This is a genomic window from Rhodoferax sp. GW822-FHT04A08 (assembly GCF_058801025.1).
In genome coordinates, this window is the sequence record NZ_JBXAMW010000007.1 from 1 (window position 1) to 115,343 (window position 115,343).

General features: G+C 61.8%; 101 protein-coding genes and 2 pseudogenes (1 of these 103 running past the window's edge). 64 read left to right on the plus strand and 39 right to left on the minus strand.

Annotated elements, in window-relative coordinates:
* The 9 genes and pseudogenes from AC1RMF_RS14555 to AC1RMF_RS14595 form a co-directional block, all read left to right on the plus strand.
* A partial coding sequence (locus AC1RMF_RS14555) for a diguanylate cyclase (RefSeq protein WP_493142344.1) occupies window positions 1-585 on the plus strand: 585 nt, incomplete at its 5' end.
* Window positions 586-714: 129 nt separating this feature from the next.
* A complete protein-coding gene (locus AC1RMF_RS14560; RefSeq protein ID WP_493142346.1) occupies window positions 715-1,134 on the plus strand; it encodes a hypothetical protein in 420 nt (139 codons plus the stop codon).
* A gap of 8 nt (window positions 1,135-1,142) precedes the next feature.
* A complete protein-coding gene (locus AC1RMF_RS14565; protein WP_493142347.1) occupies window positions 1,143-1,352 on the plus strand; it encodes a hypothetical protein in 210 nt (69 codons plus the stop codon).
* 454 nt (window positions 1,353-1,806) lie between these two features.
* Window positions 1,807-2,325 carry a hypothetical protein gene (locus AC1RMF_RS14570; RefSeq protein ID WP_493142349.1) on the plus strand — a complete coding sequence of 173 codons (519 nt, stop codon included), beginning with the start codon at window positions 1,807-1,809 and terminating at the stop codon, window positions 2,323-2,325.
* Window positions 2,326-2,398: 73 nt separating this feature from the next.
* Window positions 2,399-3,274 (plus strand): glycosyltransferase family 32 protein, encoded by an 876-nt coding sequence (locus AC1RMF_RS14575; protein WP_493142351.1) that lies wholly within the window; start codon window positions 2,399-2,401, stop codon window positions 3,272-3,274.
* A 65-nt stretch (window positions 3,275-3,339) separates the two neighbouring features.
* A pseudogene (locus tag AC1RMF_RS14580) lies at window positions 3,340-3,987 on the plus strand (glycosyltransferase family 25 protein); the annotation flags it as partial.
* Window positions 3,988-4,053: 66 nt separating this feature from the next.
* Window positions 4,054-5,502, plus strand: coding sequence for a family 16 glycosylhydrolase (locus tag AC1RMF_RS14585; RefSeq protein ID WP_493142585.1), 1,449 nt, complete (start codon window positions 4,054-4,056; stop codon window positions 5,500-5,502).
* A complete protein-coding gene (locus AC1RMF_RS14590; RefSeq protein WP_493142353.1) occupies window positions 5,499-7,121 on the plus strand; it encodes a carbamoyltransferase C-terminal domain-containing protein in 1,623 nt (540 codons plus the stop codon). Before AC1RMF_RS14585 ends, AC1RMF_RS14590 begins: the two co-directional genes overlap by 4 nt.
* A 59-nt stretch (window positions 7,122-7,180) precedes the next feature.
* A complete protein-coding gene (locus tag AC1RMF_RS14595; protein ID WP_493142355.1) occupies window positions 7,181-8,572 on the plus strand; it encodes a hypothetical protein in 1,392 nt (463 codons plus the stop codon).
* A gap of 390 nt (window positions 8,573-8,962) precedes the next feature.
* On the opposite strand, the gene AC1RMF_RS14600 is transcribed toward AC1RMF_RS14595, so the two are convergent.
* From AC1RMF_RS14600 to AC1RMF_RS14625, 6 genes are all read right to left on the minus strand, one after another.
* Window positions 8,963-10,147 carry a Gfo/Idh/MocA family protein gene (locus AC1RMF_RS14600; protein ID WP_493142357.1) on the minus strand — a complete coding sequence of 395 codons (1,185 nt, stop codon included), beginning with the start codon at window positions 10,145-10,147 and terminating at the stop codon, window positions 8,963-8,965.
* Between the two features lie 11 nt (window positions 10,148-10,158).
* Window positions 10,159-11,214, minus strand: coding sequence for a sugar phosphate isomerase/epimerase family protein (locus tag AC1RMF_RS14605; protein WP_493142359.1), 1,056 nt, complete (start codon window positions 11,212-11,214; stop codon window positions 10,159-10,161).
* Between the two features lie 99 nt (window positions 11,215-11,313).
* Window positions 11,314-12,501, minus strand: a complete 1,188-nt coding sequence (locus AC1RMF_RS14610; RefSeq protein WP_493142361.1) for an MFS transporter — start codon at window positions 12,499-12,501, stop codon at window positions 11,314-11,316.
* A gap of 30 nt (window positions 12,502-12,531) precedes the next feature.
* A complete protein-coding gene (locus tag AC1RMF_RS14615; protein WP_493142362.1) occupies window positions 12,532-13,536 on the minus strand; it encodes a xylose isomerase in 1,005 nt (334 codons plus the stop codon).
* Complete coding sequence (locus AC1RMF_RS14620; RefSeq protein ID WP_493142364.1) at window positions 13,533-14,246, minus strand: DNA alkylation repair protein; 714 nt, start codon at window positions 14,244-14,246, stop codon at window positions 13,533-13,535. Before AC1RMF_RS14620 ends, AC1RMF_RS14615 begins: the two co-directional genes overlap by 4 nt.
* Before the next feature lie 6 nt (window positions 14,247-14,252).
* Window positions 14,253-15,491, minus strand: a complete 1,239-nt coding sequence (locus AC1RMF_RS14625; RefSeq protein ID WP_493142365.1) for an NAD(P)/FAD-dependent oxidoreductase — start codon at window positions 15,489-15,491, stop codon at window positions 14,253-14,255.
* Between the two features lie 125 nt (window positions 15,492-15,616).
* On the opposite strand from AC1RMF_RS14625, the gene AC1RMF_RS14630 reads away from it, so the two are divergent.
* Window positions 15,617-16,474 (plus strand): MurR/RpiR family transcriptional regulator, encoded by an 858-nt coding sequence (locus AC1RMF_RS14630; RefSeq protein ID WP_493142366.1) that lies wholly within the window; start codon window positions 15,617-15,619, stop codon window positions 16,472-16,474.
* Between the two features lie 7 nt (window positions 16,475-16,481).
* Here AC1RMF_RS14630 and AC1RMF_RS14635 read toward each other — a convergent pair whose 3' ends face one another.
* Complete coding sequence (locus AC1RMF_RS14635; RefSeq protein ID WP_493142368.1) at window positions 16,482-17,558, minus strand: LacI family DNA-binding transcriptional regulator; 1,077 nt, start codon at window positions 17,556-17,558, stop codon at window positions 16,482-16,484.
* A gap of 7 nt (window positions 17,559-17,565) precedes the next feature.
* Window positions 17,566-18,417: a TIM barrel protein gene (locus AC1RMF_RS14640; RefSeq protein WP_493142370.1), complete on the minus strand. Its 852-nt coding sequence runs from the start codon at window positions 18,415-18,417 to the stop codon at window positions 17,566-17,568.
* Window positions 18,418-18,661: 244 nt separating this feature from the next.
* Here AC1RMF_RS14640 and iolG point away from each other — a divergent pair, with 244 nt between their 5' ends.
* Complete coding sequence (gene iolG / locus AC1RMF_RS14645; RefSeq protein WP_493142372.1) at window positions 18,662-19,657, plus strand: inositol 2-dehydrogenase; 996 nt, start codon at window positions 18,662-18,664, stop codon at window positions 19,655-19,657.
* The gene (locus AC1RMF_RS14650; protein ID WP_493142374.1) at window positions 19,658-20,692 is read left to right on the plus strand and encodes a Gfo/Idh/MocA family oxidoreductase; all 1,035 of its coding nucleotides are present in this window, start codon (window positions 19,658-19,660) and stop codon (window positions 20,690-20,692) included. It begins immediately after the preceding gene.
* Between the two features lies 1 nt (window position 20,693).
* Here the strand turns inward: AC1RMF_RS14650 and AC1RMF_RS14655 are convergent, their stop codons facing one another.
* Window positions 20,694-21,626 (minus strand): LysR family transcriptional regulator, encoded by a 933-nt coding sequence (locus AC1RMF_RS14655; RefSeq protein WP_342620067.1) that lies wholly within the window; start codon window positions 21,624-21,626, stop codon window positions 20,694-20,696.
* Between the two features lie 65 nt (window positions 21,627-21,691).
* Between AC1RMF_RS14655 and AC1RMF_RS14660 the strand changes: the two genes are divergently transcribed.
* Together AC1RMF_RS14660 and AC1RMF_RS14665 are read left to right on the plus strand one after the other, a co-directional pair.
* Window positions 21,692-22,933 (plus strand): MFS transporter, encoded by a 1,242-nt coding sequence (locus tag AC1RMF_RS14660; protein ID WP_493142376.1) that lies wholly within the window; start codon window positions 21,692-21,694, stop codon window positions 22,931-22,933.
* A 66-nt stretch (window positions 22,934-22,999) separates the two neighbouring features.
* Window positions 23,000-23,713 carry a YebC/PmpR family DNA-binding transcriptional regulator gene (locus tag AC1RMF_RS14665; RefSeq protein WP_493142378.1) on the plus strand — a complete coding sequence of 238 codons (714 nt, stop codon included), beginning with the start codon at window positions 23,000-23,002 and terminating at the stop codon, window positions 23,711-23,713.
* Window positions 23,714-23,716: 3 nt separating this feature from the next.
* Here the strand turns inward: AC1RMF_RS14665 and AC1RMF_RS14670 are convergent, their stop codons facing one another.
* The 4 genes from AC1RMF_RS14670 to AC1RMF_RS14685 form a co-directional block, all read right to left on the minus strand.
* Window positions 23,717-25,570: a coiled-coil domain-containing protein gene (locus tag AC1RMF_RS14670; RefSeq protein ID WP_493142380.1), complete on the minus strand. Its 1,854-nt coding sequence runs from the start codon at window positions 25,568-25,570 to the stop codon at window positions 23,717-23,719.
* 145 nt (window positions 25,571-25,715) lie between these two features.
* Window positions 25,716-26,969 (minus strand): NAD(P)/FAD-dependent oxidoreductase, encoded by a 1,254-nt coding sequence (locus AC1RMF_RS14675; RefSeq protein ID WP_493142382.1) that lies wholly within the window; start codon window positions 26,967-26,969, stop codon window positions 25,716-25,718.
* Window positions 26,966-27,289, minus strand: a complete 324-nt coding sequence (locus AC1RMF_RS14680) for a 2Fe-2S iron-sulfur cluster-binding protein (RefSeq protein WP_493142383.1) — start codon at window positions 27,287-27,289, stop codon at window positions 26,966-26,968. Before AC1RMF_RS14680 ends, AC1RMF_RS14675 begins: the two co-directional genes overlap by 4 nt.
* Before the next feature lie 3 nt (window positions 27,290-27,292).
* Complete coding sequence (locus tag AC1RMF_RS14685) at window positions 27,293-28,468, minus strand: cytochrome P450 (RefSeq protein ID WP_342620073.1); 1,176 nt, start codon at window positions 28,466-28,468, stop codon at window positions 27,293-27,295.
* A gap of 108 nt (window positions 28,469-28,576) precedes the next feature.
* Here AC1RMF_RS14685 and AC1RMF_RS14690 point away from each other — a divergent pair, with 108 nt between their 5' ends.
* Together AC1RMF_RS14690 and AC1RMF_RS14695 are read left to right on the plus strand one after the other, a co-directional pair.
* Window positions 28,577-29,515, plus strand: a complete 939-nt coding sequence (locus AC1RMF_RS14690) for a helix-turn-helix domain-containing protein (protein WP_493142386.1) — start codon at window positions 28,577-28,579, stop codon at window positions 29,513-29,515.
* A gap of 78 nt (window positions 29,516-29,593) precedes the next feature.
* Complete coding sequence (locus AC1RMF_RS14695) at window positions 29,594-32,566, plus strand: bifunctional diguanylate cyclase/phosphodiesterase (RefSeq protein WP_493142388.1); 2,973 nt, start codon at window positions 29,594-29,596, stop codon at window positions 32,564-32,566.
* A 25-nt stretch (window positions 32,567-32,591) separates the two neighbouring features.
* Here AC1RMF_RS14695 and AC1RMF_RS14700 read toward each other — a convergent pair whose 3' ends face one another.
* The 7 genes from AC1RMF_RS14700 to AC1RMF_RS14730 all read right to left on the minus strand — a co-directional run bounded on the left by AC1RMF_RS14700 (window position 32,592) and on the right by AC1RMF_RS14730 (window position 42,739).
* Complete coding sequence (locus AC1RMF_RS14700; protein ID WP_493142389.1) at window positions 32,592-33,923, minus strand: DUF2931 family protein; 1,332 nt, start codon at window positions 33,921-33,923, stop codon at window positions 32,592-32,594.
* Window positions 33,910-34,062, minus strand: a complete 153-nt coding sequence (locus AC1RMF_RS14705) for a hypothetical protein (protein WP_493142391.1) — start codon at window positions 34,060-34,062, stop codon at window positions 33,910-33,912. Before AC1RMF_RS14705 ends, AC1RMF_RS14700 begins: the two co-directional genes overlap by 14 nt.
* A 103-nt stretch (window positions 34,063-34,165) precedes the next feature.
* Window positions 34,166-35,323 (minus strand): DUF2931 family protein, encoded by a 1,158-nt coding sequence (locus AC1RMF_RS14710; protein WP_493142392.1) that lies wholly within the window; start codon window positions 35,321-35,323, stop codon window positions 34,166-34,168.
* Between the two features lie 155 nt (window positions 35,324-35,478).
* Entirely contained in the window at window positions 35,479-36,768 is a 1,290-nt protein-coding gene (locus tag AC1RMF_RS14715) for a T6SS phospholipase effector Tle1-like catalytic domain-containing protein (protein WP_493142393.1), read from the minus strand.
* 43 nt (window positions 36,769-36,811) lie between these two features.
* Complete coding sequence (locus AC1RMF_RS14720) at window positions 36,812-39,712, minus strand: type VI secretion system Vgr family protein (RefSeq protein WP_493142395.1); 2,901 nt, start codon at window positions 39,710-39,712, stop codon at window positions 36,812-36,814.
* A gap of 245 nt (window positions 39,713-39,957) precedes the next feature.
* Window positions 39,958-41,781 carry a glutaminase A gene (gene glsA, locus AC1RMF_RS14725; protein ID WP_493142397.1) on the minus strand — a complete coding sequence of 608 codons (1,824 nt, stop codon included), beginning with the start codon at window positions 41,779-41,781 and terminating at the stop codon, window positions 39,958-39,960.
* 109 nt (window positions 41,782-41,890) lie between these two features.
* Window positions 41,891-42,739 carry an IclR family transcriptional regulator gene (locus AC1RMF_RS14730; protein WP_493142398.1) on the minus strand — a complete coding sequence of 283 codons (849 nt, stop codon included), beginning with the start codon at window positions 42,737-42,739 and terminating at the stop codon, window positions 41,891-41,893.
* A 152-nt stretch (window positions 42,740-42,891) separates the two neighbouring features.
* Between AC1RMF_RS14730 and AC1RMF_RS14735 the strand changes: the two genes are divergently transcribed.
* The 9 genes from AC1RMF_RS14735 to AC1RMF_RS14775 all read left to right on the plus strand — a co-directional run bounded on the left by AC1RMF_RS14735 (window position 42,892) and on the right by AC1RMF_RS14775 (window position 51,544).
* Window positions 42,892-43,653 carry an SDR family oxidoreductase gene (locus AC1RMF_RS14735; RefSeq protein WP_493142400.1) on the plus strand — a complete coding sequence of 254 codons (762 nt, stop codon included), beginning with the start codon at window positions 42,892-42,894 and terminating at the stop codon, window positions 43,651-43,653.
* Between the two features lie 25 nt (window positions 43,654-43,678).
* Window positions 43,679-45,172 (plus strand): sugar ABC transporter ATP-binding protein, encoded by a 1,494-nt coding sequence (locus AC1RMF_RS14740; RefSeq protein WP_493142402.1) that lies wholly within the window; start codon window positions 43,679-43,681, stop codon window positions 45,170-45,172.
* Between the two features lie 20 nt (window positions 45,173-45,192).
* The gene (locus AC1RMF_RS14745) at window positions 45,193-46,194 is read left to right on the plus strand and encodes an ABC transporter permease (protein WP_493142404.1); all 1,002 of its coding nucleotides are present in this window, start codon (window positions 45,193-45,195) and stop codon (window positions 46,192-46,194) included.
* 93 nt (window positions 46,195-46,287) lie between these two features.
* Complete coding sequence (locus tag AC1RMF_RS14750; protein WP_493142405.1) at window positions 46,288-47,232, plus strand: ABC transporter substrate-binding protein; 945 nt, start codon at window positions 46,288-46,290, stop codon at window positions 47,230-47,232.
* A 128-nt stretch (window positions 47,233-47,360) separates the two neighbouring features.
* Complete coding sequence (locus AC1RMF_RS14755) at window positions 47,361-48,215, plus strand: fumarylacetoacetate hydrolase family protein (protein ID WP_342620082.1); 855 nt, start codon at window positions 47,361-47,363, stop codon at window positions 48,213-48,215.
* A 1-nt stretch (window position 48,216) separates the two neighbouring features.
* A complete protein-coding gene (locus AC1RMF_RS14760) occupies window positions 48,217-49,509 on the plus strand; it encodes an L-fuconate dehydratase (protein ID WP_493142407.1) in 1,293 nt (430 codons plus the stop codon).
* Window positions 49,506-50,387 (plus strand): L-fucono-1,5-lactonase, encoded by an 882-nt coding sequence (locus AC1RMF_RS14765; RefSeq protein ID WP_493142408.1) that lies wholly within the window; start codon window positions 49,506-49,508, stop codon window positions 50,385-50,387. Before AC1RMF_RS14760 ends, AC1RMF_RS14765 begins: the two co-directional genes overlap by 4 nt.
* A gap of 16 nt (window positions 50,388-50,403) precedes the next feature.
* A complete protein-coding gene (locus AC1RMF_RS14770; protein WP_493142410.1) occupies window positions 50,404-51,180 on the plus strand; it encodes an SDR family oxidoreductase in 777 nt (258 codons plus the stop codon).
* Between the two features lie 25 nt (window positions 51,181-51,205).
* On the plus strand, window positions 51,206-51,544 hold the full coding sequence (locus tag AC1RMF_RS14775; RefSeq protein ID WP_342620086.1) for an L-rhamnose mutarotase: 339 nt from the start codon (window positions 51,206-51,208) through the stop codon (window positions 51,542-51,544).
* A 113-nt stretch (window positions 51,545-51,657) separates the two neighbouring features.
* Here AC1RMF_RS14775 and AC1RMF_RS14780 read toward each other — a convergent pair whose 3' ends face one another.
* From AC1RMF_RS14780 to AC1RMF_RS14800, 5 genes are all read right to left on the minus strand, one after another.
* Window positions 51,658-53,316: a DUF5666 domain-containing protein gene (locus AC1RMF_RS14780; protein WP_493142412.1), complete on the minus strand. Its 1,659-nt coding sequence runs from the start codon at window positions 53,314-53,316 to the stop codon at window positions 51,658-51,660.
* A gap of 137 nt (window positions 53,317-53,453) precedes the next feature.
* The gene (locus AC1RMF_RS14785; protein WP_342620088.1) at window positions 53,454-54,662 is read right to left on the minus strand and encodes an ABC transporter permease; all 1,209 of its coding nucleotides are present in this window, start codon (window positions 54,660-54,662) and stop codon (window positions 53,454-53,456) included.
* Window positions 54,662-55,384 (minus strand): ABC transporter ATP-binding protein, encoded by a 723-nt coding sequence (locus AC1RMF_RS14790; RefSeq protein WP_493142414.1) that lies wholly within the window; start codon window positions 55,382-55,384, stop codon window positions 54,662-54,664. Before AC1RMF_RS14790 ends, AC1RMF_RS14785 begins: the two co-directional genes overlap by 1 nt.
* Entirely contained in the window at window positions 55,381-56,697 is a 1,317-nt protein-coding gene (locus tag AC1RMF_RS14795) for an efflux RND transporter periplasmic adaptor subunit (RefSeq protein WP_493142416.1), read from the minus strand. The genes AC1RMF_RS14790 and AC1RMF_RS14795 overlap by 4 nt, the downstream gene beginning before the upstream one ends.
* 28 nt (window positions 56,698-56,725) lie before the next feature.
* Complete coding sequence (locus tag AC1RMF_RS14800) at window positions 56,726-58,150, minus strand: efflux transporter outer membrane subunit (RefSeq protein ID WP_493142417.1); 1,425 nt, start codon at window positions 58,148-58,150, stop codon at window positions 56,726-56,728.
* Window positions 58,151-58,310: 160 nt separating this feature from the next.
* On the opposite strand from AC1RMF_RS14800, the gene AC1RMF_RS14805 reads away from it, so the two are divergent.
* The 6 genes from AC1RMF_RS14805 (at window position 58,311) to katG (ending at window position 67,871) form a co-directional block, all read left to right on the plus strand.
* A complete protein-coding gene (locus tag AC1RMF_RS14805) occupies window positions 58,311-59,723 on the plus strand; it encodes an ethanolamine ammonia-lyase subunit EutB (RefSeq protein WP_493142419.1) in 1,413 nt (470 codons plus the stop codon).
* Window positions 59,720-60,559: an ethanolamine ammonia-lyase subunit EutC gene (eutC, locus tag AC1RMF_RS14810; RefSeq protein WP_493142420.1), complete on the plus strand. Its 840-nt coding sequence runs from the start codon at window positions 59,720-59,722 to the stop codon at window positions 60,557-60,559. The genes AC1RMF_RS14805 and eutC overlap by 4 nt, the downstream gene beginning before the upstream one ends.
* A gap of 5 nt (window positions 60,560-60,564) precedes the next feature.
* Window positions 60,565-61,584 carry a pirin family protein gene (locus AC1RMF_RS14815; RefSeq protein WP_493142422.1) on the plus strand — a complete coding sequence of 340 codons (1,020 nt, stop codon included), beginning with the start codon at window positions 60,565-60,567 and terminating at the stop codon, window positions 61,582-61,584.
* A gap of 15 nt (window positions 61,585-61,599) precedes the next feature.
* Complete coding sequence (locus AC1RMF_RS14820) at window positions 61,600-62,499, plus strand: dienelactone hydrolase family protein (RefSeq protein ID WP_493142424.1); 900 nt, start codon at window positions 61,600-61,602, stop codon at window positions 62,497-62,499.
* A gap of 499 nt (window positions 62,500-62,998) precedes the next feature.
* Window positions 62,999-65,554, plus strand: a complete 2,556-nt coding sequence (locus AC1RMF_RS14825) for a bifunctional diguanylate cyclase/phosphodiesterase (protein ID WP_493142426.1) — start codon at window positions 62,999-63,001, stop codon at window positions 65,552-65,554.
* 109 nt (window positions 65,555-65,663) lie between these two features.
* Window positions 65,664-67,871, plus strand: a complete 2,208-nt coding sequence (gene katG / locus AC1RMF_RS14830; RefSeq protein WP_493142428.1) for a catalase/peroxidase HPI — start codon at window positions 65,664-65,666, stop codon at window positions 67,869-67,871.
* A gap of 24 nt (window positions 67,872-67,895) precedes the next feature.
* On the opposite strand, the gene AC1RMF_RS14835 is transcribed toward katG, so the two are convergent.
* Together AC1RMF_RS14835 and AC1RMF_RS14840 are read right to left on the minus strand one after the other, a co-directional pair.
* A complete protein-coding gene (locus tag AC1RMF_RS14835) occupies window positions 67,896-68,525 on the minus strand; it encodes a helix-turn-helix domain-containing protein (protein WP_342620099.1) in 630 nt (209 codons plus the stop codon).
* A 9-nt stretch (window positions 68,526-68,534) separates the two neighbouring features.
* On the minus strand, window positions 68,535-70,976 hold the full coding sequence (locus AC1RMF_RS14840) for a GcvT family protein (RefSeq protein ID WP_493142430.1): 2,442 nt from the start codon (window positions 70,974-70,976) through the stop codon (window positions 68,535-68,537).
* Between the two features lie 160 nt (window positions 70,977-71,136).
* Between AC1RMF_RS14840 and AC1RMF_RS14845 the strand changes: the two genes are divergently transcribed.
* From AC1RMF_RS14845 to AC1RMF_RS14860, 4 genes are all read left to right on the plus strand, one after another.
* Window positions 71,137-73,566: a GcvT family protein gene (locus tag AC1RMF_RS14845; protein ID WP_493142432.1), complete on the plus strand. Its 2,430-nt coding sequence runs from the start codon at window positions 71,137-71,139 to the stop codon at window positions 73,564-73,566.
* Between the two features lie 22 nt (window positions 73,567-73,588).
* On the plus strand, window positions 73,589-75,160 hold the full coding sequence (locus AC1RMF_RS14850; RefSeq protein ID WP_493142434.1) for a trimethylamine methyltransferase family protein: 1,572 nt from the start codon (window positions 73,589-73,591) through the stop codon (window positions 75,158-75,160).
* A gap of 132 nt (window positions 75,161-75,292) precedes the next feature.
* The gene (locus AC1RMF_RS14855) at window positions 75,293-76,513 is read left to right on the plus strand and encodes an adenylate/guanylate cyclase domain-containing protein (RefSeq protein WP_493142436.1); all 1,221 of its coding nucleotides are present in this window, start codon (window positions 75,293-75,295) and stop codon (window positions 76,511-76,513) included.
* Window positions 76,514-76,630: 117 nt separating this feature from the next.
* Window positions 76,631-77,026, plus strand: coding sequence for a hypothetical protein (locus tag AC1RMF_RS14860; RefSeq protein ID WP_493142438.1), 396 nt, complete (start codon window positions 76,631-76,633; stop codon window positions 77,024-77,026).
* Window positions 77,027-77,085: 59 nt separating this feature from the next.
* Here AC1RMF_RS14860 and AC1RMF_RS14865 read toward each other — a convergent pair whose 3' ends face one another.
* Window positions 77,086-78,138, minus strand: a complete 1,053-nt coding sequence (locus tag AC1RMF_RS14865; protein ID WP_493142439.1) for an extracellular catalytic domain type 1 short-chain-length polyhydroxyalkanoate depolymerase — start codon at window positions 78,136-78,138, stop codon at window positions 77,086-77,088.
* A 249-nt stretch (window positions 78,139-78,387) separates the two neighbouring features.
* Between AC1RMF_RS14865 and AC1RMF_RS14870 the strand changes: the two genes are divergently transcribed.
* Window positions 78,388-78,732 (plus strand): thioredoxin family protein, encoded by a 345-nt coding sequence (locus AC1RMF_RS14870; RefSeq protein WP_446737993.1) that lies wholly within the window; start codon window positions 78,388-78,390, stop codon window positions 78,730-78,732.
* 24 nt (window positions 78,733-78,756) lie between these two features.
* Here AC1RMF_RS14870 and AC1RMF_RS14875 read toward each other — a convergent pair whose 3' ends face one another.
* From AC1RMF_RS14875 to AC1RMF_RS14900, 6 genes are all read right to left on the minus strand, one after another.
* Complete coding sequence (locus AC1RMF_RS14875; protein WP_342620106.1) at window positions 78,757-78,939, minus strand: hypothetical protein; 183 nt, start codon at window positions 78,937-78,939, stop codon at window positions 78,757-78,759.
* Between the two features lie 102 nt (window positions 78,940-79,041).
* Window positions 79,042-79,788 (minus strand): anti-sigma factor family protein, encoded by a 747-nt coding sequence (locus AC1RMF_RS14880; protein ID WP_493142441.1) that lies wholly within the window; start codon window positions 79,786-79,788, stop codon window positions 79,042-79,044.
* Window positions 79,789-79,795: 7 nt separating this feature from the next.
* Entirely contained in the window at window positions 79,796-80,326 is a 531-nt protein-coding gene (locus tag AC1RMF_RS14885) for a sigma-70 family RNA polymerase sigma factor (protein ID WP_493142443.1), read from the minus strand.
* A 6-nt stretch (window positions 80,327-80,332) separates the two neighbouring features.
* Window positions 80,333-80,701: a cupredoxin domain-containing protein gene (locus tag AC1RMF_RS14890; RefSeq protein WP_493142445.1), complete on the minus strand. Its 369-nt coding sequence runs from the start codon at window positions 80,699-80,701 to the stop codon at window positions 80,333-80,335.
* A gap of 2 nt (window positions 80,702-80,703) precedes the next feature.
* Window positions 80,704-81,594: a metallophosphoesterase family protein gene (locus tag AC1RMF_RS14895; RefSeq protein WP_493142446.1), complete on the minus strand. Its 891-nt coding sequence runs from the start codon at window positions 81,592-81,594 to the stop codon at window positions 80,704-80,706.
* A 113-nt stretch (window positions 81,595-81,707) separates the two neighbouring features.
* Window positions 81,708-82,664, minus strand: coding sequence for a LysR family transcriptional regulator (locus AC1RMF_RS14900; protein ID WP_342620111.1), 957 nt, complete (start codon window positions 82,662-82,664; stop codon window positions 81,708-81,710).
* A 117-nt stretch (window positions 82,665-82,781) separates the two neighbouring features.
* Here AC1RMF_RS14900 and AC1RMF_RS14905 point away from each other — a divergent pair, with 117 nt between their 5' ends.
* The 12 genes from AC1RMF_RS14905 to maiA all read left to right on the plus strand — a co-directional run bounded on the left by AC1RMF_RS14905 (window position 82,782) and on the right by maiA (window position 92,983).
* Window positions 82,782-83,768, plus strand: coding sequence for a 2Fe-2S iron-sulfur cluster-binding protein (locus AC1RMF_RS14905; protein ID WP_493142449.1), 987 nt, complete (start codon window positions 82,782-82,784; stop codon window positions 83,766-83,768).
* A gap of 46 nt (window positions 83,769-83,814) precedes the next feature.
* Window positions 83,815-85,077, plus strand: a complete 1,263-nt coding sequence (locus AC1RMF_RS14910) for an aromatic ring-hydroxylating dioxygenase subunit alpha (RefSeq protein ID WP_493142451.1) — start codon at window positions 83,815-83,817, stop codon at window positions 85,075-85,077.
* A gap of 2 nt (window positions 85,078-85,079) precedes the next feature.
* Window positions 85,080-85,565: a dalicylate 5-hydroxylase small oxygenase NagH gene (gene nagH / locus AC1RMF_RS14915; RefSeq protein ID WP_493142453.1), complete on the plus strand. Its 486-nt coding sequence runs from the start codon at window positions 85,080-85,082 to the stop codon at window positions 85,563-85,565.
* A gap of 9 nt (window positions 85,566-85,574) precedes the next feature.
* Window positions 85,575-85,889 (plus strand): non-heme iron oxygenase ferredoxin subunit, encoded by a 315-nt coding sequence (locus AC1RMF_RS14920; protein ID WP_493142454.1) that lies wholly within the window; start codon window positions 85,575-85,577, stop codon window positions 85,887-85,889.
* 53 nt (window positions 85,890-85,942) lie between these two features.
* Window positions 85,943-87,115: an ABC transporter substrate-binding protein gene (locus AC1RMF_RS14925; RefSeq protein WP_493142455.1), complete on the plus strand. Its 1,173-nt coding sequence runs from the start codon at window positions 85,943-85,945 to the stop codon at window positions 87,113-87,115.
* On the plus strand, window positions 87,115-88,041 hold the full coding sequence (locus tag AC1RMF_RS14930; protein ID WP_493142457.1) for a branched-chain amino acid ABC transporter permease: 927 nt from the start codon (window positions 87,115-87,117) through the stop codon (window positions 88,039-88,041). Before AC1RMF_RS14925 ends, AC1RMF_RS14930 begins: the two co-directional genes overlap by 1 nt.
* Window positions 88,038-88,994 (plus strand): branched-chain amino acid ABC transporter permease, encoded by a 957-nt coding sequence (locus AC1RMF_RS14935; RefSeq protein ID WP_493142458.1) that lies wholly within the window; start codon window positions 88,038-88,040, stop codon window positions 88,992-88,994. The genes AC1RMF_RS14930 and AC1RMF_RS14935 overlap by 4 nt, the downstream gene beginning before the upstream one ends.
* Window positions 88,991-89,743 (plus strand): ABC transporter ATP-binding protein, encoded by a 753-nt coding sequence (locus tag AC1RMF_RS14940; RefSeq protein WP_493142459.1) that lies wholly within the window; start codon window positions 88,991-88,993, stop codon window positions 89,741-89,743. Before AC1RMF_RS14935 ends, AC1RMF_RS14940 begins: the two co-directional genes overlap by 4 nt.
* A 2-nt stretch (window positions 89,744-89,745) precedes the next feature.
* Window positions 89,746-90,459, plus strand: coding sequence for an ABC transporter ATP-binding protein (locus tag AC1RMF_RS14945; RefSeq protein WP_493142460.1), 714 nt, complete (start codon window positions 89,746-89,748; stop codon window positions 90,457-90,459).
* Between the two features lie 50 nt (window positions 90,460-90,509).
* Entirely contained in the window at window positions 90,510-91,565 is a 1,056-nt protein-coding gene (locus AC1RMF_RS14950) for a cupin domain-containing protein (RefSeq protein ID WP_342620121.1), read from the plus strand.
* Window positions 91,566-91,633: 68 nt separating this feature from the next.
* A complete protein-coding gene (locus AC1RMF_RS14955) occupies window positions 91,634-92,335 on the plus strand; it encodes a fumarylacetoacetate hydrolase family protein (protein WP_342620122.1) in 702 nt (233 codons plus the stop codon).
* Between the two features lie 9 nt (window positions 92,336-92,344).
* Window positions 92,345-92,983 carry a maleylacetoacetate isomerase gene (gene maiA, locus AC1RMF_RS14960; RefSeq protein ID WP_342620123.1) on the plus strand — a complete coding sequence of 213 codons (639 nt, stop codon included), beginning with the start codon at window positions 92,345-92,347 and terminating at the stop codon, window positions 92,981-92,983.
* Window positions 92,984-93,012: 29 nt separating this feature from the next.
* Here maiA and AC1RMF_RS14965 read toward each other — a convergent pair whose 3' ends face one another.
* Window positions 93,013-93,903, minus strand: coding sequence for a LysR family transcriptional regulator (locus tag AC1RMF_RS14965; protein ID WP_342620124.1), 891 nt, complete (start codon window positions 93,901-93,903; stop codon window positions 93,013-93,015).
* A 137-nt stretch (window positions 93,904-94,040) separates the two neighbouring features.
* Here AC1RMF_RS14965 and AC1RMF_RS14970 point away from each other — a divergent pair, with 137 nt between their 5' ends.
* Both AC1RMF_RS14970 and AC1RMF_RS14975 read left to right on the plus strand, forming a co-directional pair.
* The gene (locus AC1RMF_RS14970; RefSeq protein WP_342620125.1) at window positions 94,041-94,670 is read left to right on the plus strand and encodes an NADPH-dependent F420 reductase; all 630 of its coding nucleotides are present in this window, start codon (window positions 94,041-94,043) and stop codon (window positions 94,668-94,670) included.
* Between the two features lie 54 nt (window positions 94,671-94,724).
* A complete protein-coding gene (locus tag AC1RMF_RS14975) occupies window positions 94,725-95,279 on the plus strand; it encodes an ester cyclase (protein WP_342620126.1) in 555 nt (184 codons plus the stop codon).
* 13 nt (window positions 95,280-95,292) lie between these two features.
* Here the strand turns inward: AC1RMF_RS14975 and AC1RMF_RS14980 are convergent, their stop codons facing one another.
* The gene (locus AC1RMF_RS14980; RefSeq protein ID WP_342620127.1) at window positions 95,293-96,201 is read right to left on the minus strand and encodes a LysR family transcriptional regulator; all 909 of its coding nucleotides are present in this window, start codon (window positions 96,199-96,201) and stop codon (window positions 95,293-95,295) included.
* 166 nt (window positions 96,202-96,367) lie between these two features.
* On the opposite strand from AC1RMF_RS14980, the gene AC1RMF_RS14985 reads away from it, so the two are divergent.
* The 14 genes from AC1RMF_RS14985 to AC1RMF_RS15050 all read left to right on the plus strand — a co-directional run bounded on the left by AC1RMF_RS14985 (window position 96,368) and on the right by AC1RMF_RS15050 (window position 112,176).
* Window positions 96,368-98,035, plus strand: a complete 1,668-nt coding sequence (locus AC1RMF_RS14985; protein ID WP_342620128.1) for a DUF1302 domain-containing protein — start codon at window positions 96,368-96,370, stop codon at window positions 98,033-98,035.
* Window positions 98,036-98,049: 14 nt separating this feature from the next.
* Window positions 98,050-99,402 carry a DUF1329 domain-containing protein gene (locus AC1RMF_RS14990; protein ID WP_342620129.1) on the plus strand — a complete coding sequence of 451 codons (1,353 nt, stop codon included), beginning with the start codon at window positions 98,050-98,052 and terminating at the stop codon, window positions 99,400-99,402.
* 15 nt (window positions 99,403-99,417) lie between these two features.
* Window positions 99,418-100,488: a WD40/YVTN/BNR-like repeat-containing protein gene (locus AC1RMF_RS14995; RefSeq protein WP_493142461.1), complete on the plus strand. Its 1,071-nt coding sequence runs from the start codon at window positions 99,418-99,420 to the stop codon at window positions 100,486-100,488.
* Complete coding sequence (locus AC1RMF_RS15000; protein ID WP_493142462.1) at window positions 100,485-102,902, plus strand: efflux RND transporter permease subunit; 2,418 nt, start codon at window positions 100,485-100,487, stop codon at window positions 102,900-102,902. Before AC1RMF_RS14995 ends, AC1RMF_RS15000 begins: the two co-directional genes overlap by 4 nt.
* A 64-nt stretch (window positions 102,903-102,966) precedes the next feature.
* On the plus strand, window positions 102,967-104,127 hold the full coding sequence (locus AC1RMF_RS15005) for an alpha/beta hydrolase family protein (protein ID WP_342620132.1): 1,161 nt from the start codon (window positions 102,967-102,969) through the stop codon (window positions 104,125-104,127).
* A gap of 50 nt (window positions 104,128-104,177) precedes the next feature.
* Entirely contained in the window at window positions 104,178-105,119 is a 942-nt protein-coding gene (locus tag AC1RMF_RS15010; RefSeq protein WP_342620133.1) for a VOC family protein, read from the plus strand.
* A gap of 39 nt (window positions 105,120-105,158) precedes the next feature.
* The gene (locus AC1RMF_RS15015; protein WP_446737994.1) at window positions 105,159-105,494 is read left to right on the plus strand and encodes a Rieske (2Fe-2S) protein; all 336 of its coding nucleotides are present in this window, start codon (window positions 105,159-105,161) and stop codon (window positions 105,492-105,494) included.
* Window positions 105,491-106,621 (plus strand): FAD-dependent oxidoreductase, encoded by a 1,131-nt coding sequence (locus AC1RMF_RS15020; protein ID WP_342620135.1) that lies wholly within the window; start codon window positions 105,491-105,493, stop codon window positions 106,619-106,621. Before AC1RMF_RS15015 ends, AC1RMF_RS15020 begins: the two co-directional genes overlap by 4 nt.
* A 12-nt stretch (window positions 106,622-106,633) precedes the next feature.
* Window positions 106,634-107,794, plus strand: coding sequence for an MFS transporter (locus AC1RMF_RS15025; protein WP_493142463.1), 1,161 nt, complete (start codon window positions 106,634-106,636; stop codon window positions 107,792-107,794).
* Window positions 107,791-108,588 carry a cyclase family protein gene (locus tag AC1RMF_RS15030; RefSeq protein ID WP_342620137.1) on the plus strand — a complete coding sequence of 266 codons (798 nt, stop codon included), beginning with the start codon at window positions 107,791-107,793 and terminating at the stop codon, window positions 108,586-108,588. Before AC1RMF_RS15025 ends, AC1RMF_RS15030 begins: the two co-directional genes overlap by 4 nt.
* Before the next feature lie 24 nt (window positions 108,589-108,612).
* Entirely contained in the window at window positions 108,613-109,551 is a 939-nt protein-coding gene (locus AC1RMF_RS15035; protein ID WP_342620138.1) for an MBL fold metallo-hydrolase, read from the plus strand.
* 44 nt (window positions 109,552-109,595) lie between these two features.
* Window positions 109,596-110,174 carry a cupin domain-containing protein gene (locus AC1RMF_RS15040; RefSeq protein ID WP_342620139.1) on the plus strand — a complete coding sequence of 193 codons (579 nt, stop codon included), beginning with the start codon at window positions 109,596-109,598 and terminating at the stop codon, window positions 110,172-110,174.
* Window positions 110,175-110,197: 23 nt separating this feature from the next.
* The gene (locus AC1RMF_RS15045) at window positions 110,198-111,181 is read left to right on the plus strand and encodes a fumarylacetoacetate hydrolase family protein (protein WP_342620140.1); all 984 of its coding nucleotides are present in this window, start codon (window positions 110,198-110,200) and stop codon (window positions 111,179-111,181) included.
* 11 nt (window positions 111,182-111,192) lie between these two features.
* Window positions 111,193-112,176, plus strand: a complete 984-nt coding sequence (locus tag AC1RMF_RS15050; protein WP_493142466.1) for an NAD-dependent epimerase/dehydratase family protein — start codon at window positions 111,193-111,195, stop codon at window positions 112,174-112,176.
* On the opposite strand, the gene AC1RMF_RS15055 is transcribed toward AC1RMF_RS15050, so the two are convergent.
* The 3 genes and pseudogenes from AC1RMF_RS15055 to hutH all read right to left on the minus strand — a co-directional run.
* A complete protein-coding gene (locus AC1RMF_RS15055; RefSeq protein ID WP_342620142.1) occupies window positions 112,143-113,276 on the minus strand; it encodes a histidinol-phosphate transaminase in 1,134 nt (377 codons plus the stop codon). The two genes, AC1RMF_RS15050 and AC1RMF_RS15055, sit on opposite strands and share 34 nt — an antisense overlap.
* Complete coding sequence (locus tag AC1RMF_RS15060) at window positions 113,273-114,682, minus strand: FAD-binding oxidoreductase (RefSeq protein WP_342621062.1); 1,410 nt, start codon at window positions 114,680-114,682, stop codon at window positions 113,273-113,275. Before AC1RMF_RS15060 ends, AC1RMF_RS15055 begins: the two co-directional genes overlap by 4 nt.
* Before the next feature lie 27 nt (window positions 114,683-114,709).
* A pseudogene (gene hutH / locus AC1RMF_RS15065) lies at window positions 114,710-115,343 on the minus strand (histidine ammonia-lyase) (its annotated part continues 899 nt past the right edge of the window); the annotation flags it as partial.

Consider the following 115,343-nt stretch of genomic DNA (forward strand, 5'->3'; position numbering starts at 1 on the left):
ACTTGGCGACTGCAGCAAATGAGCGCCTATATGCGTAACCAGAAGAATCAAATTGCGGCGGCGTTTGACAAGATACAACAAATTGCTACTCGCGACGAACTAACTGGGACTGCCAATCGTCGCTTCATGCTGGAAAAAATGCATGATGAAGTGCAGCGCACACAACGTTCTTCCTCGCCACTACTTTTAGCCATACTAGACATCGACTATTTCAAGCGAATCAATGACGAATACGGACATCAGGTAGGAGATCAAGCCCTACAGATGTTTACTACTGTGGTGCAGAATAATATTCGTACCAATGACACGCTGGCGCGCTGGGGAGGTGAGGAATTTATAGTCCTGCTCCCAGAAACCGAGGTATCGGTTGGCAAAGTTTGCCTCGAAAGAGTTCGTGCGAAAGTGGCGGAAATTGAGATTCCCGTGAGTGACAGTCACCTGAAAATGACTGTATCTATCGGGTTAACCCAATATTGCAACGGAGAGGCCATTGAGAAGACGTTGATACGCGCTGACACTGCGTTGTATGACGCCAAAACTCTAGGACGCAATCGGATCGTATTGGCTAACCCTTGTAATGGTTGATAGTTCCTTCAATTCGCACATGATCCACGTCCGTCTTCCACCGTGGGTACGGTGTAGAGACCAACGGATCGGCAGGGCGGCTAAAGTGGTTGGACCCGCTGTGGCTTATGGAATCAAAGGGAAAACAACATGCTGTTAACTGATATCGCCGTCGAGCACACGCGGGTGTCCAAACAGAATGGCGTTCGTCAGACGTTTTTGCTGCATCCGTTTACCGATACGCAGCGGGATACGCTGGGCAAATTCGAGATCGTTCGTGACATCAGTGAGCCAGGGCTCAAAGAAGTCAAACGCTCCACCTTCGTGACGTTTCAGCAACTGGCGGAGTTATATGCAAAAGGTGTACTAGAAGAATTCGGGTTTTCCGTTCGCATGTGTCCGGGGCCGGGCCAGGGCACGTACCCCACTGCGAATCCCACAAAGAAGATACTGCCAACCAGCATCAGGCCAGGCTCATCGTTTGACCTGGCTGTGCAAAAGGTGGATGTTTCAAAGCCTGCCACGCGCGAATTGAGAACCGCCTTGCTTCGCACCAACGTCAAGCTCTAAGGGTGCCCGTGAATTCATCTGATGCCCATGCCGAAATCATCGCCACGTTCAAGCGGGCGGAGGCAGATGCTGCCCACAAGTTCGGATTGATCAAAGCGGCTGCGCAAAAAGGGCCCAAGGCCATCCAAGCTGCCATGGATGCCGCTGCAAAGGCGGCAAAACGTAGGGATTCGTATGCAAAGAAGTTGGATGCTCTGGGAGTGCACCTCAAAGATTAAAGTGTGGCCCTGCCTATTGCAGAAACCTGTCTTTGGCGATTGACTCCAACTGCCTCTCAAGCGATAGCGGTAACCGACCCATTGCGGTCCTACCAATGCGCCAAATGGCCACCTGATAGCCGACATTCATCGTCTCACGCACCCACATCGCAGGTTACTGCTTCCGGCAAGGTGTCAGCTCGGTTGGATGGGCGACGGAAGGCATACCGGAACGCCTGGCCAAAGCTATCAAATCGAGCTTAAAGTTTCAAAGTACCAACGGTCATAGATGGCGCCGCGGATCACTGAACGCCAAATAGCTGGTCCAGTACCTCTTCTGCTTTCCCAGAATTCTGACTTTCTTCAAACCTGAGGACTTCAGCGAGTAGGCGTTTGCCAGTCACAGTAACTATTTCCCGTCTATCATCGTCGCGTTAGGTTACAAACCAACAAGCAGGCCTGGGAGGGGCTGCATATGACGATCCCCAGCGAAATTCAGAAGTGGGCCGAGAAGTTTCCGGCCTGGCAACAACGCATAGTCGCCGTGATCTATCAACGCTCGACTCTGACGGCCGACGAACTTGAGAACATCCTTGCTCTTCTTCAGTGGTCCAAGGGAATACCCGACTCCATCGGCCGCGAGGCCCGCAAGCTGACCAAAGAGCAGGTCACAGCGCCGCAAGTCGGCCATCCCGTAATTCTGTTGAAAGCAAAAATGAATCTACAGTACGTTGACGCGCTTGCACCGGGTAGGACGCTTCCCCTTGCTACTGCTGGGTTAACCAACATCTATGGCGACAACTGCGTTGGAAATTTTGGGTATACACGCGTACTTAAGAAGGCCTCTCTACGATGCGGCCTTATTGAGAAAAAGAAGAATCTCACCCAGCAAGTCTTTCGCCAGATGTTCTTGGACATTCCGACTGAGCAATTGAACCATGCCATTGCGCAGTTCGAGCCGAATCGCCTCTCAGACGCTGACAAGGTCTGGTGACTCGACCAGGCTGCAATGGCACATGGGGGCTCCCGATAATGATCAGCACCAAATTTAAGGGGAGGAAGAAGAAATGAACAAAGCGAGAGATTTGAACCAAGCAGTTGAATCCGATCCACTGGGACCAGTCGAACGTGCGCGTTCTAACTTCGTGCGCGATATGGTGCAGCGCCGCGACGGCTCGACACACGACTCTACGACCTGGTCAATTCCGGCTCCAAAGCGCATCGTGCAGTTTTGGGATGATCTGCAGCGTTTACCAGAAGACGTCAAGGCCTGCATGGAATCGTGGAGACGACTCAAGGGATTCGGATTTGAACTAGAGGTCTTCGACGAAAGCTCTGCGAGAGAATTTATCCGAAGTCGCTTAGGAGATCGTTATGAGAAGGCCTTTGACAAGTGTTACCACCCATCAATGATGTCGGACTACTTCCGATATTCGTACGTTTACGTAGAAGGGGGCTTTTACATTGATGCCGACGATGTCTACAACGGCATTCCAATCGATCAAATGTTTGAGGACGGACGGCTCAAGCTGCAGCCGTTTTGCTACGACGTTGCAACTTCCCAGATGGTGCCGCCGTCGCTATTTACGGAACCAGGAGCCAACCAACCGGGGTGGATCTTTTACTTCAATACAACACCTCTAATCGCGTCGCGCCATCATCCCATTGTAGAAAGAGCGTTGTTGAACGCTACCTTATCCCTCGAAGCTGGCCTACCTACAGGATTGCCCGAAGTACAGGCTACAACGGGCCCTGGGAATCTTACGCGCTCAGTGTTCGAAGTACTCAACGAAGGATGTTCGCCTGATGCAATGACGGTTGCCCACGATTGGGAACTGACATCGACCAGTCAGTGGCCACTGAGCTACCGCAACGACTCGCGAAACTGGCGGTTGTCCAATCAGCAGGCGTACCGTGCACCTGCACACTTGGACGCACGATGAATTTAACTCGACCTCCCCTAGCTATTTTCCGTTTGGCCCTACGCCTAGCGCATGGCCTTCGGAAGATGCTTCCGGTCCAAACGTCGCAAGTATTCGGCGTTCGACGAACGACGACTAGTCAGTCGATTGGAAAGATCTACGTAATCAACCTAGATCGCGAGCCATCTCGTTGGTTCAACGTCAAGCAGGAACTCAGACGTGTACGGGATTGGACCGGCAATGATCTTCTTAGCATCACGGAAAGGTACGCCGCTGTGGATGCGCGTGATTTTTCGAAGGACCCGCCCATAGACGTTGACGTTGACCCCCACTATACGTTGGCAGATCAACTTTTTGTGGAGCCTCAACCTCGAACACTTCCGACGCGGTACGAACTTGATGCACCAATCCGAATGAGCCGGGCTGAGATTGCGGTCGCCAAATCGCACATTGACGTTTGGAGGCGAGTTGCTCAGGGTGCGCAAGAAAATGTCCTTATCCTTGAGGACGACGTTTGGTTCCATCCTGGTCTTTCTAGAAATCTAGATAGAGCTTGGAAGGATATTGCAATCGAAAGTGGCGCCCACGAAAACTTTGACGTACTCTATGTGTCGTACGTGGAGGCGATGCATGGTGCTCCCAAAACGTTCGTATCTAGTCACGTGTTCCGACCTGCGCGCGGGTTGTGGCACCTGTCCGGGTACATACTCTCTCGACAAGGCGCGAATAAGCTACTTCGTCTACTGCCATGTCGCGGGCCGATTGATCTTTGGATCAACCATCAGTTCAGCAAGCTAAACGTGTGGGCGACTAAGCGGTCTTTTATTTTGCAGAGAACAGATGCACCATCTGCAAACTCGTACTCGATTCTTCCCGCCCTTACGACTATCGGTGCGATCAACAGCGAGAGTGCAGCCCTGTTCCACATCCGCCCAACTCATTTTCCTGTTTTCGCTTTCGGACCGGGAAATTCGGGCCAATCCTCTCTTGCAATGGCGTTGTCGATGCTTGGGTACCGCTGCTGCAGTGATCTGAACACGCTGCCATTGCGGGAGCTGAAGCGTCTTCGCGAAGGCAGTGTCGACAGGGTCTTCAATGCGTACGTCAACGTTGGGTGCCTCGAATCGATGGTCGAGGACCTGCGACACCGTTATCCTCAGGCCAAGTTCATCGTTACAGCCCCTCAAGGTGCTGCCCCTACCAAAAACGCCTGGAGCCCGCCGTTTGGCCTAGCAGGAGCGGATGTCGCAGTCCTTGATATGGGGAACGTCGATTCTTGGCGGATTCTTTGTGAACACCTTAGGTGCCCACCGCCTTCATGCGCGTTCCCAAGGTTGAGCGACCTGGGGCAACGGCATATCCTCGAATCAGACCCGCAGCCTTCTGGCATCGCTCGCAAGCGTGCGGCACCTGAGCGGGATCGCTCCCCGTGGGTCGTGGAGTCTGATCATCGCGGTTGGATGGGTGTGCATATCGTGCCCACGAACCATGAGGGCGAAGGACCGTTTGTCGACTTTGAAGATCGCTTGGAGCGCCTCGACCCCTTGCGCTGGCATTCAAGGACCGACACCTTCGCGGGCAATCTTGCGTTGTTCCGTCCGCTTAACGTCGAGTTCGAGAGTGTCGAAGGCGCAACACTTTACGTTCGACGAGAACAACTTGACGTTCGCCAATACAGCGCAGGTGCCCTAAGCAGTCATTCCCAGTATCTTTTCGGGAGGTTCGAGGCAGTCTTCCAAGCTTCTAACGTGCCGGGGGTAATCACCGGGTTTTTTCTCCACCGCAACTCACCACATCAGGAGATTGACTTCGAAATTGCTGGCAACATGCCGTCCCGCCTCCTTGTCAACGTTTTCTACAATCCGGGCAATAACGGCGCCAAGTTCGACTACGGTTACAGAGGAGCCCCAAGTCACATTGAGTTGGGGTTCGACGCTTCGAAGGGCTTGCATCGATATGCCATCGAATGGACTCCGTGCGAAATCCGATGGTGGGTAGATGACCGGCTTGTTCATCGGCGTGTGCTTTGGGACCCAACCCCGATACCACACTTGCCGATGAAGTTGCATGTCAATACTTGGCCCTCCCGATCCAACCAGCTTGCCGGACGAGTTATCGCCCGTCGACTCCCTGCCAAGGTCCACCTGCAGTCGATTCGTGTGAGCGCGCACGCCCCATCACTGATGGAGAACCACGTTGGAGTTCTTTCTACCCCGGTCAGGTCAGCCACTAACGAAGTTACTGCATGAAGATACTTTCTTATAACCCAGGACACGACGGTGCATTTGCGTATGTGGAGGACGGCCGTTTGGTGTTTTCCATTGAGGCCGAGAAGGGGTCGCAATACCGACATTCGTCGCTAACTGTGCCCGATGCGTTCGACGTACTTGCCGAACTTCAGACCGTTCCCGACGTGCTGTGCAGAGGGGGGTGGTGGCCCACCGATCTTCCGCTTGGGCAACATGCAGTGGCTGACTACCTTGGCAGCCATCACGATCAGGCTGTTGTCAGCAAGAAGCGTCTGTTGGGAAAGACCGTCGACTTCTTCTCATCGTCACACGAACGCTCACACCTCCTGTGCGCGTTCGGGATGTCAAACCTGCCAATGGGAACTCCATGCTACGCGCTGCTCTGGGAGGGTGTCATAGGAGCGTTTTACGAGATCGATGCGAAGCTGAACGTAACAAAGATTGGCGACGTGATGCAGGAGCCTGGCCACCGCTACGCCATGCTCTACGCATTGGCAGACCCGACTTTCGAAAAAAGTGCCGCCGATTACTCCCGGCTTTCAGATGCCGGAAAGTTGATGGCGCTCGCTTCGTTTTCGACGAGAACCCAACCCTCAGACGAGGAAGAGAAGATTACTTCGTTCTTAATGCAGGATTGCCAGCATCTTAAGCCCAGCCAGTTGGAAGCCTTGAAAGAGTTCAGGCACTTCAACGTGGGACCGGACGATCCGGAATTCCGAAACTTTGCTGGCATCTTTAGCGACCACCTTTTCGACCACTTTCATCGGTTCGCTACGAAGAATTTGAAACGAGGCATGCCGCTGCTGATAGCGGGAGGATGTGGTCTTAATTGCGACTGGAACTCAAAATGGAAAGAGTCAGGATATTTTTCTGACGTCTTCGTGCCGCCCGTCGCGAACGATTCAGGGTCAGCGATTGGTACGGCCATCGACGCACAGTTCCATTTTACAGGTAATCCCAAGGTCACGTGGGACGTCTACTCCGGGCTGCAATTTCTGAGCAACGAAGTTGTGGATGCTGCTTACTTCGACGAGTGGGAACCGAGCATGGCAACCGTTGCCAACATGTTGGCCAGTGACTTGATCTTGGGGTGGGCGAGCGGCCGGTATGAAATTGGACCGCGCGCGCTTGGTAATCGCTCCATCTTGGCCGAACCCTTTAAAGCCAGCACCAGAGAAAGGTTGAACGTCATCAAGCAACGAGAGCAGTTTCGTCCGATCGCTCCCGTCTGCTTGGAGGAGGATGCGGGAAAGTGGTTTGGATGTCATCTCCCAAGCCCGTTTATGCTTTACACGTATCGGGCCACAACGGATGCTCTGGCAGCGGTGACCCATGTGAATCGAACGGCTCGCATTCAGACGGTCTCGGCTCTGACCAACCGCCCGTTGTTTAAGTTGCTGACTGCATTCAAGGCACTAACGGGCTATGGGGTCTTGTGCAATACATCTCTTAATTTTAAGAGCAAGGGCTTCATAAACTCAACGTCTGATCTTTCGGCGTACACGTTGCAGCACCAACTCGACGGGTTTGTAGTCGATGGTCGAATCTACATGCGGAAATCGTCAATGGGGTACCAGAAGTACCTTCGTGGCGGCAACCGCCCCCTGGAAAATTACTGACCAGTACCTGCCCGTATTTGGATCGTGCTGGCAATTGATCCAGTAAGAAAGTGACATGAATGAATAGCAAAAACGAGGCCGACGTGGATTTATCGCCTGATGAGCATTACCTGCTTACTCAGGTACTTGAGCAAATGGAGCAACTTGGCAGTGCTGTTCCTGCACTTAAGTTTCGGGCCACCCATCGCGAACAACTCAAGCTGCTTGATGACCTTGAAGCCGAACGATGGCTCAAGCGTGACAAAGACTGCTACACAGTCCTGTCGATCATCTTGCCTCTCATCAACTCCGAGCCTGCACGACGCCTGATGGCCGGCATTGAGCTTGTTTACGCTGTGCTGAGGGAGAAATACTTGGCCTCTCAGCAAGATCCAGTCAAGGTGGTGAACATAGCCACAATCACCGGACTGCATGGGGAGGAGGTATTGACGATCCTGAGGCTTATGACGGATTGCACTGTCTGGTGCGCTGGCTGGTCTTTCGATATCGGCATCGAAAATGCGTATGTGATGCCTGCAGAGAAGGTAATCGAGTTCGAGTCCTATGCCAGCATGGCGAAGGAGGTCAGGAGCTGGTGGATATGGCCGGTGCGGGAAAGCACCTTCGCGGAGGCCGCTGAAGTCCAAATAGTCGAGCACGAAACGGGGCCAACTGGCGTATCCACTTCAATCATCCGCGCTTGGGGCCCGGCGCGGGTGTGTTTGGAAGAGTTGCAGTTCGATAAGATCAAGCAAGTAGCGGGGCTTGCTGGCCTCGACCTGCGCGTGGTTGCGCACTTAGTACAGCAAAAACCAGTCAATGCTACGAAGGGGCAACTCTTGGCATCCCTCGACGCGCAGCTGCGCGACATGAACGAGCAAGAGACAACACGTTTCCTCACGATCCTCATTGAGGAAATCCTTCGCCACAGCCCTACTGCCGGAGAGAATTTGGAGGGATACCTGAACCGGCTCGGATGGTCCTTCGTTGAAGGTGCTTTGATTCCCATCGCGTTATTTGATGTAGCAGTGCTCAATGACACACCAGACGACGCCCATTCAGGCTTACTGAGAGCAGCGCAACGTCTTCGTGACGGAGACCTCAACGGTGCCATCACGTCGGCGGCCGGTGCGGTTGACGCGGCAACATCGCAGGTCTACCTAGAGGAGAATCTGGGTGACCCGATGAGTGCCTCGTTCCAGGAGCGGTGCAAGAAGGCGTTGACGGCACGCGGGGTCCTTCCCGAACTCGAGCGGCAGCTAAGTGAGCTGGGATGGCCCGCAAACGAATGCGTGCCCTTCAAGAGGAACCTGGAACAAGCGTTCGGTCGGGGGGCCTACATCCTCCAAACCCTTCGATCCCAGATGGGTGATGTGCATGGCAGCAAGCCAATCGTTCGCTCCCTCGTATTCGATGCCATACGGTGGGCTGAATTGCTTGTCGGGGCGCTAGTTGTGAAGTCTGGTGACTGAGCCGAGGGAGCGCAGGACGGTATAGAGCATGCCTGGATAGGGCCGACATACCTCGATTCCTTTGACCTAAGCATGCTGTATAGACCAAGCGAAATCGACCAAAAAACAATGTCAACGAGGAAAGCATGCATCCTCAGCATTGAACTACCCGCCGGACGCCGAGTCGCTGCAAAGCGGCCGCTGTAAAACTTCCGCCTTCAGCCTGTCACCGGCACTCGCTCTTGTTGAAGCGGTAAGCTTTTTAAACGAAATTTGGCTCCGCCGAAGCAGTCATTCGCCAGTGACCGCAGATGGCCCACCTCAGACGTCTATACCAATTGAGAGGCAAGAGATTCGAATTCAGTTTGATTGCGAGTTAGATAGCTCCCCAATCCACATCGAACTCGCAGTCTACCTACCCCCCACCTCCACCCACTTCCCATCCCCCCGACTCGACTCCACCACCGCCGCAATGAACTGCATGCCGCGCAGTCCGTCTTCCACTGTGGGCACGCTGCAGGCCAGTGGGTCGGCGGGGCGGCCTTGCCAGCGGGCGTGGAGTTGTTCGGCCACGTCGCGGTAGAGCTGGGCAAAGCCTTCCAGATAGCCTTCGGGGTGGCCGGCCGGTATGCGGCTGGCGTGGGCTGCGGCGGGGCCGGCAGCGGCACCGGCGCGCGTGAGCAGACGCGGTGCTTCACCCAGCGGGGTGAACCAGAGCTGGTTGGGGTTCTCCTGGTGGAACTCCAGGCCGGCCTTGCTGCCGTAGATGCGCACCTTCAGGTTGTTCTCGTTGCCCGGCGCCACCTGGCTGGACCACAGCATGCCGCGTGCGCCGTTGGCATAGCGCAGCATCACATGGGCGTTGTCATCCAGCAGCCGCCCCGGCACAAAGGTGCTGAGGTCCGCGCACACGGCGCTGAGCTGCAACCCACTGATGTAGCGCGCCAGGTGTTCCGCATGGCTACCGATGTCGCCCAGCGAGCCACCGGCACCGGCCTGTTGCGGGTCCACGCGCCAGGCGGCTTGCTTCTGGCCGGTGGCTTCCAGGTCGGTGCTGAGCCAGTCCTGCGGATACTCGGCCTGCACCACGCGGATATCGCCCAGCGCGCCTGCTTCCACCATGGCGCGGGCCTGGCGCACCATGGGGTAGCCGCTGTAGTTGTGCGTCAGTGCAAACAGGCAGCCGCTGGCGCGCACCTTGGCCACCAGCGCTTCGGCATCGGCCAACGTGGAGGTGAGCGGCTTGTCGCAGATCACATGGATGCCGGCGTCCAGAAAGGCGCTGGCGATCGGCGCGTGCAGATGGTTGGGCGTGACGATGGCCACCACGTCGATGCCATCCTCGCGCTGGCTCTCGGCGCGCGCCATGGCCTGGTAGTCGGTATAGGCGCGCTCGGGCGCGATGTGCAGCTCGGCTGCGCTGCTCAGTGCGCGGTGCGGGTCGGACGACAGCGCACCGGCCACCAATGTGTAGCCATCGTCCAGGCGCGCAGCCATGCGGTGCACGCCGCCTATGAACGCGCCCTGCCCGCCGCCCACCATGCCCAGCCGTATGCGTCGCGGTGCGCCCGCGGCCTTGCCTGCTTCAATCGCCATGCGCTTCTCCTTCAGGCAATGCCCAGCATCTTCTTGTTGGCCGCGGTGTCCACGTTGCCACCGGCAAAGTCATCAAAGGCGCGTTCGGCCACGCGGATGATGTGGTCGCGGATAAAGGCGGCGCCTTCGCGTGCACCATCCTCTGGGTGCTTGATGCAGCACTCCCACTCCAGCACGGCCCAGCCGGGGTAGTCGTATTGCGCCAGTTTGGAGAAGATGCCGGCAAAGTCCACCTGCCCGTCGCCCAGCGAGCGGAAGCGCCCGGCGCGCTGCAGCCAGGGTTGGTAGCCGCCGTAAACGCCCTGCTTGCCGGTCGGGTTGAACTCGGCGTCCTTGACGTGGAAGATCTTGATGCGGTCGTGGTAGTAGTCGATGTAGTCCAGGTAGTTGAGCTGTTGCAGCACAAAGTGGCTGGGGTCGTACAGCAGGCAGGCGCGCTTGTGGCCTTGCACCCGCTCCAGAAACATCTCGTAGCTCACGCCATCGTGCAGGTCCTCGCCGGGGTGCACCTCGTAGCAGACGTCCACACCCGCATGGTCAAACGCATCCAGTATCGGGCGCCAGCGCTTGGCCAGTTCGTCAAACGCCGACTCGATCAGCCCGGCCGGGCGCGGCGGCCACGAGTACAGATACGGCCAGGCCAGCGCGCCTGAAAAGGTCACATGCGCTACCAACCCCAGGTTGGCCGAGGCCTGCGCGGCCAGCATCATCTGCTCCACCGCCCACTGCTGGCGCAAGGCTGGGTTGCCGCGCACCTCGGGTGCGGCAAAACCGTCAAAGCCGGTGTCATACGCCGGATGCACTGCTACCAGCTGCCCCTGCAAGTGGGTGGAAAGCTCGGTGATCTCCAGCCCGTGTTCTGCCAGCGTACCTTTGACTTCTTCGCAGTAGGTCTTGCTCTCTGCGGCCTTTTTCAGGTCAAACAGGCGCGCATCCCAGCTGGGTATCTGCACGCCCTTGTAACCCAGGCCGGAGGCCCAGCGCGCGATGGCGGGGAGGGAATTGAACGGAGCCGTGTCACCGGCAAACTGGGCCAGAAAAATGGCCGGTCCCTTGATGGTCTTCATAGGTCCCCTTCGTTCTTGTTGAAGGACGAAGAATAGACCCAGGCCGCAGTGCCTGACAAGGTGAAAAAAGCTATGGGTGCATATGCCTTTAGAGATGGCTCAACCGCGCAACACCTTCCACCACCACAGGCCCGTCAGCGCCGCCAGTGCGCTGCTGATGGCAAAGATGGCGCCATAGCCCAAGGCCGCCAGCAGCCAGCTCGCCGCTGCGTAGCTCACGGCTGCGGTCAGCGCGCGTGCGCCGGACTCGGTGGCGTAGCGGATCTGGAAGAAGCTGTCGCCAAACGCCTGCTTGAGCCAGATCAGCGAAGCCGGATAGAAAAAGCCGAAGGTAAACGCATGCACCGATTGCAGGGGCACTGCGCACCACAGCGCGGAGCACATCGGCGTGGCCAACCAGCGCAGCGCCGATATGCCGCAGCAAAACAGCATCATGGCCGGGGCGCTGTAACGCGCCAGCAGGGCGCCGCCCTTCCACATGGCCAGAAACTCGGCCGCCACCGGCAGCGCGCAGAGCAGGCCGGTCTGCAATGGGCTGTGCCCGGTGGCCAGCCAATAAGCGCCAAACCAGGTGGTGGCAACGGCTTCGGCCAAGCGCATGACTGACACCGCGGCAGAGCCTATGACGCGGCGGCGCAAGGTGGCCGTGCCATAGCCGTTGGGGTCGGGTTCGCGTGCCGGAGCGGTTGGTGCCGCCGCAGCGGGAGCTGGATGTGGCACCTCCAGCGTGTGGTCCGGCGCGCTATCGCGGCTGGCACGCGCCAAGGCCACGCAGCAGAAAAAATACACCGCGCTGCACAACCCCAGGGCAATGGAAAACGAGCGCCCCACCCCGCCTACCGAGAACGCCGCACCGCCCAATGACGCTGCCGCCAGAAAGCCAAACGAACCCCATTTGCGCGCCCGCCCGAAGGCATGTCCCTGGCCCGCATGCGCCAGGTCTTCCAGCATCTTGGTTTCGCACAGTGTGTAGCTGGCAGAGCCAAAGAAGAATGCCGCCGGCACGCACCACGCCAGCCACTGTGGCGCCACAGCGGCGGTGCACAGGCTGATGCTCACGCCCGCACCCATAAGCACAATGGTTCGGGCAAAGCCCAGCCAGTTCCACAACGCCTTGACGAATGGCGTGGCCACAAAATAGACCAGCGTGATGACGGCCAGCGCCAGCGCCAGCGGCGCGGCCTTGGGGTCCGCCGCCATGAGCGCGCCCGGTCCAAAGGCCGTCCACAGGCCCAGGATGGTGAAATAGGAAGCGAACGCTGCGCTCCACTGGCGGTAATGCTTCATCGGCGGGAAGTGAATGGGTTGGTACCCATACTACCCAATCAGCTTGGCCCACTCCCCACGCAGCCACTGCGCACAGGCCAGGTTGTTGTCCCAGATGGAGTAGCGTGCGCCACCGCCATAGTCGGCAAACGGGATGAACTCGCAGCTGATCTGCTGCGGCGCGTGCCCCGGATGCGCGTGCATATGGGCCAGCAGGTCTTGCACGGCGGTCTTCCAGTCGTGCAGGGCGTCTGCATCCCACGCGCAATACAGCTGCTCCGGTGCCGGTTGCAGCAGCGGGTACTGGATGGCCCGGCCCGGCAGCGTGGGCGTGCGCCATGTGCGCGGGTTGTGCGCAATGCCGGTGGCCACGCTACGCGTGTGCGCATGCACCACCCAGCCTTGCTGCAGCCACTGTGTGTACAAGGTGTGGGGCTGGCGCGGCGCCAGGTAGCTGCGCCCACCGTCCGTGCCCGCATCCACGTCACTCAGCGCCAGTTCGTGCGGGTTGTCGATCTTGAAAACCAGGTGCGAGTGGTCCAGCGTCAGCGCCAGCTGCACATGGCTTTGCGCCAGCAGGTTGGCTACTGCCTCGATGCGGTGAAAGCGCTCGCTCCACATGTCCACATGCACTTCCAGGCTGGGCTGGCAATGACTTTGCTGGCCGTGCTCCAGGGCTTCCAGAAAGAAGTCGGCCACTTCGCGGTCGGTGATGGGGCGTGCGTCGGCGTGGCGCGCAAACAGCTGCATGTTGAAAATGCGCGCGCCCAGCTGGCCCGCCGTGCGCAAGCCCCAGCGCATGCGGTGCTCGTCCTGCCCGGCGCAGAAGATGCCGCCGAACACGCCAATCGGCACACCGTACTGCTGCACTCCATCCAGGTAAGGCTGGAAGTTTTCGCTGGGGTCCATGTTCTTCTCGATGTAGTCGAACGCGCCGCTCTGCTGCACCCAGGCCATGCGCGTGGCGGCATCGGGCATGCCCAGCCCGTCGTGCACCAACACGCCGTCGAGGTTGATGCCAATCGGCAGCGCGCGGATGTTGGGCTGCGCGCTCATGCGGCGTGTCCGTCTGCGCGCTGCAGATGCTTGCCGGCCTCGCGCACCGTCAGGTTGGACAGCTGCTGCGCGTGTTGGTCCAGGAAGTGCGTGACAGCCACCGGGTCGGTGCGGGCGTAGTCGCGCAGGGCCCAGCCTATGGCCTTGCGGATGAAGAATTCCTTCTCGCCACCCAAGGCCAGCGCGTAGCGGAACAGGCGCTCGGCATCGGTCTGCTCGCGCCAGCCCAGCTGGTGCAGCAAGGCGACGCGGCGCACCCACAGATTCTTGTGCAGCAGCCAGGCATCGGCATGGCGTTGTATGTGGGCATCCTGGGTGCGGGCTGCGAGCAGGATGTCACCCACCACACCGGCCAGGCCGTCCACCGTATCCCACCAGGCGTTGCGCTGCACCAGCTTGATCAGGCGCGGCAGTGCCTTGGGGTCCAGACGCGCATGCTGCTTGGCCAGCAGGTCCACGGCGGTGTAGTGGAATTCCCGTTGCGGCATGGCCCAGAGCGCTTCCGCCAGTGCCAGCAGTTCGGCCTGCGTGAAAGGCTGCTTCAGCAAGGCCTTGAGCGCGTCCCGCCGCACCGGCGCGCGTATGCCCAGAAACGCGAACTGGTTGAGCATGTAGGCCTTCATGCCCTGGGCCTGCCCGGCATCGGCCAGCGCGCCTAGCGCCGATGTGATGGCATGCAGAACTTCAGTGGCGGCAGGGGTCAGCGGCATGGGGACTCACTTCAGCAGGGATTTGAGTTTGGTGGCGGGGTCGGCCAATACCGAGGGGCTGGCGCTCACACCCCGCTCCACCAGGGTGCGGGCTATTTTGAGGTCTTTGGCGATGCGCGCGGTCAGGCCCCAGCCGCTGGCACCCACGATCTTGTCGTGGGCATCGGTGTAGAAGACCAGCACGTCACCGTCTTCCTGTTCGCGCACCGTGGTCTGCACGCCGGCTGTGGGCTCGCCGCAGACCTGCAACTGGTGGTCGTATTGGTCGGACCAGAACCAGGAGCTTGCAGCGAAGTCCACCTGGCCGCCCATCAGGTTGTGGGCCACCACCTGCGCCTGGGACTCGGCGTTCTGCCAGGTCTCCTGGCGCAGCAGCGTGCCCGACACGTGGCTGGGGAATTCGGCCACGTCGCCTGCTGCATAGATGTGGGGCACATTGGTGCGCAGTTGCCGGTCCACCAGAATGCCGCGCGCAACTGCCACACCGGCGGCCTGTGCCACTGCGGTGCCAGGGACGATGCCAATGCCCACCACCACGGCATCCGCCTGCAGCGTGCTGCCGTCGGACAGCGCCACTTGCACGCCCTCTGCCACCGGCGTGATGGCCAGCGGACTCACGCCGATATGCAGGTCCACACCGCGCGAGCGGTGCAGCGCCTGTGCGCGCTCGGCCAGCAGTGCGGGCACGGCACGGCCCATCAGCTGGGGCGCACCCTCGACCAGGCTGACGCTGCAGCCCAGCTTGCGGGCGGAGCTGGCCACCTCCAGCCCGATGAAGCCGCCACCGATGACCACCAACCGTTTGCCCGCCTGCAGCCAGGGCGCCAGGCGCAGCGCGTCGGCCTTGGTGCGCAGGGTCAGCACCTGGGGCAGGTCGGCACCGGGAATTGCCAGGGCACGCGGGCTGCCGCCATTGGCAAACAGCAAGGCGCTGTAGTGCAGTGTGCTGCCGTTGGAGAGTTGCGCAGTCCGGGCTGTCACGTCCACCGCAGTCACCCGCGCGGTATGGCGGCGCAGGGCCAGTGCTTGCAGCGCGTCGGGCGCCATCAGGTCCAAAACTGCCAGCGCCTTGGCACCGGTCAGTGCGTCCTTGGACAAGGCAGGGCGTTCGTAGGGTGGGCTCTCTTCATCGCCCACCAGGTCGATGCCGCCGGTCCAGCCGTAGGCGCGCAATGCCTGTGCCGTACGGCCGCCGCAGTGCCCGGCGCCTACGATCAGGATGGAATCGGTGTCCGGGGAGTGCATACTATGTCTTCCATTGAGAGGGTGGCGTTCATTCCAAAAAGCTGCTTGCCCTTGTGCAAATAATTTTTCATAATTTGCCTATATAAGAAAAGTTTTTCTTCTAACAAGAATCTCCGAAGCAATCCATGGCAACTGCGAAAACCCCTGGCCCCACAGCCGACCAAACCATCAAGCGCATCTCGGCGGAATATGAATCGCTGAGCAAGCAGCTCAAGGTGATTGCCCTGCATATCGAGAAGAACCGCGACCACGTCGGCATCGAGGGGATTCAGGAGATGGCGCGCCAGTGCGGTGTGCAGCCCTCGGCGGTGGTGCGCTTTGCCAAGCATTTCGGCTTCTCGGGTTTCAGCGAGTTGCAGGCGATCTTTCGGGAGAACCTCTCGCGCCAGCTGGCACCCAGCCGCAACTACAAGGCGCGCATCCGCGACCTGATCGAGTCGGGCTCCAACAACCTCTCCAGCGTGGACATTGCCAAGGAGTTCCTGGCCGGCAGCGTGGCGGGCATGCACGAGCTTGAAAGCAATCTGGACGCCACCGCCTTCAAGAAGGCGGTGGACCTGCTCACCGAAAGCGACTGCATCTGGGTGGCGGCGTCGCGCCGCTCCTTCCCGATTGCGGCCTATCTGGACTACGCGCTGCAGCACACCGAAAAGCGCATCTGCCTGGTCACCGGGCTGGGCAGCATGCACCAGGGCCAGATGCGCTCGGTGCGCAAGGGCGACGTGATGATTGCCATCTCGTTTTCGCCGTACGCAGAAGAAACCATCACCGTGGCCAAGGCGGCTACCGAGCGCGGTGCCAAGCTGGTGGCCATCTCCGACAGCCGCATGAGCCCGCTGTCCAAACTGGCCCACGTCACGCTGGTGGTGCAGGACAACTCCACCCTGGGCTTTCGCTCGCTCAGCAGCACCATGGGCCTGGCGCAAAGCCTGTTCATCGCCCTGGCCTACACGCTGGAACTGCCCTACAAGCCCACCACCTGAGTGCGCGCTAGCGTTCATCGCTCGACCCCTGGGGCAGATAGGCCTGGTGCGTGATGTTCTCGGCGCAGTACAGGCGAAAGTCGGTGGGCCGCGCGGCGGGCATGGCATCCGTCCATTTGTTGGCATGCAGAAGGTATTGCATGCCCGAGAGGATCTGGCCGTCGGGGTCCTGGTCTATCACCAGATCCATGCGGCCATCCACCAGATAGCTGCGGTGCTCATCGGTCAGCTCATGGCCCAGCCACAGCACATGCTGCGCACGGTTGCGCAAGGCCTTTGCAATGCCCAGTGAGCCGGCCCCGCTGTTGTAGATGCCGCACAAGGGCAGCGCACTGCCCGCGCGAATCTGCGCATCGACGGCGGCAAAGGTCTGGTCGGCATCGTCATGGGTTTGCACCACGGGCAGACAGTCCAGGTGCGCAAAGCGCTGCTGCAATGCCGCGATGAATCCGTTGGTGCGGTCGCGGTGTGCCCGAAAGGACAGGTCGTTGGTCAGCACCAGAACGCGTCCGGCCTGCGGCGCCAGCCGCCCCAGAAAATAGCCGGCGCTGCGCCCAGCCTGCACATTGTTGATGCCAGCGTAATGCAGGTTGCTAACGTCGCTCAGGTCACTCATCAGCGTCACCACCGGCACACCCTGGCGCACCACGCTTTGCACTGCCTCGCGCAGCACCGGCGTGTCGTGCACCACCACGATCAGGCCATTGCGCCGGTGCGGTGGCTTCTTGATGAAGGCGGCAATCTGCGCTTCGTCGGCCGGATCGAAGGCGTGGCGGTGCACCACGATGCGCCGGTCCAGCAACTGCATGTGGCGCTGCAAGGCAAGCTGCAGCCGCTCGAAGAACGGCGTCTGGCTGCGCGCAAATACAAAGTCAAAGCGCGTGAGGCCGCGGTGCACGTCCGGCATCACGCGCCGGGCGCCCAGCTGGCGCGCCGCCTGTATGACTTTCTCGCGGGTGCTGGCAGAGGCCTTTCCGCTGTCGTTGAGCACGCGGTTGACGGTGGCAATCCCCACCCCGGCGGCCGCGGCAATGTCGATCAGACGCGGCGTGCTTTTACGGCGCACAGGTGGGGTGGGATGCAAGGGACGCTCAGGCGGGTTGGGCTGCAGGCTGCGCTTGTGCGGCCACTGCACTGCGCAGGTAGGCCATGCTGGCAGCCAGGCGTTGTTCGATGTCGGTGGCCGCGGCAATCTCTTCGGCAAAGGGTTCGAACGATGCGTAGCCGGTGTAACCGGCCTGCAGCAGCGTGTGGAGCTGCGCGGCATTGCCCAGGCGGTCGGCGGCGCCCACCAGCACGCGGTGGCCGTCACGCATCTGCGACGCAGCCGGGCTGGTGTCTTCCACGCCGGAGATGTGGACCAGTCCGGTGTACGCGGGGAAGAACAGGTCTTCGCCGGCCAGATGGTGGTGGAAAGTGTCGTGCACCAGGCGGAAGGTGCTGCTGTCGCCCACTTCCTGGATGGCGCGCACGGCTTGCGACTTGCGGCGCACGGCGCACTCCTCAAAGCCCAGTGGCTCGATCAGGCCGACCAGGCCGGCGTCCTGCAGCAGGGGTTGGAGTTGCTTGAGGGCATGCACCAGGTCGGCGTGGCGCTGATCGGCACTGCGCGCATCGCGCAGGCTGTTGGTAGGGCACAGCACCAGGGCCTGGGCGCCGCAGGCCACGGCGTAGGCAATCAGGTCACGCGCTTCCGCGGCGCGGGTGGCGTCAAACTGCTCGAAGCGTTGCAGCGCGTTGATGGAGCGGATCACCAGGCCATGCGCCTTGGCAATGGCGCCAATGTCCTTGCCCGGCGTGCCGTCCACCAGTTCCACGCCAGCCAGGTCGTTGCGGATTTCGATGGCCTGCACGCCCAGGCGCCGTGTCAGCGCGGCAAACTCACTGAATGCAATGCGCGGCGCGCTGATGCGGTTGATGGAAAAGGAAAGGGTGTGGGCCATGGCGGTGTCTCCGTGTGTTGTGGATGGAACAGCGCGCAACTGTAGGTAAAACCGGGGCCGCCATCAGCCATTTTCTTGATCAAATTTGATCATTTGTGGGCAGTTTAATTGAAATTAAATTCAAAACACAAATTTGTTAGAAATTTCTTTTCAAAACCGGAAACTGCCTCTATAGTCGCCGGGTCGCCCATGCAAAGGCGCGTTCAAACAACCCCTGAAAAACCTGAGACACAAGGATTTCCCCATGAAAAACGTCGCCGTTTTCGGTGCCGGCCGTATCGGTCGCATCCACGCCTCCAACCTCGCTGCGCTCAGTGGCGTCAAGCTCAAGTACGTGTTCGACCCGGTTCCGGCCGCAGCCTCCGATCTGGCCCAGAAGCTGGGTGCCGAAGTGGCGTCTATCGAAGCCGTGCTGGCCGACAAGAGCGTGGACGCGGTGGCCATCTGCTCCAGCACCGACACCCATAGCGACCTGATCACGCGTGCCGCTGCCGCCGGTAAACACATCTTCTGCGAAAAGCCGGTGGACCTGTCGGTGCCCCGCGCCATTGCCTGTGGTGAAGCCGTCAAGGCCGCCGGCGTGTCCTGCATGATCGGCTTTCAGCGCCGCTTTGACCCCACCTTCAACGATGCCAGCCGCCGTCTGCTGGCCGGCGAGATCGGCACCCCCGAGATGCTGGTCATCACCAGCCGCGATCCGGGCGCGCCTCCGGTGGAATACATCAAAGCCTCCGGCGGCATCTTCCGTGACATGCTGATCCATGACCTGGACGTGTTCCGCTGGATTCTGTGTGCCGACGGTGACGAAGCCGAATGGCTGAGCGCCACTGCATCGGTGCTGACCGACCCGGCCATCAAGACGGCGGGTGACTACGACAGCACCGCCGTGACCATCCGCACCCGCAAGGGCCGCCTGTGCCAGATCAACACCACACGCCGCGCCGCCTACGGCTACGACCAGCGCTTTGAAGTGCTGGGCTCCACCGGCCTGCTGCAATGTGGCAACCACACGCCCACTGAAGTGGTGCAGTGGAATGCCAAGGGCATTACCTCCGACAAGCCCGAAGCCTTCTTCCTGCAGCGCTATGCAGCGGCCTACAAGCTGGAGATCGAGCACTTCTTTGCGTGCCTGCAAAGCGGCGCCCCCTTCCGCACCACGGTGGCAGACGGCGTGGCTGCGCAAAAGCTGGCCGATGCGGCCACGCATAGCGCCAACAGCGGCCAGCCGGTGCAGTTCTAAATGGCGGCAGTCGCACCGCAGGTTGCGCTGCGGGTCGGCATTGTGGGGCTGGGCCGGCTCGGCCAGCGCCACGCCGCTGCCCTGGCGCACAACACTCCCGGCTGCCAACTGGTAGCGGCGTGCAGCCCGGTGGAAGCCGAGCGTGCTTATGCCGCCAACCAGTTGGGCATTGCCAACGTTTACGCCGACCTGGACAGCCTGCTGGCCGACCCGGCGGTGGACGCGGTGGTGCTGGTCACGCCCACCTCGCTGCATGCCGACCAGACCATTGCCGCGCTCAAGGCGGGCAAGCATGTGTTCGTGGAAAAGCCCCTGGCCTTGAACGTGCCGGACTGCGAGCGCGTGTTGCAGGTTGCCGCGCAATACCCGGACCGGGTGGCCATGGTGGGCTTTGTGCGCCGCTTTGATCCGAGTTACCTGGCGGCCTACCAGTCGGTTGCCGCGGGTGAGATCGGCAAGCCGTTCCTGGTGCGCTCGCAGACCTGTGACCAGAATGACCCCGAAGGCTTCTTCGTCAAGTTCGCGCCCACGTCGGGTGGCATCTTCATGGATTGCAGCGTGCACGACATCGACCTGGCGCGCTGGATGCTCGGCCGCCCCAAGGCCCTGCGTGCATTTGCCACCGGCACCATCGCCCTGCACCCGGGCCTGGCCGACTGTGGCGACGTGGACAACGGGATTGCCGTGGTCGAGTTCGAAGGCGGCGCCAAGGCCGTGCTGTATGCATCGCGCACTATGGCGCATGGGCATGAGACCAGCACCGAGGTGATAGGTACGGCCGGCAAGCTGCTGGTGGGCGAACATGCAGCCGCCAACCGCGTGGTGAAGAGCGACCAGCATGGTGTGCGCCATGCCGTGCTGAAAGACTTCTACGAGCGCTTTGAAGCGGCGTTTGCCGCAGAGATGGCTGCTTTTGTCGCGGCTTGCCGCGGCATCACGCCATTGACGCTGACGCTGTCGGACGCACTGGAAGCCACCCGCATCGGGCTGGCCATCAGCCGTTCACTGGCCAGCGGTCTGCCCGAAGCGGTCTAGGTCAGCAGGCGTTGCAGGCGAGCAGCGCGCCATCCGCGTGGATGCGCGTCTGCTCGATCAGGTACTCCAGAAACACGCGGGTGCGCTCGGGCATGAACTGCCGGCTCGGCAGTGCTGCGTAGAGCTGCAACCGCCCGGCAATCCAGGGGCGCAGCACGCGCAGCAGCTCGCCGCGCATCAGATAGGGTGCCACCAGATCCAGCGCTACCGAGGTGATGCCCGCGCCGTCCAGCGCAGCCCGCATCACCGTGTCGCTGTGGTTCACCCAGAGGACCGGTTCCACCGCCACTTCGACGGGAGCGTCGTCATGGTCCGAGTCCAGCAGGCGCCACACGCGCTGCTGCTGACCCGGAATCTTCAAGCGCAATACATCGTGTTGCGTCAGTTCTTCAGGCTTAAAGGGTGTGCCGCGCAGCTTCAGATAAGCGGGCGAAGCCACCAGAATGGACTCGGCGCTGGAGATCTTGCGTGCAATCACGTCGCCGTTGAACTGGTCGTCGGTGGGCAAAAGCGTGATGTCGTACTCCTCAATGGGCGGCTCCTTGTAGGAGGCCACTTCGATGTTGAGCACGATCTTGGGATGCAGCTGGCGGAACCCTGCGATCAACGGCGCCAGCACGTGGGTGGCCAGCACAGGTGGCGCGAGGATGCGCAACACGCCGGCGAGCTGGTGGTTCTGGCAATTGGCCATGCGGTCAGCTTCGTCAATGTCCTGCAGGATGACGCGAACCCGTTCCAGATAGATTTCACCGGCCATGCTCAGCGAGAGCTTGCGCGTGGTCCGATGCAGAAGGCGGGTGCTCAAGTGCTCTTCCAGGTCCGCCACCAGCCGCGTGACCACGGCCGGTGACATGTCCAACGCACGTGCGGCGGCAGCAAAGCCACCTTCATCGATGACTTTCTGAAATACCCGCATCGACAGTAAACGATCCATGATGTCCCTATTGCAAACCAGGGCGCCATTGTTGCCGATGTAGACTCCCGGCGGCACATTCACCCATGTCCGACCAACCACTACCTTCCCCCAAAAAGCCAGCCGCCGCACCCCAAGGGCTGCTGCGCAAGCTGGGCCGTGCGGTGCGCGGCGATGGTGTGCTGGCTTCGCGCCCGATTGTCTGGATCATTGGCTTCTTTGCTTTCCTGAACGTCTATTCCATGCAGGCAGTGCTGCCTTTGGTGATGCAGGACTTTGCCGCCACACCGGTACAGGCCGGTGCCACCGTGGGCGCCACCGTGCTGGCCATTGCACTGGTGTCTCCCTTCATGGGCATGCTGTCGGATGCGCTGGGCCGGCGCATCATCCTGTGCAGTTCCCTGTTTGCGCTGACCATTCCCACCGCGCTGATTCCGCTGGCCCACAGCCTGGCGGGCATTGCGGTCCTGCGCTTCATGCAGGGTCTGGCGGTGCCGGGCATCGTGGTGGTGCTGATTGCCTACCTGTCCGAAGAGTTCCATGACGGCGGTGTGGCGCGCATGACTTCCACCTATGTGGGCGGCACCGTCATGGGTGGCTTTTGTGGGCGCTTCATCACCGGGCATGCGGGCCACGTGCTGGGCTGGCGCGGCGCCTTCTTCACCCTGGCGGTGATGAACCTGGTGGGTGCCGTGGTCGTGTGGCGGTTGTTGCCGCCTTCGCGTCACTTTGTAGCCAACCGCAATGTGCGCGGCGCTTTCCAGACACTGGGCCGGCATCTGAGCAACCGGCGCTTTCTGGCGATCTGCGCCTTGGGCTTTTGCGTGCTGTTCTCACTGGTGGGCGCCTTTACCTATGTCAATCTGTACCTCACGCAAGCACCGTTCAATCTGACGAGTGCCGGGCTGGCCAATGTTTTTGGCGTGTACCTGGTGGGCGTGGTGGTCACTCCCCTGGCGGCACGCCATATCGCGCGCCACGGTTTTTTGAAGGCGGTGCTGGTCAGCCTGTCCCTGTCGGCAGTCGGTCTGTTGCTGACGCTCGTGCCCTCGCTGGCAGCGGTGATCGTGGGACTGGCGGTGTGCTCCACCGGCGTGTTCGTATGCCAGTCGGCCACCATCAGCCACATTGCCGACAACGTGACCGAGGGCCGCTCGCTGGCCACCGGCATCTACTACCTCAGCTACTACAGTGGCGGAGCAGCGGGCACCTGGATCGCGGGCATGGCCTTTGAGGGCTGGCACTGGGGCGGCTCGGTGCTGTCCATCATCCTGTTTCAGGGCCTGGCTGGTGCGATTGCCGTCACCTTTCTGCAGCCCCGCAAATAAACCCCACTATCATCCCCACACTCAATCGGGCACCAAGGGGTGTCAGCACAACAAGGAATACACACTATGGGCGCGCAGTGGAAAGCAAAGGGCAAGGATCTGGTTGCCAATGCCAAGGGCAAGATGTTTACCAAGCTGGTCAAGGAAATCACGGTGGCTGCTCGCAATGGTGCCGACTCCGCCACCAACGCCCGGCTGCGCCTGGTGGTGGAGCAGGCCCGCAAGGTTTCCATGCCCAAGGACACGCTGGAACGCGCCCTGAAAAAGGGCTCGGGCGTGGGCGACGATGCCACCCATTACGAGCGCGTGATCTACGAAGGCTTTGCGCCGCACCAAGTCGCCGTCATGGTGGAATGCCTGACCGACAACGTCAAACGCACCGCGCCCGAAATGCGCGTGCTGTTCCGCAAGGGTCAGCTGGGCACATCCGGCTCGGTTGCCTGGGACTTTGACCACGTGGGCTTCATCGAGGCCGCCCCCGCTGCCGCCGGAGCCGATGCGGAAACCGCCGCCATCGAGGCTGGCGCGCAGGACCTGGAGCCCGGCGAGGAAGAGGGCAACACCCTGTTCATCACCGCGCCCGCCGACCTAGACTTGGTCAGCAGGGCACTGCCGGCACACGGCTTCAATGTGCTGTCGGCCAAGCTGGGCTACAAACCCAAGAACCCGGTCGACCCGACCAGCCTGAGCGCCGAGGCCCTGGAAGAAGTGGAAGCCTTTCTGGCGGCCATCGACGCGCACGACGACGTGCAAGAGGTCTACGTCGCCCTGGCGGGCTAGGGGCTAGCGCCCTGTCCTGGCCAGGCGCAAGCCGCTGCCGAAGGTCCACAGGCGCGTGACCTCCACCACGTCGTAGTCCATCGCTAGTTCGGCCGGTATGCGGCTGTAGGGCGCCAGCGAGGCGATGATGATGCGAATGGCGTCATCGATGGCCGCAATGCCGCTGGCACGCCGGAACACCACGCTGTCCACACTGCCATCGGCGCGCAACGTCACCGTTACGATGGGGTTGGTGTAATCGCCGCTCTTGGCGGCATCCAGAAACTCGAAGTCCGCATTCTGCTGAACCCGCTGGCTCCAGCTTTCCGCAAACACGGCCAGCCGCGCGTCCTGGTCTGGGCGCCCGATCAGCGTGCGCCTGCGCGGTTTCTCGGCGGGAAGCTCTGGCGCTTTTTCCACCGGGCGTGCCGCCTGCTGTTGCTCGCGCTGTCTTGCGGCCTCTAACGCCGCCTTGCGCTCAGCCTCCTGCTGCGCCAGTTGCCTTTGTGCTGCAGCGGCCTGTGCCGCAGCCGCGCGTTGCATTTCAGCCTGCCGCGCGGCCTCCCGTTGAGCGGCCTCCTGGGCCGCCGCCTGCTCCGCAGCCACACGTGCAGCTTCCTGCTGTGCGGCAAGCTGTCTTTGCGCTGCAGCCTGCGCTGCGGCTTGTGCCGCAGCTACCCGCTCCGCCTCTGCGCGCAGCGCCTGCTGCCGCGTGGCCTCCGCCTTGAGTGCATCCTGCCTGGCCTGCTCTTGTCGGGCTTGTTCTTGCCGTAACGCATCCTGGCGCCGCGCTTCGGCCTGCTGGGCTTCAAGCCGAGCCTGTTCCTGTCGGGCCAGTTCCTGTTGCCGCGCCATGGCTTGGCGTGCGGCCTCCTGAGCGGCTGCCTGCTCCGCCGCTACGCGTGCAGCTTCTTGCTGGGCGGCCAGCTGCCTTTGCGCAGCGGCCTGCGTCGCAGCCACCCGCTCCGCATCTGCGCGCAGCGCTTGCTGCCGAGCCGCCTCCGCCTTGAGTGCGTCCTGCCGCGCCTGTTCCTGTTGGGCTTGCTCTTGCCGCAACGCATCCTGGCGGCGCGCCTCGGCCTGCTCCGTTGCAATACGTGCGGCCTCCTGCGCGGCAGATGCCTGGGCTGCGGCGGCACGCGCGATTTCCCGCCGAGCAGTTTCCTGCTGGATGGCAAGCAGGCGCGCAGCCTCCTGTTGCAGCAGCAGTTGGCGTGCCGCCTCGGCGCGCTGTGCTTCCACGCGTTGCAGTTCCTGTCGCTGTGCGTCCTGTCGTTGCACCTCTTGCGCTGCTGCGGCCTGGCGTTCGGCCTCCTGCCGTGCAGCCAGTTGCTGTTCAACGGCCTCCTGCTGTGCACGTTCCTGCCGGGTGATTTCCTGGCGCGCACGGGTGTTGTCTTCGACCGGCGGCAGTACCTGCGCGATGGCGGGGGTCTGCGGCGCGGTGGCCGGCAAGACCTCTGCGGGCGGGCTTGTCGCGGGCAGGGGCGCTGCTGCAGCTGCGGGAGCGTCAGCAGTTGCCAGTGCGCGCGTAGTTGCGGGCTCCGGTGACGGTGACGTAGCAGTTGCCGAAGCAGGTGCCGGTGTGGGTGAGGTCTGCGCGTCGTCCGCGGAACCTGCATCTACCTGCGCAGGCAGCGGCTCCAGGCGGATGGACAGGGCGGGCTCCACGCCGCGGCGGTCTTCACGGAACAGGTCGTCGGGCCACTGCAGACCGGCCAGATCCAACTGCAGGGTTAGCAGCAGTCCGTGCAGTACCAGCGACAGCAAAACCGCGATGGCGAGCCGCGACTCTGGCAGGCGCCAGGGCACTTTGGTTTGACCCCACGCAAAGGGCGCGGAAGGGGTATCGTGGATCAGGACGGCTTCGGAAGGCATGCGGTGAAGGGGCTGTAAAAAGCCGCGTCCGCAATGCCCCCCTGGCACCGGTCGCGGGCATTCCACCCCCAGACGCTATTTCATGCGCAGCCGGGGCCTATCCGGCCTGGCAGGCACCAGATATTTGTAAGCGAATGTGTGCGGCTCAGACGCTGAGCAGGCTCGCCAGGTTGAACCCCGGGTCCTCGGCCTGCGCGGGCGTGGGCGATACGCCCGCATCCAGCAGCTTGCGCACGGCGAGGTGGTCCTTGGCCGCATTGACGCTGTCGGCGGCCAGCAGCTTAGTACCGCGGAAGTGGAACACGGTGAAACTGGACGAGGGGCTGTCGGTCCCCATGTCGCCGCGCACCGCCCAGGTATCTGCACCGGTGGACAGACCGGCCATCTGCAGCTTCTTGTCGTACTGGTCACTCCAGAACCAGGGGGTGGCAGTGAAGGGGCGGTCCTGGCCCATCAGCGCAGCTGCTGCCGACTTGCCCTGCTCGGTGGCGTTCTGCACCGATTCCAACCGCAGCAGGCTGCCGTCGGCCAGACGGCGTGCGGTGCAGTCTCCGGCGGCCACGATGCGCGGGTCCGCAGTGCGTGCACAGGCATCCACCACGATGCCACGCTCGCACGCCAAGCCAGCTGCTGCAGCCAGTTGGTCATTGGCTGACACGCCTATGCCCACCACCACCAGGCCTGCGGGAACCACGCGGCCATCGGCCAGGCGCACGCCGCTCACCGCGCCGTTTGCATCCACCTCCAGCGCAGCGACAGCCGCGCCCAGTTCCAGATGCACGCCGTGGCTGCGGTGCAGCGCGGCATACCAGTCGGAGAGCACCGGCGCCAGCACCCGGCCCAGCAGGCGCGGCGCAGCCTCCTGCACAGTGACGGACAAACCCTTTTTGCGCGCAGTGGCGGCCACTTCCAGACCGATGAAGCCGCCGCCAATGACGACCACGCCCAGTTGCCGCTCTACGCATTGCGCCATCTGGTCGGCGATGCCTGAGGCGTCGTCGCGCGAGCGCAGGGCGAAGACGCCCTGGGCATCGGCACCGGGCAGATTCAGCTGGCGTGGCGTGGAGCCGGTGGCCAGCATCAGGCCGGTGTAGGCCAGTGTTTCACCATCGGAAAGCATGACGGTCTGCTCGGCGCGGTGAATGGCCGCGACGCTCACACCGGTACGCAGGGTGATGTTCTTGCGCGCCAGCACTTCGGGGCTGCGCATCAGCAGCTGGGCCGCATCCATCTCACCCGCCAGCCAGGCCTTGGACAGGGGCGGACGGTGGTACGGCGGGTGGGCCTCGTTGCCCAGCAGCGTGATGCCACCGGCAAAGCCCAGTGTGCGCAGCGCTTCAGCCGTCTGCACACCGGCCTGTCCGGCGCCGATGACGACGACGTGGCCGTCGGAGCTCATTCCTGTGTCTCGGGCAGGCGCACGACCAGGCCTTCCAGCGTGGCGCTGGCCTTGATCTGGCAGGCCAGACGGCTGTTGGGTTTGCGTTCGCTGGCCACGTTTTCCAGCATGTCCAGCTCGCCTTCGGAAGGGGCGGGCAGGTCGCCCAGGCGGGCTTCGTCCACATAGCAGTGGCAGGTGGCGCAGGCGCAGGAGCCGCCGCATTCGCCGATGATGCCGTCGATGCCGTTGGCGGTAGCGCCCTGCATCAGGCTCCAGCCGTCGTTGAGGTTGATGGTGGTGGACTGCCCGGAGGCTTCGATGTAGGTGATGTGGGCCATGGCTTACTGAACCTGCAATTGCAAAACGAGAGGACTGCGGAAGGTGGACGAGGGCATCCAGGGCAACTGGTCTGCCACGCGACGGTAGTCGGGCACGACCTTGTGGAATTCGTCGAAGGCGATCTTGACCGCCAGGCGCGCAATGGCCGTGCCCAGGCAGGCATGCACACCACCGCCAAAGCCCAGGTGACCGCGCGGCTTGCGGGTGATGTCGTACACATCGGGGTTGGGGTACTGGCGCTCGTCGCGGTTGCCTGAGCCGTAGGCCAGGCAGACAAAGTCGCCCTGGCGCATGGTCTGGCCGTGCAGCTCCACGTCCTTCATCAGGCGGCGGCGGAAGCGCTGTGCCGAGGTGTTGAAGCGCAGGCTTTCCTCGATGGCATCGGGCAGCAGCTCGGGGTTGGCCACCACGGCACGGCGGGCTTCGTCGAAGGTCGCCAGGTTGTAGGCAAACATCATCATGAAGCCGCCCAGCGATTCCACGCCGGCCATGATGAGCGTGGTGGTGGTGAGCAGCACTTCGCGGTCATCCAGGCGGTCGCCATCGATTTCGGCCAGGGCGAAGTTGCTGATCAGGTCGTTGCGCGGTTCGGCACGGCGCATGGCAATCACCTTGGCCGCATAGTCCTGCATCCAGTTGTAGGCGGCAATGTGCTCGGGGCCTTTGGCGCGGGTGCGGGCATCGCTTTGCACCATCAGCACGGCGTTCTCGCGCACTTCGTGCTCGGGCACGATGGCTTCTTCGCCCATGGGTAGGCCGAGTGCTGCCATCAGCACCTTCACCGTGAACTGGGAAGACACTTCCTTGAAGTCGAAGCTGCGCACACCACGCAACTGGCCGAACACTTCCTGCGCCACGGCGCGGATGGGTTCTTCCAGCGCCAACAGGTTGCGCTTCATGAAGGCGTGCTGGATCAGGCCGCGCAGGCGGTCATGCTTTGGTGGGTCGGAGCTGCCCAGTGTGGCGCCGGCACGGCCGGGCAACTCGGTCATCAGGTTGCCGCTGGCGCTGGAGTAGGTCTGCCAGTCCTGCCCGGCGGACACGATGTCGGCGTAGCGCGACAGGATCCACATCTGTGCTTCCGGGCTCCAGAAGCAGGGCTGCTCGTCGCGCAGCTGCTTGTAATAGGGGAACGGGTCGGCGTCCACCGCGGGTGAATACGGGTCAAAACTGAACATGTCTTGTCTCCTGCTTGTTGGATGAGACCGAACTGTAGGGGTGAGCAGGCCGCAATGCACTGCATAAACCGCTGCGAGAAATGGTACTTTTCGATCAAAATGAAATCCATGCCCAATCCACCGTCCCGCTCCCGGCGCAAGCTGGCCCGCTCCAGCATCCCGGCATTTGCCCTGTATGGCGAGGATGCAACCTCCGACAAGGAGGTGCTGCACATCGAAGAGGTACGGGCCCGCAGCAGCCTCTACCAGTGGGAGATTTCGCCGCATATCCACAAGGGTTTGTACCAGGTGCTGTGGGTGCAGAAGGGGGCTGTGGAGGTGCAGCTTGACGAAACCGTGCAGTCCGTCGAGGGGCCGCTGGCCATCGTGGTGCCGCCGGGTGTGGTGCACGGTTTCAAGTTCGCACGCGATACCGATGGCCTGGTGCTCAGCCTGAGCGCGCGCTTCATGGTGGAGGGCGAGTTCCAGCCGGTGGGCGAGGCCTTCTGCGCCGCATTCGAGACAGCTGCGCTGCTGTCCATGGCCGAGGACAAGGGTCTGGCCACGCGCATGGCCCATCTGCTGCAGAACTTGGTGACTGAATTCCATACGCCGGCTTCCTCCGATGCGCCGGTGGTGCAGTGGCTGGCGCGTTCGGTGATCTGGCTGTTGACCCAGGTCAGGCCCGCGCGCGGTGATACCCGGGGCAACCGGACCCTGCGCAACCGCCGCGTGTTCACCCGGTTCCTGCAACTGGTGGAACAGCATCTGCTGGAGCAGTGGTCGCTGGCGCAATACGCCACCCGCCTGGGCCTGCCTACCCAGCGGCTCAACCGGCTGGCGCGCGAAGTCAGCAACCAGAGTGCGTTGGAGGTGGTGCACGAGCGGCTCACCCGCGAGGCCTGCCGCCGTCTGATCTACACAACGGCCCCGGTGGGTACCATTGCCGCGGAACTGGGCTTTGAAGATGCCGCCTATTTCTCGCGCTTCTTCAAGCGGCGTCTGGGTTGCACGCCCCTGACATTCCGCCAGCAGCGTGATCACTATCCCTTACCGGGCTTGGGGTAAGCGACAATTTGCCCGGGCTTCATGTGTGTGACACTGCGCCCCCAGGGTTCACTCTTTTAACGACAGGTATCACGATACATGGCCAACACCGGGCTCAGCCCTGCTGAGCGGGAATCACAAAGGCAGCGAGCGCTGGATGAACTCCAGATTCTGGACACTCAGCCCGAGGCGGGGTTTGATGAATTGACGCGGCTGGCTTCGCTGTATTTCGATGCCCCCATGGCCCTGGTCTCCTTGATCGACCGGGACCGCCAGTGGTTCAAGTCCCGCGTAGGGGTCGATGTGCCGCAGACGCCACGTGATATCGCCTTCTGCAATAGCGCCATTGAGTCGCATGATGTGATGGTGGTCGACGATGCGCGCAATGACCCGCGCTTTGCCAACAGTCCCCTGGTGGTGGGCGAACCTGGCATCCGCTTCTATGCTGGAGCCCCTCTGATAAGCCACGACGGTCATGCGTTGGGCACCTTGTGCGTCATGGATCGTGTGCCGCGTAGCTTCAATGCCGAGCAGCGCGAAATCCTGGCCTCCTTGTCGCGCCAGGTGATTGCCCAGATGGAGTTGCGTTGCGAGCACGACCGCCTGCAACGCAACAAGGTGGAGCTGCAAAAGACCAAGGCCCAGCTGGAGCTGGTGCTCAAGGGCACCAACGACGGCTGGTGGGACCGCGACCTGGCCACCGGGGTGATTTACTTCTCCGAGCGCACGCTGGAGATGCTGGGCCACCGCCAACGCGATTTGCCCACCGATACCGACCTGAGCCCGGTGCTTTTTCCTGAAGAAGACCTGCAGCACATCAACAACGTGATTCGGGAAGCGGTGCGTGGTGGCAATGAACGCTTCAGCGTGGAGCTGCACATGCGCCACAAGGATGACCATCTGATTCCGGTCGTGTGTCGTGGCTACATCACCCGCGACGAGACCGGCTGGGCCACGCGCATTTCCGGAATGATGACCGACCTGAGCGAATTCAAGCGCTCGCAGAAGGCGCATGAGGAATCCCAGGAGAGCTACCGGCAATTGTTTGAAAACAGCATGGACGGCGTGATCCTGGGCCGGGCCGAAGATGGCGCCATCTTTTCGATCAACCGGGCCGCCTGCGACATGCTGGGTCGCAGTGCAGAAGAGGTGATACGTGGTGGCGAGGAGATATTCGTCGACTTTGCCGACCCGCGCGTACCCAACCTGTATTCGACGCGTGCGCGCGACGGCTCGGTGCGCGGGGAAATGAATTTCCTGCGTGCGGACGGCACGCCTTTTGAATGTGAAGTGTCCTCCGTGCTCTACAAGGGCGCCGACGGCAAGCTGCTGGCCAGCACGCTGTTTCGCGACATCACTGCACGCAAGCGTGCCGAGGCCGAGCTGCGCATTGCCGCCACGGCGTTTGAGTCGCACGAGGGCATTTTTGTCTGCGATGCGGACTGGACCATCCTGCGGGTGAACCGGGCCTTCACCAAGATCACCGGTTACTCCAGTGAGGAAACCCTGGGCAAGAGCCCGCGGCATCTGCTGGGATCCAACCGGACGGATTCGGGCTTTTACATCGAGATGGCCAAGAGCCTGCATGAAACAGGTACCTGGCACGGCGAAGTCTGGGACCGCCACAAGAACGGCACGGTCTATCCGGTCTGGCTGATCGTCACTGCGCTGCGTGGCGACGAGGGTGAGGTCACGCATTACGTGGCCACCATGACGGAGATCAGCGACCGCAAGAAGGCCGAGGAAGAGATCCGCCATCTGGCCTTCTATGACTCGCTGACGGGCCTGCCCAACCGGCGTCTGTTGTTGGATCGCCTGGGGCAGGCGCTCAACACCAGCGCCCGTCACAAGCGCAAGGGAGCGCTGCTGTTTCTGGATCTGGACAACTTCAAGGTCCTGAACGATACGCGTGGCCACGACATGGGTGACCGCCTGCTGCAGCAGGTCGCGCAGCGGCTGGTGGCCTGTGTGCGCGAAGGCGATACCGTGGCCCGTCTGGGTGGTGACGAATTTGTGGTGATGCTGCTGGAGTTGAACGAGGAGACCTTTGCCGCGGCCACCCAGGCCGAACATGTGGGTGAGAAGATCCTGGAGTCGCTCAATCAACCCTATGTGCTGGGGGACAGCACCTATCTCAGCACACCCAGCATTGGCGTCACGCTGTTTGGCGACCAGAAGGAATCTACCGACGAGCTGCTCAAGCGCGCGGATCTGGCCATGTATGAAGCCAAGGCGGCCGGGCGCAACACCCTGTGCTTCTTCGATGCTGGCATGCAGTCCGCCATCAGCAACCGGGTGGCGCTGGAGTCGGACCTGCGCGAAGCGCTGGTGCGCCAGGAGTTCCTGCTGCACTACCAGGCGCAGGTCGATGTGGCCGGCCATGTGGAAGGCGCCGAAGTGCTCATCCGTTGGCGGCATCCGCAGCGCGGCATGGTTTCGCCCGCAGACTTCATTCCGGTAGCGGAAGAAACCGGGGCCATCCTGCCCATCGGGACTTGGGTGCTGGAGTCGGCCTGCAGGCAAATCGCGCTCTGGGGCACAAATCCGTCGGCGGAGCATTTGACGATATCGGTCAACATCAGTGGCCGCCAGCTGATGCGGCCGGACTTCGTGATCACCGTCAAGCAAATCCTGAAGGACACCGGCGCCAACCCCTCACGTTTGAAGCTGGAGCTGACTGAGAGCGTGCTGGTGTCAGATGTGCAAAACACCATCGCCAAGATGAAGGACTTGCAGTCCGTCGGTGTGGGCTTCTCGATGGACGACTTTGGTACAGGCTATTCGTCGTTGGCCTTCCTGAAGTTGCTGCCGCTCAACCAGCTTAAGATCGACCAGGGCTTTGTGCGCGACATCCTGATCGACTCCAACGATGCGGCCATCGCCAAGATGGTGATCGCCCTGGCCGACAGCCTGGGCCTGTCGGTCATTGCCGAAGGTGTGGAAACGCTGGCGCAGAAGGAGTTTCTGGCCGCACAAGGCTGTCATTCTTACCAGGGCTATCTGTTTGGCACACCCATGAGCGTGACGGAATTCGAGGCGACGTTCCTGGTCGATCCGGCCTCGCACATCTAGGGCCAGGATCGCATCGAGGTGGACGTCAGGCGTCAGGTCCGTTCAGAAACCGCCGCTTGACTTCCGGCTTGATCTCGTCCGTCTTTTGCCCAGGCCAATGCGTGTAAGGCTCCAGCACAAAGTGCTCCGTGCGCCCCACCGGCAGCGGCAAGCGGGTGGTGCCTTTGACCAGACTGGCCGTGAAGGTATTGAAGTCGTCACTGATGTTGACTTCCACCGTTGCCATGTCCGCCTCGGACGGAGCGTAGGCGTTGTCGTCCATGGTGCGGCCGGGAAACATGGCTTCAAATGCAGCCCATACCTCAGAAAGATCAGACTCCGATAGCGCTCGTTCCCGCAAGGAAAAGCTGACCCATAGATGGTGTCGCCCGCCAGAGCGATCATGGAACCAGAACTTGGCCGTATCTGGCACTCCACGCATGGCGGTGGTGTGCTCGTACAAAGCCATTTCCCAAGCTCCCACGGTCTGCGCCTCGGCGTTGCCCTGGTAGCTTTCCAGCTCGGTCATGCGCGTCACATTGCCGGTGAGCTTGTGGCGCCAAGGATATTGAACCCGAATGGTGCGCATGTACCACGTGGGGTCTGGTACCCAACCTGCCTTGATGCGCTCCAGGGTTTCGGGCTTCATGCGCCCACCCAGCAGAACCTTGTCGCGGTCTTCCATCAGGGTGAAGGTGCCGCCGGGAAGACTGGCGTTATAGGCTTTGCGCATGACGCCTTGCATCACGACTTGGCCGTGGTAGGTTTGCAGTTCCACCCGGTTACCTATGCCGGCAAGCCAAATCATGACGTTACCCAAAGGTGCTACACCAATGCGCAGCTCTTTAAAACGCTGTATCACCTCACCATAGTTCACGAACTTATCCATGGTGCGAGGTTTTAACAACTCCGCCATGCGCCGCAAGGGCAACTCGCCCTCTACCTGGTAGAAACGGTCCTCCAAATAGTCGTAGTAAGTGAGTCGGAACGTCTTGGGCAGGCGACTTCCACGTGGGTCTGCTCCACCCATGCCGGTGGTACCGGCCCCCCAGGCAGCGCCAAAGCCGGTAAAGAACCTGGCAACGATATTGCCATCAGCGTCTTTGAACCAGTTTTCACCTCTGAGGGTTTCAAGGTCACTTTGACCTTTGGGATCAATGTCGAGCCCGTAGGAACAAAAAGCCAGGTCCCATTTGAATCGTTCAGTGGCGTAGTCGTTCACGGTGTTTCCTTTGAAGGTCTGGGAGATGTTCTGGAGCCAGCTTTGGGCATTTGCAGATTTGCTGGCGGCAAGAGCACCTGCACCCAGGGTGAGCAGCAGGCGCCGGCGGTCCATGGTGTGTGCGGCTTGTGCAGTGCCGTTCTCATCCGGGCTCATGGTGACGCTCCAGGGTGTTGTTGTTCTTGTAGCGGGGCCCCATGCCGGTTGTGTCCAGGTTCAGAGACAGGTGCAGATGGTTGTGGCGAATGGCTTTGGCTGCCTCTGGGCCCAGTTCGGTGTTGAGGTCCCAGTTCATGTGGTTGGGTTTCCCAGGTTTGAAGGTGTTGGATGCGACGAAGGTGCGCAGCTGAATAGACTTGTAGAAGCCAATAGTGCAAGCAACAGAATGCACAAATAAATTAGGGTGTGGCATCAGGCCCGTTTTGCAAGCGCTTTACTTCTTCCGCTGTAGGGGTTTCCTGCCCATTCCAATGCGCAAACGGCGCCAAATCCAATAGCACCAAGCGACCTATCGGCAAGTCAATACGTTGATTTCCCTTCATCAAGGTAGCTGTGCAGTGCCTCAAATCTTCACTAAGGTTTACATCGACGGTAGCCATATCATCTTCGCCCGGTGCGTAATCGTTCTGCCACAGTTCCTGCTTAGGGAACATGGTTTCAAATGCGTCCCACACTGCACTTAGATCGCGTTCGCCATTAACTCGATATTTCTCAGAAAACCGCACAAAAATACTGTGGCGTTTGCCTGCGTTGTCGTTAAACCAAAATGTGGCAGAGGACGGAATACCACGCATGGTGCCAATTTGGTTGTACAGCGCCATTTGCCACGGGCCGTGGTAGAACTTCTCTTGGTTGCCTTGTATTTCGCTGAACTCCAGCAGTCGCGCATTACCACTCATGCGATAGCGCCAAGGGTATTTGATGCGTTGCTTACGGTAATACAGGTTGTCTGGCACCCAGCCCGCTTTGAGCCTTGCAACCGTGTCGGGCTTGAGTGAATGGTCGCTCAACTCTTCCCAGCGGTCCGGGTTGAGCGGAAAAGCCGGCTTGGTTTCGCTGTTGTAGCGCTGTACCGTCATGTTCGGCATCGGGGTGGCTTGAAACGGGCCTGCCAGTTCCACTTGTTCCTCTCCATCGGCCGCGTTGGCCCACAGCATGACAAGGCCACCCGGCGCTATACCAATCGTCAACTGGTCATAGCGCGGTATGACCTGACCCAATACAAAGTTTCTGTCGATGGTCTTTTGCTTGAATAGGTCGTACAGCTTTCTCTGCGGTATTTCGGCAGTGAGTTGGTAAAAGCGATCTTCCTGATAGTCGTAGTAGGTCAGTTGCATGGTCTTAGGTAGGCGCGCCAAGCGCTCCAGGCCCCCCATCGGTAAGCCGCCTGAGCCGTAGCGATTGGCTGAACCAAAGAATTGCAAGACCACATTGCCCTGCGCGTCCTTGAACCAGTTGCCGTATTGCAATGTCGAGATAAGCGGAATCCCTGCATCTATGCTGTAGTTGCTGACGCGCAACCCCCAAGTGAATTCTTCTGTTTCTATGGTGCTCATGGGTACTTCCTTGGCGGTTGTGGATATTGAAGTGGCGACCACGGGTGTGGTGGCTGCATAGGCGCATAGGCAAATAGGCAAACAGACCAGCAGCCAGGCAAACAAGCGTTTCTGCGGGCGGCGCATGGGTGCGTTTGAGATGGTGTGCATGATGATTAGCCTTGGATGACCTCACGTTCAAACACACCTGCACCGTTGCGTCTTGGCGGGTTGGCAACCGAGGTATCGGCAAATGACAGGTGCAGTACATCGTGGCGTATCTGTTGGGCCTTGGCAGCACCCAGTTTGTCCTCCAGTTTCCAATGGGTTTCTTTCTCGTCCTTCACTACGGCACGCAAGGCGTTGAAAATTTCCAGCACATCGTGATGGGTAGGCGGGATCAGCAATTTGCCCCGATATTCCGTATTGGTGTACTTCTTGGCCATATCCACCATTAGCGCCAATCCCACTTTGTAGTATTCGTTGCTAAGCGTGCGGCTGTGCCGGAAGGTGTTCCAGACGCTTCGCTGGGGTGCCAGGTCGCCAGACTGGTACCAGCCTTGTGCATAGACAAATTCACGGGTGGTGGGGCCGGGCAGGGGCTCACGCTCAGGGCCGCGGCGTGGCAAATCGGATAGGTCCCGCTCTTCCACTGCGCCATCCACATAGCCGCCACCTACGTCCGAGTGGGCACCGGGAATACACAGCTCGTATCCCATGGGCCAGCTCCGGCTATCGTTGCTAACCGTGTGTTCCACCGCACTGGCAATACTGGTCAGCGGAAAGTGCTGGCGGTACTCATCCGCGGCGGTCAGGTGAAACACTTTCTGCGCGTAGCTCTCTCCAAAGTGCAAATGAAACACATCCACATTGCTTTGCAGATTGGCATCTTTCACCGACGCCACCGTATCGAAAATGCCAACAAAATTGATGCGGGTGTGCACCTTCTCCCAGGTCTTGCCAAAGCGTTGTTTGCCTTCGGTGTTGACCAAGTGCACAAAGTAGCGTGCCGCTGCCGCACCCCGGCTAAAACCAAAGACGTTGATGTCTACGAGGGCAGGCGGACCTTCTTCTTGATTTATTTGGTCTGTGGTAACGGTTTTAACGATCTGGGCAAAGGCTCCATGCACCCGCTCGGCCACGCCAGTAGCCCCGGTGCCTGTCGCCTTGCCCCATGTGTCGTCAGGTTGCAGGCGGGTGGTACCGATGCCATCGATATAGACGGCATTCGCCAACGCCTCTCTGACTAGCGTCTCATACATCCGTCCGACGTTGGACAGCGCATTGTGGTAACTGTCTTCGCCTTTGAATTTGGCTTTGACATCATCGGCGGCGGTGACATTGAAGAAGTTGTTCTCTGTTCCATCAAAGAACACGTTGACCTCGGTACTGACAACCTCCACAACGTGGAAGGTTTCCTGCCCAGGTGTTGTCATGGTGGTGTTGTTCTTGAATCCAACGGTCATTTGGAAGTTCCTTTTTGTGTTTGATCTGTTGTCACTTACTTGATCAGGAAACGCCTAGCGGCTCAATCGTCAACTTCTTGCTTGCGCCTCCCGAACCAATACGAACAGCTTCTCCTCGTTCATTTGTGACGCCTCGCACGATCTTTCCGTCTGCGGTAGTGATCTGATAGGGAAATCCTCGGAGAGGTCGTCCGTTGCTGTTCCTGAGCACAAACATTTCATTCAGGTCATCCTGCGCATCTGGCAGATTGGTAGCGGGCAGGCCGATTACCGGCAAGCTCTTGGGCCCATCCATGGATGTACCCGCCGAATGCACTTGAAACTGTCCTGCCGTGTTGTGGTTGATTCCGCCCGCGTTGAGCACGCTGTAGCTGCTTCCACCGCCCAGCTCCAGTTCCTTCTTGGCGCGGAATTCGATGACGTCTGCCGTCTCGGTAATGCTGACGTTGGCCAGGAAGTGCACGCCCTTTTCCACTGCCGTGATTTCAATATCGCCCCCCCATGCAACGAGCCGTATGCCCAGCTTGCGGCCGAAGATGCGAACGGCCTCTTTGGCACTCACCAGCAAGCTCTTGCCCGCACTGATGCTGGCGTGCTCACCACTGGTAATGGCGTGGTGCTGCTGGCTGTGTTGATGTGTTGATCCCTGCGTGGTGGACCCTATACCCGCCGGACTGGAGAGAACGAGGTGCGGGTCACTCAGTTCCGGAAACTTGCCACTCTCTGCATCGTTGCTGCCCTTGCCCTCAATCGCATCGTTCTGCTCTTTGATGGCCTTGGCCACATCACCCTGATCACTCTGTTCTTGGGCCTGCAGTTGTTTCGCAAGATCCCCCAGCTGTGCATGCTGGTCCTGCGCCTGTTCGAGCCGCTGCGTTGTCTCCCCCATGTCCTTGGCATGTCCCTGGGCGCTTTGTCTGGCCTCTGTACTGATAAGCATGCCATCCTTGGCTCTGAGGACTCCATGGCCGTCCGTCCTGAGCTCAAAGCCTTCTCCCCGTGGATCCTTTCGTCCTTGGTTGTCCTCTATGCGGGTGATGTGGCCCAGGCTCAGACTGCTGTGCTGGTGGTCACTCTTGAGCTGGGCCTGGATCTTCTGCTCTGTGTCATCCAGGATCAGGTGGTTGCTGCGCCCGGCTGCGCTGTTGCCCCCGCCTGGGGTGAGTTCGCGGCTTCTGAAGCCTGACAAGGCCTGTTGGTCCGGCTGGCTCCAGGGCGGCATGTTGGCCGCGTTGTGCAGGCTGCCGGTGACCACAGGCAGGTCCGGGTCACCGCCGAGGAAGTCCACAATGACCTCCTGCCCTATGCGTGGCGTGTTCATTGCCCCCAGCTGGTTGCCAGCCCAGGGGTGAGAAACCCGCAGCCAGCAGGAGCTGTTCTGGTTCTTGCCGCCATAGCGGTCCCAAGGGAACTGCACCTTGATGCGGCCCAGGGCATCGGTGTAGATGTTGGACTCTGCTGTATCCGGTCTGGGGCCCACGACCAGGGCGGTTTCGGGGCCACCGGTCTTGGGTTTACGTTGTGTGATGGCGGGGCGCAGGGCTTCTTTTGTGGGTTGCACGTCAAAGGCCACTTCCACGCGCCACTGGCCTGTGAGGCGCTGTGCATCCGACAGAGCCACCACAACCCCATCTGCAAGGGCAGCAGCACTGCCCAGGGGGTTGGCCGATTTTGCGGTACCCCGCATGAGGCCAGCGCCCTGGGCGGTGTTGCTGCCCGTGGAGCGCTGGGTGTCCTCTCCGACGTTCTCGATCACAAACCGGGTATCGAGCACGATGTATTCGGCGTTGGCTGACTCCTTGGGATGCTCCGTGAGATGAAAGGTGCAGCCTGGCACGATGCCACGCACATGACCCACGCCACTGGCGCGGTTGCCGCTTTGGCGCAGGGCTTGCATGCGCAGGCGGGCCAGGTGGCGGCCCTGGTCTTCGGTCTGGTTGGCAGACTTGTCGGCACCGCGGTTGGGTTGGCTGTAGTCGGAGCCGCCCACACCAGCACCGTTGTTTCCTATTCCTTGGGTTTTATCACCACGCCACAGATAGACCTCGGAGTCCGCATGGCCTGTCTTGCGGGGTGAAGATTCTCTTGAGTCCAAAGTAGCCCGGGGCCGGGTGTAGTCGTACTCCCGGCTGGCGTACGCACCACTGGTGATCTGCTCGGTGACGGCAAAGCCGTGGATGTATTCGCGGTCTGTCTTGTGGCCCAGGGGGTAGAAGGGGATCTGGTGGTAGGAGCTGGGGCCTGGGCTGCTTCCCTGTTTCTGGTCTTGCTGGGTGACCTGGAAGGCTGCGTTGTGGTCGCTCCAGATCAGGCGGTGTACCCCACCAGAATGTTCAAAGTGGTAGTTGATGCCCCACTCCTGCATGAGGCGGGTGATGAATTCGAAGTCGGTTTCGTTGTACTGGACGGTGTAGTCCCGCTTGGGGTATTGCTCGATGAGGCGTTTCTCAGCGGCAAAGGGGTAGTCGGCCAGAACAGATTCGATGATCTCAACAGGCGTCTGGTCCTGGAAGACTTTGCAGTCGGTGGTGAGGGTGGCCAGGTGCAGCCAGGGGCGCAGGGTAATTTCATACAAGGCGTGGCGGGAGTCTTCACCGATGAAGCGTGCGTCGGTGATGAGGCCGTTGATCTCTCGAACCCCGGCGCCTTGCTTGGAAGATCCAGAGCCGCCGGGCAAACCGGGAGCAAAGTGGCCATGGCCTTCGAGCTCGATGCTGCAGGTGAGTTCCAAACCAATGAAGGAGGCCAGATCGAAGTTACTGCCGTCTGAGCCCATGTAGCACAGGGCGTCGTGGGTTTGCAGGGTGAGCTTGTATTCGAAGAGGCTGTTGACGCCTTCAGCACCTTCGAGCTTCAAGGGGACCAGCGCGGATGTACCTGCCAAATCTGGGATGGCGGGGCTCTTGACGGTGAGTGGCCGGGCGGCGGTGAACAATCCAGACATACAAACTCCAAAGGCTGGGCCGAACCACAAACCAATGCGGTTCAGCAAACACAAACATGAGGGGAGATGAAGGTCAGAACGACCTTCGGAGATGTATATGGGCGCGCACGGGACAGCCGCGGCAATGAATTCCCTGACGACGGGGCCGGTGGCTAGAGCAAGCGGCCCTGCGTTCGAAACGCGAGCGTCATTCTAGTGCGTTGCACTACACGGCAAAAGCGGGTCGCTGTGAAATTGCGGCTCCGTCAGCCCAGCGCCGCGATCCACTGCATGTTGGCGCGCAGTTTGCCGGCCATGTCGCGCCCCAGGTTTTCCAGCAGCGTGATCTTGAGCTGCGGTTCACGCCCGGAGATGCGCTCCAGGTCGCTGGCATGAAAGATCCAGCAGGTCACCTCGGTATCCGCAAACACCGAGGCGCTGCGCGTGGTCTGGCCCAGCAGCACCATTTCGCCAAACACCATGCCCGCGCTCAGGGTGGCGATGCGTTGGTACGAGCCGTTGCTCAGCGGCACCAGGATGCTGGTCTCGCCGGATGCAATGAAGTAGATCTGGTCGTCACTCGGCTCACCGCTCACCAGGATCTGCGAGTCCTTGGCAAACACCTGGGTGCGGCAGGCGTCTTCCACTTCTTGCAGCAGGGGAGCAGGCAATCCCTTGAACAGCGCCGCATCGCCCAGCCGTCCGGCTTGGGTCGGGGCTTTGGCCATTTCGCTGAGGATGCGGTTCTCGCACCATTCGGCCGCCAGATCGTTGTCCTCGAAGCTCAGGTAGCCCCGGTCGCCACGCTCCACCGCACGGCGCATCGGCGTGGCGATGGCGGGGCGGTTGTGGATGCGCGAATACACCATGGCAATGCCGTCCTGCGCAAAGCCCAATCGGGCCTGGTCCAGCAGGCGCGCCGCAGGCAGGGACAGGCCTTCCACACGGTGCATGTCCAGGATGAAACTATTGGCCTGTGACGCCAGGCTCTGCATCTTGCGGATGACGTACTCGGCCCCGTCCACCGCCAGAAAGCCGTGCAGGCACAGGTACTTGATGAGGTGCGAGCGCTGCGTCAGCAAAGCGCGCAGTGCCACCGGGGGCTGGCGGCGTGAAGGTGCTTCGGCGCCGGTGAAGATGCGCCCCAGGGCCATGCTGGGGTCGTTGCCGGGGCTGAAGATGTTCAGGCCAAAGTCCTTGGAGAGGCGCTTGCAGACTTCGATGCCGCGCACGCTGTTGCCCTTGGCGTCCAGTCGCGGTGAAAACACACCGATGCCAAAGCGCCCGGGCAGCACAGCCACAATGCCGCCGCCCACACCGCTCTTGGCCGGCATGCCCACTTCCGACAACCAACTGCCGGCATAGTCGTACATGCCGCAGGTGGCCATGACGCTGAGCACCCGCTCGACCTGCTCCGGTGGCAAGGCGCGCTCCTTGGTCAGCGGATGCACGCCGCCGTTGGCCAAGGTGGCGGCCATATAGGCAATGTCGCGGCAGGTCACCAGCAAGGAGCACTGGCGGAAATAGTTGTCCAGCGCAGCCATGGGGTCACCGTCGATGACATCGAAATTCTTCAGCATCCAGGCAATGGCGCGGTTGCGGTGACCGGTCTCGCTCTCGGAACGGTAGACCGACTCTTCAAGTGCCAGGGCATGCCCGACGAAGGCTTGCAGTGACTGCACGATGCGCTGCCACTGTGCGGCTGGGTCCGTGCCGCCGACCAGGCTGGTGGTGGCAATGGCACCCGCATTGATCATCGGGTTGAAGGGCGTGTTGTTGATAGGGCTCAGGCTGATGGAGTTGAAGGCGTCGCCGCTGGGCTCCACCCCCACTTTTTGCGCCACCGCATCCTTGCCGCGGTCAGCCAGGGCCGTGGCATAGACAAACGCCTTGGAAATGGACTGGATGGTGAAGGGCTCGTCCGCATTGCCCACGGTATAGGCCACGCCATCCATGGTGACGATGCAAATGCCAAACCAGTCGGGATCGGCCTTGGTCAATTCAGGGATGTAGCTGGCCAGCTCGCCGGCATGGTTGGCGGCTATCTGGTCATGCAGTTTCTCCAGATAGGTTTGAATAGGCGATTGCATCGTGACGGCGCTCCCAGGGATTTTTTGTATTTCCCCAGGTGAGCAAATGCCGTGCCCGAATAGTCCCCGGAGTACGCACCAAGCCAGTGCGGCGGAGGGACGGGGCGTATCAGCCGGCTTCGCGTGCCACGGCGTGGTTGAGCGACAGGGTCTTGCTTGCTGCGCGCAGCAACTCGCGCACGTCGGCCAGCTCGGGGCCCACATGGCGATCGATGCGGCGGATATACGGGCAGGTCAGCGTTGCCAGGGCCGTGTTGTCTGGGCCGAGGATGGGGAAGGAGATGTCCACCACGCCAAAGGACTGGGCGCTGTCGCGTTCCACATAGCCTTGCGCGCGGATCTGGGCCAGGGTACTGGCCAGTTGCTCCTGGGAGATCGGTACTTCGCCGTCCAGCGGCGTGTGCTCGGCCAGCATGCGCTGGTAGGTGAGCGCATCGGCATAGGCCAGCAGCAGATGGCCGGAGGCGGTATCCACCAGACCCACGCGCGCGCCGCGCTGCACTGAGAAGCTCCAGCCGCGCGGGCTGTTGATCTGCGCGGCGATCAGCACATTGCCACGGTCGTACACACCCATGTGGCAAGACTGCTCGGCCTTGCGCGCGAAGTCGTCCATGACAGGCAGCGCCTGGTTGATCAGGCGGCTTAAGGGCGGGTGCATATTGGCCAGCGCGAACAGCTTGAGGCTCAGTGCATAGCGGTCGCCACTGGGGTTGCGCATCACGTACTGCCGAGCCACCAAGCGCTCCAGCATGCGGTAGATCTCGCTGGCACTGCGGTCCATCTCCTTCACGATTTCGGCGCGGGTCAGACCCTGCGGCTGGGTGGCCAGCAGCTCCAGAATGTCCAGACCCTTGTCCAGCGCCGGTGCACGGTAGCGGTCTTCCGGTGCCAGGGCGGACTCATCCGGCTCTTCGGACTTGGGGCGTCGGCCGCGGGGTTTGGGGGCAGTAGGAATCATGGGTGAGAAGGCTCGCAGTGTGGGTTTTTATAGCAGAGCAGACCAGCACTAGGGTAAGTACTAGGCGTGGCACAGGCAAAGCTGCCTATCATTCAAATTCATAAATGAATTAATTATTCATATTTAAATTTACGAAATTCGGAGCCGCTAGTATGGATCAAGGTCGTTTGCAAGGGAAGACGGTGCTCATCACCGCAGCCGCCCAGGGTATTGGCCGGGCCAGCGCCCTGGCCTGCGCCGCTCAAGGTGCGCAGGTGATTGCGACCGACATCAACCAGGCATTTCTGGAGACACTCGCAGCCGAGCACCCCAGCATCCAGGTGGAGCTGCTGGACGTGCGCAGCGACGCGGCCGTGACCGCCCTGGCCGCACGCGTGGGTGCACTGGACGTGCTGTTCAACTGTGCCGGCATGGTGGCCAATGGCAGCCTGCTGGACTGCACCGAGGCCGATTGGGACCTGAGCTTTGACCTGAACGTCAAGAGCATGTTCCGCATGACGCGCGCCTTTTTGCCTGGCATGCTGGCCCGCGCCGAGGCGAACGGCAGCAGCCCCTCCATCATTAACATGGCCTCCATGGCGTCCAGCATCAAGGGCTTTGCCAACCGCTGCGCCTACGGTGCCACCAAAGCGGCGGTGATCGGGCTGACCAAATCACTGGCGGCCGACTACGTCAAGGTCGGCTTGCGCGCCAATGCGCTGTGCCCCGGCACAGTGGATACCCCCTCGCTACGCGGGCGCATCGCCGGCGCCGCCGACCCGGTGCAGGCCGAAAAGGATTTCATTGCACGCCAGCCCATGGGCCGTCTGGCCACGGTCGACGACATCACCCCCATGGTGGTATACCTCGCCAGTGACGAGTCGCGTTTCGTCACCGGGCAGACCCTGCTGGTAGACGGTGGCGTCACCATCTGAGCACCCCGCACACAAAGGCCCGCACGTGACACCTCTGGTCAGCGTAGAGAACCTCAGCAAATCCTTTCCCGGCGTAAAGGCGCTGGACGGCGTGCGCTTTGACCTCATGCCCGGTGAGGTGCATGCACTGATGGGCGAAAACGGCGCGGGCAAGTCCACGCTGATGAAAATTCTGGCCGGCGTCTACCGCAAGGACAGCGGGGAGATGCTGCTGGACGGCAAACCCGTGGAGATTGAAAGCCCGGCGCATGCGCAGTCGCTGGCCATCGGCATCATCCACCAGGAGCTGCACCTGATGGGTCACCTGACGGCAGCACAGAACATCTTCCTGGGGCGCGAGCCACGCAAGGCTGCCGGCCTGCTGCTCGATGAAGACCAGCTCAACCGCGATACACAGGCGCTGTTTGACCGACTGCATCTGGCGCTGGCCCCCACCACCGCCATCAGCGAGCTAACGGTGGCGCGCCAGCAGATGGTGGAGATTGCCAAGGCGCTGTCGTTCCGTTCGCGCGTGCTCATCATGGATGAGCCGACTGCAGCGCTGAACAACGCTGAGATTGACGAACTGTTCCGCATCATCCGCCAACTCAAGAGTGAGGGCGTAGGCATTGTCTACATCTCCCACAAGATGGATGAGATCCAGCGCATCGCCGACCGCATCACGGTCATGCGCGACGGCACCTACATCAATACCGTGCCTGCGACCACCCCGATGGCGGAGGTCATTGCCATGATGGTCGGGCGCCGCCTGGAGCACACGCAAAAGACCATTCCCGACACTTCGGGCAACGAGGTGCTGCTGGATGTGCGCGGCCTCAACCGCGGACGCATCATTCGTGACGTCAGCTTTCAGGTGCGCCGCGGTGAAATTTTGGGCTTTGCCGGACTCATGGGCGCAGGGCGTACCGAAGTGGCACGTGCCGTGTTCGGTGCCGACCCGATCGAGTCGGGCGAAGTACGTGTCAGCGGCCGCGTCATCCGGTTGACCTCACCGCAAGACGCGGTGCGGGCCGGCATCGGCTATCTGTCGGAAGACCGCAAGCACTTCGGCCTGGCCACCGGCATGGACGTGGAGGCCAACATCACCCTGCCCAGCCTGTCGCGCTGGCTCAAGCTGGGCATGTTCATGAACCGCCCGGCGATGCGGGAGGTTGCAGCGCAGATGGTGGAGAAGCTGCGCATCAAGACCCCGTCGCTGACGCAAACCGCGCGGCTGCTCTCGGGTGGCAACCAGCAAAAAGTGGTGATTGCCAAATGGCTGGTGCGCGACTGCGAAGTGCTGATCTTTGATGAACCCACGCGCGGCATCGATGTGGGCGCCAAGAGCGAGATCTACAAGCTGCTCAACGAGCTGGCGGCTCAGGGGCGCGCCATCATCGTCATCTCCAGCGAGCTGCCGGAAGTGCTGCAACTCAGCCACCGCGTGCTGGTGATGTGCGAGGGCCGCGTCACCGGTGAGGTGCGCGGTGATGTCGCCACCCAGGAAAGTCTCATGGCCCTGGCCACCCGGCGCGAATGAAACCTACAACAAGGCTAGCAATGACCCAATCAACTTCCTCTTCCTCCTGGTTGGCGCGTCTGTCCGGCGGACAGGCCAAACAGAAACTGCTGGCCTTTGCCAGCCTGATCGCGCTGATCCTGGTTTTCACCCTGCTCAAGCCCGATGCCTTCATGACCGAGGACAACATCATCGGCATCCTGCAGTCCACCACGGTGATTGGCGTGCTGGCCATTGCCAGCACGTTCATCATCATTACCTCGGGCATCGACCTTTCGGTCGGCGTGCTCATGACCTTCTGCGCCGTCATGGCGGGCGTGTTCATGGTGAACTGGGGCATGCCGCTGATGCTGGGTGCGCCGTGTGCCATCGCCGTGGGTGCCTTGTGCGGCACCACTTCCGGACTGGCCATCACCAAGCTGCGGGTGCCGCCCTTCATCGCCACGCTGGGCATGATGATGCTGCTCAAGGGCGCCTCCCTCATCATCACGGCCACCCGCCCCATCTACTTCAGCGACGTGAATGGTTTTGACCAGATTGCGCTGGGCTCGCTCATCGGTGACCTGATCCCCTCGCTGCAGATTCCCAATGGCGTGCTGATTTTGTTTGTGATGGCGGGCTTGTGTGCGGTGGTGCTCAACAAGACGGCGCTGGGCCGCTACACCTTTGCGCTGGGCAGCAACGAAGAGGCGGTGCGCCTGTCGGGCGTGAATGTGGACCGCTGGAAGATCATCGTCTACGCCTTCAGCGGCGGCATCTGCGGTGTGGCCGGTCTGCTGATCGCCTCACGTCTGAACTCGGCGCAACCGGCACTGGGCCAGGGCTATGAGCTCGACGCCATCGCGGCGGTGGTCATAGGCGGCACTTCGCTCAGCGGTGGTGTGGGCACGATTCTGGGAACCATCATCGGCGCCTTCATCATGAGCGTGCTGATCAACGGCCTGCGCATCATGTCGGTGGCGCAGGAGTGGCAGATGGTGCTGACAGGCCTGATCATCATTCTGGCGGTCTACACCGACAACCTGCGCCGCAACAAGAAATAAGGAGAGCTGCAAATGCGCGACGCCCAGCAGCCGCATGCCCACTATCCACAGGATTTTTTTCGTGTGACAACTTTTTTTCAACAGGAGACAACCATGAACGCAAAGAGAAAACTACTGGCCCTCACCGCTGGTCTGGCACTGGCAGGTTTTGCCGGCATCGCCTCGGCCCAGGAGATCTACATCCCTCTGATCTCCAAAGGCTTTCAGCACCAGTTCTGGCAGGCCGTGAAGCAGGGTGCCGACCAGGCTGGCAAGGACTTCAAGGTCAAGGTCACCTTTGAAGGCCCCGAGACCGAGCAACAGGTGGACAAGCAGATCGACATGCTGTCGGCTGCCCTTGCCAAGAAGCCTGCCGCCATTGGTTTTGCCGCGCTGGACAGCAAGGCCGCCATTCCCCTGCTGAAGAAGGCACAGGCCGCCAAGATCCCGGTCATCGCATTTGACTCCGGCGTGGACAGCGACATCGTGCTGACCACTGCACAGACCGACAGCAAGGCAGCTGCTGCGCTGGCTGCAGACAAGATGGCCGAGAAAATCGGTGGTGAAGGCGAAGTGGCCGTGATCGGTCATGACCAGACCAGCACCACCGGCACCGGCCGCCGCAACGGCTTTGTCGACCAGATCAAGGCCAAGTACCCCAAGATCAAGGTGGTGGACATCCAGTACGGTGGCGGTGACCACCTGAAGTCCGCTGAAATTGCCAAGACCCTGCTGCAGGCCCACCCCAAGCTCAAGGGCATCTTTGGTACCAACGAAGGTTCCGCCATCGGTGCCGGCAAGGGCCTGAAGGAAGCCAAGAAGACTGGTGTGGTCATCATCGGCTTTGACTCGGGCAAGGCACAGAAGGACATGATCAATGACGGCACCATTGCCGGCGCGATCACGCAGAACCCGGTGGGCATCGGCTACAAGACGGTTGAGGCTGCAGTCAAGGCACTCAAGGGCGAGAAGCTGCCCAAGATCATCGACACCGGCTTCTACTACTACGACAAGTCCAACATGGCAGATCCCAAGATTGCTGCCGTGCTTTACGACTGAAATGCACCCACTAGCGGCTGCGCCGCTCCCCCTCTCTCGTCTGCGGCGGGAGGGGGCGCACCCAGCGGCCTGGCAGAGCCAGTTCCGCGGGTGCCCTGAATTCGAATGTTGATTGAAAAGGAAAGATTGTGAAACTCGTACGCTACGGATTGCCCGGCCAGGAAAAGCCCGGTGTGTTGGATACCCAGGGCCGCGTGCGCGACCTCAGCGGCCACATTGCCGATGTAGCTGGTGCCGCGCTGTTGCCCCAGAGCCTGGCCGCCTTGCGTGGCGTGGATATCGACAGCCTGCCCTTGGTGGCAGGCTCTCCCCAAAAAGACCTGCGACTGGGCCCCTGTGTGGGCAGCGTGGGCAAGTTCATCTGCATCGGTCTGAACTACTCTGACCATGCCGCCGAGAGCGGCATGCAGGTGCCGCCTGAGCCGGTGGTCTTCAACAAATGGACCAGCGCCATCGTCGGGCCGGACGACGCCGTGGAAATTCCCCGCGGCTCCCTCAAGACCGACTGGGAAGTGGAACTGGGCGTGGTGATCGGCAAGGGTGGCCGCTACATCGAAGAGGCCGATGCGCTCTCCCATGTGGCGGGCTACTGCGTGGTCAACGACGTGTCCGAACGTGAATACCAGCTGGAGCGCAGCGGCACCTGGGACAAGGGCAAGGGCTGCGACACCTTCGGCCCCACCGGCCCCTGGCTGGTGACTGCCGACGAAATTCCCGATCCGCAGGCCCTGAAGATGTGGCTGGAAGTGGATGGCAAGCGCTACCAGAACGGCAGCACTTCCACCATGGTGTACGGCGTGCGCTTTCTGATCGCCTACCTCAGCCGCTTCATGAGCCTGCAACCGGGCGACGTGATTTCCACGGGTACGCCACCCGGCGTGGGCATGGGCCAGAAGCCACCGGTGTACCTGCGCGCCGGACAGACCATCCACCTGGGCATCGAGGGCCTGGGGACGCAAACGCAAACCACCAAACAGGCCTGAGATGACCAAGATCACCCACATGCGCGTCGTGGACGTGCGCTTTCCCACGTCCCAACATCTGGATGGCTCGGATGCCATGAACCCGGACCCGGACTATTCCGCCGCCTATGTCATCCTGGAAACCGACAAGGCCGGCGCAGAGGGTCATGGTCTGACTTTCACCATTGGCCGCGGCAACGAGATCTGCTGCGCCGCTATCGAGGCCATGCGCCATCTGGTGGTGGGGCTGGACATGGATTGGGTGGCAGAAGACATGGGGCGCTTCTGGCGCTATATCACCTCCGACAGCCAGCTGCGCTGGATCGGCCCGGACAAGGGCGCCATCCATCTGGCTACCGGCGCCGTGGTCAACGCGGTGTGGGATCTGTGGGCCAAGCTCGAAGGCGTGCCGGTGTGGAAGCTGGTGGCGCGCATGAGCCCTGAAGAAATCGTCAAGCTCATCGACTTCCGCTACATCACCGACTGCATCACGCCCGAAGAAGCCCTGGCGCTCTTGCGTGAGCGCGCCGTTGGCAAAGAAGAGCGTTGGGCCACGCTGGAACGTGAAGGCTATCCCTGCTACACCACCTCGGCTGGCTGGCTGGGCTACGACGACGACAAGCTGCGCCGCCTGTGCAAGGAAGCGACCGATGCCGGCTTCAACCACATCAAGCTCAAGGTGGGGCGCGACAAGGCCGACGACATCCGTCGCCTGCGCATTGCGCGCGAAGTGCTGGGGCCGGACCGCCATCTGATGATCGACGCCAACCAGGTCTGGGAAGTGAACCAGGCCGTGGAGTGGGTGCGCGAGCTGGCGTTTGCCAAGCCCTGGTTCATCGAAGAGCCCACCAGCCCGGACGACATCGAAGGCCACCGCGTGATCCGCGAAGGTGTGCACCCGGTCAAGGTGGCCACGGGCGAGATGTGCCAGAACCGCATCATCTTCAAGCAGCTCATCATGCGCGGCGCCATTGACGTGGTGCAGATCGACTCCTGCCGACTCGGCGGCGTGAATGAAATTCTGGCTGTGATGCTGATGGCCGCCAAGTACAAGCTGCCGGTGTGCCCACACGCCGGTGGTGTGGGCCTGTGCGAATACGTGCAGCACCTCTCCATGATCGACTATTTGTGCATCGCTGGCACCCGCGAAGGCCGTGTCATCGAGTTCGTGGACCATTTGCATGAGCACTTTGTGCACCCCTGCGTGATTGAGCACGCGGCCTACATGCCACCCACGGCGCCGGGCTTCTCCATCGAGATGAAGGCTGCATCGATCGCGCAGTACACCTTCAGGCGCGACGCGCAAGCAGCATGAAGATCGACACGCACCAGCACTACTGGCGCTACCAGCCCGAGGAGTTCCCCTGGATCAGCGCCGACATGCAGGTGCTGCGGCGCGACTGCCTGCCGGCTGACAATGCAGCAGCCATGCAGGCTGCCGGTGTCACTGGCGTGGTGGCGGTGCAGGCCCGCACGCTCGTCCAGGAGACGGACTTCCTGCTGCAGCTGGCCGAGCGCAACCCCACCGTGCTGGGCGTGGTGGGCTGGGCCGATCTGGCCAGCTCCGATCTGGAACAGCAACTGGAGCGCTGGTGCGCCAACCCGGCCTTCAAAGGCCTGCGCCACGTGCTGCAGGATGAGCCCGATGTGCCAGCCTGGGTCAACGCGCCTGCCATCCAGGTGGGCATGCAGACGCTGCAGCGCCGTGGCCTGGTGTATGACGTGCTGGTGTTCGCACACCAGTTGCCCGATGTCATCGACTTCTGCCGCCGCCACGACAAGCACCGTCTGGTGCTGGACCATGTGGCCAAGCCTGCATTGCGCAACTGGGCGCAGGGCGAAGCCGTACAAAAGCACTGGCGCGCCGGACTGCGCGAGCTCGCTGCCATGCCGCATGTGCTGTGCAAGCTATCGGGTCTGGTGACGGAAGCCGACTGGAGCGGCCGGCGCGGCCTGTCGTTTGAAGACGGCGTCAATATCCTGGCCTGCTTTGATGAAGCGCTGGCGGCCTTTGGCCCCGAGCGGCTGATGTTCGGCTCCGACTGGCCTGTCTGTCAACTTGCCTCGCCGTATGACGAGGTGCACGGCTTGGCCGCCTCCTGGGCCGCCTCGCGCCTGAGCGCACAGGAACAGCAGGCCTTCTGGGCCGACAACGCCGTGCGCTGCTACAGCCTGGCCGTGCCCACGGCTTAACCACACTGGAAAACCCATGGATCTGCATCTGAAAGACAAGGTCGTCATCGTTACCGGTGGCGCCAGCGGCATAGGCGCCGCCATCTCGCTCACGCTGGCACAGGAAGGCGCCATCGCCGTCGTGCTGGGCAAGAGCCCTATGCCCGCGGACTTCGCGGCTTCCTTGCAAGCTGCCGGCACGCAGCACCTCTTCATCCAGGTCGAGCTCTCCGATGAAGCCGCCTGCCGCGCGGCGGTGGAACAGGTGGTGGCGCGCTTTGGGCGCATCGACGGCCTGGTGAACAACGCTGGCATCAACGACAACATCGGACTGGACGCGGGCCGCGACGCATTTGTGGGTTCGCTGGAACGTAACCTCATCCACTACTACGTCATGGCGCACTACTGCGTGCCTCACCTCAAAGCCAGCCGTGGCGCCATCGTCAATGTGTCCTCCAAGACCGCCATCACCGGGCAGGGCAACACCAGCGGCTACTGTGCGTCCAAGGGCGCGCAGCTCTCGCTCACGCGCGAGTGGGCCGCCGCCTTGCTGAATGACGGTGTGCGCGTGAACGCGGTGATCCCGGCTGAGGTCATGACGCCGCTGTACGCGCGCTGGATCAACAGCTTTGACAACGCGGAAGAAAAGCTCGCCGCCATCACCGCCAAGATCCCCCTGGGTCACCGCATGACCACGTCCGAAGAAATTGCACGCACCTGCGTGTTCCTGCTGTCGGATGCGTCCAGCCACACCACCGGCCAGTGGCTGTTCGTGGACGGGGGCTACACGCATCTGGACCGCGCCCTTTCCTGAACATCGAGCTGCAATGGAGCACCGCATGCGTTACGCCCTGGCCCTGGATCTGGTGGACGATGCACAGCGCATCGCCGATTACGAAAAAGCCCACGAGAAAATCTGGCCCGAGGTGCGCGACCACCTGCGCGCGCAAGGCGTGCTGGCCATGGAGATCTACCGCCTGGGCACGCGGTTGTTCATGATCATGGAGGTGGACCCTGCGGTCTACAGTGCCGAGGGCATGGCCCGCGCGTCCCTGGAGAACCCGGCCATCGTGCGCTGGGAAGAGCTGATGTGGACCTACCAGGCGCCAACGCCTTGGACACCTGCGGGCGAGAAGTGGGTTGCTATGACGCGGATCTTTGATTTGGCTGCGCAGTAGCCTTGCTGACGCAGGACGTCATGGCGCTCAGCGCAGCGGCATCAAGGAGGAGGCCGCAGGCCGGGGGACAGCTGCGGAGCTGAGTGCCGTGGCGGCCTGCGTCCGAGGGGACGTTAAAAGTCCAACCGGTCCCGCGTATTGACCACCGGCACACCCACATCCATGGCGTAGTTGGTGCGTGATGGCGTGGCAGACACGCTCAGCACACCACCCGAGAAAGTACCCATGGCCGTGACCAGATCACCGGCTGCAACCGTCTGCATCGGCAGGGTATGCGGCTTGTAGATGGACGCAGGATCGGCACTCACCGCCACACCATGGATGGAGAAGGTCGTGGGCGTTCCGGAGACGGAACTGTTGGATACCGCGGGGCTGGCGTCCACCACGCCCGACACACTGGCGACCGTGGACGCCGGGACGATGGCAACCGAGAGAGCCGTGAGCTTGCCGCTGCTGTCGACCTCGGAGCGCACCACCACATGCTTGGAGGTGCTGGCACCCAGGTAGGTGGCAAAGGTGCTGATGTTGAAGGGGTTGACCGACTGATCGCGGTCATCCCAATGGCGTATGGACATATCCACCAGACGCGTTTGTGCATTCACATTCACGGTCTGACCCAGCAAGCTGAAGGTGTAGGTCGCACCGGCGCTGACCGTGGTGACATTGGATGCGTCACCCTGCAAACCCAGACTCACGGTGGCGGCCGCACGGATGGTCTTGAGCGTCGTGGCGCTCACGGTCTGGCCGGAGGTGCTGATGGTTCCCATCACTTCCACCAGATCACCCACTGCGGGCAATGAAGTACCCGAGGGCAGGCCGCTTGCATCCACCGTCACGCCACGCACCACAAAGGTCGTTGTGCCAACGGATGACACTACGCCTTCGAGCTCCAGTGTTTGGCCGGAACTCTGCACCGGCAGCTTGGAAGCCAGGCGGGCTACGCTGGGTGCAAAGCTGACCGCTGGCAACACGCTGGGAGCCGTGGCCGAGCCCACAGAGACCACCTGCGCGGCGGTATAGGCTGTGGCGCAGGGGGCGATGGTGCCCGAGACGCGGCAGGTGGTCGACGTGAAGTCCAGCGTCAACCCACCTATGGACGGAGTGCTTCCGGAGAAGTTGATGGGGCCTTCCACTTTGAAGTTGAACTTGTTGGAAGTGGAGGCGGGTAGATCTGCTGCGGAAATCAGGGTGGCTACGACATTAGTGCTGCCTGAAGAGCTCGAATACAGGTAGCCGTGTACCGTGATGTACGTAGTGGGCGCGCTGGTTGTGAGTGTGCTCAGGCCAGAGAACGGGGTGCAGGTTGCCGGAGATGCAGTGGCGCAGGCACGGTGGTCACTGAAATTCGTGGCGGCTGTGACCTGTACCGTTTGACCCATGACGGTAACCGTGCTGGCCGTGGTGTCCACTGCGTCGGCGTAACCGCGCACCAGCGGGTGGATGTGCAGTTCGCTGGCTTCGCTCGTGCTGCCGCCGGAGCCCGGTGTGACGTCCACCACCATGCCGACCTCCAGGTCCTTGGCAGTCAGAGTCGTTCCGTTGTCGTCATCGAAGAACTGAGCCCGTCCGGTGCCGAATTCGTGGCCATTGACGAATACGCTGCCGAAGGCGGTGATGGTTCCGCTGCTGCTGGCGACTGAAGTGCTGGCGCCGCTGGAAGAGCTGGATGAACCCCCACCGCCACACGCCACCAGGGCCGAAGCAAGCACCAGGCTTGCGGTGACGCCGAAATAAACAGAGCGCCTGGAAAGGAAGTTGGTATACGCAAACATGAAGGCTCCCAGAAATTTGCAGGCACACGCCCGAATGTGCGGATTCTAGGAATGGGGACTGCAAAAGCCCGCACCTTTGTAGGGAAATTGTGTAACCGGAGGTAACCACCGGCGACCCTATTTACTTCAAGGCAGTGTCACTCGTGGCGCAGCGCTTCAATCGGGTTCAGGCGGGCTGCCCTGCGGGCCGGGAAAAAACCAAATATCACACCGATGGCAGCAGAGAACAGGAAGGACAGCAGGTTCACCGACGGGTTGAACAGATAGGGCACCTGCATCACTGAGGCCAGCAGCACCGAGGCGCCCAAGGCCAGAACCACGCCTATCAGGCCGCCCAGCGAAGACAGCACCACCGCCTCGATCAGGAACTGGGACAACACCTCCCGCTCCAGCGCACCAATGGCCAGGCGCAGTCCGATCTCGCGGGTGCGTTCGGTCACGCTCACCAGCATGATGTTCATGATGCCGATGCCGCCCACCAGCAGACTCACGGCGGCCACTGCGCCCAGCAGCATGGTCATGACCTTGGTGGTGCCGGAGAAGGCCTCGGCCAGTTGCTTGGTGTCGAGCACATTGAAATTGTCCTCATCGCCTTCGGCCAGTTTGCGGCGCTCGCGCAGCAGTTGCGTGAGGCTGGCCTTGAGGCGGGTGGCGTCACTGCCTTCGGCCATGGATACCAGCAAGGTGTTGACGCGTGTGCTACCGGTGATGCGACGTTGCAGCGTCTTGAGGGGGATCAGCACGACATCGTCCTGGTCGTTGCCAAAACTGCCTTGTCCCTTGGAGCCCAGAATGCCGATCACTTCGCAGGAAATCTTCTTGACCCGAAGCTGTTCGCCCAGAACCGGGCGGCTGCCAAACAGTTCCTTGCGCACCGTTTCACCAATCAGACAGACGGCCGAGCCGGCAGTCAACTCGTCATCGGAAAACACGCGGCCGCTGCCCACCGTCCAGTTGCCGGTCACCAGCCAGGCGTTGGTACTGCCGACCACGCTGCTCGACCAGTTGCGGCCGTTGGCTACCAGCGTGGCTGCGCTGCGGCCTTCCGGTGCCACGGCCAGGATGCCGCCGATCTGGCTGGCAATCGCGTCGGCATCGCCGTCCTTGAAGGACGGTGCGGTGGCGCCTGTGCTGCCGGGCCCCATGCGTTGTCCGGGGCGTATCTGCAGCAGATTGATGCCCAGGCCGGATATCTGGTTCTGCACGGCCACCGTGGCGCCATTGCCCAGCGTCACCATGGTGATGACCGCGCTGACACCGATGACGATTCCCAGAATCGTCAGAAAGGATCGAAGCAGGTTGCGCCGGATCGAGCGCAATGCCAGGAGCAGGGTGTTGAGCAACATCAGGCCACCACCTTTGCACCCGTGGGATGGGGATTGATCTCGTCGCTGGCGACCAGGCCGTCTACACAGTGGACTATGCGTTTGGCGTAGGCCGCCATGTCCGGCTCATGGGTGACCATGAGTATGGTGATGCCTTGCGTGACGTTGAGCTGCCACAAGAGGTCCATGATTTCCTGGCTGCGGTGCGTGTCCAGGTTGCCGGTGGGTTCGTCCGCCAGCAGCACGGCCGGCTCGGTCACGATGGCCCGGGCAATGGCCACGCGCTGCTGCTGTCCGCCCGACAGCTCGGCAGGTGTGTGTTGTGCCCACTCGGCCAGTCCCACTGATTCGAGCGCCTTGGCAGCGGCGGCATGGCGCAATTTGGCGGAGCCGCCGCGGTACAGCAGTGGCAGCTCGACGTTCTCCTGGGCCGAGGTACGCGCCAGCAGGTTGAAGCCCTGAAACACAAAACCCAGCGAAAGCCGCCGCAGCCGCGCGCGCTGGTCGCGCGTGAGTGTCTCCACGTGCACGCCCTTGAACAGGTACTCGCCCGAGGTGGGTGTGTCCAGGCAGCCCAGCATGTTCATCAGCGTCGATTTGCCCGAACCGCTGGGGCCCATGACGGCCACAAAGTCGCCGGTTTCGATGGTCAGGTTGATTCCCTTGAGCGCCTGCAGCGCGGTCGCTCCCTCTCCATACACCCGGACGATGTTCCTCAGCTCGATCAGGGGCACAGCACTCATGGCGACGTTGCGGCCGTGCGTTGGTCCGTGATCACCTGCATGCCCACGTCCAGGGCACCGGGCTGAATTTCGGTCATGCGGCCGTCGCTGATGCCGACCTTGACGGCGACTGCCACCGGCGCACCGTCTCGCAGGACCCAGACCTGGGTGCTGCCGCCGGCAGTGCCATTGGCCGAAGACTTGCGCGTGTTGCCTGCGGGCATGCGGGGCAGCAGACTGGAGACGATGCCGCCGCCGGATTTGCCGCCAGCAGCCGCGTCGCTCGACGGGGTGAAGCGCAGGGCCGTATTGGGCACTAGAAGCACGCCCTCCCGTTCCGTGGATGTGATGGTGCTGGTGGCTGTCATGCCGGGGCGCAGACTCAGGTCGGTATTGCTCACATCCATGTAGGTGATGTAGGTCACCACGTTGTCGGTGGTGGTGGAGCCGTAGGCGACGCGCGTGATGGTTGCCGGGTACTTGCGCGATGGATAGGCACTGACAGTGAAGCTGGCCTTCTGCCCCACCTTGACGGAGCCAACGTCGGCCTCATCCACATTGACCTGCAGCTTCAGCTTGGACAGGTCTTCGGCAATGGTGAACAGGGTCACGGCCTGCAGCGATGCAGCCACGGCATTGCCTGGATCCACCGAACGGCTCAGCACCACGCCGTCAATGGGCGAGCGGATGGAGCCGCGTGTCAGATTGGTTTCATCGGTGGAGATGGTGGCCCGGGCCGACACCACGTTGGCACGGGCACTGGCTTCGTCGGCCACGGCACGGTCCAGGGTGGCGCGCGCGGTATCCAGCTCGGATTTGGCGGGCACCTTGCCACCCGACAGGCGTGACACTTCTTCCAGACGTGCCAGACTGGCCTGCGACTCCTTGACGGTGGCCACGGCTTGCGCGACCTGTGCCTGTGAAACTTGTAGCGCTGCGCGCGAACGCGTGACCTGGTCTTCCAGCTTGGAGGTATCCAGTTCGACCAGCACTTGGCCTTTCTTCACCTGGTCATTGACATCCACCAGAACCCGCTTGACCGTGCCCGAGAGTTCGCTGCCGATGCTGACCGAGCGCGTGGGCTGCAGCGTACCGTTGGCATTGACCGACAGCGTGAGCTTGCCGCGCGTGACGGCTTCGGTCACATACACGGGGGCGGACTTGGCCCGGTTGCTTGCCTGCCAATAGAGCAGACCGGAGACAGTAATCAACAGCAGCGCCGTCACGATCCATACCGTGGGCCGACGCCACCAGACGCGGCCCGGTGCATCTTCGAGCAGGGCCTGCAGTTCCGCAGTGGACTGTGTGTCTGTAGGTGGAGTGGGCGTTGTCATAGGGAAAGTCGGTTCAATGGGTTGTGATTCAGTTCCAGCCGCCGCCCAGCGCCTTGAACAGGCGTACATGGTCTGCGCTGATGGTTGCCTGCGTACTGGCAACACTGTCCTGCGCGGTCAGCAGGGTGCGCTGGGTCTGCAGCACGGTTTGAAAGTCGATCAGGCCACTGGCATAGCGTTGCCGGGCCAGCAGGTCGGCATTAGCCGCAGCGGTTGCCGCAGCCTCCAATCTTTGCAACTGGCTCTGATCACCCGAGAGTGCAACCAGCGCATCTTCCACGTTCTGCAGCGCGGTCAATACAGTTGATTCGTAATTCACGCGGGCCTGCTCCAGCACGGCTTCCTGCACCCGCACCTGCGCGCGCGCCGCGCCGCCGTCCAGCAGCGGAGCGGTCACGCTGGCAAGCAAGGAACTGACAGCTGGTGCACCGTTGAAGGCGCTGAGGGACAGTGCGCTCAGACCCAGGGATCCGCTCAGGTTGAAGCTGGGGTACCGTGCGGCGTCTGCCGCCGACAGGCGCGACAAGGCTGCGCGTATGCGCGCCTCTGCGGCACGCACATCGGGGCGCTGGCGCAGCGTCTGTGCCGGAATGTCCAAGGCCAGATCGCTGGCGGCCAGCGGTATGGGTTGTGGTGTGGAGACCAGGGCCTGCAAGGCATTGGGGGATTGGCCGGTGAGCACGGCCAGGCTGTGGCTGGACTTGGCGATGCTGGTCTGCAAGGCGGGCACTTGCGCAGCCGTCTGCTCCGTGGAGGTCTGTGCCTGTTCCACCTCCAGGGACGTGACCAAGCCCGCCTGGGCGCGCCATTGGGTGAGTTGCAGGGTCTCCTGCTGGCTGGCCAGGTTGTCGCGGGCGATCTGCAGCTGCGCCTGCTGGCCGCGCAACTGGATATAGGCCAAAGCCACCTCGGCGGCGATGGACACCTGCACATCCGCCAGCGAGGCCTGGGATGCCTGGGCGTCGAAATCGGTCGCATTCAGGGTGTGGTTCAGCTTGCCAAAGACATCCAGCTCCCAGCTGGCATCCAGGCCGACGTTGTAGGTGTTGACCGCATCGGCACTGCCGGTCTGGCTGCGCTGCGCACTGGCAGATGCATTGAGGCTGGGCGCGCTATTGCCCTGCTGCACGTCACGCAGCGCGCGGGACTGCCGCAACGTGGCCTGTGCCACGCGCACATCCGTATTGGATTTCAGGCTTTGCGTCACCAGGTCGCCCAGCATGGGATCGTTGAACCGGTTCCACCACCGGGCCAGATCGCTTGGCTGAGCCGATGCGGCAACAGACCATGCAGAGGGAACCGCAACCTCCACCCCGGTATCGGTTACCGCAACGGTAGAGGCACAGCCGCCCAGCCCTGCAGCCATTGCAATCCACAGCGCTGCGCCCATGCGGGTCAAAGGTTCATGGCGACTGCCGGGTGAATGAGAGACAAGGCGTTCAATCAAAAGCATGTCCTGAATTCTCCCATCGGGAATGACGCTATTTTTTCCTGATGGTAAAGACGAAAACCGTGGCGATAGGACCGGTTGCGCAGTGACCATTCCGCGGATGAAAGGCAGATTCGGATGGCTTGTCATATAGTGCATCCACCTGTCAGCTGCGATTAAATACATGTTGTACCGTCATACCTTTGGGCATCACACTTTTTCCTTCGCGGACTTGCGGACCCTGCTGGCATGTGCCAGCCCGCTACGCTCTGGCGATCAGCTTGCGGGGGTCGCCGCGGCCAATGCGCAGGAGCGCGTGGCCGCACAAATGGCACTGGCGCAAGTTCCCCTGAAGGCGTTTCTGCAGGAGGCCGTGGTGCCGTATGAAGAAGACACCGTCACCCGCCTGATCCTGGACAGCCACGATGCCGCCGCCTTTGCACCGGTCAGCCATCTCACGGTGGGCGACTTTCGCAACTGGCTGTTGAGTGAAGCGGCGGACGCTGCCGCGCTTGCCGCATTGGCGCCAGGTCTGACACCCGAGATGGTGGCCGCGGTGAGCAAGATCTGCCGCCTGCAGGACCTGGTGCTGATTGCGCGCAAATGCCAGGTCGTTACCCGCTTTCGCGGCACCATCGGTTTGCCGGGCCGTCTGTCCACCCGCCTGCAACCCAACCATCCGACCGATGACGCCAAAGGCATTGCAGCCAGCCTGCTCGACGGCCTGTTGCAAGCCAGCGGCGACGCCGTCATCGGCATCAACCCGGCCACCGACAACGTGCCCCAGGTCACACGCCTGCTCCACATGCTCGACGAGGTGATTCGCGGCCACCAGATTCCCACCCAGTCCTGCGTGCTGACCCATGTGACCAACACCCTGCAGGCCATGGAGCGCGGTGCACCGGTGGACCTGGTGTTCCAGTCGATTGGTGGAACCGAAGGCACCAACCGCAGCTTCGGCATAGACCTCAACCTGCTGGCAGAGGCGCGGGAGGCGGCACTCGCCCTGCGCCGCGGTACGGTGTTTGCCGACGGCACGCGTGGTGACAACGTGATGTATTTCGAGACCGGCCAGGGCAGCGCCCTGTCGGCCAATGCCAACCATGGCTGCGACCAGCAGACCATCGAGGCACGGGCCTATGCCGTCGCGCGCCACTACAAGCCGCTGCTGGTCAACACCGTGGTGGGTTTCATCGGGCCGGAATATCTGTATGACGGCAAGCAGATCATCCGCGCCGGTCTGGAGGACCACTTCTGCGGCAAGCTGCTGGGCGTGCCCATGGGCTGCGACGTTTGCTACACCAACCACGCCGAGGCCGACTCCGACGACATGGACGCCCTGCTCACCCTGCTGTGCGCGGCGGGCTGCAACTTCATCATGGGCATTCCCGGCTCCGACGACATCATGCTCAACTACCAGAGCACGTCCTTCCACGACGCGCTGGTGATGCGCCAGATCCTGGGCGTGCGCCCGGGTCCCGAATTCGAGGAGTGGCTTTTCAAGATGCATATCCTGCAACCGGGCAGCACCCGACTGACCCAGGCGGTGGCTCCCGGCATGCAGGCCGCCATGCTGGCTTTGACAGGTGCGCAATGAACAACCCCATCCCCTCTTCCACACCCCACGACGCGTTGGACGCGGACGCCGAAGACACGCTGAATCCGTCCCATATCCACCAACCCTGGTCCGCCTTGCGCCAGTTCACCGACGCACGCATCGCACTGGGCCGTGCCGGCCAGAGCCTGCCCACCACCGCCCACCTGCAGTTCCAGTGGGCCCATGCACAGGCCCGTGATGCGGTGCATATCCCGCTGGATGTGGCCAGCGTCGAACAGCCTTTGCAAGCAATGGGGATCGAAACCCTGGCCTTGCACAGTGCTGCACCGGACCGGCGCAGCTACCTGCAAAGGCCCGACTGGGGCCGCAAGCTGGACGAGCTTTCAGGCGTCACGCTGCAGCGCTGGCGCGCGCAGCATGCCGATGCCGCCCAGCCTGATGTCTGCATCGTGGTGGCCGACGGCCTGTCGCCCCTGGCCATCCACAGCAATGCGCTGGCCTTCATACAGCTGCTGCTGGAGCGGCTGCAGAACGACACACCCACTTGGCAGGTGGCACCGGTGTGCGTGGTGCAGCAGGGGCGCGTGGCGGTGGGTGACGACATCGGCGAGCGGCTGGCCGCCAAGCTGGTCATCGTGCTCATCGGTGAACGCCCGGGCCTGAGCTCGCCTGACAGCCTGGGGATCTACATGACCTGGGCTCCGCGTGTGGGCTGCACCGATGCGCAGCGCAACTGCATCTCCAATGTGCGCAGCGCCGGTCTGGCGTTGAAGGACGCCGCCTACAAATTGCACGGGCTGATGCGCCAGGCGCGTACCTTGCAGCTGACCGGTGTGGGGTTGAAGGACGATGCGCCTTCATTCATTGCCGAGTAACCACCATGTCTACACATCCCATCCTCAACATCCAGCCCCTGTCATTCCCCTGGCAGACCATAGACCCCTTCCTGTTCTGCGTGCATCACAACGACGCCTATCCCGCAGGCAATGCAACGATGGGGCCGCAAGCCTCGCTGGCGGGCCGCAACATCGGTCAGGACTTCTCCGGCAAGGACGGCTGGAGCATGTACCACGGTGAGGGCGTACCGGGCTTTCCCGCCCACCCGCACCGCGGCTTTGAGACCGTCACCATCGTGCGCAAGGGGCGTATCGACCATTCAGATTCCGCCGGTGCCACCGCGCGCTTCGGCGATGGGGATGTGCAGTGGCTCACCGCAGGCAAGGGCATCGTCCATTGCGAAATGTTTCCCCTGCTGCACCAGGACGCACCCAACCCCACCGAGCTGTTCCAGATCTGGCTCAACCTGCCAGCCAAAAGCAAGATGGCCGAGCCGCGCTTCACCATGTTCTGGAACGAAGACATTCCCCAGCAGGAGTTCCGTGATGCGCAGGGCGCGCTGACCCGTGTGGCGAACATTGCCGGTGCGCTGACACCGGTCCCTTGTCTGCCGCCACCACCGGATTCGTGGGCGGCCCAGGCGGATGCCGATGTGGCCATACTCACCATCAAGATGGCACCCGGTGCACGCTGGACCTTGCCCGCAGCGCAAAGTGCGCGAACACGGCGGCAGCTGTACTTCTTTGAAGGTGGTCATCTGAGCATTGCGGGGCAGGCCATCCCGCCCGCCTCTGCCGTCACCGTGGCGGGTGACCAGGCCGTGGAGCTGGTCAATGGTGCAGAGGAGTCCGAGCTGCTGCTGTTGCAGGGCCGGCCCATTGGTGAGCCGGTGGCGCAGTACGGCCCCTTTGTCATGAACACCCAGGCCGAAATCCAGCAGGCCTTTGCCGACTACCGCAGGACAGAGTTTGGTGGCTGGCCCTGGGGTGCTGCTGACCCGGTGCATCCCCGCACCAAGGGGCGCTTTGCAATACACACCGATGGCAAGCTGGAAGAGCGTTAGAAAAGAACACCACACATGACACGACTGAGCGCCAAGGATTTTCAGCCCGAGGTTCTGCAACTGTTCGATCGCTATGTGCATGGCGACATCAGCCGACGCGGTTTTCTGGATATGGCGACCCGCATGGCAGGCTCTGCTACTGCAGCGGCCGGACTGCTGGTGGCACTGAGTCCGCAGTTTGCACAGGCGCAGCAGGTATCGCCGCGCGATCCCCGCCTGGAGACCAGCTACCAGACCATTGCCTCGCCCCGGGGCAACGGCAGCATCAAGGGCTATCTGGTCAAGCCCGCCGGTGTCAGCGCCAAGTTGCCGACCATTCTGGTGGTCCACGAAAACCGCGGACTCAATCCGCATATCGAAGACATTGCGCGCCGGCTCGCGCTGGAAGGTTTTCTGGTCTTTGCACCTGATGCACTGACCACTTTGGGGGGCTATCCGGGTGATGAAGACAAGGCGCGTGACCTGTTTGCCAAGCTCGATGGCGGCAAGAACCTGCAGGACTTCCTGGCCTGTGCCAACGCCCTGTTGACCATGCCCCAGAGCAATGGAAAGGTCGGCGCGGTGGGCTTTTGTTATGGCGGCGGTGTGGTCAATGCCTTGGCCACACGCATGCCCGAACTGCTTGCAGCGGTACCCTTCTACGGAGCGCAACCGCCGGCCCAGGATGTGCCAAAGATCCATGCCGCGCTGCTGATCCACTACGCCGGTGCCGATGACCGTGTCAACGCCGGCTGGCCTGCCTACGAGGCCGCACTCAAGGCGGCGGGCAAGCCGTATGAGGCGTACATCTATCCCGGCGTGCAGCATGGTTTCAACAACGACACCACGCCGCGCTTCGACCCCGAGGCGGCGGCGCTGGCATGGCAGCGCACAGTGGCTTTTTTCAAGACCCGGCTCAGCGTGGCGCCTGCGTAGACTGTGCGCCTGCGCGGCGTGATACAGAGCGCGACGGCCTCCTTGCTGACGGTGAAGACCTAGGGCGGCGAAAGCGTCGCCCTGCAGTTGCCGCGAACCCCGTGATTTCGGAAGTGTTTCCCATGGTGCTGGCGGACATCCAGGTGGGCCGCTTCCTAGGCACCGCAGCCATGCCCAGGCAGATGGCAGCCTGAAGTCGATTGCGGTGATGGTGTTTCCGGAGTCAGCCCGCGGCAAGGCAGTTGTGCTGCCGTACTGAACGGCTTTCAGCGCATCACTCGGCTGCGCGAGGTGCTAAAGGTACCGCTGGCGAAGGGATGTTTCTTTCTTGAGCAAAGACGGCACGTCCGGCTTGTTGAGATGACATCCACCAACCAATTCGAATACCAAGTTTGCAATGCCAATTCCGCGGAATTGCTATGACAAAATGGTCCGCTAGGCAATTGAGGTGACCCGGCACTGCGGGTTCTGAATCAACAACGATTGGAAAGGGGAGCCAATGGCAATGGGCAGCCGTGCTGATGGAGTGAAGGCGTCGGGCTTTGGGCCTCTGAAATCGGCACTGTTCATTGTTGTCCTGGCGGCCCTGGGATACCTTGCCCTCTGGGGGGAATTCAGCGGAAAGGACTTCATCATCCCGCAGTACCTCATCCTGCATACCGTCATGGAGATGGCTGCCATCGTGGTGGCCATGCTGGGCGCGGGCATTGTCTGGAATGCCTATGCGTCGGAAAGGCCGGGGCATCTGGTGCTGCTGGGCGTGCTGCTGTTTGGTACCGGGCTGCTGGACTTTGCGCACATGCTCTCCGTTCCTGGCATGCCGTACATGATTACCCCGGCTGAAGTCCAGAAGTCCATCACCTTCTGGCTGGCCGCCAGAACCTTGCCGGCGATTGGGCTGTGCATCACGGCCGTGGGTTCCAGGGAACCGCTGAAGGATGCCCGCAGCCGGTTTGCCATGGCCGCAGGTGTGCTGCTGTACGTGGGGCTGGTTTATTGGGCAGCGCTGTTTCACATGGAATGGGTGCCCAGCTTCTATGTGCCATTGCAGGGCCTGACGGTCTACAAGGTCGGATACGAATACGTCCTGGTGGCGATGTATGGATTTGCCGCCTTGTGGATGCTGCGCAGGCTGTTGCGTGAGTACCGGCGCACCCTGGCGCATCTGTTCGTGGCATCTGCCATTGCGGCGATATCGGAGCTGTGCTTCACCCTGTATCGCTCGCATGGCGACCTGTTCAACCTGGTTGGGCACTTCTACAAGATTGTTTGCTATGTGTTCATCTTCCGCGCCGTCTTTGCCTCCAGCGTGCGCCAGCCCTTTGAGTCCCTGCATGCGGCGCTCGACAATGAAAAGCGACTGGCTGAGCAGAACCGGTCTGTCGTGCGGACGTTGGACTTGCTCGAGGAAGCGGTGCTGGAGCTCGACGGGCAGTGCCGCCTGATCAACTCCAATGCCGGATGGCGGGCCATCGCCGGAGATGACGCAGTGCGGGACACGCATCTGCTGACCCATGTGCACCCCGATGACCGCTCAGGGTTCGAGCTGCAATTCAACGCGTTGGTGACGGGCGTCAAGGATGAAGTGCATGGTCGCTTCCGGTTCGGTTCCGCTGAGCGGACCGACAAGTGGTTCGAATGCCGCTTCGTCGCGGAACGCAATGCGTTCAGCGGCACCACGTCTGTGCGTGGCGTGATGCACGACATTACCAAGGTCTATCTGCAGGAGCGCCACATTCACCACATGGCGCTGCACGATGCGCTGACCGGTCTGCCCAACCGCGTGCTGCTGGAAGACCGCATCCAGCAGGCCATCCAGCACGCAAATCGTTCGGCGCGGCGTATTGCGGTGTGCTTTGTGGACCTGGACCATTTCAAGGACATCAATGACGCCTATGGTCACAAGGTGGGAGACGAGCTGCTGCTGGCTATTGCACACCGGTTACGTGACTGCCTGCGCGAGGGGGACACGCTGGCACGCTGGGGCGGAGACGAGTTTGTGGCATTGCTGCACAACCTGAGTGAGCCTGGATCGGAACGGCAGGTTGCGCAGAAGATGATTGCCGTGGCGCGCGAGCCGCTGGAGATTGCGGGTATCGCAGTGAGCAGCGCCTTCAGCATGGGCATTGCGGTCTATCCGGATGACGAACCTTCGGGCGACATCGACGCCTTGTTGGCACAGGCGGACCGTGCCATGTTCTACGCAAAGTCACAGGGGCGCAACAACTTCCAGTTCTACTCGGAAGTGGCCGGCAAGGGAACCGGAAAAAAGGATCTGTACGTCCAGGCCAAGCTGGCACGTGCCATCCATGCCGGCACCATCACCGCGTGGTTCCAGCCCTTGGTCAATGCGCGTTCGGTGCTCGAGGGCCAGCCTCGCATGGAAGGCGTGGAAGTGCTGGCGCGATGGCACGATGAAGAACTGGGCTGGGTTGCGCCGGGCAGCTTCATCACCATGGCAGAAAACCTGGGGTTGATCGGAGACCTCAGCACGCAGGTCCGACGTACCGGCTTTGCGGCTTTGCGCGAGTGGCAGCAGGAGCTGCCGGATCTGAAGATGTCCATCAACATCTCCAAGCGGCAGCTGTTCTCGGTGGACTTCATCTCCGATCTGCTTGCCGATGTGCAGACTTACGGACTGCAGCCGCGCGACATCCAGCTGGAGATCACGGAGTCTGTCGCATTGGCTGATGTCACCTACGCGGACGAGCGCTTGCGCTCTCTTGCTGCAGCAGGGTTCAGCTTATCGATTGATGACTTCGGCACCGGCTATGCGTCGCTGTCGCAATTGCACGACCTGCCCATTGGTGAATTGAAGATCGACATTTCCTTTGTGCGCCGTCTGCATACCGAGGACGGCTACCGCATGGTGCAGGGCATTCTGGGCCTGGCCAAGGCACTTCGACTGAGCACGGTGGCCGAAGGTGTGGAGGACGCAGACACGGCGCGCTTATTGGGCGAGATGGGTGTGGATCTGCTCCAGGGCTATTTCTTTGCCCGCCCCTGCTCGCGCGAAGACTTTGTGGCGCTGCCTCTCTTTGCCGGTGTTCATTGAGGTGCTCGCATAAGTTGCTGTGCTATTGCGGGCATTGGTGAATGCAATTGGCGTTCATCCGCAAGCCCACCTACACTGAACTTCGCTTTCATCGCAACCGGAGTCCAGCATGTCAAAAGAAGCCCAATGTCCTTTTCCACACGCTGCCCAAAAGACAGCCACAGCCGCCGCGCCATCCAACGCTGACTGGTGGCCTCATCAGATCAAGCTTGGAATCCTGCATCAGCATGCGGCAGAGTCCAACCCCATGGGGGCAGACTTCGATTACGCGCAGGAGTTCAAGAGCCTGGACTTGCATGCCGTGGTCAAGGACCTGCATGCGTTGATGGTGGATTCGCAGGACTGGTGGCCTGCGGACTGGGGTCACTACGGCGGCCTCATGATCCGCATGGCCTGGCACTCTGCCGGCACCTACCGCGTGGGCGACGGCCGTGGCGGTGCGGGCAGTGGCAACCAACGCTTTGCTCCGCTCAACAGCTGGCCCGACAACGGCAACCTCGACAAGGCGCGTCGCCTGCTCTGGCCCATCAAGCAGAAGTACGGGCGCAAGCTCTCCTGGGCCGACCTCATCATCCTGGCCGGCAACGTGGCGCTGGAATCCATGGGCTTCAAGACCTTCGGCTTTGCCGGTGGCCGCGTCGACATCTGGGAGCCTGAGCAGGACGTCTACTGGGGTTCGGAGAAAGCCTGGCTGGCCACCAGCGACAAGGAAAACAGCCGCTACAGCGGGGACCGCAATCTGGAGAATCCATTGGCTGCGGTGCAGATGGGTCTCATCTATGTGAACCCCGAGGGCCCCGATGGCAAGCCCGATCCGGTGGCGTCCGGCCGCGACGTGCGTGAGACCTTTGCCCGCATGGCCATGAACGACGAAGAGACCGTAGCCCTGGTGGCCGGTGGCCATACCTTCGGCAAGGCGCACGGCGCAGGCGATCCGGCCCTGGTCGGTCCCGAGCCGGAAGCAGCGCCGCTGGAAGAGCAAGGCCTGGGCTGGATCAACAAGTTTGGCACTGGCAAAGGTGTGCACACCACCACCAGCGGTATCGAGGGCGCCTGGAAGCCCAACCCCACGACCTGGGACAACGGCTACTTCGACATGCTGTTCGGTTACGAATGGGAGCTGACCAAGAGCCCTGCCGGCGCCCACCAGTGGGTCGCCCGCAACGTCAAGCCGGAGCACATGATTCCCGACGCGCACGACGCCAGCAAGAAGCACCCGCCCATGATGACCACGGCCGACATGTCGCTGCGCATGGACCCGGTGTACGAGAAGATTTCGCGTCGCTTCCACCAGGACCCCGCAGCGTTTGCCGATGCCTTTGCCCGCGCCTGGTTCAAGCTCACCCACAGGGACATGGGGCCGCGCGCCCGCTATCTGGGTCCTCTGGTTCCCCAGGAAGAGCTGATCTGGCAGGACCCCATTCCGGCAGTCAACCACGCGCTGGTGAATGAACAGGATGTTGCAGGACTCAAGGTCCAGGTGCTGGCCAGCGGTCTCACCGTTGCCCAATTGGTCGCTACCGCATGGGCATCGGCCTCTACGTTCCGCGGCAGTGACAAGCGTGGTGGAGCCAATGGCGCCCGCATCCGCCTGGCGCCGCAGAAAGATTGGGCCGTCAACCAATCCGCAGAGTTGCAAGAAGTGCTGCGCAAGCTCGAAGGCATTCAGCAGCAGTTCAACAGCGCGCAGTCCGGCGGCAAGCAGATCTCGCTGGCGGACCTCATCGTGCTGGCGGGCAATGCGGCGGTAGAGGCCGCAGCCAGCGCCGCCGGTCAGACTGTGACGGTACCGTTTGCACCGGGTCGTATGGACGCCAGTCAGGCACAGACCGATGTGGAATCTTTTGCCGTGCTGGAGCCGCAGGCAGATGGATTTCGCAACTACACGCGTGCCGGTCTGGAAGATGCGGCCGCCGAGTTGCTGCTGGACAAGGCGCAACAGCTCACGCTGACGGCGCCGGAGATGACGGTGTTGGTAGGCGGCCTGCGCGTCCTGGGCGCCAACGCAGGTCACACCCCGCACGGTGTGTTCACCTCCCGGGCCGGAGCACTGCACAACGACTTTTTCGTGAACCTGCTCGACATGCGCACCAAGTGGAGCCGGTCGTCTACTGCGGGCGTGTTTGAGGGGCGTGATCGCAGCACAGGGGTGGTGAGGTGGACCGGAACGGTGGCCGATCTGGTCTTTGGCTCCAATGCCCAACTGCGCGCGCTGGCCGAGGTCTACGCCGCCAGCGATGCAGAGCAGAAGTTCGTGCACGACTTCGTGGCCGCCTGGACCAAGGTCATGAACCTGGATCGTTTCGACCTCGCCTAAGTGCCGCAGCCTGGCCGCCGCGCTTCAGTAGTGCGGCGGCGTGATCACCCACAGCACCTGGGTCGTGTCTTTGCCATGGTTGGCACAGCGGTGCACCTCGGTGCTTTTGAAGGAGAAACTGTCGCCCGCGTTCAGCGTGAAGTGCCGGCCCGATACCCACAGCTCCAGCGTGCCCGCCAACACCAGTCCGGCCTCGGCGCCATCGTGGCTGTAGTCCTCGCTGTCGGCACCGGGGGCGATGGAGCTGATCAGCAACTCCAGCGGCCCGCTCAGGTTGGGTGACAGCAGCTCTTCAGTGATGCCCAGACCGGTGAACGACATGCGGCGCCGGTTGTTGGCGCGCACCACGATATCGCGTTCGGCGGCCACACCATCGTTGCTTTGCTGGAAGAACCAGTTCATGTGCACACCCAGCACATCGCTGATCTTCTTGAGCACGCCTATGGGCAGACGCGAATGGTTGCGCTCCAACTGGCTCAGGTAACCCACTGAAATACCCGCGGCCTGTGACACCTCCTTGAGCGTCAGATTGCGTGCCTTGCGCAGGTCGCGCAGCTGTTCGCCAATCGACGCCTCCGGGTCGAACGCAGACGGCTGCGCATCGTCAGTCGCAGGGTCGTCGGGATGGGGCAGGCGGGCTGCTTGAATGGCCATGGCGTGATGTTAGCCCCGAATGCGCGCACCCTTGGGGTCGTAGAAGGCGGTAAGCGTTGCCTCGGCAGCAAAGCGCTCGCCCGCCACCTCGATCTCGTAGCGTCCTTGCAGTGGTGCAGCGGCTTGGGTCGCGTCACCGAACTCCACGTAGCCCATGCCCAGCGACTTGCCGATCGCGTGGCCGAACATACCCGAGGTGATGCGCCCCACGATCACGCCATCGCGCAGAATGGGTTCGTTGTGGTAGAGCAGCGGTGTAGTGTCTTGCAGTGCGAACTGCAGCAGCCTGCGCGTCACGCCACGGGCCTTCTGCGCCAGCAAAGCCTCCTTGCCGATGAAGCCATCGGGCTTGTTCCAGGCCACCGCAAAGCCCAGGCCGGCCTGCAGCGGTGTGTCTTCATCGCTGATGTCGTGGCCCCAGTGGCGGTAGCCCTTTTCCATGCGCAGGGAGTTGAGCGCGTGGTAGCCCGCGAGCTTCAGGCCAAAGGCCTTGCCCGCTTCCATCAGCACATCGAATACACCGGCAGCGCATTCCGTGGGAATGTAGAGCTCCCAGCCCAGTTCGCCCACATAGGTGATACGGCTGGCGCGTACACGCGCATAGCCCAGGTCGATGACTTGCGAGGTGCCGAAGGGGAAGGCGGCGTCCGACATGTCGGCTGGCGTCAGGCTGGCCAGCAGCTCGCGCGAGCGCGGCCCCATGACGCTGAGCACGGCCATGCTGGAGGTCACATCCACCGCAAGGGCGCGTGCGTCGGCCGGGATGTTGCGCTGCAGCCAGGTGAAGTCGCGCGTCTGCGTGGCCGCTGCCGTCACCACCAAGTAGCGGTCGGGCGCCTCGCGGGTGATGGTGAGGTCGGCCTCGATGCCGCCACGCACATTGAGCCACTGGGTGTAGACAATCTTGCCCACCGGCACGGCCACATCGTTGGCGCTGATCTGGTTGAGCACGCGTTCGGCATCGGGCCCCTGCACCACGAACTTGGCAAAGGACGACTGGTCGAACAGACCCACACTCTCGCGCACCGCCAGATGCTCGGCGGCGCTGTGTTCAATCCAGTTCTGGCGCCCATAGCTGTAGACGTACTGCGGCTGCACGCCTTCGGGCGCAAACCAGTTGGCGCGCTCCCAGCCCGCGGTTTCGCCAAAGCAGGCGCCCTGCGCGGCCAGGCGGTCGTGCAGCATGGATTTGCGCACGCCGCGCGCCGTCTCAGGTTGGCGGAAGGGCCAGTGCATGGCGTAGAGCAGGCCCAGCGTTTCCACCGTGCGGTCGCGCAGGTACTGCTTGTTGCGCTGGAACTGCATGCAGCGGCGGATGTCCACATCCCACAGGTCCATGGGCGGATGGCCGTCCACGATCCAGTCGGCCAGCACCTTGCCGGCACCACCGGCGGACTGGATGCCGATGGAGTTGAAGCCCGCTGCCACAAACAGGTTGCGCACCTCCGGCGTTTCGCCCAGCAGGTAGCGGTCATCGGGGGTGAAGCTCTCGGGGCCGTTGAAGAACAGGTTGATGCCGGTGTGTTCCAGCTGCGGCACGCGGTGCATGGCCGCAGTCAACAGCGGTTCGATGTGTTCCAGGTCGTCGGGCAACTGGTCGAAGCAGAACGACTGCGGGATGCCCTGCATGCCCCAGGGCTTGGCCACGGGTTCGAACCAGCCCACCAGCAGCTTGCCCGCATCCTCCTTGAAGTAGGCGCAACCGTCGGGGTCGCGTAGCACCGGAAGGTCGGCATGCAGCCCGGCCATGGGTTCGGTGACGATGTAGAAGTGCTCGGCCGCATGCAGCGGCACGGTGGTGCCGGCCTGGGCACCCAGCTCGTGCGCCCACATGCCGCCGCAGTTGACCACAGTGTCGGCGCGGATCTCGCCACGCGCCGTGCGCACGCCCACGGCGCGGCCGTTCTCGACCAGGATCTTCTCTACCGCCGTGTCTTCAAAGATGCGCGCACCCCGGCTCTTGGCGCCCTTGGCCAGGGCCTGCGTGGTGTCTATGGGGTTGGTGCGCCCGTCCTTGGGCAGGAAGACGCCGCCCACCACATCGCTGCCGTGCATGCCGGGCCACAGCGCCATCACTTCTGTGGGCGTGAGCGTCTGCACCTCCAGGCCGAAGCACTTGGCCATGGAGGCACCGCGGCGCAGTTCCTCAAAGCGCTCGGTATGGGTGGCAATGGCAAGCGAGCCGGTCTGGCGGAATCCCGTGGCCTGTCCGGTTTCCTGTTCCAGCGAGGCATACAACCCGGTGGTGTACTGCGCCAGGCGCGTCATGTTGTGGGTGGCCCGCAGCTGGCCCACCAGCCCGGCGGCATGCCAGGTGGTGCCGCAGGTGAGCTGGCGGCGCTCCAGCAGCACCACGTCCTTGCAGCCGCGCAGAGTCAGGTGATAGGCCAGGCTGACGCCCACCACGCCGCCGCCCACGATGACCACATTCGCTTGGTTTGGCAGTTCCATAAGGCCTCCGGAAAGTTAAAGTTTGGCAGAAATTTTTCCTACCGTGAAATTTTGTGACAAATTTTCACGAAGGCTACTACAATTTGCCAAGACCAACAATGGCGAGAAAAGACCAGGGCCATTGCCATAGAGATTCTTGCGAAGAACCATGGAGACAAGCATGACAGAGCACGTGCGGGTAGTGGTGATCGGTGGTGGCGTAGTGGGCTGCAGTTGCCTCTACCATCTGGCCAAGCTGGGGCTCAAAGATGCCTTGCTGCTCGAGCGCGACGAGCTCACTTCCGGCTCCACCTGGCATGCCGCCGGCAACCTGCCGACCTTTTCCACCAGTTGGAGCCTCCTCAAGCTGCAGAAGTACTCCGCCGCCCTGTACCGCGAGCTCGCTTCCAACCCGGCAGACCCGATCAATTACCACCTCACCGGCTCGGTGCGGCTGGCCCATGGGCGCAACCGCATGGACGAGTTTCGCCATGTGCAGAGCATGGCCAGGGCCAACGGACTGGAGTATGAAATCCTTTCGCCCACGGAACTCAAGGAACGCTACCCGCTCATCGAAACCCATGACCTGCAAGGCGCGCTGTGGGACCCGTTGGATGGCGACATCGACCCTTCGCAACTCACCCAGGCGCTGGCGCGCGAGGCGCGTGCGCTGGGTGCCACCATACGCCGCCACACGCGGGTGACGGCACTGCGGCAAAAGCCCGGTGGCGAGTGGGTGGTGACCACCGACAAGGGCGAGATCACCGCCGAGATCGTGGTCAACGCCGCGGGTTACCGTGCTGGCGAGGTGATGGCCATGGTGGGCCGGCATCTGCCGATTGCGGTGATGTCACACCAGTACCTGGTGACCGAAGATGCAGAGGAGCTGCTGGAGCGCGGCAGCGCACGCTTGCCGCTGCTACGCGACCCCGATACCTCCTATTACCTCCGCCAGGAGCGCAACGGCTTCATCCTCGGGCCCTACGAATGGAAGGCCACGCCCATGTGGCTGGACGGCCTGCCCGACGACTTTGCCAACCAGCTCTGGAATGATGACTTCGAGCGCCTGGAGTCCTACATAGAAGACGCCATGGCCCGCGTGCCGACGTTGGCGCGTGCGGGCATCAAGCGCGGCGTGAACGGGCCCATTCCCTATTCGCCCGACGGCAACCCCTACATCGGCCCCGAGCCGGGGCTGCGCAACTTCTTCCACTGCAACACCTTCAGCTTTGGCATCACCCAGGGCGGCGGTGCGGGCAAGGCACTGGCCGAGTGGGTGGTGCACGGCCAGCCCGAGTGGGACCTGTGGTCGCTGGACCGGCGCCGTTATGGCGACTACGCCACCACGGCCTACACCGTGGCCAAGGCGGTGGAGGTCTACCAGAACGAATACGCCAGCTCCTTCCCCTATGAGGAACGGCCGGCCGGCAGGCCGCTGCGCACATCGCCCACCTACGACACGCTCAAGGCCAAGGGTGCGCGCTTCGGTGCGCGGGGCGGCTGGGAGCGCGCTGTGTACTTCGACCTGCGCGGTGAACTGCCGCAAGACGAAGTGCTGTCCTTCCGGCGCGAGAGCATCTGGCATGGCGTGGTGGCCGAGGAAGTGGCCGCTGTGCGCGAGCGTGTGGGCGTGCTGGACCTGCCGGGCTTCACCAAGTACGAGCTCAAGGGCCCGGGTGCCACCGTGCACCTGGACCGCCTCACCTGCTCGCGCCTGCCGGGGCTGGGCCGCGTGTCGCTGGCCTATGCGCTCACGCCCGGTGGCAAGCTGTGGAGCGAGTTCACCGTCACCCGCGTGGCGCAAGACCATTACTACATCATCAGCGCGGCCATTGCCGCCACGCACGACATGGACCTGCTCCGCCAGGGGCTGGACGCAGGCAGTACCGTGAGCGTGCGCGACGTGTCGGCCGAGCGCGGCACGCTCATCATTGCCGGGCCGCGCAGCCGTGAGCTACTCACACACATCACCACGGCCGACCTGTCTAACGCCGCCTTTCCCTGGTTGTCGGCGCGCACGATAGACACCGTGGTGGGGCCGGTGTTTGCCATGCGGGTGAATTACGTGGGCGAGCTGGGCTGGGAGCTGCATGCGCCGGTGGCGCAGATGCAGGCGCTGTACGACGCGGTGTGGCAGGCGGGCCAGGCCTACGGCATACGCGACTTCGGTCTCTACGCCATGGACAGCCTGCGCGTGGACAAGTGCTACCGCGGCTGGAAGAGCGACCTGGAGAGTGGCTACACGCCGCTGGAAGCTTCGCTGGACCGCTTTGTGGACCTGGGCAAGCCCGACTTCGTGGGCCGCGAGGCGCTGCTGGCCGAGCATGCGCGCGGCCCGGCCTATCGCTTCGTGCCGTTGATCTTCGACGAGGACGGCGACGCCGAGGCGCCCTACTGCTCCCAGGTGTTCCACGGCACCGACAACGTGGGCCTGACCACCTCGGGCGTGTGGAGCCACACCCTGCAGAAGAGCGTGGCGCTGGCCTATATCCGCACGCCGCAGGCACAGCCGGGCACCAAGCTGCAGGTGGAAGTGCTGGGCCAGTTGCGCACGGCCACGGTGCGTGCCGAGCCGCTGTACGACCCCCGCAACGCGCGGTTGCGCGCCTGATGCTTCTACGAAGGGACACACCATGACCGAAGCCGAAGTTCCTCTGGCCCGCCGCGGCGGTGCCCGTGCCGCCCGCCGCGCTGCACGCGCCGCTCCTTTGCCCGACAACCTGCGCCCGGTACGCCCCGGCATGGAGGGCGGCAAGTACAAGCCGCTGAGCGATGCTGACGTCCGCAAGATCCACCACGCTGCACTGGATGCGCTGGAGTCCATCGGCTTTGCCGACGCGCTGCAAAGCGGCATAGACGCCATGGTCAAGGCCGGTGCCAAGCTCACCGACAGCGGGCGCCTACTGTTCCCGCGCGCGCTGGTGGAAGACACCATTGCCAACGCGGCGCGCCACTTCGTGCTCTACGGCCAGGACCCCAAGCACGACATGGAGCCCTGGGGCGACAAGGTGTATTTCGGCACCGCGGGTGCGGCGGTCAATATGGTCGATGCGCGCACCGGCGTGTACCGCGAGTCCACCACGCGCGACCTGTATGACATTGCCCGCGTGGTCGACACGCTGGAGCATCTGCACTTCTACCAGCGCTCGGTGGTGTGCCGCGACCTGCCTCTCCCGGAAGAGATGGACTTCAACACCACCTATGCTTGCGTGTCGGGCACCACCAAGCATGTGGGCTCCAGCTGGGTGGCGCCCGAGCATCTGGAGCAGAGCCTCAAGATGCTGCACATGATTGCCGGTGGCGAAGACCAATGGCGCGCCCGTCCCTTTGTCAGCCAGTCCAACTGCTTTGTGGTGCCGCCCATGAAGTTCGCTTTTGATGCCTGCAAATGCCTGGAAGTGGCCGTGCGCGGTGGCATGCCGGTGCTGCTGCTCTCGGCCGGTCAGGCCGGTGCCACCGCACCCGCGTCGCTGGCCGCAGCACTCGTGCAGGAGACGGCAGAGTGCCTGGCCGGTCTGGTCTATGTGAATGCCATCCAGCCCAAGGCGCCGGCCATCTTCGGGACCTGGTGCTTTGTGTCGGACCTGCGCACCGGCGCCATGTCGGGCGGCAGCCCGGAGCAGGCGCTGCTGTCGGCGGCCAGCGCGCAGATCTCGCGCTTCTACGACCTCACCGGCGGCACCGCCTCGGGCATGACCGACTCCAAGCTGCCCGATGCCCAGTGCGGCATGGAGCGCGCCTACAACCACGCCCTGGTGGGCAATGCCGGCGCCAACCTGATCTACGAGTCCGCCGGCATGATGGCCAGCCTGATGGGGTTCTCGCTGGAGAGCCTGCTCATCGACAACGACCTCATAGGCGCCGTGCAGCGCACCATTCGCGGCATCGAGGTGAACGACGAATCCATCTCGCTGGAGACCATGCGCCAAGTCTGTCTGGAAGGCCCGGGCCACTACCTGGGTTCGGACCAGACCCTGCAGCTTATGCAGCGCGACTACCTCTACCCCGCTCTGGGCGATCGCTCCAGCCCGAACCAGTGGGAAGAGAGGGGCCGGCCTTCGCTGGTGGACCGTGCCGCCGGCCGGCTGGAGGAGATCCTGGCCACGCACTATCCCTCGCATATTCCCAAAGCCATAGACGACGCAATCCGTGCGCAATTCCCGGTGCGTCTGCCACGCGAAGCCATGGAGCGCGGCGGGCGCTGATCGCGCGCCCACACAAGTGGTGCGTGCCTGCGGCCCGGTAGCGCCGGGTTGCCTCCCTTGACATCGCGCAGGACTGTGGCAAATTGACCGGCTGACAGATACAGTGGCCCAAACCGGAGGAGGCGGCATTCCATGGCGCAACGCAACCCCCAAGCAGGTGGATTTCTTGTCGCATACGATCCGCGCAACACCCACGCCCGTCGGGTCAGGCTGGTTGTGAATGTCTCCAGCCTGGTAATGGTTTTGCTTGGCAGCTGCTGGGCGATCTTTTTCGGTTTCGCGCATGATCGCTTCCTGCTCAGCGTTGACCTCTTGCTGGTTCTTGGCGGCGTGGCGATCGGGTTGCTGGCGCGCCAAGGCAATCTGCGGTTCGCGTCACTGCTTCTGGCGGGGCTGGTATACGTCCTGCTGTTCCTGCTCAACGCGCTCTTTGATATTCCCAGTGCGGATGTGCCGCGCTCCCTGCACACCTATTTCCTGTTGATCGCAGTGGGCAGCTATCTGCTGTTCAGAAGGGAGAGCGCATGGGTCCGCTATGGATTTACGCTGGCATGCTTTGTGGCCTTTGTCTACTTTGCCAGCCGCAACACGCCGCTGGTTTCCGGCTACGCCCTGCCCGACAGTATTCGACGTGGCGGCACATGGGTCAACAACATCTGTGCGTTTGCCATTCTGTATCTCATCGTCCACGCCTTCATCGGCGATGTGAATCGCATCGAGTCCTACCTGCATGAGGCGAACAATCGGTTTGTTGATCTGGTGCGTGGCATGTTCCCCAAGCCCATCGCGGAGCGGCTGTTGACCAGCGGACGCAGCTTCGCCGAGCGTCACCAGAATTGCTCCGTGCTCTTTTCCGACATCGTGAGCTTCACCCGGCTATCGGAGCAGATGGATCCGGATCGTCTGGTCGACATGCTGTCGGCCATCTTCTCGCGCTTTGATGCCCTCGTGGAAGCCCGCGGCCTTACCAAGATCAAGACGATTGGCGACGCCTACATGGTGGCAGCGGGAGTGCCGGAGCCAAGAGCGGACCACGCTCAGGTGCTGTTGGAACTGGGTAGGGAGATGCTTGCCGCATGCAAGGAGTTCGAGGGCATAGAGCTGCGCATCGGAATCTCTTCCGGCGAGCTGGTGGCAGGCGTCATCGGGAACTCACGGCAGGTTTACGACGTGTGGGGTGATGCAGTCAACATGGCCTCACGCATGGAGTCACATGGAATCGCAGGACAAATCCAGGTGTCGGGTTCTACGTACCAACTGGTCGGCGAACGATATGTGTTTTCGCGCAGAGAGGGTATCTCCATCAAGGGCAAGGCGGGTCGCCATGATGTATTTGTGCTGGCGCAGAATTGATCGGTTCCGCAATCAGCATCTCCCTGGCATTCGTGGCAATCGCGCCAATTGCGCTTCACGGTCAACGATACAGTGTCGTTCCGGGTTATACAGGCAATACACAAAAAGGAGAAAGACATGAAGAAACAATGTGCGTTGGCGATTGGCATATTTGCCACCTTCAGCATATTTGCTGAAACAAGCGTTGGAATCTCCATCGGAATCAACCAGCCCGGTGTGTATGGTCAGATCGACATCGGAAATTTCCCGCCACCTCGGGTGATCAATCAACAACCCATCGTGATCATTCAGTCTCCTGTGAGGGAGCCTGTGTATCTGTACGTACCTCCAGGACATCAAAAGCACTGGGAAAAGCACTGCCACGAATACAACGCTTGCGGGCGCCCTGTGTACTTTGTGCGTGAAGACTGGGTAAGAGAGCGTTACGAGGAACACCGGCACGATGAGGGCCGTGATGGCGACCATGGGCGAGACCATGGCGACCACAAGAAGCGTAAACACGAAGACGATTGATGTGATTGTTCGGCAGGTGTTGCCTTACGGGCAGACAAGCAAGTGGGAACCTGCTGAATTCACGCCGGGTTGGGTGCGCCACTACAGGCAATCTGTTTCTTGATGAAAGACCAGGCAAGGCGCGATGCATCCGGGCCCAGCGGATCACTGTAAGGTAGACCCGCTGCTCCACCACTCCAGGCGTGGCCCAATCCATGGACCATGCAGAGTGTCGCTACCTGGCGTTCCCCGGCGTAGTAGTCCGTGATATCGGCAGCAAACCGTTTGCCACGCCGCACCGCGTGTACCCGGCCAGGCAGCGCGCCTTCCCTTTCGGCCCAAATTTGCGCAGACTGTGTTCCGTTGATGGATGCCACGATGGAGTCGCCACTGCCTTGAATGACCAGCAGGGCGGGCAAATGCTGGTCGGCATTCGTTCGGGTGAGTGCAACAGCCTTCGCACGTCCACCCATCGCTCTCAAGGCTGTTGCGTAGGAACTCGCCTGGCCTGGCGCAATGCCGCTGTGCATGACAACCGCCAGAAAGCGTCCGGGAAGACGAAGTGCCAGCAAACTTGCCAAGCCTGCACCAGCGGACATTCCCACCAGTGCCACCTTATGGCGATCGGCCGGCTGCGACGCGCAGACATGCTCAATGGCAGCAGCGATGGAGTCAGCCTCGCGTTGTGCGCGGCCGGTACGTGTCTCGTACCAATTCCAGCAGCTCTGCAAATTGGAGAGCCGGTCTTGTTGTGGATAGAGAACCATGAAGCGCTCTGACGATGCAAGGCGATTCATTCGGGTGCTCGCTGCCAGGGATTGTGCGTCTTGCATGCAGCCATGCAGCATCGCGACCAAGGGCAGGCTCTCGCCGCGCCCCATGTTCGGTGGCTTGAACAACAGGTAGCGGCGTCCCTGATGCACACCGGATGCCATACCCTTGGCCGCGCTCGAGAGCTTTGCCCGGGTGGGTGTCTTGGCGGTTTTGGCAACACGCAAGGGCATGGCACGCTTGCCGGCCTTGGCGCCTAGCGGTCTCTTTGCTGTTTTCAAAGCCAGCTTTATGGCTCTGGCGCCGGTGCGCAGCGCCAGACGCGTCATGGCCTTGAGCGATCGCTGGAGTAATTGATTCAAAATGGTGGGGTGAAGTAGTGTGGCAGATTGGGTTGCCGCGGGGCAGGGGTACAAGGGATCTGGCGTGGACAGCAGCGTGCAATCGATGGTGCCTAGTGTGCTGCCTGTGGCGCAATGCGTTTGTTGGATGGCGCACAGTCCAGGAGGATGGCACTCCGCCGAATCTTGCGGATGTATGGTGTGTCTGATCAGTCTCATCTTTGAAGGAACCAGGACCACGCAAATCCGGAAAGCGCAGGGTCTGCAGATATGGGCAACAATCCGGACATGAGCCTGCCCAAACCTTATCTAAGTGAGTCGGAAGCGCCAGCGCGCGTCGAAGTGGATGCGCTAGCGGGCCTGACCCTGCTCGAATTTGGTACCGATTGGTGCGGCTATTGCCGTGCCGCCCAGCCTGCAATTGTCGACGTGCTTTCGCAGCATCCGCAGTGGCGTCACATCAAGGTGGAAGACGGTCCTGGTCGGGCACTGGGCCGCAGCTACCGCGTCAGGCTCTGGCCTACACTGGTGCTGCTGCGTGACGGGCAGGAAGTCGCGCGCATGGTGCGCCCCACACAGGCGGCAGATATCTCGGCTGCACTGGATAACGTGTAGGGGCTTTTTACGGGCTGCAGAGGCCTATCGGTTTTGACGCCAGTCATCCTGTCGACCACCGTCGCGCGGCTCGGAGTGATAGCCATAGTGCTCATGGTCATGCCGGTCATGGTCGCCCCACCATAGCGGGCGTACCACGCATCCACTCAACGTGGTGATCAACATCACTGCAGCACCCACACCGACCAATCGACGAAAAAAGCTCACTCTGTACTCCTTGGCGGAATGCATCCACCTGAGTATGTAACGCTGGGTGTGGTGTGTGGCCGACCGCGGACACGTAACGGGAGGTAAAGGCGTACAGCGCAGTTACCTGTTTTCGGTGGGTGGCACGGAGTTGACCTTTGCCAGCCAAGCGGATTCAAACCGCTTCAATTCGCTGACGTCGGCATCGGTGATGCTCCAGATCTGCATGACGCCATCGCTCCAGTGCGCGATATGGAACCCTCTACTTTGCGTTGTCTGCGGAGGTACGGCCTGCTCCACGGGAAGCACATAAGCCGAAATGATGTGCTTGCGCAATTGGTACGCAAGGACGGCTGTGTCGTGCCCTTGCACCCGATCAATGCGTCCGCCCAACAGATCAAACCCAGCGTCGTGCAGGTCCGGAACTTCTGGCGCGTAATCGAGCTTGCCCTGGAACCAGGGCTTGACCGTATGGCGATCACTGGAGCCCACCTGGAACAAGGGGCCGGGGCCCAAGGAGCGCACATGCAGACCCAGCAGATCCCCCACCATGTTGTTCGATGTGTTGTTGTGAACTATCCAGTGCGGATAGTTCACAACCAAGGCCAGCGTCAGCAGCACGCCAGTGGCAAAGGCAAGCGCCAGTTGGGTCAGCTGCCTGACACCGTAACCACCGGGCGCATTGAAACCAGACAGGCCAAGCCATGCGCCCCATCGCCGCCAGGCATCGGAAGGGTGGGCAGATTCCGGTTCTGCGGTTGCGGCAGCATGCAATGTGATCTGGGTGCGCACGGCAGCCTTCAGGCGCTCACTTGCCTTGTGGCGATTGGCATGGCCTTTGATCAGTGCTGAGAGTTCTTCGTCGTTCATAGGTTGCTCACTCGCGAGCGCCTGAGAGAGTCAGTAGCTCACGCATGCGTGCGCGGGCTCGTGACAGGCGTGACATGACAGTCCCCACGGGGATGGAAGCGATCCTGGCAATCTGCTCATACTCCAGACCTTCCAGCTCTCGCAGAACCAGGACTTCGCGCAAGGCTGGAACCAAGGCGCTGAGTGCGGCATTGATGTGCTGCCGCTGGTAGCTTTGATGGAGCGCAACACTCGGCTCGTCCTGGGTCAGCCCTGCGGTGTACTGGAGTTCTTCCAGCGCACTTTCGTCCTGCCCTGACACTTCCCTCCAGTCCTTGCGTTCGTTCAGGTGGGTGAAACATACGTTTCGCACAATGCCAAGAAACCATGCGCGTGCATCATCGCCTTTGAGTTTGTCAAAGTACTTCAGCGCTCTGAGCACCGCCTCCTGCACCGCATCTTCCGCGTTGGCATCGTTGCGCAGCAGCCAGCGCGCCAGGTTGAAGCCGCTGTCCAGCAGAGGCAGGATGGTGGCTTCAAAGTTGCGCGCCAGTTTCACTGCAGTTCAATCCGTGACGTTGAAATAACCATGCATTTCCTCGTGACCGTCTCCGCAGAAGTTGTCACACAAAAAGTCTATGCGCCCCAGCTGTGTGGGTGTCAGACGTATGGGGGTGACCATGCCCGGCAACAGGTCAGAGCGTATCCCCATATCGGGAACATGGAAACCATGGATGAAGTCCAGGGAGCGGAGCAACAGCAAGACGGGTTGATTCTGCTTCAGCTCAATCACCGAAGGGGTGAACTTGAACCTTTGGGCCACGACTTCTATCTCGCGCACCGATTGTGCATGGGCCGCGCGCCACGCCGTGAGTCCCGAGACGGCGCCGACCGCCATGCCGGCAACGGCACGCCGGCGATTCCACAAGTTCACGCTCATCCCTGCACCACCGGAAATTCCATCAGGTCGTAGCTCTGTGCGCGAGACCCCACATGCAACTCCCGAAAACCCAGTCCTTTGTATGGTGCGGCCGGATCCCATGGCAAGGGCGTACGCTCCAGTTGCGAACCCGGGGCGGGCAAGGCAAATATCAATGATTTGGCCGAATGGTGGGCAATGTGCCCTGTCATATGGTGATGTTCCTGATGGATGTGGCCATAGAAGACCGTGACATTCTCGAAGGGCATGAGCATTGCGATGACCTGAGCGCCGTCACGTGTGGCCCAGTCCCATTTGGGCACCAGATCAAACAGAGGTCTGTGGGTGAGGACCACGATGGGAGTCGAAGGAGCAAGCCTGGCCAAATCCGCCTGCAACCAGGCCAACTGTTCGTCGCCGATCTTGCTGCCCGGATCCGATACGTTGTCGAGCACAATAAAGTGCAATCCGTGCCGGTCGAACGTGTAGTGGGTGGGGCCAAACAGTTCCTGGTAAGCCGCTCCGCGGTCAATCCCGGCGTCATGCTCGCCAGGCATGAAGTACACCGTCTGCACCTTGAGACCTGCCACGATCGACTGGAACTCCTTCATCCGACGCCTGCGCTCCTCCGGGCTATCGGTGGTGTGGGTCAGGTCGCCCGTGAAGACGATGAACTCCGGCGGGATGTCCAGCGCATTGACGGCGGCGACGGCCTTGTGCAGTGTGCCACTGGCATCTGGATTGGGCTTGCCCTGAAAGCCCCAGTGAATGTCGGACAGCTGGACAAAATAGAAGTCTGACGGCGATGCCGCCGAGGCGTAAGGGCCCGCTGCGCAGCCGGACAATGCCGAGAGAAATACGGCACCGCCTCCAGCGGCGGACAGGTTGAGAAAATCTCGACGTTGCATGGTGGCTTCCCGTGTAGTGTGTTCACATGCAATACCGAAGCCGACGGCAATTTATTCCATTGCAGGTGGAAATTTTTCCGACCATCCTGACGGAACTGCTTTGACGGTTTGTGCTACCTGGAGGTGGACTTGCTCCGCACTACGCGAGGTTGCGACTTCTCTCCCTCGCTGTCCGCAAAGAGCTCCACAAAAAGCTGCCTGATCCACATGTTGGCCGGGTCCCGGTTGAACTTGGCATGCCAGAACAGGTTGATGGCAATATCGGGCAATCGCGCCGGATGGGGCGACGTGACCAGGCCAAAGGGAACTTCGCACCGTTGCGCAAACCGCTGCGGCAAGGTGGCGATGAGATCGGTGGTCTGCAATACATGCCCCACGGCAATGAAGTGCGGCAACATCAATCGCATCTTGCGCTTGATACCCGCGCGTTCCAGCAGACCATCCACCTCTGCATGTCCCGTGTTGGCTGCAATGATGCCCACATGGTCCAGCTCGGTAAATTGCTTGAGTGTCATGGGTGATTTGGCTACCGGGTGCCCCTTGCGATAGACGCAGACGTAGGGGTGCCGAAACAGCCGCCGCTGGAAGAAACCTGCCTGCAAATTGGGTAGCAGGCCCAGTGCCAGATCGACCGTACCGGACTCCATGTCTTCGCGCAGGTTGCCACTGTTGGGGCGCACGGTGCTCACGCGCACGTTGGGCGCCAGTTTGGACAAGGCAAGCATCAATGGCGGCATGAAATACATTTCGCCAATGTCATTCATCGCCAGCTGGAAACTGCGGGTGCTGGTGAGCGGATCAAACGAATCACGCGTAGTGAGTGCGGTCTGCAATGCGTTCAACGCGTAGATCACCGGCTCTGCCAGATGCAAGGCGTAGGGTGTGGGCTCCATTCCGCGCGAGGTGCGCAAAAAGAGCTCATCCTTCAACACGGCGCGCAAGCGCTTGAGCGCATTGCTGACAGCGGGCTGCGTCAGTCCCAGCTTCTCCGCAGATGTTGAAACACTGCGGTCCAGCAACAGCTGGTTGAAGACAACCAGCAGGTTCAAGTCAATTTCGCGCAGATCCATAAGGCACTCCAATATTCACAGCAGTGATTTTATCTATTGGTTTTGCTTTATCGACTTATATGGCGCAAGTCTCCAGAATCGCCGCAAACAGGAGACAAGGGCAACAGCCTCAATAGCATGGAACTCGTCGTAGAACCTCTCAACGTGCGTCTGAACGTGGACAGCGGAAGCAATCTGCTGGACGTCCTCAGGGCTCACCAGCTGCCCATCTCCTACAGCTGCATGTCGGGACGTTGCGGCACCTGCCGCTGCCGCGTGGTGTCTGGTCAGGTGCGCAACAGCGGTCCCGAAGCGGGGCGGCCGCAGGCGGGAAAAGACGATTACGTGCTGGCCTGCCAGGCGGTGCTCACCGACAACTGCAGCATCGAGTTGCCTGAGGTGGATGAGGTGGTGGTGCATCCCGCTCGCATCGTGAAGGGAACGGTCACTGCCATTGAAGCAGCAACGCATGACATCCGCCGCCTCCGGGTTAAGCTGGCCAAGCCGATCGAATTCAGTGCCGGACAGTATGCGACGGTGCAGTTCACGCCCGAACACATCCGCCCCTATTCCATGGCCGGATTGAGTGAAGACGACGAGTGGGAATTCCAGATCCGCCGGGTACCAGATGGGCGGGTTACCGCTTTCATATTTGACGAACTGCAAGTGGGTGCCGCGCTGCGCATCAGTGGCCCGCTGGGTACTGCCTATCTGCGCAAGAAGCACACCGGTCCCATGCTCTGCGTGGGTGGCGGTACGGGTCTGGCGCCGGTGTTATCCATCGTGCGTGGCGCGTTGGCCTCAGGCATGCAGAACCCGATTCATCTGTACTTCGGTGTGCGCAGCGCCGAGGATGTCTATGACGCGGACCGCCTGCAGGCTTTGGCCGCCGCACACCCGAACGTGAAGGTTCACATCGTGGTCGCCACCGGCGCTCCCGGTGCAGGCCAGCGCAGCGGACTGGTCACCGACGCCATCGAGAAAGACCTCGGCTGCCTCGAGGGTTGGCGCGCCTACCTGTGCGGCGCACCGGCCATGGTCGACGCACTCAACCTGCTCGTCACCCGCATGGGCGTGGAGCCGGGCCATGTGCATGCCGACGCCTTCTACCCCAGTGGCGTCTGACGCGCGCTGCTTTCACTGACACCTGAACAACCAAAGGAGACAAGCAATGAGTGAAACCAATACCGTCTTCCCCGACAGCCCTGTATGGCCAGGGGAAGGGACCAGCCGGGTGCCCTTTTGGGCGTATACCCGTGAGGATTTGTACAAGAAGGAACTGGATCGCCTGTTCTACAACGGTCACTGGTGCTATGTTGGCTTGGAGGCAGAAATCCCCAATGCAGGGGACTTCAAGCGCACCGTGGTTGGCGAGCGCTCCGTCATCATGGTGCGCGACCCGGAAGGTCATGTGAACGTGGTGGAAAACGTCTGTGCCCACCGCGGCATGCGTTTCTGCCGCGAGCGCAACGGCCATGCCAAGGACTTCTTCTGTCCGTACCACCAGTGGAACTACAGCCTCAAGGGTGACCTGCAGGGAGTGCCATTCATACGCGGGGTCAAGCAGGAAGGCAAGGTCAACGGTGGCATGCCCAAGGACTTCAAGGTGGCCGACCACGGCCTCACCAAATTGAAGGTGGCAGTGCGCGGTGGCGTGGTATTCGCCTCCTTTGACCACGACGTGGAACCTTTTGAGGAATTCCTCGGACCCACCATCCTGAAGTATTTCGACCGCGTGTTCGATGGCCGCAAGCTGCAGATCCTGGGCTATCGCCGCCAGCGCATTCCGGGCAACTGGAAGCTGATGCAGGAGAACATCAAGGACCCCTACCATCCCGGCCTGCTGCACACATGGTTCTCCACCTTTGGCCTGTGGCGCGCGGATAACAAGTCCGAACTGAAGATGGACGACAAGTTCCGCCATGCCGCCATGATCTCCACCCGCGGCCAGGGCGGCAAGAATGCCGATGTGGTGTCCGGCGTGGACAGCTTCAAGGACCAGATGAAGGTCAACGACCCACGCCTGCTGGACATCGTGCCCGAACCCTGGTGGGGTGGCCCCACAGCCGTGATGACCACCATCTTCCCCAGCGTGATCATCCAGCAGCAGGTCAACAGCGTATCCACACGTCACATCCAGCCCAACGGACACGGTTCCTTCGACTTTGTGTGGACGCACTTCGGCTTTGAAGACGACACACCCGAAATGAAAGAGCGCCGCCTGATCCAGGCCAATCTGTTCGGCCCGGCGGGATTCGTCTCGGCCGACGATGGCGAGGTCATCGAATGGTCGCAAGAAGGCTTTGAGCAAAAGCCCGCACACCGCACGGTGATCGAGATGGGCGGATATGACATTGGCGACACCGATCACATGGTCACTGAGACATTGATTCGGGGTATGTACAACTACTGGCGCAAGGTGATGGGGGAATAAACATGATCGACTTCAAGACGTACTTCGAACTGCTCAACCTCTACAGCGACTACGCCATGGTCTGCGACTCGGCCGAGTGGGAAAAGTGGCCCGAGTTCTTTGTGGAAGAGGGCATCTACCGCCTGCAGCCGCGCGAGAACTTTGACCAGGGTCTGCCTCTGTGCCTGCTGGCGCTGGAGAGCAAGAACATGATTCGCGACCGGGTCTACGGCATCAAAGAGACCATGTACCACGACCCCTACTACCAGCGCCACATTGTTGGCACGCCGCGTGTGCTGTCGGTGGAGCGTGACCTCTATGGTGAGCGCATCACCTCGGAAGCCAACTACACCGTGATCCGTACCAAGTTCGACGGGGACTCCACGGTCTTCAATGTCGGCTACTACCGCGATGTGATCGTACGCACACCCGAAGGGCTGAAGTTCCAGTCCCGCCTGTGCGTCTACGACAGCGAAATGATCGCCAATTCCATCATCTACCCCATCTAAGGAAAAGCCATGGCTGACAACTGGATGGATGCTGCCGCCCTGGCGGATGTTCCCGAGGGTGACGTGATGGGCGTGCAGGTGGGAGGCAAGGAGATCGCCCTGTACGAAGTGGAGGGCGAGGTCTTTGCCACGGACAACTTCTGTACCCATGGCCACGCCCGCATGAGCGACGGGTTTCTCGATGGCCGCGAAATCGAATGCCCCCTGCACCAGGGCAAGTTTGACGTGTGCACGGGCCAGGCCTTGTGCGCGCCGTTGACCGAGAACATCAAGACCTATGCCGTGCGCATCGAGAACATGCGGGTGATGCTCAAGCTCGACTGAATTGACTGATCAATGCGCCCTGTGAGGACGCACAAACCATTGAGGAGACAAACATGAAATCAAAACCCTTTGCCAAGATATTTGCCTGCAGCGCGGCTGCGCTAAGCCTGAGTGCCGCCCATGCGGAAATAAAGATCGGCTTTACCGGCCCTTTGTCGGGACCGGTGGCCGCCGTGGGGCAGGACCAGTACGATGGCTTCATGCTGGGTATTGAAGCCCTGGGCAAAAAGCTGGGCGGAGAGGCCGTCACGGTGCTGCGCGAAGACGACCAGCTCAAGCCCGAACTGGGCAACCAGATTGCCCGCAAGCTGATTGACCGCGACAAGGTGGATGCCATCGTGGGCCTTGGCTTTTCCAATGTGCTGATGGCCAGCCTGCCACGCATTGTGGAGTCCGGTACGGTGGCCATTGCCACCAATGCGGGCCCGTCTCCGCTGGCCGGTGCCGGTTGCCTGCCCAATGTGTTTTCCATGTCCTGGCAGAACGATGGCACTGCAGAGGCCATGGGCAAGTACGCGCAGGACACTGGCTACAAGCGTGTGTATCTGATGGCCCCCAACTACCAGGCTGGCAAGGACTATGTCGCCGGCTTCAAGCGCTATTTCAAGGGTCAGGTGCTGGATGAGGTGTACACCCAGGTCAACCAGCCCGACTACTCTGCCGAGATTGCCCAGCTGCAGTCTGCCGGGCCGGACGCCGTGTTCGTGTTCTATCCGGGTGGCATGGGTGTGAACTTTGTCAAACAGTTCAGCCAGGCGGGCTTGATCAAGAAGATTCCCATGCTGTCGGCCTTCACCGTGGACGGCACCACGTTGCCGTCCTTGCGTGACGCCGCTGTGGGGACCATCTCGGGCGCCATGTGGGATGTGGCATTGAAGACACCGGGCAACGCCGAGTTCATCGCCAGCTTCAGCAAGAAATACGGACGCATTCCCAGCCACTACGCGGCGGTGGCCTATGACACGGCCCGTCTGCTGGACATTGCCGTGCGCAAGGCCAAGGGCAATACCACTGACAAGGCGGCATTCGCCGCAGCCGTCAAGTCCGCCGGTGCCGAGCTGAAGTCGGTTCGCGGCCCCTTCCGCTTCAACACCAACAACATGCCGGTACAGAACTACTACGCCTTCCAGACGGTCAAGGAAGGCAACGATGTCACCGTCAAACAGTTGAGCACTCCCTTGGCGGATCACCAGGATGCCTACGTGGCTCTGTGCAAGGCCAAGTGATGTCGGCATCCCTGCTTCTCGCACAGTTGCTCAACGGTCTGCAGTACGGCGTCATGCTGTTCCTGCTGGCCGCCGGCCTGACCCTGGTGTTCGGCATCATGAGTTTTGTCAATCTGGCCCATGGCTCGCTCTACATGCTGGGCGCCTACGCGGCTGCCGTGGTGGGCGGCTCTACGGGCTCTTTCGCGTTGGGCGTGCTGGCGGCAGTCGCTACCGGGGTTGTAGTGGGGCTGGTGCTGGAGTGGGTGGCCGTATCGAGGCTGTACCGGCGCGACCACCTGGACCATGTGCTGGCAACTTTCGGCCTGGTGCTGTTCTTCAATGAGGTCGTGCGCATGGTCTGGGGCCCGCAGCCGGTCTTTGTCAGCTTGCCGGAGTCACTCTCCGGCACGGTCGACCTGTTGGGTTTCAGCTACCCCAGCTACCGCTTCCTGATCATTGTGGTGGGCCTGCTGGTGGCCGCAGGCAGCCAGTGGCTGATCCACAAAACCCGCGTCGGCATGCTAATTCGTGCCGGTTCGGTCAACCCGCAGATGGTGGGCGCCCTGGGCGTCAACATCGGTTTGCTCAACGCCATGCTGTTCGCGCTGGGCTCGGCCCTGGCAGCGCTGGCCGGCGCCATGGCCGGACCCATTCTGTCGGTGCAAAGTGGTATGGGGGAGCCCGTGCTCATCACAACGCTGGTGGTGATCGTGATTGGAGGCATTGGCTCCGTGCACGGCGCACTCTATGCCGGCATTATCGTCGGGCTCGTTGACACGCTGGGCCGCACCTTTTTGCCCATGCTCATACGCGCCTTTGCCGACAGGGAAGTCGCCAATGCTGCCGGACCCGCCCTTGCGTCCATGCTGATCTACGTGCTGATGGCGGTGATCCTGGCCTGGCGTCCGCAAGGCCTGTTTCCCGCCATCAAGGGCAAATCATGAAGAACCTGATTCGACCGGCGCAGCACATCCCGGTGCTGTTGCTTCTGGCACTGGCCGTGCTGCCGCCCATTGCCACGGGGTTGCAGGACAGCTTCTGGGTTTCGTTCTTTGCCCGCGTGCTGGTCTACGCCATCGCCGCCAGCGCGCTGAATATTGCCTTGGGCTTTGGTGGCTTGGTCAGCCTGGGCCACGCCCTGTTTGTCGGCATCGGCATGTACAGCGTTTCGCTGCCGGCTTACTACGGTGTGTCGTCCGGCTGGATCCATCTGGGTATGTGCGTGCTGCTGTGTGCGCTGGTGGGAGGATTCACCGGGCTGATCAGCCTGCGCACGTCGGGCATCGCCTTCATCATGATCACGCTGGCATTTGCGCAGATGGGCTACTTCGTCATTGTCAGCCTCAAGCAGTATGGCGGCGACGACGGCATGGGCATTGCCTCCGCCAGTGCATTCTTCGGCCTGCAACTCAACACGCCTACAGCGGTCTACTACTGCGCCTGGGGTGTGCTGGTTGCTTTGACCTGGTGGGTTCTGCGACTGCGCGTCTCGCCCTTTGGCATGGCCTTGCGGGCCGGGCGGCAGAACGCAAGACGGGTGATGTCCGTGGGCCTGGCGCTGCAGCGCTACCAGCTGGCCGCCTATACCCTCTCGGCCGTTCTGTGCGGCGTGGCCGGCATGCTGCTGGCCAACCTCAACGCCTATGCCTCACCCAGCAGCATGGCCTGGACCGTGTCGGGTGAGCTCATCGTCATGGTGGTGCTGGGTGGCCTGGGCAGTGTCTTCGGTCCCTTTCTGGGGGCGCTGGCATTTCTTGGCGCAGAAGAAGTGTTGAAGGCTGCCACAGAGCATTGGATGGCGGTGTTCGGTCTGGCCATTCTGGCGGTCGCCGTGTTGGGCAAGACGGGTCTGGCAGGCTGGCTGCAGAACCGCACTGCGAAAGAAGGTTCCGCATGAAGACGCTGTTGCAAACAAACGCCCTGACCAAGCGCTATGGCGCCATTCTGGTCACCGACAAGGTGTCGCTGGACGTGCGGGAAGGGGAGCTGCACGCCATCATCGGCCCCAATGGTGCGGGCAAGACCACACTGATCAACCAGTTGTCGGGCGAGCTGCGGTCGGATAGCGGGAACATCCGCTTTGGCGACCAGGACGTGAGCGCCTTGGGCATCCATGCCCGCGCCCGCGCAGGTCTGGTGCGCTCCTACCAGATCACTTCGGTGTTTGACGAATTCACGGTCCTGGAAAACGCGACCCTGGCGGCACTGGGCGCACGCACCCATGCATTCCGGTTTTGGCAGTCCTTGCTGGGCGACCGCCAGGCGTATGCCGCTGCGCTGGAGGGCATAGAGGCTGCGGGCCTCTCTGCGCGATCCCACATTCAGGCATCCGAGCTGGGCTATGGTGAGCGCAGGCAGCTGGAGCTGGCCATGGCATTGGCTGCGCGCCCCCGGTTCCTGCTGCTGGACGAGCCCATGGCCGGCATGAGCGTGCAGGAGTCCGCCGCCGTGGTGGCATTGCTCAAGACACTCAAGCGCAAGTACACCATTCTGCTGGTCGAACACGACATGAACGCCGTGTTCGCTCTGGCCGACCGCATCAGCGTGCTGGTGTATGGCCGATTGATGGTGACCGGCTCGCCGGAGGAAATACGCGCCAACGAGGAAGTGCGCTCCATCTACCTCGGTGAAGAGGAGATCGCCTGACCATGAACCCCTTATTGACTGTGACGGGATTGCAGGCTGGCTACGGCGCTGCCCAGGTTCTGTTTGGCGTGGATCTGAGTGTTGGCGAGGGCGAGGTCATTACCCTGCTGGGGCGCAACGGCATGGGCCGCTCCACCACCATCAAGTGCCTGTTTGGATTGCTGGAGCCCAAGGCCGGAGAGATTGCTTTCGGTGGCAAGCGCACGGAACGGCTGGCTTCCCACCAGATTGCCAAGCTGGGACTGGGGCTGGTGCCCGAAGGCCGGCAGATCTTTCCGAACCTGACGGTGGAGGAGAACCTGGTTGCCACAGCGCGCAGCAACGCGGCCAATGGTTTGAAGGATTGGAGCTTGCAGCGCGTGTATGGCTTCTTTCCGCGTCTGGAGGAGCGCCGCTTCAACATGGGCTCGCAGCTCTCGGGCGGCGAGCAACAGATGCTGGCGATTGGCCGCGCCCTGATGACCAACCCGCGGTTGGTGGTGCTGGATGAGGCCACCGAAGGCCTGGCGCCGCTTATTCGCGCCGAGATATGGCGCGCACTAGGCGAGTTGAAGGCTGAAGGTCTATCGCTGATTGTGATCGACAAAAACCTGGGGCCCTTGCTGGAGTTGGCGGACCGTCACTTTGTGATGGAGAAGGGCGTGGTGGTCTGGTCCGGTACTTCGACCCAATTGCGGGCAACCCCCCGCATCGTGCACGAGTACCTGGGTGTCTGAAGAGAACCAGACCACAGCCGTGCGCAGCCTGAATCACTTTGGAGAACCACATGAAAGACAACAACCGTTTTGACACGCTGGGCCGTCTGGAAGACCTGCCGCAGGCCTACCGCGACCAACTTACCCAACGCAATCTGGTTCCGCTATGGCCCAGTCTGCGTGGCGTGTTGCCACCGGATATTCCTGCGCGCAAGACCCAGACCACGCACTGGCCCTATGCCGAGGTTCGCGAGCTGTTGATTCAGGCCGGTGCGTTGACACCGATCGAGAAGGCGGAGCGTCGCGTTCTGGTGCTGGCCAATCCGGGCCATGGCCTGAACAACATGCAGGCCAGTGCCGCCATGTACCTGGGCATGCAACTGCTGTTGCCCGGGGAACTGGCGCCCGTGCACCGCCACACACCCAACGCGGTGCGTATGGTGGTGGAGGGCGAAGGCGCGTGGACGCTGGTGGGTGGCGAGAAGTGCCCCATGCAGCGGGGTGACCTGATCCTCACGCCCACTGGCTTGTGGCACGAGCACGGCCACGATGGAAAGGACCCGGTGATCTGGCTCGATGTGCTGGACCTGCCCCTGGTCTACTACACGGAGACTTCCTACCACCTGGAGGGGCCCAGCCAAAGCGTTACCGAAGGCCAGGGCTTCAAGTCCTATGCACGTGGTGGTGTGGCACCTACCAAGGTGTTCCAGCGCGCAAACAAGGCATACCCCATGCTGCGCTACCCCTGGGCCGATGCCAAGGCGGCACTGCTGTCGCTGGCTGAAGCGCAGACCGGGCCGGACGCTGTGCAGGTCACCTACGTGAATCCGGAAACAGGAGCAGACGCAGAAAACATCCTGGGCTTCTATGCGCTGATGTTGCGCCCCGGAGAAACCTTGCGACTTCCGGCACGCTCACCCGCCCAGGTGTTCCACCAGATCGAAGGCCAGACGGATGTGCAGGTGGAGCAGACCGCCTTCGCCCTGGTCGAGGCGGACACCTGCTGCGCGCCAGGCTATACGGCCGTGACCCTGAAGAACCGCTCTGCCAGTGCGCCCGCCTTCCTGTTTGTGGCAGATGAAGCGCCACTGCATCGCAAATTGGGTGTGTATGAGAACCGGGGCTGAGTCCCTGGCCGCTTGACGTGCCCTTCACCCCATTCCACCTATCAACATCACTGCAAGAAAGCACCACCATGTCACGTTTCCTGTTTACGCCCCCTCCCACCATGTCGTTGGCCATCCGTGGATCGGACGCCCGCTTCCCCATCAACCGACTGTTTTTTGTGGGCCGCAACTACCACGCCCATGCGGTGGAAATGGGGCGCCCCGTGGACAAGTCCGTAGAGCGTCCCTTCTATTTCACCAAGGCACCACAGACCTTGACGGCCTCGGGTGCCACGGTGGCGTACCCACCCGAGACTAGCAACTACCACTTTGAAATGGAAATGGTGGTGGCCATTGGCAAGGCGGGCTTTCGCGTCAAGGCGGAGGATGCCCATACCCTGGTCTACGGCTATGCAGCCGGCCTGGACATGACGCGCCGCGATCTGCAACTGGTAGCGCGTGACAAGGGGCGCCCCTGGGACCTGGGCAAGGACGTGGAGCAATCATCCGTCTGCTCGGAGATTGTTCCCATGGAAGGTGTGATCATTGAAAAAGGCGCCATCGCCCTGGAGGTCAATGGCCAGACCAAGCAGTCGTCCGATGTGGACAAGCTGATCTGGAATGTGCGGGAGCTGATTGCCGATCTTTCCCTGTTCTACCACCTGCAGCCCGGTGACCTGATTTACACCGGCACACCCGAAGGCGTGGGTCCGGTGGTGCCCGGTGACAAGATTACGGGACGGGTGGACGGCGTGGCCGAAGTCGCACTGGCGGTCGGCGCACCCGAGTAGGCAGGTGTGATGAAGCTCCACAACTTCTTTCGCAGCGGCACCTCACACCGCCTGCGCATCGTCTTGAACCTCAAGGGTCTCAGCTACGACTATGTGGCGGTAGACCTGCGCAAGAACGAGCACCAGGGCAATGCATTCAAGGCCCTGAACCCGCAAGGACTGGTGCCCGCGCTGGTGGATGGCGACCATGTGTTGACGCAATCCGTAGCCATCATCGAATGGCTGGAAGAGCGCTACCCCACACCGGCCTTGCTGCCCACGGATATGAACGACAGAGCCCATGTGCGGGCGCTGGCCGCGGTAGTCGGTTGCGACATCCATCCCGTCAACAACAAACGCATTCTGGATACGCTGCGCGCCAGTTTTGGTGCCGACGAGGCTGCCATCAACCACTGGTGCGGCACCTGGATCCGTGATGGGTTTGATGCCTATGAAGCGTTGCTGGCTGCAGATACGCGCCGTGCAGGCTTCAGCTTTGGCAGCGCGCCGACCCTTGCCGATGCCTACCTGATTCCGCAGATCGAAAGTGCACGCCGCTTCAAGGTCGATCTGGGCCGGTGGCCGCTGATCAGCGAAGTGGATGCCAGGTGCGCAGCACTGGACGCATTCCAGCGGGCAGCACCCAAGGCACAGCCCGACGCGTCGTAACGTAAAGCCCCGGGCAACCGTTTCCTGTGTCAGCGCACGTTCTTCAGGGCCTTTACCAGAAAGTCGATCAAGGCGCGCACCTTGGGTGATACGTGTTGGCGCGTTGGATACACCGCATAGATGCCGAACTCGATGGAGCGATAGTCCGGCATCAGTTCCACCAGTGCTCCAGTTTGCAGATCTGCATTCACCATGAAGGAAGGTTGAAGGACCACACCTTTACCTTTGCGCGCGGCGGCAATGCAGGTGTCCCCGCTGTTGGTCCGCATGCGCGGCTTGACGGTGACAGAAACACCACCCTGCGGACCCTCAAAATGCCACTGGTCTCCGGTGGATAGCAAGCTGTAGGAAAGCACCGTGTGGTCCGTCAGTTCGGATGGGTGTCTGGGCCTGCCGTTTTTCTTGAGATAGGCCGGAGAGGCGCAAAGCACCAACCGGGTGGATGCCAACTTCCTGCTCACCAAGGATGAGTTGGGAAGGCGCGCAATGCGCACGGCAAGGTCGTAGCCCTCTTCCACCAGGTCCACGATGCGATCGGCAAAGGTGATGTCCAGCTCAATCTCCGGGTACTTGCCCATGAAGTCGGGCCACAGCGGCGCAAGTTCCCACAGGCCGAACGACACCGGCACATTCACCTTGATCAGGCCTTTCACCGCAATCGATGTGGCGGTGATCTCTTCTTCTGCAATCTCCACGTCGGCTAGAACGGTTTTGCAGCGTCCATAGAACTGCCGCCCTTCTTCGGTGAGTGAGAGCTTGCGGGTGGTCCGGTGCAGCAGTCTGACACCCAGGCGCTGCTCCAGTTCCGCCACGTGGCGCGACACCGCTGGCTTGGACATGTTCAGTGCGTCGGCAGCCTGCACAAAGCTGCCACCGTCAACAACGGCAGCAAAGGTCTTCATTTCCAGAAATTTGTCCATTTGTTATGAATATCGGAATAGTTCATGTCATTCAACCATATTTATCTTATTGGTTGCAATAAATACAGTTCACACATGCCTTCCAGCAACCGTGTGAAGGCTTTGAAGTTACCTACCAACCATTGAAAGGAAATCGTATGAAAGTTCTCGTTATCGGTGCCGGCAACATGGGTTCGGCCTTCGTCAAGCAAATCTCTGCCGCTGGCCATGAAGTCAGCGTTGCTGCACGTGACGCAACCAAGGTCGCCGCATTGGCTGCCCAATACCCGGGCGTGAAGGCGGTGCTACCCGCATCGGCCGCCGACGGCAAGGATGTGGTCGTGCTGGCCACAGGTTACGCCGATGCAGTGAGCGCGTTGCAGTCCGTGGGCAATCTGCAAGGCAAGGTGGTGGTCGACATCACCAATCCGCTGACTGCCGACTACATGGGTTTGACGTTGGGCCACAGCACGTCCGCCTCTGAAGAGATTGCCAAAGCCGTTCCCGGCGCGCTGCTGGTCAAGGCGTTCAACACGCTGTTTGCCCAGGTTCTGGCCCAGGGCGCCACGCTGGCCGATGGCAACAAGGCCACCGTCTTCTATGCAGGTGACAGCGATGCCGCCAAGCAGACAGTCAAGGCTCTGGCCGAGAGCTTGGGTTTTGCCACAACGGATGCCGGCGGTCTGAAGAACGCACGTTATCTGGAGCCCTTGGCCGGCTTGAACATCTATTTGGGCTATGGCGCCGGTCGCGGAACCGGGATTGCACCAACCTGGATTGGCGCGTAGGCGCATCGCTTTTGAAAACAGAAGCATTCACTTTTACATCACAAGGTATTCACCATGCACAACGTTTCAATCAAGTCTCTTATTGCTGTAGCCGTGATTTCCACCATGGGTTTTGCCCAGGCACAGACACCCGCAGAGAATCCCACCACACCGCCGCCCAAGCATGAAAGGCAGGCACCGCGTGTAGAGCGCAATCTCAAGGTTTTCGACACGCTGGACTTTGATGTGTTCAGCAACCAGAAGTGGGACCGTCTGAAGGAAAGCCATTCGACCGATATCGTGGTGACCTGGCCGGATGGCCACGAGACCAAGGGCATTGAGCACCACATCGATGACCTGAAGGCCATGTTTGTGTTTGCACCGGACATCACCATCAAGGAGCATCCGATCCGTTTTGGCTCCGGTACCTGGACCTCGGTCACCGGCGTGATGACGGGGACCTTTACCAAACCCATGCCGATTGGAGACGGCAAGACGATTGCACCCACCGGCAAGCGCTTTGCCATTGGCATGGCCACCATCGGTCACTGGAGCGGCAAGACGATGGACCATGAATGGTTGTTCTGGGACAACCAGGACTTCATGAAGCAACTCGGCCTGGGCAATTAAGCCAGCAGCTGCACTATTCAAGATCCATTTCACGCGCCGCGATCTTGAGGGCATTGCGCAGCCAGACCAGGCCCGGGTCGTTGGAGCGGTATTTGTGCCACTGCATCACCTGGGTCATGGGCTCGATCTTCACTGGCATGGGGCGACTGACGACGGGCAGGGCGCGTGCTGCTTGCCGGGCCAGTCGCTCGTGAATGGTCACTATGAGTGAGGTGTTCACCACCATGCGGGGGGCGGTGGCAAAGCTGAAAGTGGTGACGTCTATCCTGCGGTGAATTCCTTTGGCCGCCAACGCGGCTGTCTCATAAGCCGTTCCGTTATTGGGTTGCATCACCACATGTCCATGGGCAAGGTATCGTTCCAGCGTCAGCTCGCCGTGTGCCAACGGTGATTCCTTCCACACGAGGCATTGAAACGACTCGTTGAACAGGTGCTCGGTGAGGTGCTCCGTAGAGGCGAATCGTTCAGGGATGATCATCAGATCCACCTCGCCGCGCTCCAACGCGCGCTGTGGATTGACAACCTGTGGCAACAGGATAAGCCGCACCTTGCATGACTGTCTGTGCATCAGCGACAGTAGGTGGGGTACCAGTACGGCACTGGTGTAATCCGACACCGTGAGCCGGAACTCCCGGTCAGAAACACTGGGGTCAAACCGCGGTTGTGAAACGACCGCCGCCTCCACCCGTATCAATACGTCCCGCACTGGATCCTTGAGCGCCAGCGCGCGCGGAGTGGGCTCCATGTGCCGCCCCACCTGGACCAGCAGTTCATCATCAAAGAACTCCCGCAGGCGCGCCAATGCATTGCTCATGGCCGATTGCCCGATGTGCACCTTGTCGGCCGCTCGGGTGATGCTTTCCTCGCTCAGCAGCGCGTCCAGCGCAACCAGCAGATTGAGATCCAGTTTGTTGAAACGCATGGCTTGGTGTTAACCCTTGAGGAATCACTGCTATCAATACAGAGCATTGAATTAATCCATTTTCCAGATGGATGGTAACTCCGTACAGTCCGCCCAGTCCCGTTGATGGACGTCAAATTTTTGGCGCCATCAAACGTGTGACTACAAAAAATATCTGGAGACAAAAATGAAGAAACCGCAATCGCACAGGGCGCTGGCACGTCGATTGACCGCCATCAGCGCAGCTTCGATCATGGTCAGCGGAGTGCAGGCCATTGAACTGGATACAGGTAACTCGGACATCAAGGCGCGCTGGGACAACACCGTCAAGTACAGCACTGCTTTTCGTATGAACAGCGCATCGCCCTCTCTGGCGAGCACCCGTTTCGGTCCTACAGGTGTCGTGGGGCCCAACAACAGCAACCAAGACGACGGTGACAACAACTTCGGAACCGGCGTGGTATCGAACCGGTTCGACCTGTTCAGTGAGTTGGATGTGCAGGCCCAGAACTACGGACTGCGCCTGAGCGGCGCGGCCTGGTACGACTCGGTATACAACGGCAATACGTCCAATTCGACGACGACTTCAAACCACCAGCCCGCAAGCGAGTTCGCCTCGGAAACCCAGAAGATCATGGGCCGCAACGAGGAGCTGCTGGACGCCTTTGTATGGGGCCGCTTCGACCTGGCGGACAAGCCGGTCACCTTGCGCCTGGGCCGCCACACGTTGCTGTGGGGCGAGACCCTGTTCTTCGGTGCCAACGGCATCGCGGGCGGGCAGGCGCCGCTGGATCTGGTCAAGCTGCAGTCGGTGCCCAACTCCCAGTTCAAGGAAATCGCACGCCCCACCGGCAAGCTCTCGGGGCAGATCCAGCTCACCGACGACGTGACCCTGGGCGCCTACGTCGGCTACGAATGGGAGAAGACCCGCATGATGCCCGTGGGCTCCTACCTGTCGACCACCGATACCTTGGGTCCGGGCGCTGAACGCCTCAATGCAGGACCGACCGGTGTGTTTGTGAAGCAAGCTGACATTGACGCTAGCAACACGGGCGAAGGTGGCCTGCAATTGCGCTGGCACGCCGAAAGCATAGAGACGGATTTCGGCTTCTATGCCATCCAGTACAACGCCACCGCACCGAGCAACATCTACACCACGCTCACAGGATTTCCGGGCAATCTGACTGCCAGCAGCTACCGTTGGGCGTTTCACGAGGGCATCCGGTCATTTGGCATGAGTGCAGCCAAGACGGTGGGCGCCTGGAGTCTGGCGGGCGAAGCTTCGATCCGGCAGAACACGCCGTTATCCAGCTCGGGGCAATCTGTCATACCTGCCATCGGCGTGGGCGTGAACTACGACAACAAGAACAACCCCGGATACGCAGTGGGTGAAACAGCTCACCTGAACTTCTCCTGGCTGGCAAGCCTGGGCCCCAGCTTCATTGCTCAGGAAGCCAGCTTTGTGGGAGAGATTGCCTGGAACGCCCGCACAGCAGTCACCAAGAACGAGCAGATGCTCAACCCCAACGCGGACCGCGAGGCGACGGCCATGCGCATGGTGTATTCCCCCACATACCGCCAAGCCCTTCCCGGCATCGACCTCACACCCAGCGTGGGTCTGGGCTACACCTGGGGCCGCTCTTCCGCCGTTGGAGCCGCGTTCGGCCCCAACGAAGGTGGAGACATCAACGTGGGCATATCCGGGACCTATCTCGGCAAGTGGGTTGCCTCGCTCAACTACGTTCACTACCTGGGCCAGGCTGGTGGCTCGACCGACAACAACAACAACGTGCAGTTCCTGCAGTCACTGGCAGACCGGGACTTCGTGAGCCTCTCGCTGCGCGCAACTTTCTGAGGATGGAGACCACTATGTATTCACACACCCGAAATGGGCTGATTGGTTTGTTTGCGGCATTGGCTTGCACAGTGCCCGCCTGGTCAGCTGTCAGCGCTGATGAAGCCGCCAAGCTGAAGAGCGAACTCACGCCTCTGGGCGCAGAGAAGGCGGGCAACAAGGACGGCAGCATTCCCGCATGGACCGGAGGCTTCACCGGCAAGATTGCCGGAGACAAAGAAGGGGGGCGCCGTGGCGACCCTTTCAAGGGAGAGAAACCGCTTTATTCGGTCACCGCCAAGAACATGGCGCAGTACGCTGACAAGCTCTCCGATGGCGTCAAGGCACTGTTGAAGAAGTACCCCGAGAGTTACCGGCTGGACGTCTACCCCACCCACCGCACCGCCATGGCGCCGCAATGGGTGTACGACAACACGGCCAAGAACGCACTGACCGCCAAGCTCGAAGGTGATGTGCCCAGTGGTGCCTATGGCGGAATTCCCTTCCCCATTCCCAAGAATGGCGTCGAAGCGATGTGGAACCACAAGCTGGCCTGGCGCGGCGAGTCCTGGGAGGCCGAGCTCAACCAGTACCAGCTCACATCGGACGGCAAGGTCGTGCTGACCACCGACGGCCTGATCCGCCAGCGCATGCCTTATTACTTCAAGGACAGTTCGGCAGAAAAGTTCGATGGCTACTTCTGGGAGGTGAACCTGGTCAATGCAGGTCCTCCGATCCGGGCCGGTGAAATGATTGCCGGACGGCAGAACGTGGATGAAGACAAGTCCCAGTCCTACGTCTACCTCACAGGTCAACGCCGTGTACGCAAGCTGCCCAACGCCTGCTGCGACACGCCCACACCGGCTTCTGCAGGCGTGATGTCGTTTGACGAATTGAGCGTCTTTTCCGGCACTACCGAGCTATTCAACTGGAAGCTCGTGGGCAAGAAGGAAATGCTGATCCCCTACAACAACAACAGCTTCCTGCAAGCCAAGGACAGTGAGGCCGTCACACCCCGCCATCTGAACCCGAGCTATGTGCGTTGGGAACTGCACCGCGTGTGGGTTGTCGAAGCCACGCTGAAGCCTGGCCAACGCCACCAGGCGCCCAAAAGCACCTACTACCTGGATGAAGATACCTGGGTGGCCAATCTGGGTGATCGATGGGATGCCAAGGGGGATCTGTGGAAGACCCTGTGGCTCTTCAATTATGTGATGCCCGATGCCCCAGGCACGGTGCAACAGACCTTCGGGTTCTATGACCTTCAGTCGGGCAACGGCTATGTAGCCAACGTACTCAACGACAAGTCTTTCCACCACCGCTTCACCAAGCGCTGGCCGACCGATGTGTTCACTGGTCAGGGTCTGGCTGCCCAAGGCGTTCGCTAACCCAACCACTGCCACGTGCTGACAGTTCCCCACATGCTCAAGACCTCTCTTGCCGTTGCCGTGTTCGTGGCAATGGGTGCCAGTTCCATCCCTTCTCAAGCCACCCCGGTGGGCGAGGCTTTGCAGCGCCCGGCACTGCAGGTGCTGCATCCCGAGCGGGCCGTCCTTCTTTCGGCGACCTGGGCGGGGCGGCGCATTGTTGCCGTCGGTGAACGTGGCATCGCCATCTATTCGGATGATGGTGGCACGCACTGGCGACAGGCCAAGGTGCCAACCAGTGTCTCGCTCACAGCAGTGCAGTTTTTCGGCGACCACCGCGGCTGGGCGGTGGGCCATGGCGGCGTGGTGCTGACCACGGTGGATGCGGGACAGAGCTGGACCCTGCAGCTCGATGGCAGGCAGGTGGCAGCCCTGGTGGCCAAGAGCGCGCAGGCCAGCGGTGACGCCAAGGCGCAGGCCGAGGCCGACCGTTTGATTGCCAGCGGACCGGACAAGCCCTTTCTGGACCTGCATTTTCTCGATGCGCAGCGCGGCATGGTGGTCGGCGCCTACGGGCTGGCATTGACGACGCAGGACGGTGGCAAGACTTGGTCGTCCATGGGGGCGCGCCTGGACAACCCCGGCGGCATGCACTTGTATTCCCTGCAGTCCCAGGGCGAGAAGCTGCTGATCGCCGGTGAACAGGGCCTGGTTCTGCTGTCGCTGGATGCGGGTGCCAACTTTCGTCGCCTGAAAGTGCCGTATGACGGCACCTTCTTCCGCGCATCGTGGCTGGGGGATCGTTCCTTGCTGGTGGCGGGGCTGCGTGGGCAACTGTGGCGCAGCGACGATCTGGGAGTGTCCTGGGCGCAGGTCAGCGCACCGGTGCCAGTGTCATTCTCGGCAATGGTGGCGGACCCGCAGGGCACGCTGTGGCTGGCCAATCAGGCGGGCGGGCTGTTTGCGTACACGGGAGAGCAACTGCGTCCCATGGCCCAGAGCGCATTGCCACCCACAGCCGGCTTGCTCGCGCTGGATGCCGGTCGTCTGCTGGCGCTTACCGTGCAGGGTGCAATCGTTGTTCCCACGGCAGGAGCCCGCCCATGAGTGCGCATGTTTCCTCCGGTGTGGTGCCTCTCACTGCACTGAGCGACTTTGATCACCAGTCCGGCTCGGTGGTGGAGCGCCTGCTGTTCAACAACCGCCGTCTGGTGGTGTTCGTGTGTCTGTTGATCACCCTGGTTCTGGGCTGGCAGGCGTCCAAGCTGCAGCTCAACGCCAGCTTCGAGAAGACCATTCCGGTTCACCATCCCTACATCCAGAACTACCTGGCCAATGCATCGCAACTGAGCGGCTTGGGCAACGCGGTGCGCGTGGTGGTGAGCAATCCCAAGGGCAGCGTTCTGGATGCCGACTACATGGAGACGCTGCGCAAGCTCAACGACGAAGTCTTTTTGCTGCCCGGTGTGGACCGCTCGCGCATGAAGTCGCTCTGGACGCCCAGCACGCGATGGGTCGGCGTGACCGAGGAAGGTCTGGAAGGTGGCCCCGTCATCCCCGAGCATTACGACGGCAGCCCGAAGAGTTTGCAACGCCTGCAGGCCAACATCCTGCGCTCGGGCCAGGTGGGCCAGCTGGTGGGGCTGGACATGCGCTCCAGCATGATCTTCGTGCCGCTCCTGGCCCAGGACGCTGAGGGCAGGCCGCTGCAATACGGAACCTTGTCGGTACAGCTCGAACAGCTGCGCAGCAAGTACGCCAGCGCCGGTGTGGACATCCACATCACCGGCTTTGCCAAGATTGCCGGTGACCTGATCGAAGGCGTGCGCGAAGTGCTGGTCTTCTTTGCCATGGCGGTGGCCATTGCGGCTGCCATGGTCTTCGCCTACACCCGTTGCATCCGCTCGACGGCGCTGGTGGTCTGTGCCTCGCTGGTGGCCGTGGTGTGGCAGATGGGCCTGCTACCGCTGCTGGGGCAGTCGCTGGACCCGTACTCCATCCTGGTTCCGTTTCTCATCTTCGCCATTGGCATGAGCCACGGCGCACAGAAGATGAACGGCATCATGCAGGACGTGGGCCGTGGCATGCACAAGCTGCTCGCTGCCCGCTTCACCTTCAGGCGCCTGTTCCTGGCGGGACTGACTGCGTTGCTGGCGGATGCGGTGGGCTTTGCCGTGCTGCTGTCCATCGACATCCAGTCCATCCGCGAGCTGGCTCTGGCAGCCAGCATGGGTGTGGCGGTACTGATCTTCACCAACCTGATCCTGCTGCCCATCCTGCTGAGCTATACCGGTGTCAGCGCACGTGCCGCCGCACGCAGCCTGCGTGCCGAAGCGGCCGACAAGACCGGCGCCGCACGGCACCCGCTGTGGCGGTTTCTGGACCTGTTCACCCAGCGCCGCTTTGCGACGCTCGCGCTGGGTCTGGCCGCACTGCTGGCGGCGCTGGGATACGGTGTGGGCGCGCAACTCAAGATCGGCGACCTGGACCCGGGTGCGCCTGAGCTGCGTGCCGACAGCCGCTACAACCGCGACGTTGCCTATGTCAACCAGGCGTACGGCGCCAGCAGTGACGTGCTGGCCGTGATGGTGTCCACACCCGAGGGCGCCTGCTCCGACTACAACACGCTCAACAAGCTGGACGCACTGGAGTGGCAGATCCGCCAGCTCGATGGCGTGGAGAGCACCAACTCGCTCTCCCTGCTCAACCGGCGCGTGCTGACGGGCTTGAGCGAGGGCAGTCCTCTGTGGTACGAATTCCTGCCCAACCAGTCCATGCTCAACACCGTGACTGCAGGCGCGCCCCGCACCGGCTTGTACAACGACAGCTGCAACCTGCTCACGCTCTACATCTACCTGCGTGACCACAAGGCCGATACGCTGACGCGTGTCACCGATGCGGTGGAGGCGTTTGCTGCGGACAACGACACGGCCCAGGTCAAGTTCCAGCTGGCAGCAGGCTCTGCCGGAATCGAGGCCGCAACCAACAGCGTGGTCAAGCACGCCTGGCGGCAGATGCTGCTGCTGGTCTATGCGGCCGTGTCCCTGCTGTGCTTCATTACCTTCCGCAACTGGCGCGCCGTGGTGGTTGCCGTGTTGCCCCTGGTGCTGACGTCGTTGCTGGCCGAAGCCCTCATGGTGGGCCTGGGTCTGGGCGTGAAGGTGGCCACCTTGCCGGTGATTGCGCTGGGTGTGGGCATAGGCGTGGACTACGCGCTCTACATCCTGAGCGTCACGCTGGCACGCCTGAAGGCCGGTGACAGCCTGTCCGATGCCTACTACCGCGCGTTGCTGTTCACCGGCAAGGTGGTGGTGCTCACCGGCGTGACGCTGGCCGCCGGCGTGATCACCTGGGTGGCCAGTCCCATCAAGTTCCAGGCCGACATGGGGCTGCTGCTGGCCTTCATGTTTCTCTGGAACATGCTGGGTGCCCTCGTACTGGTTCCCGCCCTGGCGCACTTTCTCCTCAAGCCAGCAGGGCAGGCATCGCCAGTGCCCGCCATGGCAAGTGCGCATCCATGACAAATCCCTTTTTCATCAACCTGGCTGACAACAGCTTTCGCCTTTTTCTTTAAAGCACTCTCTTATGTTCAAGTACTTTCCTACCAACTACGTCTGGAATCTCTCCGTCGCGCTCGCCATTGAAATGGGCGCACGCATCGGCGAAATCGAAGTCATGTGCGGCCCGCTGCAAGATGCTGCCAAAGCGCCTGATGCCGCCGGAACCCAGGCCTTCCGCGAGACCTGGGTGCAGATGGCTGACCGCCTGTGTGAACTGGCCGATGAGGACAAGGCCCGGGGCCGACTGTTTTCCGCCGGTGAAAAGATCAACCGGGCTGCCAGCTACCTGATCACGGCCGAGCGCCTGCAGGCACATGGCTCCCCCGGTCGCCTGGCGCTGTACCGCCGCCACCTGGACCTGTTTGCCGAAGGTGTGCGCCTGAGTGGCGAACGCTGCGAGCGCGTCGAGATCCCCTACGAGGGCAAGCACTTGGCTGCCCTGTACATACCGGCCGAAGGCGTGAATGGCCCCGCACCGCTGCTGGTGCAAGTGAACGGCCTGGACTCCACCAAGGAGATGAAGTACCGAGTTGGCCTGCCGGCCTGGCTGGCAAAGCGGGGTGTGGCTTCGCTGATCGTGGACCAGCCGGGCACCGGCGAGGCATTGCGCCTGCAGGAGCTCACCGCGCGCTATGACAGCGAACATTGGGCCAGCCGCGTGGTGGACTGGCTGGAGACCCGCAGCGATGTGGATGCCAAACGCATCGGCATGGAGGGCGTCTCATTGGGTGGCTATTACTGCCCCCGTGCCGTGGCCTTTGAGCCGCGCTTTGCCTGCGGTGTGGCCTGGGGTGCCAACCACGATTGGCGTGACGTGCAGAAGCGCCGGCTGGAAAAGGAAGGAACCTTCCCCGTGCCGCACTACTGGTCGCATGTGTGCTGGGTCTGGGGCGCAAAGGACATTGACGACTTCATGCGGATCGCCGAAGACGTGCACCTGGATGGCGTGGTGGAAAAGATCAAGGTGCCTTTCCTGGTCACCCATGGCGAGAAGGATTCGCAGATTCCTCTGCACTGGGCCCACCGCACCTATGAGCAACTCACCAACAGCCCCAAGCGCGAGCTAAAGGTGTTTACCGAGCGCGAGGGTGGTGTGCAGCACGCCAGCTTCGACAACTCCATCAACGCCGGTCAATACATCGCCGACTGGGTCGCCGAGACCCTGGGGGGCCGCACGGCGGCGTGAACCGAGAGCACATCCACAACAGCATTCACATGACAACCAACAAACACACTATGAACATCATCGGACCTGACGCACTTGTCTTTGGCGTGGATGACGTGGCGGCCTGCCGCCAATACCTGATTGACTACGGCCTGACCGAAGTCGGCAGTGGCCGCTTTGAAGCCTTGGACGGCACTGCCGTGGAAATCCGTTCCAAGGACGATCCCTCCCTGCCAGCGCCCATGGGTACGGCCAGCATGTTGCGCGAAACGGTGTACGGCGTGGCTGACGTGGCGACACTGGACGCCATCGAGGCCGAGCTGCAGCGTGACCGCAGCGTGACGCGCCAGGGCGGCGTGGTCCGCGCGCTGGACGACATGGGCTTTGCATTGGCTTTCCAGGTCACGGTGCGCCGCCCTCTGGATCTTCCGGCCGAGGGCGTCAACGCGCCCGGCTCCGTGCCGCAACGCCGCGCCAACACCGTGGGCGTGCGGCAGGACATGGCGACCGTGCCACGCTCGCTCTCGCACGTGGTGTATTTCGTCCCCGATTCGGCCAAGGCCGAGGCTTTCTACCAACGTCTGGGTTTCGTCTGCACCGACCGCTTCACTGGCACCGGCCCCTTCCTGCGTCCGGCGGGCACGACCGATCACCACACGTTGTTCATGATCCAGACGCCGCCCTTCATGAAGGGCTGCGAACACTTCACCTTCCACATGGGCGGGCCGACGGAGCTGCTGCTGGCCGGTACGCGGTTCGTCGAGAAGGGCTACCAGAGCTTCTGGGGACCGGGTCGCCACAAGTTTGGCAGCAACTGGTTCTGGTACTTCAATTCCCCCATGGGTTGCCATGTGGAGTACGACGCCGACATGGACCTGCACGACGACAGCTGGGTCGCGCGTGAAGCGCCCATCAGTGCCGATACGTCGCAGCTGTTCCTGCTGCAACACCGCGAGAAATGGGCCCCGGGCGGCCCGCCCCCCGGTGCCAAGCCCGGCGCTCCCGCGCCCTGAGTTGCGGACAAAGGCCTATCGATCATGCACCTGTGTCACTTGGACGAGTTGCCGGAGTCGGGTTCGCGCGGATGTGATCCTTTGCGTACCGGGCAGGACAGCATTCTGCTGGTGCGAAAAGGTGGTCGGGTGTATGCGTATGCAGACCTGTGTCCGCACCTCGATACGCCACTGGCCTGGCGCAAGAATGCCTACCTCAACAGCGCGGGCGACCGCATCGTCTGCGCGGCGCATGGTGCCCTGTTCGAAATTGAAACAGGGCTTTGCACGCTGGGCCCATGCCTGGGGCAATCGCTGACATCCGTGCCCCTCACAATCAGCCCCAAAGGCGAGATCCTCCTCGCCCGTATTCAAACAAAGGAGACAAGACAATGAGCACCGCAGCACAACGCATTCTCATCATCGGTGGCGGTTTTTCCGGCATGGCCGCCGCCATCCAATTGCGCAAATTGGGCGCCGACGTGGATCTGGTGGAAATCGATCCCGGCTGGCGCAGTTACGGCGCAGGTATCAGCCTGGGGGGCGCGACACTGCGCGCCTTCCGGCAACTCGGAATACTCGAAGCCTTTCTGGCGCAGGGCCATGCTTCCGATGGCGTCAACATCTGCCTGCCGCACGGTCCGCAGATTGCCACGCTGCCAACGCCGCGCATCGCCGGTGACGACGTGCCCGGTGGCGCCGGCATCATGCGGCCGGTATTGGCGCGCATCATGGCCGAAGCCACCCGCGCGGCCGGCACCCAGGTGCATCTGGGCTGCAGCTTCACCCAGATCGAACAGGATGCCGATGGCGTGGAGGTGGGCTTCACCGATGGCCAGCGGCGGCGCTACGACCTGGTGATCGGTGCCGATGGCCTGTATTCCAAGGTGCGCCAGACGGTGTTCCCGAACGCACCGCAACCGCGTTACAGCGGACAGGCCGTGTGGCGGGCGGTGCTGCCGTGCCAGGAGGGCATAACGAACACCACCATGTGGATGGGACCCAAGGTCAAACCCGGTGTGAACCCGATCTCGGCAACCGAGATGTATCTCTTCCTGACCGAGCCCCGTGCGAACAATGACCATGTGGACCCGGCTACCTTTGTGGATCACTTGCGCGGACTCCTGGCCGATTTCCCGGCACCCGCATTGCAGACGATACGCGGGCAGATCGGGCCCGATTCGCAGATCGTCTTTCGCCCACTGGAGTCGCTGCTCCTGCCCCAGCCCTGGTTCCAGAACCGGGTGGTGCTGATCGGGGATGCAGTGCATGCGACCACACCGCACCTGGCGTCAGGTGCCTGCATCGGCATCGAGGATGCGCTGGTGCTGGCCGAGGAGATTGGCTGCAACACGGACACGCAGCAGGCGCTGGCGGCCTTCTCGGCGCGGCGCTGGGAGCGCTGCCGCATGGTGGTGCAGAACTCGGTGCGCCTGGGCGAGATCGAGATTGAGGGTGGTGACAAGGAAGAGCACGGACGCATCATGCGCGAGTCGCTGATGGCTCTGGCCCAACCCATCTGAGCGGACCACGCCATGAACCGAACCAACTCCAAGCGCGGCACGTTCGCGCTGATGGTGGCCCATTGCGCTGGCATGGTGGATCTGGTGGCCTTGCCCATATGGGTGGGCACGCTGATCTCGCAATACCGGCTGGATCCCCAGCAGGCCGGCTTGCTGGCCACGCTGTTCCTGGCCGGTGTGGTGCTGGCCAGCCTGCTGCTGGCGCCGCGCTTTCACCGCTTCAATGGCCGGCTGGTGGCCACCCTGGGCTTTGGCGTATCGGCGCTGTGCTTCGCTGGGGCCTCGGTGCTGAGTGACTTCGGCGCGCTGGCTGTGCTGCATGCGTTGGCAGGCTTGTCTTCCGGCTTTGCATTGAGCGTGACGCATGGAACGATATCGCGCAGCACGCGTCCGCATCGTCTCTTCGCCTTGGTGGGCATGGCTCTGGGCGTGTTTGCCATTGTCTTTGTCGGTGCCACACCTCCCTCGGTTGCGGCCTTGGGTGGGCCCGTGCTGTTTCGCATCTTTGCGGGTGTGATGGCCGTTGGCGCACTGGTGGCGGCCACGTCGTTTCCGCTGCCTGATGCACTGTCATCGGATCACGGAGCCGACGTTGCCGTGCGGGGCATTCCGCGTGCCGTGTGGTTCGGCATCCTGGGCATTGCCTGCATGGCACTGGTGCAGGCCATGACCTTCAGCTTTCTGGAGCGCGTGGGCAGGGACCGCGGCTTCGGGCTGGAAGCCGTGACCGGCGTGCTTATTGCGCTGGGCTTTGTCAACCTGTTCCCCGCCGGTCTGGCCGCACTGCTGGAGCGGCGCTGGCGGGCCCGCAACGTGATGTTGGTGGGGCCGGCGCTGCAGGTGCTGCTGGTGGTCACCATCATGAATGCCACGACCTTTGTGCCCTACGCCTTGGCAGCATCGGTCTTTGCTGCGGTGATGATCTTTACCCACACCTTCGCCTTCGGCCTGCTGTCCGGTATGGACCCCAGTGGCCGCTCCATGGCTGCCACGCCCGCAATGATGATGACCGGCGCAGCCATTGGCCCCATTCTGGGCGGCACGCTGGTCAAGCTGCTGGGCTACGGCAGCCTGGGCGGTGCGGCCCTGGTCATAGGCGTATGCGCCATCTTCGCGTTCTCTCGCATTCCGGCAACACAGCCATCACTGCCCCCGCAAGGAGTCACCCCATGAAGCCCCAACGCCGTTTCGTCGATCTGTCGATCTACCTCGAGAACGACGTGCTGTCCGATCCGTCTCCCTTGGCACCGAAGATCACCTACCAGAAACATGCCGATACGCTGCCCGAGTTTATGGCCATGCTGCCTGGCACCACGGCCCAGGACTTCCCGGATGGCGAGGCCGCTGCGGCGGAGTGGGTGACGCTCACCACACACAACGGAACCCACCTGGATGCGCCCTGGCATTTCCATTCCACACAGGACGCGAAAAATGGCGGCAGCCGTCCCAGCATCACCATCGACCAGGTGCCGTTGGAGTGGTGTTTCCAAAGTGGCGTGAAGCTGGACTTCCGCCACTTTCCCGATGGCTATGTCGCCACCGCAGCGGACGTCGAGGCCGAGCTCCAGCGCATCGGGCATGACCTGCAACCGCTGGACATCGTGGTGGTCAACACCCGCGCCGGCAGCCGTTACGGCAACAACGACTACCTGGGTGCCGGCTGCGGCATGGGCTACGAGGCCACCATGTACCTGCTGGAGCGCGGTGTGCGCCTCACGGGCACCGACGCCTGGAGCTGGGATGCACCGTTTTCCTACACGGCCAAGAAGGTGGCGGAGACCGGCGACAAGAGCCTGATCTGGGAAGGCCACAAGGCCGGACGCGACATCGGCTACTGCCACCTGGAGAAGCTGCACAACCTGGAGGCGCTGCCCGCCCACGGCTTCACTATCAGCTGCTTCCCGCACAAGATCCGCGGCGCCTCAGCAGGCTGGACGCGTGCCGTGGCCATTTTTGATGCGGCATAGGCCCAACACACAAGGAACCCAATCGTGAAATGCTTGGTAGGTATTGCAGCTGCGTTGCTGCTTGTGTTGCCGCTGGGGAATGCACAGGCCCAGACCCGCGTGATTACCCTGGGTACCCAAGGCGGCCCCATGCCCAGTGCAACGCGTTCGCAACCCGCCAACGCATTGGTGGTGGGTGACCGTGTATATCTGATTGATGCCGGTAACGGCGTCACCCAGCAACTGGTGAAAGCAGGTCTGGACTTTCGCCGCGTCGGGCAGATCTTCATCACCCACAACCACGATGACCACAACGCGGACTGGGGAACGCTGATGGGTCTTCAGTGGGCCACCGGGCGCCGCCAGCCCACGCATGTGTACGGCCCTGCAGGCACCGAGTCCATGCTCCAGGGGTTTCTTGGTTTCTTCAAGCCCAATGCCCGTATCCGCATGGCCGATTCGAAAGGCATGCTGCCACCGGAGCAGATGTTCCAGGCCCACGACTATGCGGGTGATGGCGAGGTCTACCGTGACGACCTGATCACCGTGACGGCAGCTGAAAACTGCCACTTTGCCAAGAACCGGGACGGGGCCAACGCGGCTGACCGTTCTTACGCCCTGCGCATACAGACGCCCGACCGTGTGGTGGTGTTCAGCGGCGATACAGGCCCTTGCGCAGCAGTGCAGACATTAGCCCAGGGGGCCGACCTGCTTATTCACGAAGTGATAGACCTGGACCTGATCGAGCAGGCCATGGCCAAGGCGATGCCAGCCTCTGCTGCGCAGGGTCTGATGCGCCATATGCGCGAAGAGCACACGACGGCGCAGGACGTAGGACGTATGGCCCAGGCTGCGGGTGTCAAACAGCTGGTGCTCAACCATGTAGTGCCCGGCGCAGAGGAGCCCGACAGTGTTTATCTGGGCCCGGTGAGAAAGAACTACTTGGGACCGGCAACCGTCGCCCGCGACTTGATGTCCTTTTGATGCGAAGCCCCTTTTCAATCCCCCATTTGTCCACGGATACCTGTATGCCATTTCCGCCCATTCACCGCGTAGTCACCGGCCACGACGCACAGGGCCGGGCCATCGTTTCCAGCGATGGACCACTGCCCACGGTCGTGGAGATTGCCGCCATCCCCGGCACCATCTTTCATGAAGTCTGGTCCACCAGTGGCGCGCCCGCGCCAGTAGACAACGGGCCTGACCCCAGTGTGGGCACCCTCATGTTGCCTCCTCCCAGCCACGGTACCCGTCTGCGCTTTGTAGACATTCCTCCGGATACGGAAGAGTTCCTGGCCCATGGCGCGAACTCCATGCAGCAAGCCTTCACGCAGATTGGCGACGCGAAGGCATCCACCGTCAAGGAGGATTCGCCGCACCCGCTGATGCACCGCACCGAGAGTGTGGACTATGGCGTGGTCATCGAAGGCGAGTTGACGCTGGTGCTGGACCGTGAATCCGTATTGCTCAAGCCCGGCAGCGTGGTGGTGCAACGCGGTACCAACCATGCCTGGGCCAACCGTTCCGGCAAGCCCTGCCGCATGCTGTTTGTGCTGGTGGATGGGCAGTATGCCCCCGCCATTGCACAGGCTCTGGTCTCCCACTGAAATCAGAACAAGAGAATGAATCCATGAAATTTGCATCGCTTAAAAATGGCACACCTGACGGACAACTGGTGCTGGTTTCGCGCGACGGAAGCTGTGTTGCAGCAGTCCCCGACCTGGCGGGCAATCTGCTGGAAGCCATCCAGCGCTGGGATGCAGTGGCACCGGCCCTGCAGCAGTGTTATGACGCCTTGAACGCAGGGAACCTGCAAGGCACAACTGCGTTCCAGGCGGCAGCTTGCGCTGCGCCGCTGCCACGCAGCCCACAATGGCTGGACGCCTCTGCCTTCCTGAACCATGGCCACCTGATGGAGCAGGCATTCAACACGCCGCCGATTCCGGACTTCGACACCATCCCGGTGATGTACCAGGGCGCCAGTGATGATTTCCTAGGACCCGAAGACGATGTGCCCCTGCCAAGCGAAGATGACGGTATCGACTTTGAAGGCGAGTTTGGTGTGGTGGTGGGCGAGGTACCTATGTCGGCCACAGCCGCGCAGGCGCTGGCGTGCGTTCGGCTGGTGGTGCAGATCAACGACTGGAGCCTGCGTGCCCTGGGGCCGCGCGAGATGAAAACGGGGTTCGGCTTTCTGCAGGCCAAGCCTTCCACCGCGTTCGCGCCGGTAGCGGTTACGCCGGATGAGCTTGGTGATGCGTGGCGCGATGGGCGTGTGCACATGCCCTTGCACGTGCAGTGGAATGGTGAGCAATTTGGCCAGCCCAACGGGGGTGAGATGAATTTCTCGTTCGGTGCGTTGTTGGCGCATGCGGCGCGCAGTCGCAAGCTGACCGCAGGCAGCATCCTGGGTTCCGGCACGGTGTCCAACGTGTCACGTGCGGCGGGCTCTGCGTGCATTGCCGAGCGCCGCGTGATCGAGAAGATTGACTTGGGCGAGATCCGCACCGGTTTCATGCGTTTTGGTGATCGGGTACGTATGCAGGCGCGCTTTGATGATGAACGTGAGGGCCCGTTCGGAGTGATTGAGCAGCGGGTGGTTCAACCTTCTTGAGAGCAAACTCCATGCACGTCATCATCACCGGGGCTGCGGGTTTCGTGGGGCGGGCGTTGGCGCAGCGCCTGATCAGCGAACGTAAGTTGGGACAGCGCGCAATAGGCCACATCACCCTGCTGGATCTGGCGTTTGCGCAACCTCCGGCCGACGGCGTTCGTCAGCTCGCGGGTGATATAGGTGACGCCGACTGGATGCGCTCCGTGCTAGGTACGTGCGCCATGGACGTGGTGTTTCATCTGGCCAGCATCCCGGGTGGCGCGGCCGAGAGCGACTATGCGCTGGCCAAGCGTGTGAATCTGGAGGCCACACAGACCTTGCTGGAAATGGGGAGGCTGCAGGTGGAGCGCGGCGGCGCGCCACCGGTGTTGGTGTTTGCCAGTTCGATTGCCGTGTTCGGCACCATGTCTGCGGAAGTCAACGACAGCATGCCGACACTTCCGCGGATGACCTATGGCTACCAGAAGCTGATCGGTGAGCTTCTGGTGAGCGACTTTTCCCGGCGCGGCTGGGTGGACGGGCGCAGCGTGCGCCTGCCCGGGGTGCTGGCCCGCCCGCCGGCGCGTACGGGTCAGCTATCGGCGTTCCTGAGCGACATGATCCGCGAGCTGGCAGCAGGACGTCCCTTTGTCTGCCCCATGTCGCCACGGGCAAGCACGTGGGCGTCGTCGCTTCCTTGTGTGGTGGAGCAGTTAGTGCATGCGGCGGCACTGGATGGTCATCTGCTGGACAACGGTAGGACGGTGACGCTGCCGACGCTCTGCTTCACCATGGCTGCTTTGGTGAATGCAGTGGCAAGAGTCTACGGATGTGCAGCGCAAGATCTGGTTCATTACGAGCCCGATCCTCGGATCGAGGCGTTGTTCGGCCGGTTTCCACCTTTGGTTACGGCACAAGCGCAGCGTGCAGGCTTTCAGAGAGATGCTGATCTGGATACTTTGGTGCGCAGGGCACTGGGCAATCAAGAGTCGCCAAGAATGTCCTGCATGGCCTGAAGAAACAAGGCATTGTCCAGGGCACTTCCGATGGAGACACGAATGAAGTGTTCGTATCCTTTCTCCTTCCAAGGCTTCACGATGATGCCGCGGGCAAGCAGGGCCTCCGCTACCGGGCCATTGGGGCGATGCAGATTCACAAACAGAAAGTTGGCAGCTGATGGTGCAACAAAGAGGCCCAGGGTACGCAGGGCTTCGGCCAATGTGTCGCGCTGTCCAACGGCATCGCGCACACTCATCTCCATGTGGTCGGGGTCGTTCCAGGCCGCCAATGCTGCGGTTTGTGCGGCATAGTTCACATTGAATGGGGTGCGGATGCGGTCCAGTATCTGCACCAGGAATATGTCTGAAGCAATGCCATAGCCCACCCGCAGACCGGCCAATCCCCAGGCCTTGGAAAACGTGCGCAACACAATCCATGGGCGCGACTGCTTGCGCAAAGTGGCCAATGCGTCTGCATAGCCCGGACTCAGCCTGGCGTATTCGTAGTAGGCCTCGTCGACCACCAGCACGGTGTCGGCGGGCGTGGCAGCAACAATGCGCTCGAATGCCTGCGTGTCCAGCATGCAACCCACCGGGTTGGACGGGTTGCTCAGAATCGCCAGCTTGGGTGACGGTCCTGTGGCCAGTGCCAGGCACCAGGCATCCACGTCAAACTCCATTGCCTCGGTGACCGGCACCATCTGCACGCTCGCACCCATCATGCGGGGATAGATGTCATGCAGGCCAAATGACGGAATCAGGGTGACCACACGATCACCCGGTGACAGAAAGGCCTGGCACAACACTTCCAGCAAATTTTCGGAGCCATTGCCCACCACCACGGCATCGGCCAAAGCGCCGCAGCGCTGTGCTATGGCGCTGCGCAGGGCGCGGCAATTGGCATCCGGATAGAGTCCCGCGCTTTGCGCCATATTGGCCAAGGCCGCACCCACGGCGGGGCTGGGACCAAAGGGGTTTTCATTGCTGCCCAGGCGGGCCACATGGCTCACGCCATAACGTTGGCGCACCACCTCGGATGAAAGGCCCGCGTTGTAGGCAGGTAGTGTCCGCACTTCCGGGCGGGCGAGTTGGGTGAGCTGGTCGGCAATCGCATTCATGCTGGCAGTACTTTCGAATCGAAAAGAGGATCAAACACCTTGCCCGGATTGAGCAGGTTGAGCGGGTCCAGTGCCTGCTTGACGGCGCGCATGGCGGCGAGTTCCTGCGGCGTGCGGCTGACAGCGAGGAAGTCTTTTTTGTGGGTGCCAATGCCGTGCTCGGCAGAGATGCTGCCACCGCGTGCGGCCAGAAGTCCGTAAACGATTTCTTCCACAGATCGGATCAGCGTTGCCTTGTCTGTCGCGGGGTCCAGGGAATTGGCATCGGTGGTCAGATGCAGATTGCCATCGCCCAGATGGCCAAAGCGCAGGGTCTTGTGCAGGGGCCATTGTTGGCTCAGTGCCCGCTGGCATTCCTCTGCGTAGTCACCGATGTGATGCACCGGCAAGCTGATATCGAAGCTGATCGGCACCATATGGGTCAGGAATTCGGCGGTGGCCTCACGGATATGCCAGAGAGCACGCGCCTGTGTCTGCGATTGGGCAATCACCACATCGGCCACATCACCCTGCTCCATGGCCTGGCTCAAGGTTTCCTGCAAGGCTTCTGTCAATGCGGTTTCCTCTGCGCCGGTCACCTCGATCAACACCCACAGCGGATACGTTTGAGCAAAGGGAGAAGCAGTCTGGTGCCACTGCAGCACGGTGGCATAAAAGTCTTCCCACATCAGTTCAAAGGCAGCCAGTGCACCGGGGAAATGGGACTGCATATGGCGTAGCACACGGATGGCGCTGGCATAGTCGTGAAGCCCCAGCAAGGCGGTGCATTTGGCCTGCGGTGCGGGACGCAACTGCAGCGTGGCGCGGGTAATGATGCCCAGCGTGCCTTCCGAGCCTATGAACCATTGCTTGAGGTCATAACCCGTGTTGTTCTTGCGCATGGGGCGCAGCATGGACAGCACGCTGCCGTCCGCCAAAACCACTTCCAGGCCTAGCGCTTGTTCACGCATCATGCCGTACTGCACCACGCCGTTGCCTCCCGCATTGGTGGCCAGGTTGCCGCCGATCTGGCAGGAGCCGCGCGCGCCCAGGTCCACACCAAACACAAAGCCTGCTGACAGTGCGGCTTCCTGCACGGCCTGCAAGGTCGCGCCCGCACCCACGGTCAATGTGGCCTCCGACATGTCGACGGGCTCCAGCGCAGTGCAGCGTTCCAGCGACAGTGCCACAGCGTTGGCGCTGGGTATGGCGCCTCCGGCCAGGCCGGTCATGCCGCCCTGGGGCACCACAGCTACGTGGTAGTGGTGACAGATGCGCATGGCAGTGGCCACCTGCTCGGTCCCGCTGGGTCGCAACACCGCCAGTGGCTGCACGCTTGCGCCGCCGCTCCAGTCCGTTTGATAGTGCCGGTCGATCGCCTCGCCCAGCAGAACGGCGTCAGCACCCAGCGCGGCGGTCAGGGCCATCAGGCAGGCACCCACGTGCTCGGCTGCGGCATAGCTAGGTAAAAGTCGTTGCAGGGGGGCCGCCCACTTGCGGCTCAGCGCCCACAGGCGCATGGCCTCCACATCGGTTGCCAGAAAGCGGTCCTGCTCAATGAACGCCACCTGGCTGCGGATGCGAGCAAATTCGGCCTCCACCAGGTCCGAGCTTTTCGGGCCGCGCCTGAGTTCAATGCCCTGTGCTGCGGCCATTGTCTCTATACCCACTACGACTGCCGTGTTGTTCACCATGTCGCCCAGACGGCGGGCCGCAAACGTGGCCATGGAGACATGGTCTTCCTGGTTGGCCGAGGTTGGCAGACTGTCCACACTGGCGGGGTGGGCCAGCGATTTGTTTTCCGAGGCGAGTGCTGCGGCGGTGACCTGGGCAATCATGAAGCCGGAATTGACACCCCCGTCGCGCACCAGGAAGGGTGGCAAACCTGACAGACCGCTGTCCAACAGCAGGGCCATGCGGCGTTCGGAAATCGCACCCACTTCACTTACTGCCAGCGCAATGATGTCAGAGGCGAAGGCAACGGGTTCTGCATGGAAATTGCCGCCGGATATGACGTCGCCGTTGTCTGCAAACACCAATGGGTTGTCCGACGCGGCATTGGCCTCCACCTGCAACACGCGGGCCGCA

Bases quoted from the DNA above. Each gene is read 5' to 3' on its own strand.
- AC1RMF_RS14560 (WP_493142346.1), top strand. From the start codon at position 715: ATGCTGTTAACTGATATCGCCGTCGAGCACACGCGGGTGTCCAAACAG.
- AC1RMF_RS14570 (WP_493142349.1), top strand. From the start codon at position 1,807: ATGACGATCCCCAGCGAAATTCAGAAGTGGGCCGAGAAGTTTCCGGCC.
- AC1RMF_RS14575 (WP_493142351.1), top strand. From the start codon at position 2,399: ATGAACAAAGCGAGAGATTTGAACCAAGCAGTTGAATCCGATCCACTG.
- AC1RMF_RS14590 (WP_493142353.1), top strand. From the start codon at position 5,499: ATGAAGATACTTTCTTATAACCCAGGACACGACGGTGCATTTGCGTAT.
- AC1RMF_RS14595 (WP_493142355.1), top strand. From the start codon at position 7,181: ATGAATAGCAAAAACGAGGCCGACGTGGATTTATCGCCTGATGAGCAT.
- AC1RMF_RS14600 (WP_493142357.1), bottom strand. From the start codon at position 10,147: ATGGCGATTGAAGCAGGCAAGGCCGCGGGCGCACCGCGACGCATACGG.
- AC1RMF_RS14605 (WP_493142359.1), bottom strand. From the start codon at position 11,214: ATGAAGACCATCAAGGGACCGGCCATTTTTCTGGCCCAGTTTGCCGGT.
- AC1RMF_RS14610 (WP_493142361.1), bottom strand. From the start codon at position 12,501: ATGAAGCATTACCGCCAGTGGAGCGCAGCGTTCGCTTCCTATTTCACC.
- AC1RMF_RS14615 (WP_493142362.1), bottom strand. From the start codon at position 13,536: ATGAGCGCGCAGCCCAACATCCGCGCGCTGCCGATTGGCATCAACCTC.
- AC1RMF_RS14620 (WP_493142364.1), bottom strand. From the start codon at position 14,246: ATGCCGCTGACCCCTGCCGCCACTGAAGTTCTGCATGCCATCACATCG.
- AC1RMF_RS14625 (WP_493142365.1), bottom strand. From the start codon at position 15,491: ATGCACTCCCCGGACACCGATTCCATCCTGATCGTAGGCGCCGGGCAC.
- AC1RMF_RS14630 (WP_493142366.1), top strand. From the start codon at position 15,617: ATGGCAACTGCGAAAACCCCTGGCCCCACAGCCGACCAAACCATCAAG.
- AC1RMF_RS14640 (WP_493142370.1), bottom strand. From the start codon at position 18,417: ATGGCCCACACCCTTTCCTTTTCCATCAACCGCATCAGCGCGCCGCGC.
- iolG (WP_493142372.1), top strand. From the start codon at position 18,662: ATGAAAAACGTCGCCGTTTTCGGTGCCGGCCGTATCGGTCGCATCCAC.
- AC1RMF_RS14650 (WP_493142374.1), top strand. From the start codon at position 19,658: ATGGCGGCAGTCGCACCGCAGGTTGCGCTGCGGGTCGGCATTGTGGGG.
- AC1RMF_RS14655 (WP_342620067.1), bottom strand. From the start codon at position 21,626: ATGGATCGTTTACTGTCGATGCGGGTATTTCAGAAAGTCATCGATGAA.
- AC1RMF_RS14660 (WP_493142376.1), top strand. From the start codon at position 21,692: ATGTCCGACCAACCACTACCTTCCCCCAAAAAGCCAGCCGCCGCACCC.
- AC1RMF_RS14665 (WP_493142378.1), top strand. From the start codon at position 23,000: ATGGGCGCGCAGTGGAAAGCAAAGGGCAAGGATCTGGTTGCCAATGCC.
- AC1RMF_RS14670 (WP_493142380.1), bottom strand. From the start codon at position 25,570: ATGCCTTCCGAAGCCGTCCTGATCCACGATACCCCTTCCGCGCCCTTT.
- AC1RMF_RS14675 (WP_493142382.1), bottom strand. From the start codon at position 26,969: ATGAGCTCCGACGGCCACGTCGTCGTCATCGGCGCCGGACAGGCCGGT.
- AC1RMF_RS14680 (WP_493142383.1), bottom strand. From the start codon at position 27,289: ATGGCCCACATCACCTACATCGAAGCCTCCGGGCAGTCCACCACCATC.
- AC1RMF_RS14685 (WP_342620073.1), bottom strand. From the start codon at position 28,468: ATGTTCAGTTTTGACCCGTATTCACCCGCGGTGGACGCCGACCCGTTC.
- AC1RMF_RS14690 (WP_493142386.1), top strand. From the start codon at position 28,577: ATGCCCAATCCACCGTCCCGCTCCCGGCGCAAGCTGGCCCGCTCCAGC.
- AC1RMF_RS14695 (WP_493142388.1), top strand. From the start codon at position 29,594: ATGGCCAACACCGGGCTCAGCCCTGCTGAGCGGGAATCACAAAGGCAG.
- AC1RMF_RS14700 (WP_493142389.1), bottom strand. From the start codon at position 33,923: ATGAGCCCGGATGAGAACGGCACTGCACAAGCCGCACACACCATGGAC.
- AC1RMF_RS14705 (WP_493142391.1), bottom strand. From the start codon at position 34,062: ATGAACTGGGACCTCAACACCGAACTGGGCCCAGAGGCAGCCAAAGCC.
- AC1RMF_RS14710 (WP_493142392.1), bottom strand. From the start codon at position 35,323: ATGAGCACCATAGAAACAGAAGAATTCACTTGGGGGTTGCGCGTCAGC.
- AC1RMF_RS14715 (WP_493142393.1), bottom strand. From the start codon at position 36,768: ATGACCGTTGGATTCAAGAACAACACCACCATGACAACACCTGGGCAG.
- AC1RMF_RS14720 (WP_493142395.1), bottom strand. From the start codon at position 39,712: ATGTCTGGATTGTTCACCGCCGCCCGGCCACTCACCGTCAAGAGCCCC.
- glsA (WP_493142397.1), bottom strand. From the start codon at position 41,781: ATGCAATCGCCTATTCAAACCTATCTGGAGAAACTGCATGACCAGATA.
- AC1RMF_RS14730 (WP_493142398.1), bottom strand. From the start codon at position 42,739: ATGATTCCTACTGCCCCCAAACCCCGCGGCCGACGCCCCAAGTCCGAA.
- AC1RMF_RS14735 (WP_493142400.1), top strand. From the start codon at position 42,892: ATGGATCAAGGTCGTTTGCAAGGGAAGACGGTGCTCATCACCGCAGCC.
- AC1RMF_RS14745 (WP_493142404.1), top strand. From the start codon at position 45,193: ATGACCCAATCAACTTCCTCTTCCTCCTGGTTGGCGCGTCTGTCCGGC.
- AC1RMF_RS14750 (WP_493142405.1), top strand. From the start codon at position 46,288: ATGAACGCAAAGAGAAAACTACTGGCCCTCACCGCTGGTCTGGCACTG.
- AC1RMF_RS14760 (WP_493142407.1), top strand. From the start codon at position 48,217: ATGACCAAGATCACCCACATGCGCGTCGTGGACGTGCGCTTTCCCACG.
- AC1RMF_RS14765 (WP_493142408.1), top strand. From the start codon at position 49,506: ATGAAGATCGACACGCACCAGCACTACTGGCGCTACCAGCCCGAGGAG.
- AC1RMF_RS14770 (WP_493142410.1), top strand. From the start codon at position 50,404: ATGGATCTGCATCTGAAAGACAAGGTCGTCATCGTTACCGGTGGCGCC.
- AC1RMF_RS14775 (WP_342620086.1), top strand. From the start codon at position 51,206: ATGCGTTACGCCCTGGCCCTGGATCTGGTGGACGATGCACAGCGCATC.
- AC1RMF_RS14780 (WP_493142412.1), bottom strand. From the start codon at position 53,316: ATGTTTGCGTATACCAACTTCCTTTCCAGGCGCTCTGTTTATTTCGGC.
- AC1RMF_RS14785 (WP_342620088.1), bottom strand. From the start codon at position 54,662: ATGTTGCTCAACACCCTGCTCCTGGCATTGCGCTCGATCCGGCGCAAC.
- AC1RMF_RS14790 (WP_493142414.1), bottom strand. From the start codon at position 55,384: ATGAGTGCTGTGCCCCTGATCGAGCTGAGGAACATCGTCCGGGTGTAT.
- AC1RMF_RS14795 (WP_493142416.1), bottom strand. From the start codon at position 56,697: ATGACAACGCCCACTCCACCTACAGACACACAGTCCACTGCGGAACTG.
- AC1RMF_RS14800 (WP_493142417.1), bottom strand. From the start codon at position 58,150: ATGCTTTTGATTGAACGCCTTGTCTCTCATTCACCCGGCAGTCGCCAT.
- AC1RMF_RS14805 (WP_493142419.1), top strand. From the start codon at position 58,311: ATGTTGTACCGTCATACCTTTGGGCATCACACTTTTTCCTTCGCGGAC.
- eutC (WP_493142420.1), top strand. From the start codon at position 59,720: ATGAACAACCCCATCCCCTCTTCCACACCCCACGACGCGTTGGACGCG.
- AC1RMF_RS14815 (WP_493142422.1), top strand. From the start codon at position 60,565: ATGTCTACACATCCCATCCTCAACATCCAGCCCCTGTCATTCCCCTGG.
- AC1RMF_RS14820 (WP_493142424.1), top strand. From the start codon at position 61,600: ATGACACGACTGAGCGCCAAGGATTTTCAGCCCGAGGTTCTGCAACTG.
- AC1RMF_RS14825 (WP_493142426.1), top strand. From the start codon at position 62,999: ATGGCAATGGGCAGCCGTGCTGATGGAGTGAAGGCGTCGGGCTTTGGG.
- katG (WP_493142428.1), top strand. From the start codon at position 65,664: ATGTCAAAAGAAGCCCAATGTCCTTTTCCACACGCTGCCCAAAAGACA.
- AC1RMF_RS14835 (WP_342620099.1), bottom strand. From the start codon at position 68,525: ATGGCCATTCAAGCAGCCCGCCTGCCCCATCCCGACGACCCTGCGACT.
- AC1RMF_RS14840 (WP_493142430.1), bottom strand. From the start codon at position 70,976: ATGGAACTGCCAAACCAAGCGAATGTGGTCATCGTGGGCGGCGGCGTG.
- AC1RMF_RS14845 (WP_493142432.1), top strand. From the start codon at position 71,137: ATGACAGAGCACGTGCGGGTAGTGGTGATCGGTGGTGGCGTAGTGGGC.
- AC1RMF_RS14850 (WP_493142434.1), top strand. From the start codon at position 73,589: ATGACCGAAGCCGAAGTTCCTCTGGCCCGCCGCGGCGGTGCCCGTGCC.
- AC1RMF_RS14855 (WP_493142436.1), top strand. From the start codon at position 75,293: ATGGCGCAACGCAACCCCCAAGCAGGTGGATTTCTTGTCGCATACGAT.
- AC1RMF_RS14860 (WP_493142438.1), top strand. From the start codon at position 76,631: ATGAAGAAACAATGTGCGTTGGCGATTGGCATATTTGCCACCTTCAGC.
- AC1RMF_RS14870 (WP_446737993.1), top strand. From the start codon at position 78,388: ATGGGCAACAATCCGGACATGAGCCTGCCCAAACCTTATCTAAGTGAG.
- AC1RMF_RS14880 (WP_493142441.1), bottom strand. From the start codon at position 79,788: ATGAACGACGAAGAACTCTCAGCACTGATCAAAGGCCATGCCAATCGC.
- AC1RMF_RS14895 (WP_493142446.1), bottom strand. From the start codon at position 81,594: ATGCAACGTCGAGATTTTCTCAACCTGTCCGCCGCTGGAGGCGGTGCC.
- AC1RMF_RS14900 (WP_342620111.1), bottom strand. From the start codon at position 82,664: ATGGATCTGCGCGAAATTGACTTGAACCTGCTGGTTGTCTTCAACCAG.
- AC1RMF_RS14905 (WP_493142449.1), top strand. From the start codon at position 82,782: ATGGAACTCGTCGTAGAACCTCTCAACGTGCGTCTGAACGTGGACAGC.
- AC1RMF_RS14910 (WP_493142451.1), top strand. From the start codon at position 83,815: ATGAGTGAAACCAATACCGTCTTCCCCGACAGCCCTGTATGGCCAGGG.
- nagH (WP_493142453.1), top strand. From the start codon at position 85,080: ATGATCGACTTCAAGACGTACTTCGAACTGCTCAACCTCTACAGCGAC.
- AC1RMF_RS14920 (WP_493142454.1), top strand. From the start codon at position 85,575: ATGGCTGACAACTGGATGGATGCTGCCGCCCTGGCGGATGTTCCCGAG.
- AC1RMF_RS14925 (WP_493142455.1), top strand. From the start codon at position 85,943: ATGAAATCAAAACCCTTTGCCAAGATATTTGCCTGCAGCGCGGCTGCG.
- AC1RMF_RS14930 (WP_493142457.1), top strand. From the start codon at position 87,115: ATGTCGGCATCCCTGCTTCTCGCACAGTTGCTCAACGGTCTGCAGTAC.
- AC1RMF_RS14935 (WP_493142458.1), top strand. From the start codon at position 88,038: ATGAAGAACCTGATTCGACCGGCGCAGCACATCCCGGTGCTGTTGCTT.
- AC1RMF_RS14940 (WP_493142459.1), top strand. From the start codon at position 88,991: ATGAAGACGCTGTTGCAAACAAACGCCCTGACCAAGCGCTATGGCGCC.
- AC1RMF_RS14945 (WP_493142460.1), top strand. From the start codon at position 89,746: ATGAACCCCTTATTGACTGTGACGGGATTGCAGGCTGGCTACGGCGCT.
- AC1RMF_RS14950 (WP_342620121.1), top strand. From the start codon at position 90,510: ATGAAAGACAACAACCGTTTTGACACGCTGGGCCGTCTGGAAGACCTG.
- AC1RMF_RS14955 (WP_342620122.1), top strand. From the start codon at position 91,634: ATGTCACGTTTCCTGTTTACGCCCCCTCCCACCATGTCGTTGGCCATC.
- maiA (WP_342620123.1), top strand. From the start codon at position 92,345: ATGAAGCTCCACAACTTCTTTCGCAGCGGCACCTCACACCGCCTGCGC.
- AC1RMF_RS14965 (WP_342620124.1), bottom strand. From the start codon at position 93,903: ATGGACAAATTTCTGGAAATGAAGACCTTTGCTGCCGTTGTTGACGGT.
- AC1RMF_RS14970 (WP_342620125.1), top strand. From the start codon at position 94,041: ATGAAAGTTCTCGTTATCGGTGCCGGCAACATGGGTTCGGCCTTCGTC.
- AC1RMF_RS14975 (WP_342620126.1), top strand. From the start codon at position 94,725: ATGCACAACGTTTCAATCAAGTCTCTTATTGCTGTAGCCGTGATTTCC.
- AC1RMF_RS14980 (WP_342620127.1), bottom strand. From the start codon at position 96,201: ATGCGTTTCAACAAACTGGATCTCAATCTGCTGGTTGCGCTGGACGCG.
- AC1RMF_RS14985 (WP_342620128.1), top strand. From the start codon at position 96,368: ATGAAGAAACCGCAATCGCACAGGGCGCTGGCACGTCGATTGACCGCC.
- AC1RMF_RS14990 (WP_342620129.1), top strand. From the start codon at position 98,050: ATGTATTCACACACCCGAAATGGGCTGATTGGTTTGTTTGCGGCATTG.
- AC1RMF_RS15000 (WP_493142462.1), top strand. From the start codon at position 100,485: ATGAGTGCGCATGTTTCCTCCGGTGTGGTGCCTCTCACTGCACTGAGC.
- AC1RMF_RS15005 (WP_342620132.1), top strand. From the start codon at position 102,967: ATGTTCAAGTACTTTCCTACCAACTACGTCTGGAATCTCTCCGTCGCG.
- AC1RMF_RS15010 (WP_342620133.1), top strand. From the start codon at position 104,178: ATGAACATCATCGGACCTGACGCACTTGTCTTTGGCGTGGATGACGTG.
- AC1RMF_RS15020 (WP_342620135.1), top strand. From the start codon at position 105,491: ATGAGCACCGCAGCACAACGCATTCTCATCATCGGTGGCGGTTTTTCC.
- AC1RMF_RS15025 (WP_493142463.1), top strand. From the start codon at position 106,634: ATGAACCGAACCAACTCCAAGCGCGGCACGTTCGCGCTGATGGTGGCC.
- AC1RMF_RS15030 (WP_342620137.1), top strand. From the start codon at position 107,791: ATGAAGCCCCAACGCCGTTTCGTCGATCTGTCGATCTACCTCGAGAAC.
- AC1RMF_RS15040 (WP_342620139.1), top strand. From the start codon at position 109,596: ATGCCATTTCCGCCCATTCACCGCGTAGTCACCGGCCACGACGCACAG.
- AC1RMF_RS15045 (WP_342620140.1), top strand. From the start codon at position 110,198: ATGAAATTTGCATCGCTTAAAAATGGCACACCTGACGGACAACTGGTG.
- AC1RMF_RS15050 (WP_493142466.1), top strand. From the start codon at position 111,193: ATGCACGTCATCATCACCGGGGCTGCGGGTTTCGTGGGGCGGGCGTTG.
- AC1RMF_RS15055 (WP_342620142.1), bottom strand. From the start codon at position 113,276: ATGAATGCGATTGCCGACCAGCTCACCCAACTCGCCCGCCCGGAAGTG.
- AC1RMF_RS15060 (WP_342621062.1), bottom strand. From the start codon at position 114,682: ATGGCCCTGACCGCCGCGCTGGGTGCTGACGCCGTTCTGCTGGGCGAG.